Origin of the sequence: Sphingobium limneticum, assembly GCF_008710155.1 — a bacterium.
In the GTDB taxonomy this organism is placed as follows: Bacteria; Pseudomonadota; Alphaproteobacteria; order Sphingomonadales; family Sphingomonadaceae; genus Sphingobium; species Sphingobium limneticum.
Map to the genome: position 1 here is coordinate 1 of NZ_VYPZ01000013.1, position 94,220 is coordinate 94,220.

The 94,220-nt window shown below is 62.9% G+C and carries 97 protein-coding genes and 4 pseudogenes; 44 read left to right on the forward strand and 57 right to left on the reverse strand.

Annotated features, from left to right (window positions below; all coding sequences use genetic code 11):
• Nucleotides 1–374 precede the first annotated feature (374 nt).
• Both F4U94_RS25010 and F4U94_RS25015 read left to right on the forward strand, forming a co-directional pair.
• Nucleotides 375–1,094 (forward strand): multicopper oxidase domain-containing protein, encoded by a 720-nt coding sequence (locus tag F4U94_RS25010; protein WP_282957471.1) that lies wholly within the window; start codon nucleotides 375–377, stop codon nucleotides 1,092–1,094.
• A 72-nt stretch (nucleotides 1,095–1,166) separates the two neighbouring features.
• Nucleotides 1,167–1,841, forward strand: a complete 675-nt coding sequence (locus F4U94_RS25015; protein ID WP_249042056.1) for a multicopper oxidase family protein — start codon at nucleotides 1,167–1,169, stop codon at nucleotides 1,839–1,841.
• A gap of 1,331 nt (nucleotides 1,842–3,172) precedes the next feature.
• Here F4U94_RS25015 and istB read toward each other — a convergent pair.
• The 6 genes from istB to F4U94_RS15295 form a co-directional block, all read right to left on the reverse strand.
• Nucleotides 3,173–3,979, reverse strand: coding sequence for an IS21-like element helper ATPase IstB (gene istB / locus F4U94_RS15270; protein ID WP_165890053.1), 807 nt, complete (start codon nucleotides 3,977–3,979; stop codon nucleotides 3,173–3,175).
• Between the two features lie 20 nt (nucleotides 3,980–3,999).
• Complete coding sequence (gene istA / locus F4U94_RS15275; protein WP_093068369.1) at nucleotides 4,000–5,499, reverse strand: IS21 family transposase; 1,500 nt, start codon at nucleotides 5,497–5,499, stop codon at nucleotides 4,000–4,002.
• A gap of 57 nt (nucleotides 5,500–5,556) precedes the next feature.
• Complete coding sequence (locus F4U94_RS15280; RefSeq protein WP_170271946.1) at nucleotides 5,557–6,576, reverse strand: Cj0069 family protein; 1,020 nt, start codon at nucleotides 6,574–6,576, stop codon at nucleotides 5,557–5,559.
• A gap of 88 nt (nucleotides 6,577–6,664) precedes the next feature.
• Nucleotides 6,665–7,396 carry a superoxide dismutase gene (locus F4U94_RS15285; protein ID WP_150411962.1) on the reverse strand — a complete coding sequence of 244 codons (732 nt, stop codon included), beginning with the start codon at nucleotides 7,394–7,396 and terminating at the stop codon, nucleotides 6,665–6,667.
• An 11-nt stretch (nucleotides 7,397–7,407) separates the two neighbouring features.
• Nucleotides 7,408–8,805, reverse strand: coding sequence for a chromate efflux transporter (gene chrA, locus F4U94_RS15290; protein ID WP_017184237.1), 1,398 nt, complete (start codon nucleotides 8,803–8,805; stop codon nucleotides 7,408–7,410).
• A gap of 2 nt (nucleotides 8,806–8,807) precedes the next feature.
• Complete coding sequence (locus F4U94_RS15295) at nucleotides 8,808–9,758, reverse strand: chromate resistance protein ChrB domain-containing protein (RefSeq protein WP_025160483.1); 951 nt, start codon at nucleotides 9,756–9,758, stop codon at nucleotides 8,808–8,810.
• A 168-nt stretch (nucleotides 9,759–9,926) separates the two neighbouring features.
• Here F4U94_RS15295 and F4U94_RS15300 point away from each other — a divergent pair, with 168 nt between their 5' ends.
• The 7 genes from F4U94_RS15300 to F4U94_RS15320 all read left to right on the forward strand — a co-directional run bounded on the left by F4U94_RS15300 (nucleotide 9,927) and on the right by F4U94_RS15320 (nucleotide 14,229).
• Nucleotides 9,927–10,817 carry a DUF1259 domain-containing protein gene (locus F4U94_RS15300; RefSeq protein ID WP_150411963.1) on the forward strand — a complete coding sequence of 297 codons (891 nt, stop codon included), beginning with the start codon at nucleotides 9,927–9,929 and terminating at the stop codon, nucleotides 10,815–10,817.
• The gene (locus F4U94_RS15305; protein ID WP_228165648.1) at nucleotides 10,814–11,218 is read left to right on the forward strand and encodes a PepSY domain-containing protein; all 405 of its coding nucleotides are present in this window, start codon (nucleotides 10,814–10,816) and stop codon (nucleotides 11,216–11,218) included. The genes F4U94_RS15300 and F4U94_RS15305 overlap by 4 nt, the downstream gene beginning before the upstream one ends.
• A gap of 75 nt (nucleotides 11,219–11,293) precedes the next feature.
• The gene (locus tag F4U94_RS25545; RefSeq protein WP_354957803.1) at nucleotides 11,294–11,620 is read left to right on the forward strand and encodes a Rap1a/Tai family immunity protein; all 327 of its coding nucleotides are present in this window, start codon (nucleotides 11,294–11,296) and stop codon (nucleotides 11,618–11,620) included.
• A 182-nt stretch (nucleotides 11,621–11,802) separates the two neighbouring features.
• The gene (gene zwf / locus F4U94_RS15310; RefSeq protein WP_211363306.1) at nucleotides 11,803–13,152 is read left to right on the forward strand and encodes a glucose-6-phosphate dehydrogenase; all 1,350 of its coding nucleotides are present in this window, start codon (nucleotides 11,803–11,805) and stop codon (nucleotides 13,150–13,152) included.
• Between the two features lie 34 nt (nucleotides 13,153–13,186).
• On the forward strand, nucleotides 13,187–13,381 hold the full coding sequence (locus F4U94_RS24385) for a hypothetical protein (protein ID WP_037476108.1): 195 nt from the start codon (nucleotides 13,187–13,189) through the stop codon (nucleotides 13,379–13,381).
• On the forward strand, nucleotides 13,365–13,550 hold the full coding sequence (locus F4U94_RS25550) for a hypothetical protein (RefSeq protein ID WP_202807666.1): 186 nt from the start codon (nucleotides 13,365–13,367) through the stop codon (nucleotides 13,548–13,550). Before F4U94_RS24385 ends, F4U94_RS25550 begins: the two co-directional genes overlap by 17 nt.
• Nucleotides 13,483–14,229: an HAD-IIB family hydrolase gene (locus F4U94_RS15320; RefSeq protein ID WP_009824013.1), complete on the forward strand. Its 747-nt coding sequence runs from the start codon at nucleotides 13,483–13,485 to the stop codon at nucleotides 14,227–14,229. Before F4U94_RS25550 ends, F4U94_RS15320 begins: the two co-directional genes overlap by 68 nt.
• 146 nt (nucleotides 14,230–14,375) lie before the next feature.
• On the opposite strand, the gene F4U94_RS15325 is transcribed toward F4U94_RS15320, so the two are convergent.
• The 9 genes from F4U94_RS15325 to F4U94_RS15365 all read right to left on the reverse strand — a co-directional run bounded on the left by F4U94_RS15325 (nucleotide 14,376) and on the right by F4U94_RS15365 (nucleotide 20,199).
• Nucleotides 14,376–14,816, reverse strand: coding sequence for a four-helix bundle copper-binding protein (locus F4U94_RS15325; protein WP_037476106.1), 441 nt, complete (start codon nucleotides 14,814–14,816; stop codon nucleotides 14,376–14,378).
• 14 nt (nucleotides 14,817–14,830) lie between these two features.
• A complete protein-coding gene (locus F4U94_RS15330) occupies nucleotides 14,831–15,274 on the reverse strand; it encodes a DUF1622 domain-containing protein (RefSeq protein ID WP_037476104.1) in 444 nt (147 codons plus the stop codon).
• Nucleotides 15,261–15,983: a hypothetical protein gene (locus tag F4U94_RS15335; RefSeq protein ID WP_043150670.1), complete on the reverse strand. Its 723-nt coding sequence runs from the start codon at nucleotides 15,981–15,983 to the stop codon at nucleotides 15,261–15,263. The genes F4U94_RS15330 and F4U94_RS15335 overlap by 14 nt, the downstream gene beginning before the upstream one ends.
• Complete coding sequence (locus F4U94_RS15340) at nucleotides 15,980–16,708, reverse strand: hypothetical protein (RefSeq protein ID WP_150411964.1); 729 nt, start codon at nucleotides 16,706–16,708, stop codon at nucleotides 15,980–15,982. Before F4U94_RS15340 ends, F4U94_RS15335 begins: the two co-directional genes overlap by 4 nt.
• A complete protein-coding gene (locus F4U94_RS15345; RefSeq protein WP_150411965.1) occupies nucleotides 16,708–18,618 on the reverse strand; it encodes a 2Fe-2S iron-sulfur cluster-binding protein in 1,911 nt (636 codons plus the stop codon). Before F4U94_RS15345 ends, F4U94_RS15340 begins: the two co-directional genes overlap by 1 nt.
• A gap of 23 nt (nucleotides 18,619–18,641) precedes the next feature.
• Nucleotides 18,642–18,962 (reverse strand): hypothetical protein, encoded by a 321-nt coding sequence (locus F4U94_RS15350; RefSeq protein ID WP_150411966.1) that lies wholly within the window; start codon nucleotides 18,960–18,962, stop codon nucleotides 18,642–18,644.
• Between the two features lie 58 nt (nucleotides 18,963–19,020).
• On the reverse strand, nucleotides 19,021–19,242 hold the full coding sequence (locus F4U94_RS15355; protein ID WP_150411967.1) for a hypothetical protein: 222 nt from the start codon (nucleotides 19,240–19,242) through the stop codon (nucleotides 19,021–19,023).
• On the reverse strand, nucleotides 19,239–19,718 hold the full coding sequence (locus tag F4U94_RS15360; protein ID WP_062345064.1) for a heavy metal-responsive transcriptional regulator: 480 nt from the start codon (nucleotides 19,716–19,718) through the stop codon (nucleotides 19,239–19,241). The genes F4U94_RS15355 and F4U94_RS15360 overlap by 4 nt, the downstream gene beginning before the upstream one ends.
• 142 nt (nucleotides 19,719–19,860) lie before the next feature.
• The gene (locus F4U94_RS15365; RefSeq protein WP_037447968.1) at nucleotides 19,861–20,199 is read right to left on the reverse strand and encodes a hypothetical protein; all 339 of its coding nucleotides are present in this window, start codon (nucleotides 20,197–20,199) and stop codon (nucleotides 19,861–19,863) included.
• A 260-nt stretch (nucleotides 20,200–20,459) separates the two neighbouring features.
• Between F4U94_RS15365 and F4U94_RS15370 the strand changes: the two genes are divergently transcribed.
• The 7 genes from F4U94_RS15370 to F4U94_RS15400 all read left to right on the forward strand — a co-directional run bounded on the left by F4U94_RS15370 (nucleotide 20,460) and on the right by F4U94_RS15400 (nucleotide 29,055).
• Nucleotides 20,460–20,822, forward strand: coding sequence for a hypothetical protein (locus F4U94_RS15370; protein ID WP_039335402.1), 363 nt, complete (start codon nucleotides 20,460–20,462; stop codon nucleotides 20,820–20,822).
• 77 nt (nucleotides 20,823–20,899) lie between these two features.
• Nucleotides 20,900–21,157 carry a hypothetical protein gene (locus tag F4U94_RS15375; RefSeq protein WP_007683334.1) on the forward strand — a complete coding sequence of 86 codons (258 nt, stop codon included), beginning with the start codon at nucleotides 20,900–20,902 and terminating at the stop codon, nucleotides 21,155–21,157.
• A gap of 63 nt (nucleotides 21,158–21,220) precedes the next feature.
• Nucleotides 21,221–22,483 (forward strand): TolC family protein, encoded by a 1,263-nt coding sequence (locus F4U94_RS15380; protein ID WP_150411968.1) that lies wholly within the window; start codon nucleotides 21,221–21,223, stop codon nucleotides 22,481–22,483.
• The gene (locus F4U94_RS15385) at nucleotides 22,480–23,970 is read left to right on the forward strand and encodes an efflux RND transporter periplasmic adaptor subunit (protein WP_150411969.1); all 1,491 of its coding nucleotides are present in this window, start codon (nucleotides 22,480–22,482) and stop codon (nucleotides 23,968–23,970) included. The genes F4U94_RS15380 and F4U94_RS15385 overlap by 4 nt, the downstream gene beginning before the upstream one ends.
• Complete coding sequence (locus F4U94_RS15390) at nucleotides 23,967–27,110, forward strand: efflux RND transporter permease subunit (RefSeq protein WP_150411970.1); 3,144 nt, start codon at nucleotides 23,967–23,969, stop codon at nucleotides 27,108–27,110. The genes F4U94_RS15385 and F4U94_RS15390 overlap by 4 nt, the downstream gene beginning before the upstream one ends.
• Complete coding sequence (locus tag F4U94_RS15395; RefSeq protein ID WP_007406376.1) at nucleotides 27,107–27,511, forward strand: copper-binding protein; 405 nt, start codon at nucleotides 27,107–27,109, stop codon at nucleotides 27,509–27,511. The genes F4U94_RS15390 and F4U94_RS15395 overlap by 4 nt, the downstream gene beginning before the upstream one ends.
• A 281-nt stretch (nucleotides 27,512–27,792) precedes the next feature.
• Nucleotides 27,793–29,055, forward strand: coding sequence for a hypothetical protein (locus F4U94_RS15400; RefSeq protein WP_007683327.1), 1,263 nt, complete (start codon nucleotides 27,793–27,795; stop codon nucleotides 29,053–29,055).
• A 121-nt stretch (nucleotides 29,056–29,176) separates the two neighbouring features.
• Here the strand turns inward: F4U94_RS15400 and F4U94_RS15405 are convergent, their stop codons facing one another.
• Nucleotides 29,177–30,415: a site-specific integrase gene (locus tag F4U94_RS15405; RefSeq protein WP_150411971.1), complete on the reverse strand. Its 1,239-nt coding sequence runs from the start codon at nucleotides 30,413–30,415 to the stop codon at nucleotides 29,177–29,179.
• A 155-nt stretch (nucleotides 30,416–30,570) separates the two neighbouring features.
• Between F4U94_RS15405 and F4U94_RS15410 the strand changes: the two genes are divergently transcribed.
• Nucleotides 30,571–31,590, forward strand: coding sequence for a hypothetical protein (locus tag F4U94_RS15410; protein WP_241242054.1), 1,020 nt, complete (start codon nucleotides 30,571–30,573; stop codon nucleotides 31,588–31,590).
• A 61-nt stretch (nucleotides 31,591–31,651) separates the two neighbouring features.
• Here F4U94_RS15410 and F4U94_RS15415 read toward each other — a convergent pair whose 3' ends face one another.
• From F4U94_RS15415 to F4U94_RS15425, 3 genes are all read right to left on the reverse strand, one after another.
• Entirely contained in the window at nucleotides 31,652–32,668 is a 1,017-nt protein-coding gene (locus tag F4U94_RS15415) for a ParB/RepB/Spo0J family partition protein (RefSeq protein WP_150411972.1), read from the reverse strand.
• Nucleotides 32,669–32,714: 46 nt separating this feature from the next.
• Nucleotides 32,715–33,917 (reverse strand): AAA family ATPase, encoded by a 1,203-nt coding sequence (locus F4U94_RS15420; protein ID WP_088185004.1) that lies wholly within the window; start codon nucleotides 33,915–33,917, stop codon nucleotides 32,715–32,717.
• 190 nt (nucleotides 33,918–34,107) lie between these two features.
• On the reverse strand, nucleotides 34,108–35,202 hold the full coding sequence (locus F4U94_RS15425) for a replication initiation protein (RefSeq protein ID WP_088185009.1): 1,095 nt from the start codon (nucleotides 35,200–35,202) through the stop codon (nucleotides 34,108–34,110).
• 752 nt (nucleotides 35,203–35,954) lie between these two features.
• Here F4U94_RS15425 and F4U94_RS15430 point away from each other — a divergent pair.
• The 12 genes from F4U94_RS15430 (at nucleotide 35,955) to F4U94_RS15485 (ending at nucleotide 50,523) form a co-directional block, all read left to right on the forward strand.
• A complete protein-coding gene (locus tag F4U94_RS15430) occupies nucleotides 35,955–36,275 on the forward strand; it encodes a single-stranded DNA-binding protein (protein ID WP_066609015.1) in 321 nt (106 codons plus the stop codon).
• A gap of 81 nt (nucleotides 36,276–36,356) precedes the next feature.
• Nucleotides 36,357–37,256, forward strand: a complete 900-nt coding sequence (locus F4U94_RS15435) for a DUF7146 domain-containing protein (protein ID WP_088185003.1) — start codon at nucleotides 36,357–36,359, stop codon at nucleotides 37,254–37,256.
• A gap of 69 nt (nucleotides 37,257–37,325) precedes the next feature.
• Nucleotides 37,326–41,543, forward strand: a complete 4,218-nt coding sequence (locus F4U94_RS15440; RefSeq protein WP_150411973.1) for a strawberry notch-like NTP hydrolase domain-containing protein — start codon at nucleotides 37,326–37,328, stop codon at nucleotides 41,541–41,543.
• Nucleotides 41,544–41,666: 123 nt separating this feature from the next.
• Nucleotides 41,667–43,721 (forward strand): ParB/RepB/Spo0J family partition protein, encoded by a 2,055-nt coding sequence (locus F4U94_RS15445; protein WP_150411974.1) that lies wholly within the window; start codon nucleotides 41,667–41,669, stop codon nucleotides 43,719–43,721.
• Between the two features lie 139 nt (nucleotides 43,722–43,860).
• A complete protein-coding gene (locus tag F4U94_RS15450; protein ID WP_150411975.1) occupies nucleotides 43,861–44,784 on the forward strand; it encodes an ArdC family protein in 924 nt (307 codons plus the stop codon).
• A 132-nt stretch (nucleotides 44,785–44,916) separates the two neighbouring features.
• Nucleotides 44,917–45,552 carry a hypothetical protein gene (locus F4U94_RS15455; RefSeq protein ID WP_150411976.1) on the forward strand — a complete coding sequence of 212 codons (636 nt, stop codon included), beginning with the start codon at nucleotides 44,917–44,919 and terminating at the stop codon, nucleotides 45,550–45,552.
• 25 nt (nucleotides 45,553–45,577) lie between these two features.
• Entirely contained in the window at nucleotides 45,578–46,189 is a 612-nt protein-coding gene (locus tag F4U94_RS15460; protein WP_150411977.1) for a DUF6927 domain-containing protein, read from the forward strand.
• Entirely contained in the window at nucleotides 46,182–47,105 is a 924-nt protein-coding gene (locus F4U94_RS15465) for a hypothetical protein (protein WP_150411978.1), read from the forward strand. Before F4U94_RS15460 ends, F4U94_RS15465 begins: the two co-directional genes overlap by 8 nt.
• 27 nt (nucleotides 47,106–47,132) lie before the next feature.
• On the forward strand, nucleotides 47,133–47,579 hold the full coding sequence (locus F4U94_RS15470; protein ID WP_150411979.1) for a hypothetical protein: 447 nt from the start codon (nucleotides 47,133–47,135) through the stop codon (nucleotides 47,577–47,579).
• A gap of 244 nt (nucleotides 47,580–47,823) precedes the next feature.
• Nucleotides 47,824–48,771 (forward strand): DUF2493 domain-containing protein, encoded by a 948-nt coding sequence (locus tag F4U94_RS15475; RefSeq protein ID WP_011950787.1) that lies wholly within the window; start codon nucleotides 47,824–47,826, stop codon nucleotides 48,769–48,771.
• A gap of 225 nt (nucleotides 48,772–48,996) precedes the next feature.
• Nucleotides 48,997–49,626, forward strand: a complete 630-nt coding sequence (locus tag F4U94_RS15480; RefSeq protein WP_249042059.1) for a hypothetical protein — start codon at nucleotides 48,997–48,999, stop codon at nucleotides 49,624–49,626.
• Between the two features lie 483 nt (nucleotides 49,627–50,109).
• Nucleotides 50,110–50,523: a single-stranded DNA-binding protein gene (locus tag F4U94_RS15485; RefSeq protein ID WP_056366854.1), complete on the forward strand. Its 414-nt coding sequence runs from the start codon at nucleotides 50,110–50,112 to the stop codon at nucleotides 50,521–50,523.
• 130 nt (nucleotides 50,524–50,653) lie between these two features.
• Here F4U94_RS15485 and F4U94_RS15490 read toward each other — a convergent pair whose 3' ends face one another.
• The 4 genes from F4U94_RS15490 to F4U94_RS15500 all read right to left on the reverse strand — a co-directional run bounded on the left by F4U94_RS15490 (nucleotide 50,654) and on the right by F4U94_RS15500 (nucleotide 52,387).
• Nucleotides 50,654–51,082: a thermonuclease family protein gene (locus F4U94_RS15490; protein WP_150411980.1), complete on the reverse strand. Its 429-nt coding sequence runs from the start codon at nucleotides 51,080–51,082 to the stop codon at nucleotides 50,654–50,656.
• Between the two features lie 28 nt (nucleotides 51,083–51,110).
• On the reverse strand, nucleotides 51,111–51,335 hold the full coding sequence (locus F4U94_RS24775; RefSeq protein WP_211363302.1) for a hypothetical protein: 225 nt from the start codon (nucleotides 51,333–51,335) through the stop codon (nucleotides 51,111–51,113).
• A 141-nt stretch (nucleotides 51,336–51,476) separates the two neighbouring features.
• Nucleotides 51,477–51,956, reverse strand: a complete 480-nt coding sequence (locus F4U94_RS15495) for an RES family NAD+ phosphorylase (protein WP_150411981.1) — start codon at nucleotides 51,954–51,956, stop codon at nucleotides 51,477–51,479.
• Entirely contained in the window at nucleotides 51,953–52,387 is a 435-nt protein-coding gene (locus tag F4U94_RS15500) for an antitoxin Xre-like helix-turn-helix domain-containing protein (protein WP_150411982.1), read from the reverse strand. Before F4U94_RS15500 ends, F4U94_RS15495 begins: the two co-directional genes overlap by 4 nt.
• Before the next feature lie 290 nt (nucleotides 52,388–52,677).
• Here F4U94_RS15500 and F4U94_RS24390 point away from each other — a divergent pair, with 290 nt between their 5' ends.
• The gene (locus F4U94_RS24390; RefSeq protein WP_170271947.1) at nucleotides 52,678–52,842 is read left to right on the forward strand and encodes a hypothetical protein; all 165 of its coding nucleotides are present in this window, start codon (nucleotides 52,678–52,680) and stop codon (nucleotides 52,840–52,842) included.
• Between the two features lie 111 nt (nucleotides 52,843–52,953).
• The gene (locus F4U94_RS15505; protein WP_150411983.1) at nucleotides 52,954–53,475 is read left to right on the forward strand and encodes a hypothetical protein; all 522 of its coding nucleotides are present in this window, start codon (nucleotides 52,954–52,956) and stop codon (nucleotides 53,473–53,475) included.
• Between the two features lie 140 nt (nucleotides 53,476–53,615).
• Here F4U94_RS15505 and F4U94_RS15510 read toward each other — a convergent pair whose 3' ends face one another.
• Nucleotides 53,616–53,993 carry a hypothetical protein gene (locus tag F4U94_RS15510; RefSeq protein WP_150411984.1) on the reverse strand — a complete coding sequence of 126 codons (378 nt, stop codon included), beginning with the start codon at nucleotides 53,991–53,993 and terminating at the stop codon, nucleotides 53,616–53,618.
• Nucleotides 53,994–54,268: 275 nt separating this feature from the next.
• On the opposite strand from F4U94_RS15510, the gene F4U94_RS15515 reads away from it, so the two are divergent.
• The 6 genes from F4U94_RS15515 to F4U94_RS15540 all read left to right on the forward strand — a co-directional run bounded on the left by F4U94_RS15515 (nucleotide 54,269) and on the right by F4U94_RS15540 (nucleotide 58,850).
• Nucleotides 54,269–54,664: a DUF3768 domain-containing protein gene (locus F4U94_RS15515; protein WP_150411985.1), complete on the forward strand. Its 396-nt coding sequence runs from the start codon at nucleotides 54,269–54,271 to the stop codon at nucleotides 54,662–54,664.
• A gap of 329 nt (nucleotides 54,665–54,993) precedes the next feature.
• Nucleotides 54,994–55,173, forward strand: coding sequence for a hypothetical protein (locus F4U94_RS15520; RefSeq protein WP_150411986.1), 180 nt, complete (start codon nucleotides 54,994–54,996; stop codon nucleotides 55,171–55,173).
• 13 nt (nucleotides 55,174–55,186) lie between these two features.
• Complete coding sequence (locus F4U94_RS15525) at nucleotides 55,187–55,951, forward strand: ParA family protein (RefSeq protein WP_150411987.1); 765 nt, start codon at nucleotides 55,187–55,189, stop codon at nucleotides 55,949–55,951.
• On the forward strand, nucleotides 55,951–56,886 hold the full coding sequence (locus F4U94_RS15530; RefSeq protein ID WP_150412008.1) for a ParB/RepB/Spo0J family partition protein: 936 nt from the start codon (nucleotides 55,951–55,953) through the stop codon (nucleotides 56,884–56,886). Before F4U94_RS15525 ends, F4U94_RS15530 begins: the two co-directional genes overlap by 1 nt.
• 304 nt (nucleotides 56,887–57,190) lie before the next feature.
• Nucleotides 57,191–57,727, forward strand: a complete 537-nt coding sequence (locus F4U94_RS15535) for a hypothetical protein (protein WP_211363303.1) — start codon at nucleotides 57,191–57,193, stop codon at nucleotides 57,725–57,727.
• The gene (locus tag F4U94_RS15540; protein WP_150411989.1) at nucleotides 57,720–58,850 is read left to right on the forward strand and encodes a relaxase/mobilization nuclease domain-containing protein; all 1,131 of its coding nucleotides are present in this window, start codon (nucleotides 57,720–57,722) and stop codon (nucleotides 58,848–58,850) included. The genes F4U94_RS15535 and F4U94_RS15540 overlap by 8 nt, the downstream gene beginning before the upstream one ends.
• Nucleotides 58,851–58,976: 126 nt before the next feature.
• Here F4U94_RS15540 and F4U94_RS15545 read toward each other — a convergent pair whose 3' ends face one another.
• Genes F4U94_RS15545 through F4U94_RS15555 form a run of 3 tightly spaced genes read right to left on the reverse strand, consistent with a single transcriptional unit; the run spans nucleotide 58,977 to nucleotide 61,529 of the window.
• Complete coding sequence (locus F4U94_RS15545) at nucleotides 58,977–59,633, reverse strand: hypothetical protein (RefSeq protein WP_150411990.1); 657 nt, start codon at nucleotides 59,631–59,633, stop codon at nucleotides 58,977–58,979.
• A gap of 6 nt (nucleotides 59,634–59,639) precedes the next feature.
• On the reverse strand, nucleotides 59,640–60,374 hold the full coding sequence (locus tag F4U94_RS15550; RefSeq protein WP_150411991.1) for a type II toxin-antitoxin system PemK/MazF family toxin: 735 nt from the start codon (nucleotides 60,372–60,374) through the stop codon (nucleotides 59,640–59,642).
• Nucleotides 60,375–60,407: 33 nt separating this feature from the next.
• Nucleotides 60,408–61,529, reverse strand: a complete 1,122-nt coding sequence (locus F4U94_RS15555; protein WP_150411992.1) for a hypothetical protein — start codon at nucleotides 61,527–61,529, stop codon at nucleotides 60,408–60,410.
• Between the two features lie 472 nt (nucleotides 61,530–62,001).
• Here F4U94_RS15555 and F4U94_RS15560 point away from each other — a divergent pair, with 472 nt between their 5' ends.
• Complete coding sequence (locus F4U94_RS15560; protein WP_150411993.1) at nucleotides 62,002–62,763, forward strand: nucleotidyltransferase family protein; 762 nt, start codon at nucleotides 62,002–62,004, stop codon at nucleotides 62,761–62,763.
• On the forward strand, nucleotides 62,742–63,473 hold the full coding sequence (locus tag F4U94_RS15565) for a DUF6602 domain-containing protein (protein ID WP_282957472.1): 732 nt from the start codon (nucleotides 62,742–62,744) through the stop codon (nucleotides 63,471–63,473). The genes F4U94_RS15560 and F4U94_RS15565 overlap by 22 nt, the downstream gene beginning before the upstream one ends.
• Nucleotides 63,474–63,590: 117 nt before the next feature.
• Here F4U94_RS15565 and F4U94_RS15570 read toward each other — a convergent pair whose 3' ends face one another.
• From F4U94_RS15570 to F4U94_RS15665, 19 genes are all read right to left on the reverse strand, one after another.
• Nucleotides 63,591–64,373, reverse strand: a complete 783-nt coding sequence (locus tag F4U94_RS15570) for a type IV toxin-antitoxin system AbiEi family antitoxin domain-containing protein (RefSeq protein ID WP_249042060.1) — start codon at nucleotides 64,371–64,373, stop codon at nucleotides 63,591–63,593.
• A gap of 299 nt (nucleotides 64,374–64,672) precedes the next feature.
• Nucleotides 64,673–65,638 carry an LPD7 domain-containing protein gene (locus F4U94_RS15575; protein WP_249042061.1) on the reverse strand — a complete coding sequence of 322 codons (966 nt, stop codon included), beginning with the start codon at nucleotides 65,636–65,638 and terminating at the stop codon, nucleotides 64,673–64,675.
• A complete protein-coding gene (locus F4U94_RS15580) occupies nucleotides 65,619–67,577 on the reverse strand; it encodes a type IV secretory system conjugative DNA transfer family protein (protein ID WP_150412009.1) in 1,959 nt (652 codons plus the stop codon). Before F4U94_RS15580 ends, F4U94_RS15575 begins: the two co-directional genes overlap by 20 nt.
• A 19-nt stretch (nucleotides 67,578–67,596) precedes the next feature.
• Nucleotides 67,597–68,601, reverse strand: coding sequence for a P-type DNA transfer ATPase VirB11 (gene virB11 / locus F4U94_RS15585; RefSeq protein ID WP_150411996.1), 1,005 nt, complete (start codon nucleotides 68,599–68,601; stop codon nucleotides 67,597–67,599).
• A 3-nt stretch (nucleotides 68,602–68,604) separates the two neighbouring features.
• A complete protein-coding gene (gene virB10 / locus F4U94_RS15590) occupies nucleotides 68,605–69,822 on the reverse strand; it encodes a type IV secretion system protein VirB10 (RefSeq protein WP_150411997.1) in 1,218 nt (405 codons plus the stop codon).
• Nucleotides 69,823–69,827: 5 nt separating this feature from the next.
• Nucleotides 69,828–70,685: a P-type conjugative transfer protein VirB9 gene (gene virB9, locus F4U94_RS15595; RefSeq protein WP_150411998.1), complete on the reverse strand. Its 858-nt coding sequence runs from the start codon at nucleotides 70,683–70,685 to the stop codon at nucleotides 69,828–69,830.
• Nucleotides 70,682–71,371: a VirB8 family type IV secretion system protein gene (locus F4U94_RS15600; protein ID WP_056366893.1), complete on the reverse strand. Its 690-nt coding sequence runs from the start codon at nucleotides 71,369–71,371 to the stop codon at nucleotides 70,682–70,684. Before F4U94_RS15600 ends, virB9 begins: the two co-directional genes overlap by 4 nt.
• 334 nt (nucleotides 71,372–71,705) lie before the next feature.
• Nucleotides 71,706–72,650, reverse strand: coding sequence for a TrbL/VirB6 family protein (locus F4U94_RS15610; RefSeq protein WP_150412000.1), 945 nt, complete (start codon nucleotides 72,648–72,650; stop codon nucleotides 71,706–71,708).
• A gap of 18 nt (nucleotides 72,651–72,668) precedes the next feature.
• Nucleotides 72,669–72,896, reverse strand: coding sequence for an EexN family lipoprotein (locus F4U94_RS15615; RefSeq protein WP_150412001.1), 228 nt, complete (start codon nucleotides 72,894–72,896; stop codon nucleotides 72,669–72,671).
• Complete coding sequence (locus F4U94_RS15620; protein WP_150412002.1) at nucleotides 72,893–73,603, reverse strand: TrbJ/VirB5 family protein; 711 nt, start codon at nucleotides 73,601–73,603, stop codon at nucleotides 72,893–72,895. Before F4U94_RS15620 ends, F4U94_RS15615 begins: the two co-directional genes overlap by 4 nt.
• Nucleotides 73,604–73,607: 4 nt before the next feature.
• Entirely contained in the window at nucleotides 73,608–76,025 is a 2,418-nt protein-coding gene (locus F4U94_RS15625) for a VirB4 family type IV secretion/conjugal transfer ATPase (protein WP_150412003.1), read from the reverse strand.
• A complete protein-coding gene (locus F4U94_RS15630; protein ID WP_150412004.1) occupies nucleotides 76,018–76,353 on the reverse strand; it encodes a VirB3 family type IV secretion system protein in 336 nt (111 codons plus the stop codon). The genes F4U94_RS15625 and F4U94_RS15630 overlap by 8 nt, the downstream gene beginning before the upstream one ends.
• Before the next feature lie 10 nt (nucleotides 76,354–76,363).
• The gene (locus tag F4U94_RS15635) at nucleotides 76,364–76,705 is read right to left on the reverse strand and encodes a TrbC/VirB2 family protein (RefSeq protein ID WP_127691996.1); all 342 of its coding nucleotides are present in this window, start codon (nucleotides 76,703–76,705) and stop codon (nucleotides 76,364–76,366) included.
• Entirely contained in the window at nucleotides 76,702–77,376 is a 675-nt protein-coding gene (locus tag F4U94_RS15640) for a lytic transglycosylase domain-containing protein (protein WP_150412005.1), read from the reverse strand. The genes F4U94_RS15635 and F4U94_RS15640 overlap by 4 nt, the downstream gene beginning before the upstream one ends.
• Entirely contained in the window at nucleotides 77,373–77,735 is a 363-nt protein-coding gene (locus tag F4U94_RS15645; RefSeq protein ID WP_088185271.1) for a hypothetical protein, read from the reverse strand. Before F4U94_RS15645 ends, F4U94_RS15640 begins: the two co-directional genes overlap by 4 nt.
• Nucleotides 77,736–77,865: 130 nt before the next feature.
• Entirely contained in the window at nucleotides 77,866–78,774 is a 909-nt protein-coding gene (locus tag F4U94_RS15650; RefSeq protein ID WP_170271948.1) for a phytanoyl-CoA dioxygenase family protein, read from the reverse strand.
• A 17-nt stretch (nucleotides 78,775–78,791) separates the two neighbouring features.
• Entirely contained in the window at nucleotides 78,792–79,436 is a 645-nt protein-coding gene (locus F4U94_RS15655; RefSeq protein WP_249042062.1) for an acyl-homoserine-lactone synthase, read from the reverse strand.
• A gap of 50 nt (nucleotides 79,437–79,486) precedes the next feature.
• Nucleotides 79,487–80,233, reverse strand: a complete 747-nt coding sequence (locus F4U94_RS15660; protein ID WP_088185272.1) for a LuxR family transcriptional regulator — start codon at nucleotides 80,231–80,233, stop codon at nucleotides 79,487–79,489.
• 18 nt (nucleotides 80,234–80,251) lie between these two features.
• A complete protein-coding gene (locus tag F4U94_RS15665) occupies nucleotides 80,252–81,010 on the reverse strand; it encodes an autoinducer binding domain-containing protein (RefSeq protein ID WP_088185273.1) in 759 nt (252 codons plus the stop codon).
• 263 nt (nucleotides 81,011–81,273) lie between these two features.
• Between F4U94_RS15665 and F4U94_RS15670 the strand changes: the two genes are divergently transcribed.
• Complete coding sequence (locus tag F4U94_RS15670; RefSeq protein WP_088185274.1) at nucleotides 81,274–81,840, forward strand: hypothetical protein; 567 nt, start codon at nucleotides 81,274–81,276, stop codon at nucleotides 81,838–81,840.
• A 129-nt stretch (nucleotides 81,841–81,969) separates the two neighbouring features.
• Nucleotides 81,970–82,831 (forward strand): annotated as a pseudogene (locus F4U94_RS25555) (IS30 family transposase); the annotation flags it as partial.
• A gap of 169 nt (nucleotides 82,832–83,000) precedes the next feature.
• Here F4U94_RS25555 and F4U94_RS25560 read toward each other — a convergent pair.
• Nucleotides 83,001–83,483, reverse strand: a pseudogene (locus F4U94_RS25560) (recombinase family protein); the annotation flags it as partial.
• Nucleotides 83,470–83,655 (reverse strand): hypothetical protein, encoded by a 186-nt coding sequence (locus F4U94_RS15685; protein WP_130753559.1) that lies wholly within the window; start codon nucleotides 83,653–83,655, stop codon nucleotides 83,470–83,472. The gene F4U94_RS15685 and the pseudogene F4U94_RS25560, both read right to left, overlap by 14 nt.
• Here F4U94_RS15685 and F4U94_RS24395 point away from each other — a divergent pair.
• Together F4U94_RS24395 and F4U94_RS15690 are read left to right on the forward strand one after the other, a co-directional pair.
• Nucleotides 83,654–84,040: a hypothetical protein gene (locus tag F4U94_RS24395; RefSeq protein ID WP_170271945.1), complete on the forward strand. Its 387-nt coding sequence runs from the start codon at nucleotides 83,654–83,656 to the stop codon at nucleotides 84,038–84,040. The two genes, F4U94_RS15685 and F4U94_RS24395, sit on opposite strands and share 2 nt — an antisense overlap.
• Nucleotides 83,968–84,192 (forward strand): annotated as a pseudogene (locus F4U94_RS15690) (transposase domain-containing protein); the annotation flags it as partial. The gene F4U94_RS24395 and the pseudogene F4U94_RS15690, both read left to right, overlap by 73 nt.
• Before the next feature lie 258 nt (nucleotides 84,193–84,450).
• Here the strand turns inward: F4U94_RS15690 and F4U94_RS15695 are convergent.
• Complete coding sequence (locus F4U94_RS15695) at nucleotides 84,451–85,650, reverse strand: carboxylate--amine ligase (RefSeq protein WP_088181955.1); 1,200 nt, start codon at nucleotides 85,648–85,650, stop codon at nucleotides 84,451–84,453.
• Nucleotides 85,647–86,213, reverse strand: coding sequence for a polysaccharide deacetylase family protein (locus tag F4U94_RS15700; RefSeq protein ID WP_052027594.1), 567 nt, complete (start codon nucleotides 86,211–86,213; stop codon nucleotides 85,647–85,649). Before F4U94_RS15700 ends, F4U94_RS15695 begins: the two co-directional genes overlap by 4 nt.
• 533 nt (nucleotides 86,214–86,746) lie before the next feature.
• On the opposite strand from F4U94_RS15700, the gene fliE reads away from it, so the two are divergent.
• The gene (fliE, locus tag F4U94_RS15705) at nucleotides 86,747–87,196 is read left to right on the forward strand and encodes a flagellar hook-basal body complex protein FliE (RefSeq protein WP_037472259.1); all 450 of its coding nucleotides are present in this window, start codon (nucleotides 86,747–86,749) and stop codon (nucleotides 87,194–87,196) included.
• Between the two features lie 301 nt (nucleotides 87,197–87,497).
• Here the strand turns inward: fliE and F4U94_RS15710 are convergent, their stop codons facing one another.
• From F4U94_RS15710 to F4U94_RS15740, 7 genes and pseudogenes are all read right to left on the reverse strand, one after another.
• The gene (locus tag F4U94_RS15710) at nucleotides 87,498–87,923 is read right to left on the reverse strand and encodes a YybH family protein (RefSeq protein WP_249042064.1); all 426 of its coding nucleotides are present in this window, start codon (nucleotides 87,921–87,923) and stop codon (nucleotides 87,498–87,500) included.
• Nucleotides 87,924–88,232: 309 nt separating this feature from the next.
• A pseudogene (locus F4U94_RS15715) lies at nucleotides 88,233–89,370 on the reverse strand (IS3 family transposase).
• A gap of 174 nt (nucleotides 89,371–89,544) precedes the next feature.
• A complete protein-coding gene (locus F4U94_RS15720) occupies nucleotides 89,545–90,336 on the reverse strand; it encodes a DUF2231 domain-containing protein (RefSeq protein ID WP_249042065.1) in 792 nt (263 codons plus the stop codon).
• Between the two features lie 86 nt (nucleotides 90,337–90,422).
• Nucleotides 90,423–90,872, reverse strand: coding sequence for a DUF411 domain-containing protein (locus tag F4U94_RS15725; RefSeq protein WP_088181957.1), 450 nt, complete (start codon nucleotides 90,870–90,872; stop codon nucleotides 90,423–90,425).
• Nucleotides 90,873–90,932: 60 nt separating this feature from the next.
• Nucleotides 90,933–91,316, reverse strand: coding sequence for a DUF305 domain-containing protein (locus F4U94_RS15730; RefSeq protein WP_088181958.1), 384 nt, complete (start codon nucleotides 91,314–91,316; stop codon nucleotides 90,933–90,935).
• 48 nt (nucleotides 91,317–91,364) lie between these two features.
• The gene (locus F4U94_RS15735) at nucleotides 91,365–92,663 is read right to left on the reverse strand and encodes a copper resistance protein B (RefSeq protein WP_088181959.1); all 1,299 of its coding nucleotides are present in this window, start codon (nucleotides 92,661–92,663) and stop codon (nucleotides 91,365–91,367) included.
• The coding region (locus F4U94_RS15740; protein WP_150412006.1) for a multicopper oxidase domain-containing protein at nucleotides 92,653–94,220 on the reverse strand (1,568 nt) is incomplete at its 5' end. The genes F4U94_RS15735 and F4U94_RS15740, both read right to left, overlap by 11 nt.

A 94,220-nucleotide genomic window follows, 5' to 3' on the forward strand; every position in this document is an offset into this window, starting at 1 on the left:
AGCGTCTCAGGTTTAAGCGATAATCCCATCATCACGTTGCCTGCCATGGCAGCATGATCAATCCGGCTTAGCCGGAGGTCGCTGTGGCTATCCCAGCGAACCTACACCACGCTGTGGGACACGATCCGGTGCCGCAGTGATTGAACGCTCGCCTGGCTGATTATTGATCAACTGGCGAGGGCCGCAACCAGCTTAGAAGGGCAATTTTGTCTTCCCAGAGGGGGCGGGCACAAAAGCGATCGGTTCGGGTATTACGGATATTGCCCTCCCGCGCGCCCTTTAAGGGAAGAGCGGCGCTTCGCCTCGGTGGATCTCATCGGATCGAGAAAAGCGCGTTTGCGTCAGTTTCACGATTGCTCAGGAGGGGCTTCGAAATGACTTTTCTGAGCCGGCGAACTGTCTTGGCGGGCGGAGGCCTCCTGCTGGGGGCGGCATGCACGCGCAGATTTGCGACGCCGGACCAAGCAGGCACGCTGCCCATTCCTCGCCTGTTAGATGCACGCGACCATGGGCAGAGAATTGGACTGAGGGCGCAGGAAGGGGAAACCACTTTCTTCCCAGGGCGGCGGAGCGCCACCATGGGATACAACGGAAGCTATCTCGGCCCGACTCTGCGGGTACATCGCGGGGACGACGTGACGGTGACTGTCAGCAACAATCTGTCTGCTGATACCACGGTTCACTGGCACGGGCTGCTCGTACCGGGAGAGCTGGACGGCAGCCCCCACCAGACCATTAGTCCAGGCGAGACTTGGCGTCCGACGCTGCCGATCCGTCAGCCGGCGGCCACTCTCTTTTATCATTCGCATGCACATGGCCGAACGGCGGAGCAGGTCTATGCAGGCCTAGCGGGATTGCTCTTCGTCACCGACGAGGAAGAGCAAGGTCTCGGTTTGCCTTCGGATTACGGCGTCGACGATCTACCAATCTTGATCCAGGATCGGCAGTTCGTGGATGGCCGTCTGGTGTTACCGGCGGGCATGATGGTGGCGCTGGACGGGAGGCGGGGCAACGTTATTCTCGTAAACGGCGCGTACAACCCGCGAGCAGACGTTCCCAGAAGCTTAGTGCGGCTGCGGCTTGTAAATGGTTAGAATGCCCGGACTTACGATCTTTCGTTCAGCGACGGACGAGCCTTTTATTGGATCGGCACCGAGGGCGGCCTTTTGGAAAAGTCCGTCGAATTGCAGTCCCTCACTCTGGCCTCCGGTCAGCGGGCTGAGATCTTGGTGGACTTCAGCGATGGCAAACCGGTCTCGTTGGTATCGGCTCCGGACCAAAGCACCCTCAGGGTGCATGGCATGGGCATGATGCATCGGCACGAGGCTAGCGAAAACAACGCAGGGAATGAAACTGTCCTCACATTTTCACCGCGCTTGGCATCGAGTAAGCGAGGTAGCACCACGCTTCCGCTCCTCCTGGCGTCCCGCGCGGTGCCAGATCCGGCGACGGTCGTCGCACGGCGACGTCTGGTGCTCAACATGAGGCTGGGAGGTATGATGGATAGCGACGAAGAGCCGCTAACGATCAACCACAGGCGATTCGATATTGATCGCATCGATGAGGAAGTCGAGCTTGGCGCCGTCGAGATATGGAAAGTCTCCGGGCAGAAAATGGCCCATCCCTTCCACATTCATGGAGTGCACTTCGACGTGCTACGTCGCGATGGCGAGGAACCAGATCTTCTTGATCAGGGGCCACGTGACACCATCGTCGTGGACGAACCGGTCGAGTTATTAATCCGCTTCGACCAGCCTGCTTCAAAAGCGCCCTTCCTGTTCCATTGCCATATCCTGGAGCACGAGGACGAAGGCATGATGGGTCAGTTTTCCGTGACGTAGTGGGAACAACTCAAGAAGCGAAATCCTGCATATGCCAATAAGGGGGCAATGCTCGACGTGTGACTTCGAACTCCGCTCTCGTTTTTGTTCCCTTTTCGGGCTTGGGCCAGAACGTTTCGCACATCTCGATCGAAGGCATTCGATCATCCCGGACACTTGTGCATCACATGACGAACCCTGCGGTTCGTCACGGCCACCAGGCGCCGCGGGCCGCGCTCTATAATGACCATACGCTTGTCGGGCCGTCCCGCGGCCGCTGTCAGTACTCGCGGCAATGAGTAATAGATGGTATCGCCGCGTTCATACCACTTTCCTCCGCCAAGCGGCGTCTGGTCAGGCAATCGGATTTCGCTGTAAGATCCGTTGCGATTAAGAACCCAGGCCATCCCCGACTTACAGCCGGATCGGCCATCAAATGACCAGACACCCGCGAGCTTGGTGGTCGAGGTATCTTCCCCTGCGGGAACGACCCTGGCCGGCGAAGGTAGCGTTGGCACAGTGAGCGCGGCGAAAATCGCCCAGATGGAACACGACCACCGTGTGAAAGTGAGCAGCCGGCATCGATATAACCCGTTAAGCGCGATCGTCATACTGTTCCCTTCCGATCCACACTCACTCCGCTGCGAGCTTCGTTGGTTGCCCTGGGCAGACTATGCCGACCATCTGCCGGTGGTAATGCGTATTTGTCGCTAGACAGAAGAGACGCCTGCGATGGCATCTGATCGCAGATCGCCCAGGACAAGGCAGCCGGCGCAGAACTTGGGATGACGGTGATCGTCTCATGCGCAGTGCAAGCGAGCAACCACATGAGCGGTAACGGGGGTGACGAGTTCGCTTCCGGACGAGGAAAAGGTGACCAGGTGACCTTCATTCTATCCCGACATGTTGGTTTGGACGCTCAAGCCGGGTGCCGAGGCGGAGGCATATAGGCCCGCCCGATGTACTAATCGCAAGCGACCGGTTTTCGGTTCTGATGCTCTTGCGCCCCAGTCAACCGACCGATCGCCATTCGTATATATCACAATTTCGCGGGTCGTTCGCCCCAGATAGGGTCAGAGCAGGTTCGAGTCGTGGAGGGGACGCCAGGCCGAAATGCCGGTTGTTCCCGCTGTCCTAGCCGCCACGAATTCGATGGAGATCCAAGGCAAGAGGAGCATTTGATGTCAGCCGCTTCAGCATTTCCAGCTCTGGCGCAGGCGTCCCCCCGACTGTCAACGGCGGTCGGATTTTAGGCCAGCATGGCGGAGTAAAAGCAGGCCAGTGAATGTGGCGCGGATGATATGCAAAGGGCCCCGATCGGGGCCCTTTGCATATTGGCCGTTTTCGGCATTTCAGTCGGGCGTGGTGGCCTGGTTTTGGTCCGCCCCGGCGGTGCGGCGGCGGCGGGCAGACTGCTTGAGCCGGTAGCTGTCGCCATTCATGGCCAGGATGCTGACGTGGTGGGTAAGGCGATCAAGGAGCGCGCCAGTCAGCCGCTCAGAGCCCAGGACCTGGGTCCAGTCCTCGAAGGGTAGATTTGAGGTCACGATCGTGGAGCCGCGCTCGTAGCGCTGGGAGAAGGTTTCGAACAGCAGTTCGGCCCCCGTCGGCGAGAGCGGGACATAGCCCAGTTCATCGACAATCAGCAGTTTTACGGCGGCAAGTTCGCGCTGCATCCTCAGGAGCCGCTTTTCATCGCGGGCCTCCATCAACTGGTTCACCAGGGCGGCAGCGGTGGTGAACAGGACGCTGAAGCCCTTCTGGCAGACGGCCAAGCCCAGGGCGAGCGCTACATGGGTTTTGCCTGTCCCGCTGTTGCCCAGCGCGATGATGTTTTCCCGCCGCAGGATATACTCGCAACGCGCCAGTTCGAGCACGAGCATCTTGTTGAGGCTGGGGATGGCCGTGAAGTCGAAGGTGTCCAGGCTCTTGACCGCCGGGAACCGGGCGGCGCGGATACGGCGCTCCACCGTGCGCCGCTCCCGGTCGATGAGTTCCAGCTCGATAAGGCGCAGAAGATAGCGGGTATGATCCACGCCATCGCGCGCACATTCCCGGGCCAGCTTCTCATACTCGCGCAGCACGGTGGGCAATTTGAGCTGCTTGAGATGATGCGCCAGCAGCACCTGCGGCGTGCCCGCCGTCGTGCCGATGGGCATCTTGTCATCCCCCGCCCGGCTCATGCAGCGATCCCCGGCAGCAGGCTGGCATAGTCGGCAGCGCGTGTGGTCTTGACCTCCATCCTGGGCAGGTGCGGATACGCTTCCAGGTCGAGCCGGGCGGGTCTACGCTCGATCCGCGCCAGTGCGATCTGCTTGACCGCATCGAAGCCGATAGCCCCGATGTGGATGGCCTCTTTCACCGCGAAGGTCACCACCTCCATCGGCATTGCCTCAAGCAGGCGCAGGACCTGAATGAACTCGCGCTTCCCCTTGTTGCCCATCCGCACCTCAAGGAGATGCCGCAGGTGCTGGAAGTCCTCCGGCAGGGTCCAGTCCTGAAGCGCGGCGGCCTGATCGAGCGCGCCTGGCTTGGTCTCGATCAGCGCTAGATAATGCAGCGGGTTTGCCACAAACATGGCCTCGCCATAACAGCGCGGATGACGGGCAATCTCCTCGCCCCCGCACAGGATGACAACCCGGTCGACGAAGCCCTTCACTACAACGTCCTGGAAGCCATAGCAGGTCGGCACCGAGTAATCGTTGGTGCGGTAGCGCACGAGCGCGGTCGAGGAGACGCGTGCCCCCTTGGTCTCGCATGGTTCGAACGTGCCGGCGGGCAGCGGGCGCAAAGCCGCCAGATCTGCCGCCAGGCGCTCCCCGATCGTCTCGGTGTGGCGCCCGGCTCGCTCTTCCTGCCGGGCCCGGCACCGCCGTTCCAGCTCTGCGTTGAAGTCGTCATAGGTCGCCGCGCGCGGGATCGGCACCATGAAGTGCGAGCGCGCATACTTCACCAGCCCTTCGACCTTCCCCTTGTCGTTGCCCTTGCCTGGGCGGCCAAAGCGATCGGCAAACAGGTGGTGGCTGACCAGCCCCGTGAAGGCCTGGGTCCGCTCACGCTTGCCATCCCCGCAGATTTTGGCGACCGCGATCTTGGTATTGTCGTACAGGATCGAGAGCGGCACCCCGCCAAAGAAGGCGAACGCGCAAACATGTCCGTCCAGAAAGGCTTCCGTCGTCTCGGCAGGATAGGCCTTCACAAAACAGGCATCCGACTGCGGAAGGTCCATGCAGAAGAAATGCACCTTCTGCCGCACTCCACCGATCACGCCCACCGCTTCGCCAAAGTCCACCTGAGCGTGCCCTGGCGGATGCGCCAGCGGCACGAAGGTCTCGCGGCTGCGCACACGGCTCTGCCGCACGTAATCCTTCACCACCGTATAGCCACCGCCGTAGCCATGTTCATCGCGCAACCGCTCAAAAATCCGCTTGGCCGTATGCCGCTGCTTGACCGGCGCGACGTAATCCTCAGCCAGTATCCGGTCGATCACCGGCAGCAACAATCCTAGCTTCGGCTTGGCGACAGGCTTGGAGCGCGTGTAGCCAGGCGGCAGCGAGAAACGGCACATCTTCGCGATCGTCTCTCGGCTCAGGCCGAAAACCTTCGCTGCCTCCCGCTGGCTGTTCCCTTCAACAAACACAAAGCGGCGTACCGCTGCATAGCTCTCCACGGCAAACATCCCCGGCCGCTCCAAAAAGAGCAACCTTACCAATGGCTGGTTTTTACTCCGCCGCGCTCAGCAATTTGCCGGCGCTCCATTGGCCTGGTTTGTCACCGCCCTGCACACTGGCTGGACGGCGCTTGGCGGAAATGGTGCAACCGAACTAGCATTGATCTCGCAAAGCGCATAGGAGCCATCGCTGATGGCTTCACCAGGGCGAAATAGGAAGTCGGCGTCCCAAAGAAGCGGAAGATCGTGGTCGGCGATCGACAGCAACCTTTGCATCTCTGGAATCCAGCGATCCTCCATCGCTTTCCGTAAGGCTGCGAAGCGCGTCACCTCCGGTCCGAACATGGCGCGGCCCATCGGCTGTGGGGTTGACGACGTTGTATCAATGGCCGTTGGCGTCATCAGCGCAGTGATCAGGTTGTGCCCAAAGCCAACCACTCGGTGCCCGCACACGTAGCAGCGGACCATGCCCTCGGACGACTGCGGCTGATAAGCCTGATCGATCAGCACGCCGCCGTCGTTTAGAAACGGCACCCACCTTTCCAAGCACTCGGCTAGGCTGATGCGCTCCGATTTGCTTCCTTGGCGGGCCTCTTGAACTTTCACCGACGTTTTCAAAGCCGGAGCGTTTCCCGCTTCGTCTAGTTGGACACGCCATACATTCCTGCCGCCGTTGCCGTAGTTCGGCTTCAGCACGCGCGGGCCTGCGGCAAGATGTTCGGGGAAACGAGCGCGAAGGCCTTCAGCGTCCACGTATCGATCGACATCGCTGCCCCATTCCATGGATCGCGTTGTGTAGAGCACTTCCTTGACGCCGATTTTGGCGATCACGTCAGGATGCGCGCTGACGACAACGCCGCACCCCGCGACTTCGCGCAGCATTGGATCGAGCTGCGAGCGGTCGCCTGAAATGTCCAACGGATTCACCCAGACCAGCGCTGCGTCGCACGACAGCAGCTCGTCCCGAATCTCGCGAACCGCCTCGTCCCTGTACAGTACAGGCCACTGCCGGGCTTCATGAAAGCGATGCGTCCACTCGGCTGCTTGCCCACGCCAAAGAAGAGCGATGTTCGGGCCGGATGTCATTGTTGCATCTCCCCATCGGACCTGTCCCCTTTGTGGTCGCGAACTCAGGTGTCGCGCAGCAGTGGGTGTTAAGCCACGGCGGTCGGGTTCAGCCGCCGCCGCGCAAAGCCGCGGCATAGCGCCGGTCGACCACTTCCCAGTCGATGTTGCGGAAGAAGGCGTCGACATATTTGGCGGCGGCGGTGCCGTAATCCATGTGGAAACTGTGCTCGTACATATCGAGCGCGAGCAGCGGCACGCCGGCAATCGCACCGTGCATATGATCCCACGCCCAATGGTTGTGCAGCGAGCGCGTGTGGAGATTGTAGACGAGCACGCACCAGCCCGATCCGCCGGCAAGGCTCATCCCGGCACGGCGGAAGTCGGCTTCCCAGCGGTCGAACGAGCCGAACGCCGCGCCCAGCGCGTCGCGGATGGAACCGGCTGCCTGGCCGTTGCCGCCGAGCCCGTCGAAATAGACCTCATGGAGCACGACCGAGCCGGTGCGGTGCAGCTCCTCGCGCTTCAATCCGCCATAGACCACCGGCGGCAGGTCCGTGTCAGCGAGCGCGGCGGCAAGTCGTGTCTCGATCATATTCAGGGCCTTGACCGAGCCCGCATAATTGTTCTCGTGGTGCGATGTGATCAGCCTTTCGGAGAGGCCGTGAAGCCTGGCGGGATTGAACCTGAGCGGCTTGACCTGATGATTTCCGGCAAAGGCGGGGACAGCCGCCGGCGCTGCGGCCGGCGTCTGCGCAGAGGCTTCGTTGATAGTCATGGCGGCGGCTCCGATGCCAAGAGTTGCGATTGCACTGCGTCGGGAAAGATGGTCGATCGTCACGCGTCACTCCTTCAGATGATCATTACATATGCGGCCCCGAGGACCGAGCAGACGCCGAGCACCGGCAGCATGCCGGCCTTGAACCGGAACATGGCGAGTATCGCACCCACCGCGAGCGCCAGCGCCGGCCAGTTGACGGACGTTAGGACTGGGAGATCGATGGTGCCGGCTGCGAACGGCACTTCGCGGACTTGCTCGAACAGAGTGTGGATACCAAACCAGACCGCCAGATTGAGGATCACGCCGACCACTGCGGCGGTGATCGCCGAAAGCGCGGCCGACAATGCGCGGTTGCCGCGCAGCCGCTCGATGAATGGCGCGCCGGCGAAGATCCACAGGAAGCATGGCAGGAAGGTAACCCAGGTGGTGAGGATTGCGCCGAAGGTCGCGGCGACGAGCGGCGGCAGCCCGGTCGCTTCGCGGAAGGCCGCGAGGAAGCCGACGAACTGCGTCACCATGATCAGCGGCCCGGGCGTGGTCTCGGCCATGCCGAGCCCGTCGAGCATCTCGCCGGGCTGGAGCCAGCCATAGGTCTCGACTGCCTCCTGCGCGACATAGGCGAGCACCGCATAGGCGCCGCCGAAGGTCACCACCGCCATCTGGCTGAAGAAGGTGGCGATGCGGCTGAACACGTCGTCGGGGCCGAACGCGAACAGCAGCGCTGCGACCGGCCCGAGCCAGAGCAGCAGCAGGACGCCGGAGATGCGCAGCGACCAAGAGAGGTTCGGCCGGGCATGGTCGGGAAGGCCCTCGCCAAGAGCGGTGTCGCGGTCGTGGATTATCTCAGCGCCGGCGGGACCATGTCCGCCGCCGCCCTTGAATGCGGCGTAACCAGCGCGGCCACTGAAGAAGCCGATCAGCGCGGCGGCAAGCACGATCAGCGGGAAGGGCACGTCGAGCACGAAGATCGCGACGAACGCCAGCGCGGCAAAACCGCGCATGACGTTGTTCTTCAAGGCACGCGAACCCACCCGGACCACCGCCTGTAGCACCACCGCCAGCACGGCGGCCTTCAATCCGAAGAACAATCCCTCGACCAGCGGCACTTCGCCGAGCAGCACATAGACATAGCTGAGCCCTAAAATCGCGAGGAAGCCGGGCAGCACGAATAGCGCGCCCGCGACCAGGCCGCCCTTGGTCTTATGGAGCAACCAGCCAATATAGACAGCTAGCTGTTGCGCTTCAGGGCCGGGCAGCAGCATGCAATAGTTGAGCGCGTGGAGGAACCGCTCCTCGCCGATCCAGCGCTTCTCCTCGACCAGGATGCGATGCATCACCGCTATCTGGCCCGCCGGTCCGCCGAAGCTGAGCAGCGCGACCCTGATCCAGACGCGCACCGCCTCGCCAAAGCTGATGCCGTGCTCGTGCAGCGTCTCGACTGCGATTTCAGCGCGTGCGCTGGCCTCCATCTTTAGTCCTCTTTTCGCCGGGTGAAGTGAGCATAGAATCCGTCGAGCGCGGTCGATCCGCGCGCGATCCGCTCCTCGTCGTCGTCGGTGCCGGCACAGATGCCGGCGATAAGCGCGCTCACTCCCGGAGTTTCCGGGCGCTCGAACCGAGCATCGGCAATATCAAGGTCGTGAACAATTTCGCCGAGCGCCCGCAGCGCGGGGTCGGTCTCGAGACCGGTGAGGAACACCAAGGTCTCGAAGGAGCAGCGGTCGCCTTCGTGGGTGAACTCAGCGTCCGCCATGTCGAACCTCAGTTCGTCAGGCTCCGGCACATATCCTTTGCCCTCGACGAACTTGAAGCTCGCCTCGGGGTCGATGAAGCGGCGAATGAGCCAGGCGGACGCGATGCGATCGACATGGACATGGCGGCGCGTCACCCAAACGCGGCGCTTTAGCTCCGCCGGGGTCAGCTCGGGCGCACCGGGGCCGCTCACATCGGGATGTTGGTGAGAGCGGCGGTCCGCCTCGGTGATGGCGGCCTGTGCCGCCTGCCGACCATGCGCACCGAAAAAGTCGATCGCGGCGACCTCGTTCAGGCGTTTGCGCAGGCGGCCCACATCCGCCGCCGCGACATACTCGCCCTCACACAGCGCGCGCGCCTCGCGTGCCAACTCCTCATAGTCGGCGTCACGCGCAGCGTCGAACACTCCGCGCAGCTCCGCATCGCCCATGCCGCCGACAAGGCGCGCTTCGAGGATCAGCGCCTCGCCGCCATTTTCGGTGATCTCGCGATGCAGTTCTTCGAACAGCGCGCGCGTGTCCTCGCGATTGGGGAGCGCATGGACGGCGTTCTTGAGCGGCGCGGCCCCGATCGCCTGCAAACGCCGCCAGACCTTCACCCGCAAATAGGCAGGCTTAGCCGGAAGCTGCGGGATCAGGAGCAACCAAGGGGAAGCTTGTGTATTTGTCATAGTTGTATCGTCACTAGCCTACAAGTGTAAGGGTTGCATCACAAGCCTCATGAGCATAGGACTGCTTATCCCGAAGAAAGAAACCGGAGCGCAATGTCGCGGCTCGCCGGCGGCGCGCTCGCATGACGTGAGGCTTTCCGTGTCGAGTGCGCTGATGAAGGATCAATTATGCTGAAAAAGACCATCGCCTTGGGATTCGCCAGCCTCCTGCTGGCAAGCCCGGCATGGGCAGCGCCGGACTGGTCGGCTGTCGACCGGGCGATAGGACGAGCGGGGGCCGAACAGCCGGGGGGCGTTCACCGCTACAGCTTCCCGCGTTCGGACCTGAGCGTCACGCTGGATGGGGTGACGATCAAGCCCTCCCTCGCGCTCGGCTCTTGGGCGGCGTTTCAGCCGATGGGCGACGAGGCGATGGTGATGGGCGATCTCGTGCTGACCCACGACGAGGTGAACCCCGTTTTGAGCCGCCTGCTCGCAAGCGGTTTTACGATCACCGCGCTCCACAATCACCTGCTCCGCTCTTCGCCTGCGACCATGTACATGCACATTGCCGGCCACGGCGACCCGGTCAAGCTCGCGGCCGCGCTCCGGCAAGCGCTATCAGCCAGTCGGACCCCGCTCGCCGCGCCGCAATCGCCTTCGGCCAGCGCAGCCGCATCGCGGCTCGACCTCGATGTGGCCGCGCTCAACCGGTTGATGGGCGGTGAGGGCAAGACGGCCGGTGGCATCCTCCAATACAGCTTTCCGCGCGCCGAGCGGCTGATGGACGGCGATATGGAGACTCCGCCGACGATGGGCACGGCGACCGCGATCAACTTTCAGCCAACCGGGGACGGCCGAGCCGCCATCACCGGCGATTTCGTACTTGTCGCAAACGAGGTCGATCCGGTCCTGCGCGTGCTGCGGACGAACGGGATCGAGGTCACGGCGCTGCATAATCATATGCTAAACGACGAGTCGCGGCTGTTCTTCATGCACTTCTGGGCCAACGACGACGCAGCCAAGCTCGCCCGTGGGCTGCGCGCGGCGCTCGACAGGATGAACAATCAGAGGAGTTGAACTCGGACGACGGCTCATTGGGCCGTAACCGCCGCCCGCCCGACCCCACGGCCCTTATGCAGGAAGTGGAATGGAACATGGCTAGCAAACGAACTCTCACTGTTGTCGCAGGCGTGGGCGCGGCCGCGCTGGCGATCGCGGGCGTGGCGATCGCGCAAAACCACGAGGCGAACGAAAACCGGATAATCGGCAAGCACAGCGAACGAGACATCCCGCTTGCTCAGGTGCCCGAGGCCGCGATGAACGCGGCACGCGCGCAACTCGCGTCAATAAGCAAAGCGGAGCAAGTCACCCGAAAGGCGGACGGAAGCACGCTCTATGAAATCAAGGGCAAGAACAGCGACGGAAAGACGATCGAACTGTTCGTCACGCCCGAAGGCCAGGTGCTCGGCCGCGAATGATGGATCAGCACGGGGCGCCGGCCGTCGAGGGCCGTGCGCCCCTTCCGAAATGATACTGCGGAATAGGAGACGAAAATGCGGCCAAGGCGATGGATATTGTTATGCGCCGCTTTGGCCGCCCTGCCTGATAGTGCGATCAGCCAAACCGAACCCGCGTCGGCGACGGGCTCGGCGTTGTTCGTAAGCTGTCAAGCGAATGAGCCGCGATGCGGCGCTTACCTCCAAGGCGTGCTCGACATGATGATCGTCGCGCGAAAAGCGGAATGCCGCGCTCCACGCTATGACCGATCGGCGCTGCGCGCGGCATATTTACGCTGGGCGGAGCAGAATAGCTATTTTATGAGTGTTCATATGGTGGCCGGAGCTGAACGCTCGTTAGCGAAGGCTTGGCCATGTCAGTAGCATCGTACCCCGCGGCGTAGCCTGCCCGGCGGCTGCCTTTGAGGGCAGGCGGAGCGTCCGCCTGGCGGTGAATTCCGCCAGCTCAACGATCCCATGTCGCGCCTCAAGCTCGCTAATTAGCCGATGTTCGCATTATGTCTGCCAAATCGTTGTCTGGCGCACAAACCTTGAGGTGACGCCATCTGTGCACCGACGGATTACTGGGAAAGGAATTCACCATCCTCGGCATCGGCCGCAGCGATGGCGATGACGAGACGTTGCGCGCCAGCCTGGATAAGTTCGCGACCGAGGGCGATTGCTGGCGTGATCTGCGCAAGCGCATCGCCTACCTCCAGGGCGATTTCACCGCAGACCGGGTGTTCGACGATGTCGCCCAGGCGTTGGGCGACCGAAGCGCGGTCTTCTACCTTGCCACGCCGGCGCAATTCTTCGGCGCCATCGTCGAAAAGCTTGCCGCCAAAGGCCTGATGGCGGAAGCGGGCAGTCGGTTCCGCCGCGTCGCGATCGAAAAGCCGTTCGGCCACGACCTCGCCTCGGCCAAGGCGCTTGACGCCCGAATCCTCGCCTTGCTCCCGGAAAGCCAGATCTACCGGCTCGACCATTTCCTGGGAAAGGAAACTGTCCAGAACATCCTGGTCGCGCGCTTCGCCAACCAATGGTTCGAAGCGGTGTGGAACAATCGCTATATCGACCATGTCCAGATCACCGCTGCCGAGACGGTCGAGGTCGGATCGCGCGGATCTTTCTACGATGCAACCGGCGCGCTCCGCGACATGGTCCCCAACCATCTGTTCCAGCTGCTGGCGATGATCGCGATGGAGCCGCCCAACAGCTTCGATGCCGACGCGATCCGCGACGAAAAGGCCAAGGTGTTGCGCGCGATCCGCAAGCCCACCGCAGTCTGCGCAGTGCGCGGCCAATATGGCAAGGGCCGTGTCGGCAGCCGCAACGTGCCGGCCTATCGTAAGGTCCCGGATGTCGCTGCCGACAGCAGGACCGAGACCTATGTCGCACTGAAGCTGGAAGTCGACACCTGGCGCTGGGCCGGCGTGCCCTTCTACCTGCGCACCGGCAAGGCGCTGGCAGCGCGCGATACGGAGATCGTCGTCACGTTCAAGGCAGTGCCCTACGCTTTATTCCGCGATTGTCCGATCGACCGCCTGCCAGCCAATCGCCTGATCTTCCAGCTGCAGCCGGACGAAAGCATCGTCTTAGACATGCTGGTCAAGAAACCGGGTCCAGTGATCAAGACCGCAGGAACAACGCTCAATTTCACTTATGCCGACCACTTCAAACTGTCGGGCCGGACCGGCTACGAAACCTTGCTCTATGACATGATGACCGGCGACCAGACATTGTTCCAGCGCGCCGAGCAGATCGAGGCGGGCTGGGCCGCGGTCCAGCCGATCCTCGATCGCTGGGCCAAGGGCAAGGGCAGGCTTGAATCCTATGCACCAGGCAGCGCCGGCCCGGCCGGCGCAGATGCCCTACTCGAACGCGATGGCCGCTTCTGGCACAGGATCGGCCAATGATGCTTGGCCTCGTCATCTCCGACATCGACGGACTTTGGTTCGCAAGGACAAGAGCCTGGCGTCGGCGACGACTGCCCGGTCGCGGACCTACTATCTGGACATCACCAACTCCTATGCCAACAAGCGAGCTGGCGTCGATGCCCTGGCGCGGGCGCTCGGCCACATGCCCAATGACCTGCCCTTTGCTCGTGCGCACCGGGCTATCGATCGCCATGGGCAAGACGCCTGAGGAGATCCGTAGCGCAGCGCACTACATTTCAACCAGCAACGACAAAGATGGCATCGCCGATGCCATCGACGCATTTCTGCTGCCGCTTGTGGGAGATCATCATGAAGCGACTGGCCGCTTTCGACCTCGACGGAACGCTCGCGCTCAGCAAGCAGCCGCTCGACGATGAAATGGCGGATCTGCTTACCCGCCTGCTCGACGTGACGATGGTAGCGATCATCTCCGGAGGCGACTGGCCGCAATTCGAGAAACAGGTGGTGTCACGCATGCCTGCCCGGGCGCGGCTCGACAATTTCATCATCCAGCCGACCACGGGCACCAAGCTCTATCGTCACGCCGACGGCCAATGGACGCGTATCTATGCCGATCTGTTCACCGGCGACGAAAGCCAGCGCATCCGCGAAGCACTGACCAAGGCGGTCGAGCAGGCGGGCTATGCAAACGAGAACATCTGGGGCGAGCAGATCGAGGATCGCGGCAGCCAGATCACATTCTCCGCGCTCGGTCAGCAGGCGCCGCTCGAGGCCAAGGACACGTGGGATCCGGATCACGCCAAGCGCAAGAAATTGCAGGCCCTGCTCCAGCCGTTGCTGCCAGGCTTTGCCATCAATATCGGCGGGGCGACATCGATCGACATCACCCGCGAAGGCATAGACAAGGCCTATGGCCTTAAGCGCCTTTCCGAGCAGACCGGCGTCGCACTCGACGAGATGATCTTCTTCGGTGACGCGATCTTCCCGGGCGGAAATGATTATCCGGCCAAGCACCTCGGGCTGGATACCGTGCGAGTCCGCGACGTTGCCGAAACCAAGTCGGTGGTTGGCGCGATCGCTGCCTGGCTGGTCTAGATGCGCTACCGCCGATCCTTAACCAGTCCCGCTTTCGCACCCATACGACCCAGCTTCGCAGCGGCCCCACATTGTGGAGCCGACGGATCGCTTCAATAGTGCCGGATCTGCTTGACCCCACTACGCCTGGGCGTGTCCGAGGAAACTCAGCTCGCCATGTCCGCCATCATCCGACAGCTGGCGGCGCAGTCCTTGCAGGTAGCCGAGCAACGCTTCATCCGCTCGTCCACGACGTGGCTCAGGCATTCCCGCGCACATCGTTCGCAGGCGTCAGCGCAGGCGCGACACAGGATGGTATGGAGGGGGGATTCGCGCAGCATCGAGTTGGCGGACGCCTGGCACAGTTCCGCACAGTCGTTCAGCATGGCGATCAGCGACGCCGTGGCTGACGCGCCGCCTCGCTTGGTCAGCCAGGTGGCGGTCTCCAGGCACATGCGGTGCGAAGCCACGCAATCGTCGATGCAGTCCGTCATCGACATCGCCATCCCTTCCATTGGATGCTGCTGCCCCGCCGCCGGCACAGCCAGCGTTCCAGCGGCGGCAAGGCCGGCGCCGGCCATCAGCAATTCGCGTCTCTCGATCATCATGCACCTCCCATCTGCTATCCCTTGAGCGCTGTACCGCATCCGGCGGCCTCAGCCGTCGCAGGCGACCCATCCCACGCCGCGCGTGCCTTCTCCCGCGCCATCCGGGTTTCCTCCCAAGGCCAGTGGCCGTTGATCTCGACCCCGAGCGAGATGCTCAGGAAGGTCCGCACCAGCACCAGCCCTGCCAGCACGATGAGATCGTCGAGCGTCGGGTTGATCACCAGCGACTTGACGATGTCGCCGGCGACCAGGAATTCCAGGCCGAGCAGGATGCTGCGGCCGAGCGCCGAGCGGAACGCGCTATAGGCCTCGGTCCGGTCGCCCGCCCTCGCCCGCCGCGCAAACAGAAAGGTTGCGAGCCCCGCGCCGACCAGGATGGTCAGCGTACCCGCCAGTTCCAGGCCGATCACCGCGAGCCGGAAGAAGGCGCTCAGCCAGTCGGCCTCAATGGTGATCATACCAGCCTCGCTTGCGGATATTGTTGAAGCTGTCGGTGGCGTGACAGGCATAGCATTGGTCGACGCGCGCCTTCGATCCGGCTGCGCGCTGCGAGACCATGCTGAAATGCTCCATGAAGTGACTGGGCGGCGCCTTGTGGCACTCGGCGCACTGCGTCGAATTGACCGACGGATGGCGATAATTGGCGATCTTCCAGCTGTCGGTCTTGTGGCAGCTCGCGCAGTCGGTGCCGAACAGGCCCTGGTGCGGATCGCGGAACGCATGGCAGCTCGCGCAATTGAGCGCGGTCTCGGGGGTCAGGCTTCGAATGTTTGTCGACATGCCCGCCAACGGCTGCCGCCACTTCGCCATGTCGAGCAACGCGGCGTGATCCATGCGGATGATGCCGCGCTCTCCCTCATGTTCGACGTGGCAGGAGGTGCACTGCGTCGCTTTCGCGTGGAACTGCGTCGACTGCTTCGTCCCGAAATCCGTGCCTGCATGGCAGGTGAGACAGGTCCGGGTTTCGACGCCCTTGCCCGGCGTGTGACAGGCCGTGCATTGGCCGGCGAAGGACTGGTGCGCGCTCGAGAGCGGGCCGGGCGAGACGAGCTGCGCCACCAGGCCGGCATCCCTCGGCGCGTCCGATCGCATCCGGATTGCGACCGCGGCGACCATCACCAGCAGGGCTGCGATGAAGACGGCGTAGGAAAGACGCTGCCAGCTCATAGCCAGCGCAGCCCGTAATAGAGCGCCGCGCCGACATGGAGCGCGAGCAGCGCGAAGATGAGACAGCCCAGCAGGATGTGCAGGAACCGCCATCGCGCGAACAGGGTGTTGGTTGCCTCTTCGGCGCGGATCGCGAATTCGGTATCGGCCAGCGCCGCGGCGATCCCCGCCTTGTCCTGGGGGTGCTGGCCCGCGGGCGCATCCCCGGCGACGAACAGATAGCGCTTCCAGCCCGACAGCGGCGCGGCTGCGGTATCGGCCTGCGTCGGCGCCGCCGGCTCCTCGAGGAAGGCGGCGCGAAGCGAGGCCAGTTCCGACCTGCGTCCGCGCAGCGCCCGACCAAGCTGGGCAAGCAGGTAACGGCCGATGAAGCCGGTGATGACCGTCATCAGCAGGAGGACGGTCAGAAGCAGTCCGACCGGGCTTTCGAGCTTGTGCGCGGCGTGGACCAGACCCAGGATCGGCGCCAGCACGCCGGCATAGATGTGGATGGCGAGCAGGGTCGGCTTGCTGACGAGCCGGGAGAGCAGCTTGTCGACCCAGGCGATGTGCTTGGCCGCGACATAGGGAAGCGTCAGCAGCATCAGCACGAGCGCTGCGATCCCGATGATCCCGCCAGCGAGGCTGCCCGGAAAGCGCGGTGACACATGCACGAGGTAGCCGAACGGGAACAGCAGCAGGAACGCGACCAGCAGGCCGACGGCGATGTCGCTGCGTTCGCGCATCAGGCTTCGACCACGAGTGGCGTGCCCGTTCCCTTCGCCTGGCACGCGAGCACATAGCCTTGCGCCTTGTCGGCGGGCGCAAGGCCGGACTCGACCTCCATCGTCACCTCGCCCTGCAGTAGCTTGACGACACAGGCGCCGCATGTGCCCGCACGGCAGGCATAGGGGATCTCGACGCCCGCGCCCTCGGCCGCCTCCAGCACGGTCTCGTCCGCGGGCAAGGCCGCCGACACCCCCGACACGGAGAAGGTCACCGTGCTCGGCGCCACCTCGGCGCTCGGGGCCGGCTTATCCGCTGGCGCGGGCGCGGGCTTGACCTCGAGATCCTCGTGGTCGGCCGGCAGCGAGGCCGGACCGAACGCCTCGGTGTGCAGCTGCGCTTCGGGGACGCCGAGCTCCGCCAGCACGCCGCGCATCGCGCCCATCATCGCCGGCGGGCCGCACATATGGATCCGCCGGCTCGCGATCTCCGGCACCGCAGCCAGGATCATCTCGCGGGTGATCGGCCCTTCGGGGCCCATCCAGACGGTGCCGGGCGCGCGCTGCATCGCGGCGACGACATGGAGGTTGGGAAAGCGGCGTTCGAGCCGCTCGAGCTCGTCGCGGAACACGAATTCCTCGGTCGACCGTGCGCCGTAGAAGAAGAAGATATCGCCCTTCCACGCGGTGTCGGTGAGATAGCGCAGCACCGACATCATCGGGGTGATGCCGACCCCGCCCGCGATCAGCACGATGCTCTGCGCATCCGTTCCCGTGAAGGTGAAGGCGCCGAACGGTCCGCTGACCTTCAGCAGATCGTCGGCGACGACCTTGTCGTGCAGATGTCGCGAGACCACGCCCTGCTCCTCGCGCTTGACCGTCAGCTCGACATAGGCCCGCTGGGTCGGCGAAGAGGCGATCGTGTAGGAACGGCGCGCGGTCTTGCCCGCTTCGGGCTCTACCTCAACCTGCAGAAACTGGCCCGGCAGGAAGTCGAACGGCAGCCGGTCGGCGGCCGGGTCCGCGAGCCGGAAGGTCAGCACGCTCGGCGTCTCTCGCACGATCTGGACCACGCGCAGCTGCCCCGCCCAGCTTTTGGGCTTGCGCAGCGAAGCCCCACCGGGTGCGGCCGCATTGCTCGGCGCGAGCCCAGCGCTGTCGGCAACGGGTGCAGGCGCGGGCGCAACCCTGGTAGCGGGAGGGGCAGCCGTCGGCTCCGGTTTTGCTGGAACCTTGGCGGTGGCGACACCGCCGGCGATCGCTCCGATCCGCCGCAGGCGGAAGATCTGCAGCGCGATCAGCGTGGCGCTCACCAGCCCCAGGAACAGCATGAGAAGCAGGTGCGAGGGCGAGATGCCGAACCAGTGACCGGCATGGCCGGGCGCGGCCTGGTCGATGTCGAGCTGATCGCGCAGCCAGGCAAGCCCGACCTCCCGGGGCGGCTGCAAGCCGCCGATCGCGCCCTGCGCGGCGGTGCCGGAGCGGAACAGGTCGGTTCCCTCGCGCAGGCGCCGCGCCGCATCGAGCCGGGCTGAGACCGTGGTTGCACGCGCGCCGTCGGCCGAGGCGGCGTTGATCATCGCCAGGCCCGTGCTTACCCGTTCGCCAGCCTGCGCAGCGACCCGCTGCCTTGCCGCTTCGTCGAGCGCGGGAAAGGCGAGCAGCTGCGAGATGAAGCCGGTCCGGCGCGATTCGTGGCCGTGCTCATTCTCCCCTTCCCCATTGATCATGCGATCCATCATGGGGTTCATCATCTTCGCCATGTCCGACGACCCCGGCTCTGCCGGTGCGGACATGCCCCCGCCGGCCGGCATGCCTGCGCCATGATGCGCGGCATGATCCTCGCCCTCCTGCGCGCCCGCGCTCGCGGACAGGCTGAGAGCGATTGCGCAGCCGAGGCTCAAGCGTCGAAGGCTGATCCGCCTGGACATCCTCATCCCCTTAGTGTGCGAGCCTACATATCCTTCATCGGCATCGCCGCATTGCCCGGCGCGGGATCGGGTGCCGGCACGGTCTGGTTGCCGGCCCCGGCGCGCATCGCGTCATGGTCCATCGCCTGACGGTGATGCCGCTCCATCTCGGCCTGGTTGCTCATCGCGTCCATCGGCGCCGCGTCTGCAGCGTTGCCGCTGTCGGTCAGGACCGGGGTGGCGGCGACGCTGTTCGCCGCGGGCGGCACCGTCTGGTCGGCCTGGCGGTCGCAGCCCGAAAGCGCGAGCGCCAGCAACAGGCTTCCGCCGACAAGCGGAAGGGCTTTTTTCGCATGGTTGATCATAGCTTGCTCCTTGGCTTGAAAACTGTGTCCGGGCGCCAGGGATGGCGCCCGGACCCGATCATTGCGCGTTGCGCAGGATCTGAAGGCACCGGTCGTGCGAGAGGTTCATCGGGTTGCGCCCCTGCCCCTTCATCTCGCCATGATCATGCGGCGTCTGGAGACCCATATTGCCCTCCATCGCCCGGCAACTCTCGACCTGCGCCGAGGTCGGCCGCGTGGTCACACAGGCGCCCAGAAGCAGCGCCGGCGTGAGGACGGCGATCAAACGCATTTTCTTCATGACAAAACCCCTTTCGCTAGTGATGATCGTTCGTCCTGCGCTGCCTGAAGTTTCTTGTTATGCTGCTGGTCTTTCCGCCGCGCCGTCAGGAAGGCGAGGATCGGGCAATCGGAGACGGGTACTTCACCCGGGCATTCATCGGCGAGCATCCGCAGCATGTCGCGGATATCGGACAGGCGCTCGAGCCGGGCTTCGGCATCCGCGATCTTGGCGAGCGTGATATCGAGCACGGCCTGGGCATGCGCGGTGTCCGACGCCCTGAGCGCCAGCAACTTCCGGGCCTGCTCGAGTGTGAAGCCAAGCTCCTGCGCCGAGCGGATGAAATTGACGCGCTCGAGGTCGGTCGCGTCGTAGAGCCGGTAGCCCGCCGCCGTGCGCGCGGGCTCGCGCAGCAAGCCCATCCGCTCATAATAGCGGATCGTGTCGCGGCCCACGCCCGCGGCGGCGGCGAGTTCGCCGATCTTGAAATTGCCCATGTCATCCGCTCGATCATGCCGGTTGGACCATGGTCCAGGGTCAAGCGGTTTCGCCTCGAGCCCGAACGGTCCCATGCCGCCGGCAACCCGCTGCCCCGACGCCTCGCATCACGGCAGCGTGTGCCGCCGGGCCACCGGCGCGTCAGTTCTTGCGAAGCTCGACGATGTCGTGCTTGGCAGGCGTACCGTCGGCGACGGACACGTGCGCGAAGTGATCATCGAAGATATGATCGATCGTCACATGGCCGACGAGCTGGCGGTGATAGGTCGGCGCCACGCCCTTGGGCGGACCCGGATGGGTCACGACGCGATAGACCTCGAGCTTCTGGCCGACCTCGGCGCCATCGGCCTTGCCGATGCAGACGACCGTGCCGTTGCTGCCCGTGTCGACGATCGAGCCGCGCATGAACAAGCTGTGCCCGATGCCCTGGGCCATAGCGGGGACGGCAGCAAGCATCGAAATGCCGGCAAGCCCGACCATGAGAGTTTTTCTGACCATATTCACCTCCTTGGATGGTAAGCCACCGCCCGGACCTGCCGGGGGGAAGAGCGTCTCTTCAGGCTTGGGACTACGGTCCCGGGTCCAGCCTCGATATACGTAGAGGCCGCAGCCGGTCTTCTTCCCCGGGCCAGATCTTTATTGACGCGGAGTTGACGGAATCAGCCGTCAGCACTTCAAAACCCGCGCGGCGCGAGACTTTGGTTGGCTGCGCCAGCGAAACCCGCTAGATATCGAGGCTCGTGAAACGCCTGCTCGCCCTTCTGCTCGTCATCGGAGCGCTGTCCGGTCTCTTCGGAGCCCAGATGGCGGCCGCGCACAGCGTGCCGCAGGCGGCAGGCGCGCCGCTGGCCAAGGGCATGGATGCAGACTGCATGGCAATGATGGCCAAGCAGCAGCCTGCGCCCAGCGAAAAGCCTTGCAAGGGCCTGACGCTCGATTGCATCGCCGCGATGGGGTGCGTGATCCCGCTGGTCGCAGCGGACCTGGCAGGCGGCGTTGCGCCTGCGCGTCTCTACGACGCGGCCAGCTTCTGGACGACCGACACGATATTGACCGGCAAGGCGGTTGTGCCCGAGCCGGATCCTCCCACCAGCCTTGTCTGATTGAACGAGCACGGGCTGCGCGCATCGATCGATGCGTGCGCGCCCGGTTTCCTTCTTTTCAGTCAAAGGTTTTCGTGATGATCAAACTGCTTCCGGCCGCCCTTGTGGCGGCCCTCAGTCTCGCCGCGCCTGCGCTTGCAACCGACGCGAGCCGCACGCCGCAAGGCCATTGGGAATGGCGGTCGGCGCCGCAATATGGTCCGCGGGCGACTGGCCCTGCGCGTGTCCGCATATGGGTGCCCGACAGCCGGGACATGGCCAGCTGCGATTGCGCGATGATGCAGGCAAGCGCCGCCGACTGCATGCGCGGCGCAGTCAGGTCGGACAAGGGCTAAACCCGCTCCGGAGCGGCGCGTCACATCTTGGCGCGCCGCCTCTGTCATGAGGGGATGATATCCATGATCATGATGCCGAGGCGCGCTGTGCGACGCCTGTTGCTCTCTATCGGTGCGACGCTTGCGAGCGCCTGGGCCGTGCCGGTGTCGGCCGGCCCGCTCACCTACGAGCAGGCAGTGAGGCTCGCTGCCGCCAACGCGCCAAGCCTCAAGGCGCGCGCGGCGGCGACAGCCGGCGCCCGCTCTTCGGCGGTCGCGGCCGATCGCCTGCCCGATCCGACGCTCGACCTGGGCCTGCAGAACTTCCCGGTGAGCGGCCCCAATGCCGGCAGCTTCACGCGCGACGATTTCACTATGGCGACGATCGGGTTCAGCCAGACCTTCCCCAATCTCGCCAAGCGCCATGCACGCGCCGCGCGCGCCGCGGCCGATATCGGTATCGCCGAGGCGGGCGAGCTGGTCGAAGGCCGCAACGTGCGGCTCGAGACCGCCCTCGCCTGGGTCGATCTCTATTATGGAGAACGCCGGCTCCGGCAGCTCGACCTGCTCGATGCCAGCCTCGACGACCTGCAGAAGACCGTGACCGCACGCCTGGCGTCGGGCAGCGCGCGCCCGAGCCAGGCGCTCGAGCCCGACCAGCTCCGCGCCGCCATCGCCGATCGCCGCGCCGAGATGGCTGCGGTGGTGGCGCAGGCGCGGGCCCGGCTCGCGCGCTATACCGGCGACCCCGACCCGCAGGCGACGGGCGACCCGCCGATGCTCGATGTCGATCCGATCCGGCTGCGGGCCGGGATCGATGCGCTTCCCGCCCTGCGCGCGCAGGACGCGCGGATCGCAGTCGCCGAAGCGGACGTGCGTCTCGCGCGCGCCGACAAGCGCCCCGACTGGAAGGTCGGCGTCACCTATGGCCGGCGCGATTCCATGTACGGCGACATGGCCTCGGTCGGCGTGTCGATCGACCTGCCGCTGTTCGCCGGCAAGCGCCAGAATCCCAGGATCGCTGCCAGCGAGAGCCTCGTGCAAGGGGGGCGGTTCGACCGCGAGGCGATCCGCCGCGAACTGGTGGCGCAGCTCGACGCCGACCTTGCCGATCATGCCATGCATCTCTCCCGGTTGCGCAATGCCCGCGAGACGCTGGTGCCCCTCGCCAGGCACCGCGCCGAGCTCGACCGCGACAGCTATGGCGCCGGCAAGCTCGACCTTGGCGCCGCGCTGCTCACGACGCTCGGGCTCGCGGAGGCCGAGGTCGAGGCGCTCAACCGCGAAGCCGACGTCGCGCGCGACGCGGTCCGCATCACCATCACCTATGGGGAGGAGCGGCCATGACGCTCGATAAATCCGCACTGCGCTGGGGCGCATCGATCCTGGCTGTCGCGCTGCTGGCCGGCGGCACAGGCTATTGGGCAGGCCATCGCCAGGCACCGCAATCGGAGGCGACCACGCCCGCCGGGGCAGGCAAAGTCCTTTACTGGTACGATCCGATGTTCCCCAACCAGAAGTTCGACAAGCCCGGCAAGTCGCCCTTCATGGATATGCAGCTCGTGCCGCGATACGCGGACGGAGGAAGCGCCGGCGCGGCCCCCACGGTCGCCGTCGATCCCGCCGCGCGGCAGAGCCTGGGATTGCGGGTCGTCGCGGCGAAGATGGGCAGCCTTGCCTCGGCCCTCGAGGTCACCGGCACGATCGACTTCAACCAGCGCGACGTCGCCGTCATCCAGGCGCGTTCGGGCGGGTTCGTGAGCCGCGTCTATGCGCGAGCGCCCGGGGACGTGGTCCGCGCCGGCGCGCCGATCGCGGACCTGCTCCTGCCCGAATGGGGCGGCGCGCAGACCGAATATCTGAGCGTCAGGCGGCTCGGCAAGCCCGATCTCACCGCGGCCGCGCGCCAGCGGCTGCGGCTGATGGGCATGTCCGACGGCCTCATCGCCAGCGTCGAGCGGAGCGGTCGACCGAACGGCGTGGTGACGATCACGACGCCGATCTCGGGCACCATCCAGACGCTCGACGCCCGTGCCGGCGTGACGCTCGCCATGGGCCAGACGCTCGCCCAGGTGAGCGGGCTCGGCACCGTCTGGCTCAACGCCGCGGTGCCCGAAGCGCGCGCGGGCGATGTCCGCGTCGGCCAGAATGCCAGCGCCACGCTGGCGAGCTTCCCCGGCGAGCGCTTCGCCGGCCGGGTGATCGCGATCCTGCCGACCACGCAGGCCGACAGCCGCACGCTCACCGTGCGGATCGCGCTGCCCAACCGCGACGGCCGGTTGCGGCCGGGCATGTTCGCCACCGTCGCGCTTGGCGGCGATGCCAAGCCGGCGCTGCTGGTGCCGAGCGAGGCGGTGATCCGCACGGGCAAGCGCACGCTCGTCATGCTCGCCGCAGGCGACGGGCGCTATCATCCCGCCGAGGTCCGTATCGGCCGCGAGGCGGGCGGCGAGACCGAGATCCTTGCCGGCCTGTCGCCCGGCGAGAACGTCGTCGCCTCGGGGCAGTTCCTGATCGATTCCGAGGCGAGCCTGTCGGGCATCGAGGCGCGGCCGATCGGCGGCGGTGCGGCATCGGCGACCCTCGCCGCGCCGGCGTCGAAAGCCACGCTGTACGAGACGACGGGCAAGATCGAGCGGATCACGGCCAATTCGGTGACGCTCAGCCACGAGCCCGTTCCCGCGCTCGACTGGCCGGCGATGACGATGACCTTCGCGCTCGCCAATCCGGGCATCGCGCGCGGCTTCAAGGCGGGTGACCGGGTCCGGTTCGGGTTCGACCGGCCCCCGGCGGGACCGACGCTGCGGCATATGGCGAAGGTGTCGGGCCAGTGATCGCCCATCTCATCCGCTGGTCGGTGAGGAACCGCTTCTTCGTCGTGCTCGGCATGCTCGCGCTGGTCGGCGCGGGCCTGTGGGCGGTGCGCTCGACCCCGATCGACGCGCTGCCCGATCTTTCCGACGTGCAGGTCGTGATCCGCACTTCCTATCCGGGTCAGGCGCCGCAGATCGTCGAGAACCAGATCACCTATCCGCTCACCACCACCATGCTGTCGGTGCCCGGCGCCAAGACGGTGCGCGGCTATAGCTTCTTCGGCGACAGCTTCGTCTATGTGATCTTCGAGGACGGCACCGATCTCTACTGGGCGCGCAGCCGCGTGCTCGAATATCTCAACCAGGTCCAGGGTCGGTTGCCGGCCAGCGCCCGCAGCGCGCTCGGGCCGGACGCGACCGGGGTCGGCTGGGTCTATGAATATGCGCTGGTCGACCGCACCGGCCGGCATGACCTGTCGCAGCTGCGCGGGCTGCAGGACTGGTTCCTGCGCTATGAACTCAAGACCGTGACCGGCGTCGCCGAGGTCGCCAGCATCGGCGGCATGGTCAGGCAGTATCAGATACTGCTCGATCCGGTGAAGCTCGCCGCCTACGGGGTGACCCACGCCCAGGCGGTCGAGGCGATCCGGCAGGCCAATCAGGAAGCGGGCGGCTCGGTGCTCGAGCTGGCCGAAGCCGAATATATGGTCCGCGCCTCGGGCTATCTGAAAACGCTCGACGATTTCCGGGCAATCCCGCTCAAGACTGCGGCGGGCGGCGTGCCCGTCCGGCTCGGCGATGTCGCCACGATCCAGGTCGGCCCCGAGATGCGGCGCGGCATCGCCGAACTGAACGGCGAAGGCGAGGTCGCCGGCGGCGTCGTTATTCTTCGGTCAGGCAAGAACGCCCGTGAGACCATCGCGGCGGTCAAGGACAAGCTCGCCGATCTCAGGAAAAGCCTGCCGCCGGGCGTCGAGGTGGTCACGGTCTATGACCGCTCGCAGCTGATCGATCGCGCGGTCGAGAACCTCACCCGCAAGCTGGTCGAGGAGTTCATCGTCGTCGCATTGGTCTGCGCCCTGTTCCTCTGGCATGTCCGCTCGGCGCTGGTCGCGATCCTGACGCTGCCCTTGGGCGTGCTCGCCGCCTTCGTCGTGATGCGCTACCAGGGCGTCAACGCCAACATCATGTCGCTGGGCGGCATCGCCATCGCGATCGGCGCGATGGTCGATGCGGCCGTGGTCATGATCGAGAACGCCCACAAGAAGATCGAGCGCTGGGAACAGGACCATCCGGACACCCATCTCGACCGCGAGACGCGCTGGATCGTCGTCACCGAGGCGGCGGCCGAGGTCGGGCCCGCGCTGTTCTTCAGCCTGCTGATCATCACGCTGTCGTTCATTCCGGTCTTCACCCTGGAGGCGCAGGAAGGCCGGCTGTTCGCGCCGCTCGCCTTCACCAAGACCTATGCGATGGGCGCGGCCGCGATCCTGTCGGTGACCCTGGTGCCGATCCTGATGGGCTGGCTGATCCGGGGCCGCATTCCGGCCGAGCAGGCCAATCCGGTCAATCGCTGGCTCACCAATATCTACCGGCCCGCGATCGACTGGACGATGAAGCGGCCCAAGGCGGTGCTGCTGATCGCGGCTCTGGTGTTCGCCACCACGGCCTGGCCGCTCAGCCGGCTCGGCGGCGAGTTCATGCCCAATCTCGACGAGGGCGACCTGCTCTACATGCCCTCGGCGCTGCCGGGCCTCTCGGCCGCCAAGGCGAGTGAGCTGCTCCAGCAGACCGACCGCCTGATCAAGACCGTGCCCGAAGTCGAAAGCGTGTTCGGCAAGGCCGGCCGCGCCGAGACCGCGACCGATCCCGCGCCGCTCGAAATGTTCGAGACGACGATCCAATTCAAGCCCCGCGACCAGTGGCGGTCGGGCATGACGCCCGAACGCCTTGTCGACGAGCTCGATCGCCGGGTGAAGCTTCCGGGTCTCGCCAATATCTGGGTGCCGCCGATCCGCAACCGCATCGACATGCTCGCGACGGGCATCAAGAGCCCGATCGGGGTCAAGGTGTCGGGCAGTGACCTCGCCGAGCTCGACCGCATCGCGCATGATGTCGAGACCGTGGCCAGGAGCGTGCCCGGCGTCAGCTCGGCGCTCGCCGAGCGGCTGACCGGCGGACGCTATGTCGATGTCGACATAGACCGCGCCGCCGCCGCGCGGTTCGGGCTCAACATCGCCGACGTCCAGGCCATCGTCTCCGGCGCGATCGGCGGCGAGACGATCGGCGAGACGGTCGAGGGCCTCGCCCGCTATCCGATCAGCGTGCGCTATCCGCGCGAATTGCGCGACAGCCTCGAAAGGCTGCGGGCGCTACCGATCCTGACGCCCGCGGGCCAGCAGATCACCTTGGGCACCGTGGCAAACGTCTCGATCGCCGAGGGACCGCCGATGCTCAAGACCGAGAATGCCCGGCCTTCGACCTGGGTCTACGTCGATGTGCGCGGGCGCGATCTTGCCTCGGTGGTCGGCGATCTGCAGCGTGCGGTGGCGAAACAGGTCAGGCTCTCGCCTGGGGTCAGCATCGCTTACTCTGGCCAGTTCGAATATCTCGAGCGCGCGGTCGACCGCTTGAAGCTGGTCGTGCCCGCGACGCTGCTGATCATCTTCGTGCTGCTCTACCTCATCTTCGGCCGCTTCGACGAGGCGGCGCTGATCATGGGGACGCTGCCGTTTGCGCTGACCGGCGGCATCTGGACGCTTTATCTGCTGGGGTTCAACCAGTCGATCGCCACCGGGGTCGGGTTCATCGCGCTCGCCGGCGTCTCCGCCGAGTTCGGGGTGGTGATGCTGATCTATCTCAAGAACGCGCTGGCCGAGCGCGGCGCACATCCGGACGCTGCCGAGGTCGAGGCCGCCGTGCGCGAAGGCGCGCTGCTGCGCGTCCGTCCCAAGGCGATGACGGTGGCGGTGATCCTGGCCGGCCTGCTGCCGATCCTGCTGGGATCAGGCGCGGGTTCGGAGGTCATGAGCCGGATTGCCGCGCCGATGATCGGCGGCATGCTGACCGCGCCCTTGCTCTCAATGTTCGTCCTGCCCGCCGCCTACCTGCTGTTGCGCCGGCCCAAGACCGATCCCATCCCTCAACCCGTTTCATCATGAAGGAGAAGACGATGAACCATGCACGACTGACCATTGCCCTCGGCCTCGCCGCCCTGACTGCCGCGTGCGGCAAGAAGGCGGAGGCCCCCGTTGCGACTGAGACCAACGAGGCGGCGCCCGCCGCGACCATGAGCGGCGACATGGGCAACATGTCGATGGCGCCTGACGCGAACGCCGCGATCAAGGCCAAGGGCCATGGCACCGTCACCGCGATCGACAAGGCGGCAGGCACGATCACGCTCGATCATGGTCCGATCCCGGAGGCCAAGTGGCCCGCGATGACGATGGCGTTCAAGGCCGCGCCGTCGATCACCGATGCGGTCAAGGTCGGCGACAAGGTCGATTTCGACCTCTCGCTCAAGGGCAGCGATGGCGAGGTCACCGCGATCGCAAAGCAGTGATCCGCTAAGTTCGACCGGAAAAAGCTGGTTGCGTCGCCGCTCCCGGGCGGCGACGCCCGTGCCGGCCGTCTGCCTGGCTGTGCGCCCGGTCGACGGTTGCGACCGGCAACGCCCAATGCCAGCGGCGTTTCCCTGCGCGATCACCGACAATTTGAGCACGCTTCGCGGATCGCACATTGAACGTGCAAGCCGCCCTTGCTCGCGATAGCCTGAACGGCAAGGAGCCCAGTTTAGATGACCCAGCCAGTATGACCTTGTTACCCGCGACACATCATGATCTCGTGAGCGAGCTTGTCCGTCGTTGGCGAGACGATCCCGGCGCCACCTATCGCTCCTGGTTTCTGTGGGACGAACGGCTGAAAAACTTCCGCTCCATCCGTCGCGGGCTGCAGCAGGTGGTCGCAGAAATCGAAAGTGGGCGGTTCGGCGTCGCCTATCGCGGCTCGTCACTGGAAACGGTTGTCCACTCGATCGCCGAACAGCGGCAGATCTTCAAGGGCGCCGACCATGCCTGGCTGTGGAAGCCCAAGCTGCGCATTCCAGACATCTACGAAAGCCCGGACAACCAGCGGGCGTTCGGTCGCCTGCTCGACAATTGCTCGTGCTGCGATACCGCCGAGGAGATCATCAGCCACATCCGCAGCATAGACGCGCTCAAGATCAAGGGGCTGGGGCCGGCGGCGGCCAACCTGCTCTATTTCCTTCACCCGACGCTGGTGCCGCCCTTCAATACCGCGATCGTCAAGGGCTACAATGCCGTCACCGGCGCCAAGGTGAAGCTCGGGTCATGGGATCATTTTCTCGCCATGCGCGCCGGCATCCTCGACCTCAACGACCGTTACCGCGAGTTGCTCTCCAACGATCTCGGCGCGATCGGCGGACTGTTGTTCGACATTGGCTCGGGCCGCTATCCCGCGCCACCGCTGGAGGATGACGCAACGGCGGCCGACGACTGGCTCGGCAGATTGGAACATGCCAGAGCGGAGGCAAGCCGGCTCGACAAGACAGCCGCCGCGCAGGGCGAAACCGATCGCACGCACGCCGAAATCCAGGCCTGGCTGCGCGACCTCGGCCATGCCCTCGGTTACGATGTGTGGATCGCCGCCAATGACCGCGGTCGACTTCACGCTGGCTGCCCGCTTGGACAGGGATGCCTCGAGCGCCTTCCAGACGCCATTGCGACCTCTCCCGGAGCGGACTCGATCCGCCTCATCGACGTGTTGTGGCTGGCGAAGGGTGGCGACGGCGTCGCCGCCGCGTTCGAGGTTGAACATTCGACCTCGATCTACTCGGGGATCGTGCGCATGCTCGATCTGGCGCTGTCGGGGAGCGATCTGCACGCTGCCGCCGGGCTATTCCTGGTCGCACCGAATGCGCGCGAGCAGGACGTTCGCGCGCAACTCCGTCGCCCGGCTTTCAGCCGTATTGCCGATCTCGACTTCGCCTATCTGCCCTATGGCGAGCTGGAGAGAAACAGGGACGCGATCGCTCGTTTTGGAACGGGATTGAAGGCCATCAAGGCGATCTCAAGCCCCCTTCCCTGAAACACGGACCATTGTGCCGCTGCTGGCAAGGGCCACCGGCCAGCTCCATAAGCTCATGCCGGTCCGATGAGGTTGCTTGGGGAGCGACGCCCTCCTGCAATCGAGTCGACCAGCGACCCCATCAGCCGATCTTCGCCATCAGCCTGCCCGCTGCGCCCTGCTCTGCAGCAAGGTTGCGATTATAGGCGAGTGGCATTCGCGGCGACTTCCACCGCAGCGCGGCCATTATCCCGGCGAGATCCTCGCCGCTCGCAAACAGATCCTGGTTGAGCCCGATCCGCGTCGAGTGCGCGCTGATCCCTTTGAGGAGCCGGGCCAGATCCTCGGCCGTCAGATCGGGAAGCCCGCCGAGATTGAACGCCCGCTGGGTGATCGACCGGAAGATCGGCCCGATCGAGCCCGGATGCAGCGCGACGGTGCCGATGTCATATTCGACACGTGCCTGCACGGCGGGCTTGGAGAGGGTCTTGCGGAGATCCAAAGTCTCCCGGCCCGATATGCTGTCGATCGGGCGCCCGCGCACGGCGGCGCGGGCCTTGTAGCGCCGCACCTGCACCCGCCGGAACAGTGGCCCTTCCGTGATCTCGGCCGCCTCCGTCCAGGCCGCGATCGCCGACACGGTACGCGGGCTGAGATAGGCGGTTGCCCCCTCCCCGTCTTGATCGCCCTTGCTGCGCAGGATCTGCAGCAGCCGCGCCTCGGGATCGATCGCCTCTTCGATATGCTCGATGGCCACGGCTACCAACTCGGACGCACGCAGGCCGGTGTCATAGGCGGCAGACAGCAGCGCGCGATCGCGCAGCCCCGGCAGATCGTTTCCGCAGCTCTCGAGCAGCGCCCGGACGTTGAGACCACGCGCCTTGTCGCGTTCCACGTCGCGCACCGGCCCCTTGAACCGCAGCGGCCTTGCCTGCTTCTGCGCTGCGCCCTTCTCACGGCGCACCGCTTGCAGCCGCAGCTTCACCAGCGGCGCGGGGGTTGGGTCCTTGAGTTCGAGCAACTGATGGATCTTGGCGATCGACGCCTTGTAGCGGGATAGCGAGGCTGGGCGGCTCCCCTTGCCTGCCCGCGAGTCGAGATAGTCGGCCACCGTCTCGGCCGTCGCCGGCAGTGCAATCCGGTTGTTGCGCCTACACCACGCATCGAACGCCTCGACGTCGGACTTGAGCGCACGGATGCTATGGGGCGATGAAGCGGCCTGATAGGCGGCGATCAGGCCCTCGTTGACGGTGATGCGCTCGCCGGCGCGCATCTGCACGATCGTCCACGCAAGGTCGGCCGGCGCCCTGACGGCCGGCAGGACAGCCTCAGGCGGCGCTACGGGGATTTCTGGCCCTTCCCGGGCGGTTTCGGTGCTCACGACGCGCCTCGCTCCTCAGCCGCGCTTGTAGCCCACCTTATAAAGAACGGTCAAATCCGCTTATATGATAACTGCAATTATCATATGTCCATTATTAAAGAGCAACAGCATGGTAGACGCTATGGCTATTTTGAGGATATTCTTATGCCATGCCCATGGCCATCCCAGACCTCTCAGAGCCAATCTGGACCTCCAGGCTAGTCGCCCGTCTGGAACGGGCGGCAGCGGCGATAGGCCGCCTCGATGCCCGTGTTTCTGCCAGTCCTGCCGCCGCACCGTGGCAGCGACGCGCCACCTGGACCGGCTATACCACGGCGCTGCGGGTGCAGGGCGCCGAGATTGACGAAATTGATATTTTCGGACGGGAATGCGCCGTCAATCTGCCCGGTCGCCGGCCGATGCCGACCAATCTGGACGATCGTGATGCGCTTCCAATTTGGCAGCGGCAATTGGCCCAGCGCGAATCCCGTTATTGGCGAGACGAACTCGCGATCTCAACGGACGTCCCAGAAGATTGGAGCAAGCGGCCAGCCCTCCTCCGCGCGCTTGAGATTACGGCCCGGCGCTCCCGCGCAGACAACACGATCACGCCGTGGCTTGCCGTCCCTGGGCTCCTGCGATCGATGAAGATCACCCAGGCCGTGCTGCCGTGCCTGACCATTGGCGACAAGGCGCTTCGCCTCTCGCCGCGCGACACGCAGGCCATCGTCCTGCGTAACCTCCTTTCGCTCACCGATCGGGCGGAAGAGGGGCTGGTGAGGCTCCAGGCGATCGAGGAAGACCGCTTACGCGCCGCCGCAGCCCTCCATGGCGCGCACCGTCCTGGCAAGCTCGTGGAGTTGCTCAGCCTTGTCCAGTTTGTCCCCGTCGTCAGTCCTCGGATGCTCGCCCGACGATTAGACGTGACGATCTCTGGTGCCGGCAAACTGCTTTCTCGCGCGGCAGAACTGGACCTTCTAGTGGAGGTGAGCGGTCGTCAGGCTTGGCGGACCTATATGACGCGCGATCTGGCTATCGCCTTCGGGTTTGTTGTCCGTCCGGTAGGGCGTCCCCCTGCCCCGCCCCAGGCGCTCCCAGATTTTGTACCCGCGCTCGCAGAGTTTGATCGTGAAATGGCCGAACTCGATTCGATGCTAGCTGGCCTCGGTATCGATGTCTCGGCTCACCACCACTGATTGAGTTGTAGCGGGGCGTGACCGCTCGATGTCACGCCTCCCGTTCTTGCGTCGGCCCACTTCAGGCCCAGTGCGCGTCAAGGACCTCGCGAATGGCCTTCTCGGCATCCTCCCGAGACGCCCCACCCTTATTGAGAAGTGTCAGGCGAATTCCCTTGCGATCATTGCCCTCGATGCGGAGCACAGCTTTCCCGGTCTCGCTCGAAACAATTTGCGCCATTCCTGACTTCTTGGGGGATCCTGACCTTTTGGGGGGATCGGCCGCCAGCGCCAATGCACGGACGATCTCCGGCACAGCCATGGGAGCGCCCTCCCCTCCCGATCGAGCACTGAGCGCGGCCGCTTCGGCAAATACGCGTTGGCGACGATCATCGGGCTTCAGAAGAGGCTTGATCGCCGTGACATGTTTGATCCGCAAATCCTGCGGATTGGGAAAGGCGACCATTAATTCCGCTGGTAGGCGTGCGAGATCGAGATAACGGCTCAACCAGCTTTCTGTGACGTTTATCCGCTCGGCCATGACCTTCTGGCGGCCCTCATAATAGGCATCAAGCGCACGGAGATAGTCGCGTGCCCGCTCCAGGTCGCTGAGGTCTTCGCGCGCCCTGTTCTCAATGTCCGCTACGCGAAACGCTTCCTCGTCCGACAATTCGCGAATGTCGATCAGGAAGCGGAAGTCGGGGTAATTGTGGCCGCGCAACCAGCTGATCGACCAATGACGGCGCGCGCCGCAGATTACCTCAAAATCATAATCGGGTTCGCCGCGCACACGACGGACGATCGCGGGCATCTCCTGGCGCCCTTGTGCCTTTATGCTCTCGATAAGATCGGCGCACCGCTCTTCGTTGAGCAAGGCATATTCCCGGTTATGCCCCGCCCACATCCGGCAACGCGCGGGATCCACCAGTTCATGGGTGCGGCTGACGACTGTCCCTGCCGCCAGTTCGGCCAATCGATTTTCCCTACCGGTGAGGACATTGGCGCCCAGCCCAGACCGACGCGGCGCGGGAGCGCCGTCTTCGGGCGGATTGATGCCCGCTGCCAGCTCTGCTGCGAAACTCGCGTTTTTCCTGCTCATGAAGCCGTTCCTTTACCCGGAATTGCACCGGTGCAATTTTCCCAATTCACGCCAAACCTTCCTTGCGCAAACGGCTCAAATGGCTGGGCCACATCGCTCGAATATCCAGCTCGAGTTCGGCATTCACACCGTCGAGATAGGTGAGGCAGCGGTTGCGCACCGCACTGCTTGTCACCGGGCCGTCGAGTTCATAAACCGTCATAAGACGAGCCGTCGCATTGTCGATCTCAGCAGAATCCTTGAGCGGCGTGCGCACCATCGCGTGGCCAAAGAGCGTCCGCATCAGGGTGAGCAGCTCCTTCTGCATCGACTTGTTCTCGTCGACCTTGGAGGCGACGAACCGAAGGAATTTTAGAGTCGGGGCAAAGCCGCGTTCGGCCAGCGTCTCGATCGTCTCATCAAGCATCGCCAGAAACGCCGCAGTCGAAGAAAAGTCCATGACGGTGGGAGGCACTGGCACGACGAGAGCATTCGCCGCGCGCAAAACCGATAAAGATATGGCACCAAGGGCTGGCGGTGGATCGAGGACGATGACATCGAACCGGTCGGCGATGCTGGCGATGCCCTGGGAAAGACGATCGATAAGCCCCCCCTGCCCTCGTGCCATTCGGGCGGCGATCTCATATTCCGACTGGAACAACCGCAAATTGGCAGGAATGAGTTCGAGACCATCAAAGTGCGTCTTGCGCAACGCATAGTCCAGTGACGTCATCTCCTCTTGGCGAAGAAATGGATAAAGCGTGTCGTCCTCAGTCAGATCGAGATCCGGCACATAGCCGAACAGCGTCGTCGCGGAGGCTTGGCTGTCGCAGTCGATAAGGGCAACGCGGTAGCCCTGGATCGCGAGATATTGGGCAAGGTGGACCGACAAGGTCGATTTGCCGACGCCTCCCTTGAAATTCTGGACGGCCACGACACAACAGGGGTCTTCGGCCGCCCTCCAGGGTCGCGTGCCAAACAGGCCGCGCATATCGTTGAGTTGGGCAAGCGTGTAACCCACTCTACGATTATTTTCAGTTCGCGGGGGCGGCGGAAGACGGCCATCTTTTTCTGCGTCGCGGATTGCAGCTGGCGTTCGCCCGACCAAATCCGCAGCCTTGCCAATCGGAAAGGTCGGCTCCCGACGATCATCCGCTCGGGCGCTGCGCGCAGAATCGCGAAGGCGCTCCAGTACCGATGAGGTCCGCTGGGCAAGCGTCGCCACCGAAAGAAGATCATGGGTGTCGTGGATGTCTAGTGATGCTGCCACAGGGCGCCCCTTTTTGAAACTAGGGGTATAGTAGCCCTACTTGCGCTTTTTCGTCAAACATAAGCGTTATTTCGAAAGTGATGCCTCGCTGCAGAGGCGAATAGGGACGTTGGGGCGATCAGTGGCCTCAAAAAAGCGACCCATCCTGACTCGTTGGGGGCGTGTGAAAATTGCACCGGTGCAATTCCCTCTATGGACGACCCCTTCGAGCCACGAAACTCTCGCAAAATCCGGTCCACGAGCTGAGCAATTTGGCACCCTTGAGCTTTGCCAGACGGTCGCCCATCTGCTGGCGATAGGCGTCAGCTATGAGATCGATATCCCAACCGCCGCCATGTGATCGGGCAACCGCAGCCAGGGTCTGGGTATTGAACCGGATCGTTCCCTGCGGGAAGACGATCTCAGAGCTCTTCTCTGCTGCGGTCAGCCCGCTGATCGCCGCTTTCACGACTGATCCGACGTCAACCATCTCGGCGACCGACTCCACTGAACCCTCGCGCCGCGCCTTCCGTCCAGTCGCATGCCTCTCAATCTCATCGACGGTTGCGATCTGCGCGGGCGCATCCTTTGGCTCGAAGCGGAACTCGATCTCGGTCACCGTTCGGCCCTGCCGTATCTCCTTCCACTCGACGCGGAAGTGAGCCAGCTGATCAATTTCGGCCTTCGCTTTTTCAAGCACCTTGCGCCGCAGTTGCGCGAAATCCTTATACACGTCCGGCGATATGCCCAGCGCTGCGCGCAGCGCCGCCATATCGCCCTTCCAGGTCGACTGGCGACGATGGAGCCGCAGCGATCCAATCTCATAGAGCTTGAGCGCATAGCTCGATCGGAAGCCCAGCACCGCCTGCCTATTCAGGACAGCATAGCTCTCGGATTCCTGGATGAGCTTGCGCGCATCAGGCGTAAACTCCCATTCGATCCAACCCGCATCCGCGCCGTCTGTATCTTCCGCCTCTTCGCGAGACGACGAGATCAGGGAAAAGCGCAGCGTCGCTTTCTTGCCGCGCCAGGACCGGTCGTCGATCGCAAACAAGGTCCGGTGCAGTTCCTCCAACATTTCGGAGATCCGTTCATTACCCTTATGACCGCGGCGAATATCGGCCTTGCGCATCCGATGCGGCCGATCTTGCCAAGCATCGCCGCCTGCGGTCAGGATCATCAACGCGAGCAATCGGGACGCCGTCAGGCTGAGCGATTGGCCTTTCACGAATTTGATCTCAACGATGCTGCCGGGTTTGGCGAATTCTTCGCCACCCTTGGCCTGCAAAGCCGCTGCGACACGCATAGCGCGGCCCGGCGCCGACTCGGCTTGCGCCTCTTGCGCTGCATTGGCGCTTAGATTTTCCGCATGTTCCATGTCATATAGGCCGAACGCATATTTAGCAGATTCGTCCGATTGCTGCCTGACCTGTCCTCGCTCGTCAAGTCAGGGCAGGCTAAAACACTTTCTGTCGCCCCCATCCGGTCAGGATAGAACTGTGTGGCATTCCCGCAAAAGCCCTTAGATTCTGCCGAGTCGCTATCCGAGTCACGTTCTTCCCGTTTTCGGCTCGCTCACGCTTGATAAACGGGGCAGAATGACACCATTCCAGAGCGCGGGCGCGCCAAAGGCCGTTCCCCCCAATCGGTCAGGATAGCCCCAAGAGGTCAGTTATCTGCCCCCGACCGGTCAGGATGACGCCCCCGCCGGGTCAGGCAAAGTCCCCCATGCGGTCAGGATAAACGCGACAGATCATTGAAATTGCAGACCTTTTCGGCGCAGAATCTGAATCACTTAGAATCATGAATCCTTCCGCTGCGAGCAGCGGCGTTGTTTTAGAATGATTCTAAAAAACCAAGCACGCGATTCGCTGAGCCTTTAGCTCAGACAGCAGAACCGACCTCCCCCTAGCTGGGGGGATACCGCCAGACCGGTGTTCCACGATAGCATCCCGGTCTCGATGCTTGGCAGATATGCCCAGCGACGAGATCCTCGGCGACCCGATAGCAGCTGAACCACCGCTCATCGCCGCTGGGCTGACGCAGTGAGGAGGTCGTATGATCAATTTTGCCAAATTCGAAATTATCGGACGGATCGGTGAGATCGACGCCAAGCCGAAGGTCACGAACATCTCGGTATGCGCGAACTATCGCCGCCGCGCAGAAGGCGACCAGTGGATCGAGGATAGCTATTGGAACCGCGTCGTCATTTTCAGCGACGGCCAGCGGAAATATATCGATGAGAAGGCTCAGGTTGGCGATCTCGTGCGGATTGCCGGACGGCTCCGTGACACCTCCTACGAGCGCGATGGCACCACCCACTACACGACCGACCGTATCGTCGAAGAGTTCGGTGTGCTCGCGGCAAAGGCGGCATAGGTCGTAGGAGACAGCGTCGATCGGGCCAGAGGGGAGGGGGCATGCGCGGAGCGAACCTAATCTTCGATAGGAGTTTCGCTTATGTCAGCCACCATCGACGCGGCGATTCGCGCCAAGCAGATCGTCGAGAGCTTGGGCGGACGCTGGTCTGGATCGCGCGGCGAGTGCCGCTGCCCCGCCCATGACGATCATTCCCCCAGTCTTTCGGTCCGCCTCGGCACCAAGGCGATCCTGTTCAAATGCTTCGCCGGATGCACATCGACCGATGTCCTCAAGGCTCTCGATCGTCAGGGTTTGCACGATCGAGAGCCGATCCATGTCGAACCGCGCGCGGCGTCACGCGATCTGAGCGGTTTGGCCAGGTCATTATGGCAGCACAGCATCCCCATCGCCGGCACACCGGCTGAAGCCTATCTTCATGCTCGGGGCCTTTATGCGCCGACGCCCGACCTTCGCTTCAATCCACAGACGATCATGGGCAAGGGGAAGGATCGGCGCAGCCTTCCCGCAATGATCGCGGCAGTGAGAAATGAGCTGGGCCTGGTCGCGGTCCACCGGACTTTTCTTGATCCCACCGACATTTTGCGGCGCCCCTTCCGCAAGCCCAAGCTCGCGCTGGGTCTGCTTGGTTCGGGCAGCGTGCGGTTTGGTGAGCCGGATGACGTTCTGGGCATCGCCGAGGGGATCGAAGATGCCCTGTCCGCCATCGACTGGTTCCAATTGCCGGTTTGGGCCGTGCTTGGTGCCGAGCGCTACGCCCATGTCGGCATACCGTCCCACGTGAAGCGCGTCATCGTGTTTGGTCAGCGGAACACGGCGGCGAAGATCTGCCTGAAGAGGGCAGGGGAGCACCTCAGCGCCAACGGGCGAAGGGTCGAGGAGTGGCTCCCGTCCGAGTATGACGATTGGAACGATGCTCTGCGCGATCGGCTTGCCCGCAACGCCGTTCCTCGCACCGTGATCCAGACACCCTCCCACTGAAGAGAGGAGAGGAGGCCTCCGGCTTGTTGATCCGGTGATGGGCACCGGACGATACGATGGAGGCCTACAATGCGCACCTCAGCCGCTGCTCTCGAACTCGATTTCACCGAACCATCCATTACCGCTGCGAACGCGGTCTATGCCGAGCTGCGCAAAGGCGACGGCGTGGACCGGTCTGGCCTGCTCCGGGCGATGGAAACCGCCTATCGCTCAACCGCTGTCGATGGGCATTGGTCACTCCGCGACGCTTATGATGTGCTCGAGCTGGCCCAGGTTCTGCACCTCGCCACGCTTGACCTGTCGCAAGAGCCTGCCGAGTGCCTTGCGACTCTGACCTCGCTCACCGCATCCCTGCCGACGCATACTGTGCGCAGCGAAGAACAGATCGCGCTCCAGCAATTTTCGACACCGGCCGCAATTGGCTACCTTGCCGCGCTCGCCGTTCGCATCACCACCGCCGATACCGTCCTGGAGCCCTCCGCCGGCACCGGGCTCCTCGCCGTTTTCGCCGCGCGCGCTGGCGCCAAGCTTGTCCTCAACGAGATCGATCCCGCGCGCGCTGCCATGCTCCAGGCAGCATTCCCCGCCGCGCCGGTCAGTCGCTACGATGGGGAACTCATCAACGATCTGCTGCCGCTGTCGATCCGCCCGACCGCCGTGCTCATCAACCCGCCCTTTTCTCGCAGCATCGGTCGACATGCCGACTCGCTTGCGGCGCTCCGCCATTTGCGGGCCGCCCTGAAACGGCTTGATGTCGGCGGGCGCTGCGCCGCTATCCTTCCCGATCGCGTGGATACATCGAGCCGCGCCTGGGCGAAGGCGACCGAGGGCTGTGCGATCACGCTCCACCTCGAACTGCCCGCCAATGCCTATGCCAAACATGGCACCAGCCAGATCGTGAAGCTCATTGTTCTGGAAAAAGGCTTCCAGGATGACGTCGCTATCGTTCGGTGCAACTCACTCCCAGAAGCGCTCGCGACGATCATCGCTTCCGCCACCAGCGTCACGGAAACACCGCGACTCTCCCCAGCGCGCCTTGCACCAACCCGTGCGCGCGCATCCCTGCTTGGCGGTCTTTCGAGCAGGCCCCGGCTTTCGGCCCCGATCGCGACGGCCACCCAGTCTCTCAGCGCGCTTGATATCGGCTACACCGTCTTTGCTGAACCCGTACCAACCGGTGAGGCGGCAGGGGTGTACCTGCCGTACCGGCCGAGCCGCATTGCCATTCCCTGTGCATCCGCGCATCCGACCGCTCTGGTGGAATCGATCGCCATGGGCTCGATTACGGCGCCGCGGCCATCTTACGTTCCGAAGCTGCCGGCCAGTGTGGTCGACGACCGGGTGCTGTCCGACGCTCAGCTCGAAACCCTGATCTACGCCGGTGACGCCTTCGAGCGCGACATCTCCGGCCTGTTCAAGGCGGCCGAGGAAGGGTTGTCGCTCGCGCCGGACCAGGACGGTCGCCCTTACCGGACCGGATTCTTCCTTGGCGACGGCACGGGTGCCGGCAAGGGCCGTCAGGTTGCTGCCATCATCCTCGACCAGTGGCTACGCGGGCGCCGCAAGCACATCTGGATATCCAAAACCGAGACGCTGCTGGAGGATGCACGTCGCGACTGGACCGCGGTCGGCGGTCTCGCGCTCGACATCCAGCATCTCAACCAGTGGAAGCTGGGCACGCCGATCGGCGCGGCTGAGGGTGTGCTCTTCCTCACCTATGCGACGCTCCGCTCCAACCGGGGCGACAAGGGCACTCGCCTTCAGCAGATCCTCGACTGGGTCGGTGATGATTTCGACGGTATGATGGTGTTCGACGAGGCGCACGAAATGGCGGGTGTCGCCGGCGGCGAAGGCCGTTTCGGCACCAAGGACGGCTCCGATCAAGGCATCGCCGGCGTGCGCCTGCAGAACCTGCTGCCCCGCGCCCGCGTCCTCTACGTGTCGGCAACCGGCGCGTCGGACGTCAACAATCTCGCTTATGCCACCCGGCTTGGCCTGTGGGGTCCGACCACCGCCTTCGCCGATCGCCGCGCATTCGTCGACAGTTTGCGGCGTGGCGGGATCGCGGCGATGGAATTGATCGCCCGCGACCTGAAGATGCAGGGCCTCTATGTCGCCAGGGCGCTCAGTTTCGCCGGTGTCGAATATGACATCCTCGAACATCGCCTGACGCCCGATCAGGTCGAGGTCTATGACGCCTATGCCGATGCGTGGGCGATCATCCACGCCAATTTGCGCACCGCGCTCGATGCCACCCGGGTGACGGACAGTTTCTCCAACGACACCTACAACAGCGGCGCGAAGGCTGCGGCACTGTCGATCTTCGAATCCACCAAGCAGCGGTTCTTCGGCCAAATCCTGATCGGCATGAAGCTGCCCTCGCTGATCCCGGCGATTAGAGCAGATCTGGCCCGGGGCGAGAGCGTCGTGATCCAGCTCGTCTCGACGTCCGAGGCGATGCTCAACCGGGCACTGGCCGCGCTGAACGCCGAGGACCGGGCGAATCTGGATATAGAGCTTTCACCCAAAGAGTTCGTCATGTCCTATCTCACGGCCGCCTTTCCCGTCCGTCAGATGAAGACCTTCGTCGACGACACCGGCAAGACGCGCTCCGAGCCTATGTCCGACGAGGAAGGGCGTCCCATCTTCAGCCAGGAAGCGCTCGAAATGCGCGACAATCTCGTCGAGCGGTTCTGCTCCCTGCCGATCGTGGGGTCCGCCCTTGACCATATCATCGGGCACTTCGGGACCGATGCGGTCGCCGAGGTGACGGGACGCAGCCGGCGCATCGTCATCGACGCGCACGGTCGCCAACGAATCGAGAGCCGTTCGCCGCGAACAAACCTTGCCGAGACCGACGGCTTCATGCGGAACGAGAAGAAGATCCTGATCTTCTCCGATGCAGGCGGCACCGGGCGCAGCTATCACGCGAGTCTCACCGCCGAGAACCAGTCGCGCCGCAACCACTATCTGCTCGAACCCGGTTGGCGCGCTGACGCGGCCATCCAGGGCCTCGGCCGCACCCATCGCACGCACCAGGCAACCGCGCCGCTGTTCCGTCCGGTATCGACCGACTGCCGCGGCGAGCGGCGCTTCATCTCGACGATTGCCCGCCGCCTCGATAGCCTTGGTGCCCTGACACGGGGCCAGCGTCAGACAGGCGGCCAAGGTCTGTTCGACCCGCGGGACAATCTCGAAAGCGACTATGCCAAGGAATCCCTCGAAACATGGTTCCGCCTGCTTGCCGACGGTAAACTGCGCTCGACCACACTTGGCGAATTCCAGACCCTGACCGGACTTGAGCTGGAGGGCGAAGGCGGAGGGCTGAAGGAGGAGCTGCCGCCCATCCAGCGCTGGCTCAATCGTATTCTCGCGCTGCGCATCGCGTTGCAGAATGCGATCTTCGATGAATATCTGGGTCTAATCGAGGCCCGGATCGAGGCGGCGCGCGAAGCCGGCACGCTCGATCTCGGCGTTGAAAGCATCAATGCCGAACGCATCACGATCCTTGATCGCACGGTCATCCGGCGCGACCAGACGAGTGGTGCAGAAACCGAGATTCTGCGCCTCGAAACGGAAGAGCGCTACAAGCCGATCCCGCTGGATCGCGCGCTGCGTATCCTGGGCGATGACGCGCGCCCGATCGTCAATCGCAAGTCCGGCAGGGCCGCGATCCGGTGCAGCACCTATTCGCTCACCGATGACGATGGTGAGATCGTTCGCCGCTACGAGCTGGTTCGGCCGACCCGTTCCGAGCGGATGCGGCAGGATTTGCTGCTCGAAACGATGTGGGAAGAGACCAGCGAGGAGGAATTTTCGGCGCTGTGGCAGGCCGAGGTCGAGGAGATGCGGGACAAGACCCGCACCAGCACGCTCTATCTGGTCGCGGGCCTGCTCCTGCCGGTCTGGGATCGCTTGCCCGACGATCATGTTCAGGTCTGGCGCCTGAACACCGATGACGGTCAGTCTTTCCTCGGCCGGATCGTTCCAGCACCGCTGGTATCGAAACTCGCGGACGCCTTCGGGATCAACGCCGCCATCACCGTGTCAGGCGACGATACCGCAAAGCATGTGATGACGACCGGCGAGATATCGTCCGTCGGAGCCTACCGGCTCAAGCGCAGCCTGGTCGCCGGGCAGCAGCGCCTCGAACTGCTCGATTGGCCACACACGCGGCTTGCCGAACTCAAGGCGGCCGGCTGTTTCACTGACATCATTCAGCACAGAACGCGGATGTTCGTCCCAGTCGCGACTGCCGCTGCCGTCATCGAGCGCATCACCGCCTGACGATCCAGGGCCTCTCTCCGCGCTCAGCGCAGGAGAGGGGAGGGGGCCTTCGGCTTTGTGGGCCTGATGAGCAGGCTCGCGTGACCGTCGCGGCGGCGCGCCAGTTCCAGATGGAGACAAAAGATGATCCAGTCCGTCAAGGTCAAGAACCTCTCGCTGTCGAAGGACAATGTCCGCAAATCGAGCCGTGAGGCCTGTATCGACGCCCTCGCTGCCAGCATCGCAACGCAAGGCTTGTTGCAGAACCTGATCGTTACCCCGCTCAAGAAAGCGGGCCATTTCACCGTCAAGGCGGGCGGGCGCCGGCTGCGCGCACTCCAGAGCCTGATCGAGCAGGGCATTCTGCCGGTCGACCATGTCGTGCCCGTCCTCGTCCTTACCGACGACGACAACTCGGTCGAGGCGAGCCTCACCGAGAATTTCCAGCGCGTTCCGATGAACCCGGCGGATGAAAGCACCGCGTTCAACTTCCTCATCCAGAAGGGGATGACCGCCGAGGACGTTGCCAAGCGACAGGGCGTCACCACCCGCTTCGTCGAGCAGCGGGTGCGGCTTGCCGAGCTTGCACCAAGCGTGTTCCAGGCTCTCGCCGCCGGCGAAATCACCCTGGGGGTCGCTCAGGCCTATGCCGTGACGAGCGACATCGATCGTCAGGCTCGCGTGTTCGCACAGATGAGTACCTCCTATTATGGCGATCAGCCCGACAACATCCGGCGTGCGATCCTCAACGGGACGATTAAGGCGAACGATGCCAAGGCGCGGTTCATCGGTCGCGATGCCTATGTCGCCGCAGGCGGCCGCATCGAGGGTGATCTCTTTGCCGCCGAGGGGGACGAGAACTGGATCGACGTCGATCTTCTTGAAGATCTTGCCGGCAAAAAGCTGGAGGCGGCCGCCGCCGAACTCGCACAGGCCGAGGGCCTTGCTTTCGTGACGCCGATTGCGGCCACCCACGTTCCCTACGATCTCGAGCGTCAGCTTCATGAGTTTCACGCGCCCGCGCGGCCGCTCAGCGAAGCGGAAAGCGCGCGTGTCGAAGCGCTTTCTGCCGAGAATGATCAACTCGTCGAGCAGCTTGAGGGCGAACTGATCGACGGGACGCCGGAAGCCGAGGTCGCGAACGATCGTCTCGACGAAATCGAACGGGAGCTTGAAAGCATCGAGGAATCCCGTCGCGAGATCGATCCGGCGGTCCGGGCGCAGATCGGGACGTTTGTCTACATCGGCGGTGATGGCGAAGCTCGCGTTCACACCCGCATGTTCAGCGAGAAGCCCGTTGTCGATCCGAATGCTCCGCCCAAGGTGACGGGCGGTGGCAATGGTGACGACGGCGCCGGCGACATCGATCATGGACCCAAACTCAGCGCTACGCTGATTGACGAGCTGGCGACCCAGCGCCGGCAGATCCTCGTCGCTCACATCGCCAGTGATCCGGCGATGGCGCTGGACCTCACCATCTTCCTGATGGCGCAGAATGTCGTCTTCGAGCAGAACTACGTCCGCAACCACTCGACGCTCAAGTCCAGCGGTGCGCAATTCCCGATCTTCGGCTTCCGCGACGAAGGATCGATGGCGTCGCAGGCCATCGAGGATCAGCGCCAGCGTCTCGATACGAGCTGGGCCGGTCATAAGACCATGTCCGAACGTTTCGATGCCTTTCGTGCGCTCGACGACGAGGCCCGCGGCAATTGGGTGGCCTTCTCGATCGCACGCACGCTGGAGCCGAGCCTGAATATTGCCGAGGGCGGACGGTCCAACGCGTTCCATGACCATCTTGGTCGCGCGCTCGACATTCAGGTCGAGCATTGGTGGCGCCCCACCGCCGAAAACTTCTTCGGTCGCGTCAAAAAAGACGTCATGCTCGACGCGCTCGAGGCCATCGGCGGGCCGATCCTGCGCGGGCGATACAAGGACGCCAAGAAGGGCGACCTTGCCGCAACCTGCGCCTCGCTCTGCAACGGACAGGGGATCGTCGAGGCGGAAGTCCGCGAAAAGGCGGCCGCCTGGCTGCCAGATGCCATGCGCTTCGACGCCATCGAAAAGCCCGAGACCATCGCGCTGCGCTCGACCTTCATCGACGAGGACGATGATGTCGATCCCGGCGATGATGGTGACGAGGAGTCTGACCCTGATGACGCGACGCACGACGGACAGGAGGATTTGAGCGAGGCGGCCTGACACCTGCTTGCACGGTTCGAGGCGACTGGGGGCGGCACTCTTCGCGGAGTGTCGCCCCTCTTTTTGTGCCCCGACGGCAGGCTTTCTGAGGAGAGGATGCTGGTCCGGGCTCGCCTCTTCCAGATCAGGAGAACTTGCCGTGGCAAAGACCGCCGATAAACCGTCGCCCGCCGACACCATCACAAACGCGATTATCGACAAACTCGAATCCGGCGTACGCCCTTGGGTGAAGCCGTGGCGACCTGGTCTTGGCGGCCGTCCGCTTCGCGCGACCGGCGACCCGTATAAGGGCATTAATTGCTTCTGGCTGTGGCTCTGCGCGGAAGGCGCTGGCTACCATTCGCGCACCTGGATGACGTATAAACAGTCACAGGCGTTGGGCGGACAGGTCCGCGAAGGCGAGCGGTCGCAAATCGCCATCTTCTACAAATCCTACAGCAAGACCGTGGAGTCGCCCGTCACCGGCGATGCCACGGACGAAATGCGCCGCGTGCTGCGATCCTACGCCGTCTTCAATGCCGATCAGATTGAAGGGCTGCCGGAGAAGTTTTATCCATGCCCCGTCAGCGTGGTCGCTCCCGACGACGCGCTACCGGATCGCGCACAGCGCTTCCTCGATGCCCTGCCGGCGACGGTTCACCAGGGCGGCGATCGCGCCTTCTATGACCGCGTTGCCGACAGCATCACTATGCCGCCGGTCGCGTTGTTTTCCACCCGCGCGTATTTCGCTTCGACGTTAGCGCATGAGGCAGGGCATTGGACCGGCCATCCTGACCGGCTCAACCGAGAGTTTGGCAGGAAATTCGGCGACAACGCCTATGCGTTTGAAGAGCTTTGCGCCGAGATGACATCCGCCCTGCTTGGCGCGGATCTTGGCCTCCCGACCGCCCATATCGACGATCATGCAGCATATATCGGCTCGTGGCTTGCGGTGCTGCGAAAGGATGCCCGCGCCATCATGACGGCTGCGGCAAAAGCCGAAGCGGCGGCCGCCTTTCTGCTCCGCGCAACTGGCCTCGCCACGTCGGACGAAGCCCAGGAACAGATCCGTGAAGCGGCATGATCGCGGCGATCGCCTGCCCCGACCCCGGCGCCTACCGCCGGATCGCCGTAGCGTTCCGCCGCCGCAAGGAGGGGGGAGGAGAGGACGCCTCCGGCCTTTTGAGCGCGCCAGAGCGCTCAGAAGGAGGCTCCCATGTTCTACGATACGCTCTACCGCCACAATCAGGCCCTTTCCCCCGCCGGTCTGGACCATCTGCCGGCAGCACTCCACGCCCTCAACGCCGCCGTCGACGACTGTCAGCGTGCTGGCAAGCCAGTCGCCAGCGACGCGGCAACCCTTCTCCTCATCCGCCATCTGGCAGACGTTGCCCTACGCGATGCGCCCAGCGCGGCCGCCCTTCGCCTTCGTTGCGAAGCGGATCGCTTGGCGGTTGACGCCGCACCAGCGCTACTCGAAATTGCCGGAAAGAGCGTCGGCGGAAACTACCACGCCAAACGGACCTTCCACTATCAGGCGCGCCGCGCGCTTACGCGCCTCGCAACGGCAATCGGCCTCGACGCGGACGACACCCGTATCAACACCATCATGGGTGCCGATCACGAAGACGGCACGACGGAGCTGCGCCACGCGGATCTCGCCCTTCGCGTGGTCCCGCGCGGCTTTCTTCCGGACAGCGAGGTCTCGATCAGCCGCTGTCGCGACGGGCAGGAGATCGGCAGGCCCCACCGCGCGCCGATTACCGAATTACTCGACGTGGCCGCGTTCCAGCACCGACTTGCCGGCATCCCCGGCGACATCGGCGCGGCGCGTTTCGCGGCTGCCGCCTGAACCCCGCAATCGCAGGAGATATCTCATGGGTTGGCTCTTCATGCGCGATATGGGTGGCTACGCCACTCCGCGCTCCTATCTCGACAACCAGTTTACCTATGCGCACGCGGACCATTGTCTCACGGTTCTCGCGTCTTCGATGGTCGGTTCGACCTATTACGCGGCGTGCGAACGGATCGAGGCGTCCGGCGGTCGGGCCGTCTTCGCCGTCGTGTGCCTGACCCGGCAAAGCACCGGCGCGCGCGACGGCTGCACGTTCGGCTACAAAGATATGACGGAAACGATGGGTCCGTGCGAAAGTGACTGCCCTGCTGCCATTCTCGATGAATTGACCGAGACCGACAGCACCTACGCCTCCGAATGGCGCGCACGCTGCCGTGCCAACCTTTTTCGCCGCAAGCTAGAACGCGCGAAGCCGGTCCCGAAGCCGGGACAGACCATCGTCTTCGACGAACCCATTCGTTTCAATGACGGCGAGGATCGCAACCGCTTCACGGTCATTGCCAATCCGAAGGGCAAGGCCCCGCTATTTCGCGATCCCATAACCGGCGCCGTGTGCCGGATTGCAAAGTTCAGGACGCGCGCGTACCGGCTTATCAACCCGGCCATTGTCCCGAAGGACACGACCGATGGTTGAGCGCGCGCCGGTGATCGCGGCCTGGGGCGCGGGCGTCGATTCTACCGCCATGATCATCGAGCTCGTCGAACGAGGCGAGCCGATCGATATGGTGTTGTTCGCCGATACCGGTTCCGAGAAGACCGATACCTACGCCTTCATCCCGGTCTTTCGTCGTTGGATGGATCGTCACGATGTCGCGTCCGAAGTCGTCCGCTACGAACCACGAAATTTCAAGCATTGGCCGCCCTATGATAGCTTGGGCACCAACATGCTGACCAACGCCACCCTGCCGTCCAAGGCATTTGGGCGGGGGTCTTGCTCGCTCAAATGGAAGGTGGCGCCGCAGGACAAATGGACGGCGCAATGGGCACCCGCGATACGGTGCTGGGGAGAAGGCGGACGTGTCGTCAAACTGATCGGCTATGACTGTTCCAGTGCCGATCAGCGTCGCTACGCGCATGCCGAGGGATATGCCGACCCACGCTATGACTATCGTTATCCCCTTCGCGAACTGGGCTGGACCCGGGCGGATTGCATTGCACGCATTGAGCGTGCGGGCCTGCCTGTACCGCCCAAATCCTCCTGTTTCTTCTGTCCCGCGATGCGGCCGCACGAAGTGGATGCGCTCTCTAAGGATGAACTGCGCACCATCGTTCTGATGGAGGCTCGCGCAAAACCTCGCTTGCGCACGATCGATGGCCTCTGGCGCAAGCCCGTTGTCGGGCGAGGCGGGGCGACACCGAGACCGGGCAATATCACCGCCTATATCCGTCAGCACGGCCTTCTCTCGCCGAGCGAAGTTGATCGGATCGTGGCGGATGCACCGCTCGCGCTCGTCGCGTTCCAGGCGGCGCAAGCCTGCAAGCCCGTCGAGCAGCGCATGTCGATGGCGCGCTGGCTCGACGCATTCCACCGTGGTCAGTCCACAGGCTGACCCCCCTCACTAGCTACGGAGACTCTCATGGCCGATCGCGCTTCTGTCGCGATCCGCATTGGCGGATCGCTGTCCCCTGAACTCCTTCCCGGCTTCTGTGCTGCCGTCGAGAGCGACGGCGCCTTCACGGATTGGGAGGGCACCGCGTTCGACCCGGACGATCTCGATCCGAGCGTTCCCCTGTACCTGGCCGACCATGAGGTTGCCTGGGGCCGGTTCGAAGCGATCGAGACTTTCTGTGTCGATCATGCGCTTGTCTTCGCCCGCTGGGCGGGCGGCGCTTCTGGGGCGTTTGGCCCGGAGCGGGTGGTCTTTGACGGCACGACCGTTCGGAGTTTCAGCGCCTCGGACGATGACGAGATCCTAATCTCGGCGGAAACGGTGCGCGGTCTCGGCAGCTACGCGGCGGTGCTCTCGCATCTCGCGGCGGCGGATTTGGAGATACCCCCGTTCCGGATCGACGGCGCAGGCTGAGGACAAAGCGAAAACCGGTCTGTGACGACACCTCCCCGCCAGAGGATGCTGCATATGGGCGCCCGCGAGGCGCTGGCAACCCGCGAACGGCGGGCCGAGTTGCCGTGTGCCACGGCTGCCCGCACCACCCCTTGTTCGCGAGTTTCCCTCGGCTGTGCCTCGGTGCCAGCCCCTCTTTTGCGAGCGCCCGGAGGATGCGCATCCGGCGGAGAGGCCGCCGGCACAGACAGAAAGGCTCGCTATCATGTCCACATCGCTTGCAGCCGCACTCGCGGCACTGGAGCTAGGGCACCTCGAACCCCGCGCTGAAGACCTCAGTGGCATGGCGCCGCCACCAACCGAGGCGCTGGAGCAGACCGTTACCGCAATCTGGAGCGATCTCTTCACAACGATGAGCAACACATCGATCGAGCGTGACATCGAAGATCTGGGCTGGGGGCTGGTGAACCTCTTCCACCGCGCCGCCGCCAAGAAACACGGGCTGGTCGACCGGTTGACCGACGACATTCGCTTGCTCCTCGCCGAACAGGACGGCTCCGAAATCAGCACGGCCAATCTGGAGGAAAAGATCGATCTCGCCAAGAAGGTCGAGGAATCCGCGGGTGCCTTCGAAATCATGCGCGATGTCGCCGCCGCGCACTATATCCGGGAAACCGGGAGATCGTGGGTGCCATCGTCCGGCAACCGCATTTCGCTCGGTGTCACCGCCGGGATCGTCGATGGCCACGCCTTCTTGCGGGCGCGCCGCGAGCGGGCTTTGAACGCCAACACCGCGCAGGGTACGCCCGTTGTGTTCGCCGGTGGCCGCCTCACCTTCGCCAACGATTTGGATATGAAGACGTTCGCCGACAACCTGCTGGCGACACTCAACAAGGTTCGCGCCCATGTCGGCGACATGTATCTCGTACACGGCGGCGATATGAAGGGTATCGAACGGCTTGCAGCGTCCTGGGCCGAGCAGAATGGCATCCAGCAGGTGCGGTTCGGTCTCGATCGCAAGCTCGGAGATCGCGCCGGCTTCCGTCGCAACGAGCAGATGCTCTCGCTCAAGCCGAGATTCGTGATTGCCTTCCAGGGCAATGGCGTGACGGAGCGGCTTGTCATCGAAGCCAAGGCTCGGGGACTCCGGGTCGTTGATCGTCGCGGCCCATTGGGAAGCCCTCCTTCAGCTGCTCGTCGCGGTGCGGGCTGAAGCCGCGGGCCGCCGGTTTGCCGGCGGCCCTTTTTTGGCTCTGCTTACGGTTGTCCCATCGGAATTCCCGCCAGCGAGAGGGGAGGGTGCCGAGGCGTGTTGGTTTGGCTGAATAGCGCCGGAATCCGTCGGCCGTGTCCGCAGCGTGGATCCATTTCAGTGTCCACCAGCCATCCGCGTTGCTCACGCCGCGCCGGCCGGCGCCTTGCCACAAATGAGAGAGAGATGATGATGCGCGATTTGCATGATGAGGAACTGCGCGCTTTGCTTGCGTTCCGACAGCGCCATGGTCGCTGCTGGAAGGCGGCGTTGCTGCTGCGCTGGTCGGCCGGCACCGACACCGATGAACCCGGTTCGGCGCATTTGCGCCATCTGCGCAATATCGGAGGACCGCGCTGGCTGATCGGGCTATCGGCCGCCACGCTCGATGACGCTGCGCGGCGTTTCGCCGGAAATGTCGATCCGGTGCTGATCGACATTTTCATGGAGAATGCCACGGGCTTTGCCCGCGGCGCGTCGGCAAGCGTCGGGATCGCTCCGGCGAGTGCTGCACATTCGCTGGCCATCGCGATCGAACTCAGCCTCAAAGCCTTTCTGATGAAGGCGGGCTATGCCGACGACTGGAACCGTGTCCATATTCGGCATGACCTCGAAAAGGCCCTGGCGCTTGCGACGGAAGCAGGCCTGTCCGGCCTGCCTCTGGAATTGCCGGATCTCACAGCGATCCTTTCGCCGGCCTATAGTCACCACGAGATCGACGCGTTGTTCCGGGTCGGGGCGTCACCCTTCGATGTGGCCGACGCCTGTCGCTGCGTCGACCGTCTCCTTGCCGTGATCCGGGTGCAGATCGCGTAACCGGTCCCGCAAGATCATCCGTGCGCGCACCACTCGAAAGGGATTTGCCAACCCGATTGAAGCCAGAGACGGTTTTCCGACTAAACCCGCCGGACGGCCATCATGTCTTCTTGTCGTAGGGGCCGCCGCTGCTTCGCTGCGAACGACAAGTCGAACTGGAAAATGGGCTGACCAACGGTGGTGGGGCTATCGGGCGTAGATTGCTGCGGTGATAGGGCAATGCTTCTGCAGCGGTTCCTGGGTTCATAGAACCAAAGCCACCATCCCTTCTTTTTGACCTGATCCCTAAGTCGGTCGTTCGGTGCTTCCAACCCGCTCCCCTTCGGGCCGAGTTGCCGTGTGCCACGGCTGCCCGCACCACCCCTTGTGTCGGGGTTCCCCTACGCCGCTTGCGCGCTCCAGTGGAAGCACCGCCCATGCCCGCCTTTTGCGGGGGTCAGTCGAAGGGACGGTCCCTTTGGCACCCAAAAAAGGAACTTCGACATGCAGAACCTCGTCATCCTCGCCGGCAATGTCGGCGCCACGCCGGAAGCCCGCACCACCCAGGGCGGCACCAAGATCACCCACTTCAGCCTTGCGACCTCGCGGCCCAAGCGAGACAGCAACGGCAAGATCGTCAAGGACGACAATGGCCGCCGGATCGAAGATACCGAATGGCACCGGATCACCTGCTTCAACGGCGTCGGCAAGACCGTCGAGCAATATGTCGACAAGGGGATGAAGGTGATGGTGCGCGGTCGCATCCACTACACCCGCTGGACCGACAACGAGAATATCGAGCGGTACGGCGTCGAGATCATCGCCGACGAGGTGACCTTCCTCACCCGCGCCAAGCCCGCCAGTGGCGACCAGGGCGGCAATGACAGCTCGGTGGATGACGACGAAATTCCCTTCTGAGACCGGCAAAGGCCCGGCGGCTCACGCCGCCGGGCCTTTTGCTGTTTTTCTGTAGCCGGTTCGGGATCGAGGAAAGTTCGGGAAATGGATCTGAACGAGCGCGGCTAGGATATTGCTCTTCCGCGTCCTCTCAGCGGCAGTGGCCCGCCGCATAGCGGCTCCATCGCAGCACCGTGCCACTCGCAATCATGGCGCAGCTTAAATCGCTGATCGCTGGCGCGGCGCACCAGGCACCGGTGCGATCCCCTTTCGCATTGCCAGTCGATCGGCATTGGAGTCTTGGACCTGTGACAAGGATATGGCCTGTGGCGCTGCGCCCCTTCGCGCCGCCCAGCAACCGCACCAGCGTGTCGCGCGCGACAATCCCGCTGGCGCGCGGGCAGGGGTGTCCCGTGCGGCACGAGCCATCGATCTCCCGCGCCGCTATCCCAGCGAGCCGGATCCGTGGTCCCTCGCGACACCAGATCGGGCCATCGCCGTCCCAAACCCTGATCGGTGTGCAGGTGAACGACTGGCCGCCCTGCACGACCGCGACGGCAAGCAGAAATACAGCGAGCATCAGCGCTCAACCCGGACAGGGGTGTAAGTCATGCTTCAGGGAAGAGCGGCAATGTATCCGACCTCGTGGCGGGCTCGTCGGCGAGGATGTCGTAGCAGCGCAACCGCATTGCCAGGTGTCGCGCCAACTCCGCCGTTGCACGGCGTCGTGCAACGGTATCGCCACACCCAATATCGGTGACGAGGGCCGGTTGGGCCGTGGCGAGCGACACCTCGAGGTGGAGGGCCAGACTGTCTTCATCGACTCGGAGCATGGCTGCAGAATAGAACAAAGGAAGAACATTTATCAAGTGTCGAGATCCAGCGAGCCATCCATTATTGCTTGGGTGACGCCAGCCAAGACTGGACATCGCCCAGCGTCCCCAACAGCGTGCTGATCGCCAAGCCCTTCGCGATCAGCCGTAGAGCCGGTCATCCCACCAGATTGGTTCGGACAGCTCGAAGCTGATTGCTTGCGCGTCGGGGTGTCCGGGATTGATCAGGATGTTGCGTTCCACCCGCGCCGGGATCGACGGCACCAGCAACAGCGCCGAGCGCCCTGCCGCGAACCACGCCTCGCCAAAGGCCTTGCAGATATCTTCGCGCTTGCCGTCCCACCCGGGGAATTTCGCGGTTGGGAAGACTTCGTAGCTGACGCCGTTGGGGATCGTGATGCGGATATAATGCTGGTTGGGCGGCATCACCGTGTTCGCGTGGACGAGCTTTTCGAGCATAGCCGTCGAATAATGTTCTGACGTGTAGATGATCGGGCTGGCCGCGGTGTTCCACCGTCCCGGATAGAGCCGTGCGCCCTCGCTGTCATAGATCGGATGCGCGCCATCGGGATCGCCGATCCGGAAACAGGTCAGCACGCGGTCGGTGATCTGGGCGCTCACGCCCCGCCGCCATACGCCGCCCGTCCCAGCAGGTTGATGACGACATCGGCTCCCGGACCCGTCGCCAGCGCCACATCGAGCGGCGCTTTGTTGTCGAGCATAGGATGCGCGCGGCCGAGAAAGTCGCGGACCTTGGCGGGATCCTTATAGATATCGAGCGCGAAGCTGAACACCTTGGCGATCCGCGCCAGCTTGTCGCCTTCCTCGCTGGTCAGGCGCTTGGACGCCGATTTCTTGCGGCGATCAAGCGTCGCCTTGGAAATCAGGCGGAACTTGAAGCGGCTGTCATTGGGCGCGACGGTGTCGGCGAGATGGTCGAGTGCGCCGACCGGCAGGCCTTCGAGAATCGAATAGCTCAGCCCCAGGCGCGTGTCGCCCTTCCGGGGCGCAACCCCAAGCAGGGTCTCGATCGTCACGGGCTGGCTCGCCATCTGCTGCTCCTGTATCATCTGATGCAGATATATGTCTCACATGAGGCAAACACAAGCAACGGTGATATCAGCCCGGTGGGGCCATGACTTCTTCTGGCCGGCAGCTTCACCCCGCTCTTTGAGGCGCAATCCTTGGTCCGGCGGGCGGCCTAATGCGATCAACCCGTAAAGGGTCCGGTCGCTTCGCTACGGCTTTTGGCCTGCGGCAAAAAGTGATCGCGGCCACCCACCGAACACTTCGGGCGCCAGTCGAGCGGGGATGAACCCGCCGGCTTTCAAGGAGCCTCGACATGTTCACCGACATCAAGATCGCCCGCCTCAATGCGCTCGGCCTCTCCAAGACCCTCATGATCGCGACGATGGTCATCGGGATCGGCAACCAGTTCGCCGTCATCACCGCCGACGACTTTGACGGCGACCTGGTCGTCATCAACGAATATGATCCGTTCGCGTGACACTTGCCGGGAGCCCCAGGGCTCCCGGCTCTGTCCAACATCAACGGGCATCGCGCGCTGTTTGCGCTCTCGAGCAACCGATGATCAACATGCGCGCGATACAAAGTTGGGATGAATGCCGAAACAAAGATTCTACCCCAAAGTGATGACGCATTGTGGAGCCGGGTGGTCCATGATGTGAACGCATGGCGCGGGGCCTGTCTGCAGTGTTTCTCCGCGGCCGAGGCTGGCGTGACCGAAACCTTGCTATCTTTGAGCACGGTGCCGGAGAAAGGTGCGGCCGTCCGTCTGCGCCATCTGACCGGGCAGCGGTTCGACGATATCGCGGCGGTCCTTGGTACGGAAGGGGCCTTTGCCGCTGAGGGAAAAGCGGCGTTCAAAGCGATTGAGGCTTTTCGTGCCCATGAGCGCCTTCGAACATTTCTGGCGCATGGGGTGGCAAAGATTGCGGTTGAGCGCACGGACAAGTGGATCGTGGTTTACCGTCAGGTCTCTATCCGTGCGCGGCAGCCCGAACGCACCATGCTTCTGGTCGAGGAAGCGGAAGGCCTTGAGATGCTCGCTGATATACGGCGGAAAAGCCAACAGCTCTGCTCAATTCTGGCAAACCTGCGCCACCAACTGGTGAAATAGACGCAGCACGCATCGCATATCGGAATGAAGCGAGGGCGTCGGCGGCTCCGGTTGCACCGGACCGGGCTCTAGGCTTGCGCCCCGAGCCCCGTGCCGGGTCTCGGCCCATGCGGGTAACGATCCCTGCCGTGGTCGCACAGTCAACAGCGCTCGGTTACGAGCGGCGCTGCGCCGTCGCTGCAAGGGGCTGGTCGACCAAGCGCAAGATGGGCTGGCGGGCATAGGCTCAGCCCGTCGCGGAGCGCCGCATCGTCGACCAGGATGCGCCACGGTCCACCATAGCGCCGGGCGGCCAGGTAGAAGATCGCGCCATCACACGCCACCATGCGGCATCGCTCCTGGCGATCGATCAACGACGCATTCCCGCCATAGCGGGCGACCAGCTCGTCGAGATCGGCGCGCATCAGGGCACCGCAGCGGCGGCACTGGGTGCGAACCTGGATCTGCAGCTTTTGCATTCCGCCGACGCTCGATGTCCAGCGTGGCCATAGGGCAATGATCCGGGCGGTGTCTGTCATGATCGCAAGGATAGCGAATCCCTCGCTCGCGCGTCCAGCAGCACGTCTGAAAAGTCGGCCATGCCGTTCCTTATTCCCTCTGACCGCCGCATCGACGTTCCCTTCCTGGCTTGGCGTCCTCGCCGCGACACTTGCCAGCGCAAGCCCGGTGCCGGGCTTCTCCACATCCGTTGCGACCCTGTCGGGTGCGCGGGCGCGCTATGCCCCGGCGGTCCGGTCGCCTGTCGGAAGGCCCCGATCGGCGGGGTCTGACACAGCTTGGAAAGTCGAACGTCATGGCCGACCCCCAGAATGACAAAGTCCTATCCGCAGACCTGCGCGTTGCGACCATCGCGCGCCTCAATGATGCCTTGCGCCAGTCCATCCATAGCCCACGCGTCAACCAGGTGGTCATGACCGCCGGCGTCGCCGACCTGATCGGCGATACCAGCCTGTTTCGCGGGTTCCAGCGCCGCGCTGAACTGCTGCGCACGGTGCGCGACTATGACGCCTTTGGTCCCGACGTCGATCCGCATGGGGAGCGTGATTTCGGGCGCTTCGAGTTCGCGGGCGAGGCCCTCTATTGGAAGATCGATTACTATGATCGCGCGCTGACATACGGATCGGCTGATCCGGCAGACCCCGACGTCACCACCCGCGTGCTGACGCTGCTTCTCACCCACGAATATTGAGCTATCATGGCCCCGACCCTGTCGGGGCCACCTTTTTACGGAAAGGATTTGCCGGTGCCGCCCGCGCGGATCGCTTTGCGTCACCCGGTTGCGCCCGGCGTCGGCCTGACCAGATTTCCCATCCCTCGCGAGCGACCCCGGCCAGATCCCCCTGACCGGGGGGATAGCCGAAAAGTCTGCTTGAGCAGACTGTCTGCGGTGCCGCCCGGACGTCCCATCGGGCCTTGCTCCCTGCGATGTGAGGGGAGGCTGCGCGGCGAGAGCGTCCGCGTCTTGCTGCGCGGTGAGGGGACCGATCGGTTTCCTGCAACAAGCCAAGGAGACCCGCTATGGCCGATTATTTTTCCCGTCATCCAGACCATGCGTTTCTGTTCGCATTCGTCTGCTTCGCGATCACCGTTTACCTGTTTCGCTATGTCGGCCCGGGGATCGGCGGCGGTGGCGACTGGTCGTCGCGCGATCATTATGAGCGCAACCTGCGCGATGGTCCCCAAGACTATGAATCGTAAGGGTCCGGCGACCATGAAGACGATCGTCGTCAGCCTGCTCAAGGGCGGGGTCGGCAAGACCTTCCTCGCCACGCACCTCGCCTGGTATCTGGCCGAGCAAGGCGGCAATCGCGTCGCCTTTCTCGACCTTGATCCGCAGGGCAGTTCCACACGCCGGCTTGCCAGCGAGCGAACTGGGTGGTTCTCGGCGGACCTGTTCGATCCCGAGGCGCGGCTCGAGCTTACCGATGCGCCCGGCATCACGGTCTTCGCCGCCGATCAGCGCCTGCAGATGGTCAAGGCGGCTGCGGATGTCCGCGATTTCCTCGGCCGGTTCCCTGCGCTTGGTGCCCATTTCGATCATATTGTCATCGACACCGGTCCCAAATGGGATGAGCTGACCTTGAGTGCGATGGCAGTGGCCGACGCAGTGATCGCGCCGGTCCAGGTCGCCGAGGATTCGATCGAATGCGCCAAGATGCTGCTCACCGCGCTCAAAAAGGCGGAAGGGGCGAGAGGCGGACGCAAGGTCGATTTTCTCGGGCTGTTGCCCTCGATGGTCAATCCTTTCGACCGACGGGAAATGGGCAATGCGGTCAAGCTCGCCCGCGCCGTTGGTGAGAAGCTGATGTTCCCTGCCTTCATCAAGGCGCGGCCGACCTACAAGCATTCGGCCGAACAGCATCATCCGGTCTGGCGCGAAACCGGTAGTGGCGCAAATGCGGCGGCTGACGAAATCCGGCCGATCCTGGCCGAGATCGTGCGCCGGATGGACGACCGCCATTTGAGTGCGGCGTGATGGGCAAGTTCGATCAGCGCGCCGAAGAGTTCGGACTGCTCGTCGGTCTCCATGATAGCGCGCGGCGCGTCGAGGATCTGCCGCTCGACTGGATCATGGCCGATCCGGAAAATCCGCGGCGCGTGTTCGACGAGACGGAGCTCAAGGATCTTGCTGCCTCGATTGCTGCGCGCGGCGTGCTGCAGCCGATCATCGTCGCCCCGAAAAATGGCGACGGCCTGCACGTCATCCGCGTCGGCGAGCGGCGCTTTCGGGCATCGCGCCTTGCCGGGCGCGAGACCATCCCAGCGATCGTGATGGCGGTGGTGAACCGCGCCGACACGCTCGCCGATCAGATTGTCGAGAATGACCAACGCGCAGGCCTGACCCCCCATGATCTGGCGACCGGGATCGAACGCATGCTGGGTGCCGGCGTCACCCAGGCGGAGATCGCCCGCGCGCTCGGCCGCTCGAAGCAGTTCGTATCGCTCTATGCCGCCTGTGCCGACATGGGACCCTGGTTGCGAGCGGCGATCGACCAGATGCCGATCCGTTTGCTCTACGACCTCCACCGGGCTGCCCGCACTCATGGCGACGCGGTGCGCGCCTATGTCGCGGGGCTTGGCGATGAGAGCGTCACCCTCGCCGAGGGCGGCCGGTTCATCGCGGGGCTCAAGGCATCCGAGGCTCTGCCCGTCGCCGGTCGGCATGAAGTCGCCGCGCTACCGAACGGGCAGGGCACCGAGTGGGCTGCGCCGAGCCGGCCGGTTCGTGCCGGTGCCGGTTTACGGTCGATGTTCGAAACGGAGGTGCCGCCACAGCCTCGGCCGCTCGATGCGGTTCGGGTGACGGTGGGCGGGCGGACAGGGCGTTTGATCCTGCCGGAGCGAGTTCGGGTGGTGTTCGAGGACGGCGAGGAGGTCGATGCGCCCGTTGCCGAGATCGCCATGGAGTAAACCATCGGCGGGGCAGGCGGGGCGCTTACCCATTCACCCCCTCACTCTGCGTTGAAACGATCGAGCTTTTCAGACAATTTTGACAGCCGTGCCCCTTTCTTCAGGGGCACGGCTGTCTTCATTTTTGCGAGCGGAGGGAATTAGTTCGCCCGGAGATACTCTTGTTTTCCACCGAGGCCAGATCGGGTTGAATACGTCGCTTGAATAGGGGCGGGGTCTGTTTGAGCAGACTATAAGACGAGTGGTTTTAGGTGAGGGCCGGATAGGCTTGGCGCCGTCAATGTATGACAATAGTCTTGCGGACATGGCCGTCTTCAACGTCCGTCTGCCCGATGATCTCGCGGCGCGCTTCGATGCTAAGGCAACTTCTTTCGGCGGTCGCTCAGCGCTCCTGCGCAAGCTAATTGACGGTGCGGTGCAGGACGCCGGAAACGTGCCGAGCGAGACGGCTCCGGCTCGGACCCGCACGACTGACCGACTGCAGCTTCGGCTCATGCGCGAGGATATCGTGCAGCTGGATGCGGCGGCCGATGCGCGCGGCCTCAAAAGGACCGAGTGGCTGGTGATGCTGTTGCGCCGACGGTTGCACGCGACATCGCCGCCGTCGCGTGGCGACCGGGTGCTGATCGCGCAGTCCTGGCGCGAGCTCAACCGGATCGGTATCAATCTCAACCAGGCGGTCCATGCGCTTCACGCCGCGACCATGGTGGATTCTCGCCTAGATCTGGCGCGCGAGGCCGCGCGGGTCGCTTCCTTCCGGGATGAGGTGGCCGATCAGCTGCGCGTGCTCGGCCGCGCGCTCAAGGGTGACATGGCCTACTGGGATACGGCCGATGAATGAGGATGACGACGGCGTCCTGCCGCTCCCCAGCCTGATGGAAGCCTGGCGACCGCCGACCGGGGGCAAGCGCAGCCTGCGCGGGGGGACACTGCGGATCCGGTCGGGCGGCAAGGGCAGGGGCGGGAGCAATGCCGGGCTCTCGGCGGCCGAGGCGCGGGCCAAGCTCGAGCGGATCGTGCGCAAGGCCCCCGAGGTCATGGTCAAGATCTCGGGCAAGCAGCGTGGCGCCAGGCATCTTGCCGAGCACTTCGGCTATATCTCGCGTCACGGGAAGCTCGAAATCCGCAGCAGTGAGGGCGAGATCATCAGAGAGGAAAAGCGCCTGAAGGCGATTGCTGCCGACTGGGACATGCTCGATCAGGCGATGAACGCGCATGGGAAGGACCGTCCGACGTCGATGTCGATGGTGTTGTCGATGCCCGGCGGTACGACCGATGCCTCGACCATCCATGATGCCGTCCAAGCGTTCGCGCGGGTCGAATTCGAAGGGCAGTTCAGCTATATGGTGGCTCTGCACACCGACACCGCCCACCCCCATGTCCATTTGACCGTCGCGGCGCAGGGTGCGGACGGAACGCGGTTCAATCCGCGCAAGGCCGACCTTCATCATTGGCGCGAGAGCTTCGCCTATGAATTGCGCCAGCGCGGCATCGCCGCCGAAGCGACGCCGCGCCGCGCGCGCGGCCATGTCCAGAAGCGGGTGCGTTCGCCGGCGCACCATCTGGAGGCGCGGACAGCCGGGCTGGGGAGGGACTTGGATCTCAACCGGCTGATCGAAGAGCGCGCGCAGGAGTTCGCACGTTCAAAGAACCCGGAGCGTAGGGTGGAAGATGTGCTGGCGCTGGGCCGACAGAAGCAGATCCGCGGGGCATACGCAGATGCCGCGGCCGCGCTGGCGGCGACCGGGAAAGACGAGGATCGCGCGCTGGCCGAGGATATCGCAGGGTTCGTGGCCGATATGCCCGCAGCGGTGTCGCGGCGATTGGAGCGTGCGCGGGAGATCATGATTGCCGGTCGGGCGGAAGGGTCGGCCGGCAGTCGATCGCGCGACACTCATGGCGATATTGCTGAAGGCCAAACGCCGATCCCGATTGAACGAAAGCCTCGGGACCGCGATCGTTAGAAGAAGACTTGAAATTTGAGCCAGCGACGTTCCGGCGTGGTCGGCATTCTGAATGATTAGTTCGGAAAACAAAGCAGGAAATGGCAAATGCCACCGATGAGCTCGGTGCCATTTTCGTGATCGATGCTATCGCCATCTCTGCCCATTTTCGCTGAAATTAGCCTCGATTTCCGCAACGCGACGTCGCTGTGCGGGCGTGAGTGCAGCGATAACTCGCTTGAACGCTGCGGGCTTCATGGTGCGCAACTGGCGCCAGTCACTGTCGCGCCGCATTCGCACCTTCCAGTCCGCCGGTCGGTAATTGACACCGGCAGAACCCATCCGCCAGAAAATCATCGCGACCTGGTTGGGCGTGAACGCGCCTTTGTCGTCGACGAAATCGATGAAATCCCAGGCATCGAACTCGTCCACTTCCTGGCCGAGCTTCAGCAACGCCGTCATGACCCGCTGTTTGCGGGCATCTTCCACCAGTCCGCGGCGATGCCGGTCGACCAGCTTGCCCGTCGCATCGGCATCGAGCCGCTGTCCTTGCTCGTCGACGCCGGTGATCTCGAAGCGCTTGATGCATTCGGAGCCGACCAAAAGGCTCGACGCCGTGCCGGAATTTTCGATCTCAAAATGATAGCGCAGGTCCTGCTGCCCACATAGCTCGCAGATTCCGTCCCTTGCCTCCAGGTCGAAGAATCGGCCCGTATAGGACCATTCGCGTAGGGCTGGGCCAAGAGACGACGCCCGACTGAGCGGTAACAGGGTTGCAGCCGCCCTTTCCGCCCAACTCGACATCCGATCCTACTTCTTCTTCAGCGTGAGGGTGTTTGGTCCCAGCGGTTTTGCCGGTGCGGCAGGCATTGCAGCTGCTATGGCCACTGCTGCGACGGCCGCGTGCGACGCCGCAGACGAGAGCGCCAGAACCTTTTCGACGATCGCAAAGATAGCCGTCATGTCGTGTGGCTCGACCTTCGGGTACACAGGCACATATTTCAGCGACAGTAACGGTCTCAGGCGGTTGACGTGAACCGTATAGAGATGGTCACAAACGACGTAGGCGATCCGCCCTTCAGCATGGCCCCTTGGGTTGGGGTTTTTGGAAAGCTGGTGGAAGTGGGTTCCCGCCTTTTGCTGTGCACTGGTGACCGGCAGGATGATGCAGGTGTCACTCAGTGAGTTTGCAGCGCGGATGACGATGCCGGGATGCTCGTTGACGAACTCGGGCACATATGCGTCGTGCGGAAAATCGACCCAGTACATCTGGCCAACACGCGGACGGCTCTGAATTCGCCGCTCGCGGCGGCTGATTGGTATATATCCGGCCTTGATGATCTCGTGATGCTGCGGGAACGGATGCCCCAGGTCCGTGGTCATGTCCTCGACCGCCGGCATGTTTTTGAAATCGATCGGCACAAAGCCTCTCGCAAGCAAGTCCTCGTCAGTCAGGATCCGCACATAGCCCGCCGCAAACAGCTCGGCCTCGCTTGGGAATGGCACTTCCATATTCTCGTTTGCTTCTGAATTATCGTTCGACATGGAAATGCTGCTTCTTCCCGGCGGTTGGTCGGCTCATTGCGGTGTCGCCGTATTCATCGGTCGACTATACTCCCCCCGCAGCGCATCGAGCGCGATTTGAGTGAAGCCTGCTTCGTAAAGTTCAATCTGCGTGCGGCGCTTGTAATAGGAGAGCCGACGGCCTGGTGTGTCCGCTTCGATCCGCATCCTTGCAACGCCTCGGATGCCCGGCGCGCGGCGGTGCTGCGCCAGCGTTACCAGCACGTCGAGGGCATAGCGACCGAGCAGGTCGCTGCGCTCCTCAGAGAGGTTAGCGGCCGCATCGAGCATGGTGCGGGTGAGCCGATAGACGTCGTCGCCTTCCGACTGGTGGTAGAGGGCCGCAAAATCGACCGGGAACAACGGTTCGGCGTCAGGCTCTTCGCTGTCGAAAATCCACGCCTCATACCAGATGGCCCCGATCTTCTCGATCATGGCGATGCGCGCCCAAAAATCCTCCCAGGCCGCATCCTTGTTATTGCTCTTGGAGCGATGGTAGCCCGCCCAATCGCCCTTTGCGGATTTGGACCCGCCGACAAGACGAAGTGCCCAGACAGAATGAACACCGATCTCGAACACCTTGCGGGCGGGATGGTCCATGGGCGGAGTCTGGCTCAGCGCGGAAATCGGCACGCCGAAAGTCGCGTCGAGCTGGATTAGGCCATAAAGATCGACCAACATCCGCAGCAACAATGCATCGCCGGTCTCACGGACCCGCCGAAGCATCGAGGCTTCGGCTTCGATCCCGGTTACCAACGCGACGGGCAAAAAGATCGGGTCGCTGTCGAGCGGGATCGGTTGCAGGCGATATTGCGGATATAGCTTCGTCGACCGCTCAGTGCGTGCGACAAAGCCGTGCTGGATCAGCTCGTCGATCGCCACCTTGGCCCGAGGTTTTCCCATGCCGGTGTGCTGTTCGCATGCCTTGGCCGACCACTTGCTGAGCTGGTGATCGCTACCCGTTCCCGCGAGGAGCACAATAAAGGCCGTGACCAAGTTCAGCCTGTTGCCGGTTTCGACCTGCCACAGGCGTTCCCACGCGGAGCGATCGATAGCGAGGAAGTTGCCCCCACGCCCTTTCCCTCGAATGCGATCGACACCGACTGATTCGGCTTCGGGGGACGCCGAACCGTCCAAGGGCGCATTTCTCGATCGTTCCACAGCGGCGCGTTAGCATGTGTTCCTGTCCCCATCAAGGGTATCAATGCTATCAAGGTATTCAAGGGCATCAAGAGCAATGGAACATATCAAGGTAATCAAGTAACACCCGAGCATGCCGTTTTCCATCCGGTGTCATTAGAAATGGCTGGAATCAGGGCGTTAGCGCGCTGGCGTACATTGAATTTTAATACCCAGAGGGCTATATGGTTCTTACAGCTTCGGCTGCTTCGGCCTCACGGCCTTTTGGAATTACACCGCAAGGTGCTCGGGGAGAGTCTCGCAAGAGGCTCTCCCCTTTCCTCGTCCAGATTTGGCGCTCTCGCTCGGTTTTATACTCGCCGAGCGCGCAATGGGCGTTTAGCGTCATTGGCGGGATTACACGACCGGTCACGCGCTCTCGGCTGCTCGGGTTGCTTGTGAATTTGGCTCCGCGGCCTACTCTGCCGCCATGGTAGGCATCGACGAACATCTGCGCGAAGTATTAGCGAGGCATCGGGTCGACACCGGCCTCTTTTCGCGGGTGCGCGGCGTTCAGCCGTTGATCGAGCCAGTCATCCAGACATGGGGCGGCCCGTTCATCGTCGATATCCGCACAAGCGGGTCTTTCGCGAAGGGGACCGCAGTTCACGGCGGCACGGATATCGATCTTTTCGTCTCGCTCACATCGACGCTGACTGACACACTGCAGCGGATATCCGACACATTGTTCAACGCTTTCTTGCAAGCTGGCTATGCGCCACGCCGTCAAAACGTGTCGACCGGTTTGACCGTGAACGGATGGAAAGTCGATGTGACGCCGGCCAGGCGGCAAGATCAGTACGGCAACTACCACAGCTTATGGAGCACCAAGACAGGTAGCTGGCTCCAGACCAACATTAGCGAACATATACGGGTTGTTTCTAACTCTGGCCGTCTCGATGAAATTCGGCTTATCAAGATCTGGCGCAATCGCTTTGGCATCGACTGGCAGTCGTTTTATCTTGAGCTTTTTGTGCTTGATGCGCTCCGGGGTGCCCGGGTTGGGAATGTCCAGGAGAATATTGTCACTGTGTTTCGCGCCATAACGACTTCTCTTGCCAACAAACGGCTCGTTGATCCGGCAAACACCAACAACGTCGTTTCCAATGTGCTCACGGCAGATGCAAAGGGTGCCGTAATAAAAAGCGCGCAAGTCGCGCTTGAGAGCCCGTGGAACGTCGTATTCCAATGACGTCTGAATGGTCCCTCGCGGCGTTGTTCGCCGACTTCCACGAGAAGATACAAAGCGAGCTGGCTACAGCGCGCAAGCTCGGCCACCCTACCGACAAAGGCGACGCCAGCGAGCAGGTCTGGATTGACGTCCTGACCCACTATCTGCCCCGCAGATATGAAGCCCGCAAAGGATTTGTAGTCGATAGCCGAGGCGTCTTCAGCCAGCAGATCGACGTGATCATCCACGACCGACAATATTCTCCATTCGTGTTCACGTTCAAAGGCACCGATGTCGTACCGGCGGAAAGCGTATATGCGGTGTTTGAAGCCAAGCAGGAGTTGACGGCCGATTACATCCGCTATGCCGGAGAGAAGGCGGCTTCCGTGCGCCGGCTGCACCGCACAAGTCTGTCTGCAGAGACGATCGACGGGCCGTCCCGCGCGAAGCCGCTCCATCATATTCTTGCGGGCATTCTCACACTGAGCGCAGGCTGGAAGCCGCCTTTGGGCGACACGTTAGCAGGGCATCTTAGACGTGACCTGGACGAGGAATCGCTCGACATTGGATGCATTGCCGATGCTGGTTGGTTCACCAAGCGCGCAGACAGTTTTGAGCTCAACACGGTCGACAAGGCCGCGACCCGCTTTCTGTTCGAACTGATTGCGCAGCTCCAAGCTATTGGGACTGCGCCAATGCTCGACATTCGGGCATATGCGAGCATGATCTGATGCCGAAAGTGGAAAGCTGATGCAGGACCAGTGTATGCTAACCGGGTCTCATCAGGAGCCACCGGCACCGCGCACGGAATCGCACGCTTTGCAGAGCTGTCATGGCCTTGGGAATCATCAACTGCTCCGAATTATTTCGAGTTCGTCGGGCTCGATGTTGAGTCGGATGCGCCATCGCGCCAGCATCCTGCCCTCATTGGGAAACAGGGGATCGAGGCGCTGATAGGTCGGCGTCAGCCGCGCGCGCAACGGCTCCAATGCCGCTGCGTCGGCCAGTCCGTAAAATTCCAGCAGATAGCCGAGGCGGCGGATTACCGCGCCAACGCCGAGGCGAAGCGCATAGTCGATCATCAGTTCGACCCGCAGCGTATCGCGCTTCATCCAGAGCCCTTTGGCGACCTCCGTGACGCCGCCGACATATTGCGGATGGTCGAGACCATCGATGATGGTCCGCTCGCGATCGCTGACCCGGACCTGCTCTTCGGATGTAATCCAGATCTCGGTCAGGCCGAAGAAATCCTTTGGTCTGACGTCGACGAAGCGGAACTCATACCCGTGGATGTGCTGCGGGCGCAGGCGTTTGGCGCAGGAGACGATGATGGCCAACTGCGGTTGGGTGACCATGCGGTGCAACTCGAGGGCGCTGCCGTGGGAGATGAAGTAGTCCGCGTCGCCAACCAGCGTTCTTGCGATGAGGTAAGGATCGCTGACATGCTCGGTGTCGCGGCCCCGCTCGAAGGGCACCAGATTGTAGAGACCGGGCTTGAGGCGCGTGACGACGCCGCGCGCTTCGGTGTTCGCGACGAGACTGCGTGCCGATGACGGACTCAGACCTGTGATCTCGGTGACGTCGGCGAGCGAAAAGATCGGCTGATGGCGTTCGTTGAGTTCGACGATCAACTGGGCGGCCCGAGGCCCAAGCGTCTTGAGATTATATCCTTCGCGCAATTTGAGCCTCTGTGAACGATGTCCGGCGCGTTCGATATGACGATGATTATATTATCTGGCAAGTTTGTCGCGCTTTGCGGGACGGTTCGCGCGCATAGTATAACCAACAGGCTCAAGCTATACCCCTCGTGGTTTGCCAATCACGATAAATGCTCGTCCAAGCCGAACAAATGTGCCGGTTCTTAAACCAGGAGGCGATCGCCGAACCCATTTGTCGCAAAGGGGCTGCGGCACAGAAGACCGATTCCCAGTCACCGGGAGCGGCTGCGTTCCTGAGGCTTGGGCTCGCGACCCGGACGAGGGATGGGGGGTGTGGCTGGGTCACGGCCGCGGACCACATCCTGCCTGACGCTGGGGGAGGCGTCCTTGACCATTGCCGGTCGGATATTTCTTCCCGCCGCGATATGCGCATCGAGCTGCGTGCGGGCGACTGTCATCACCCGCGCAACCGCCTCGGGATTGTCGAACAACGTCCGTCGGATCACCGCCTCCATCACGCGCATCTGGCTGTCGGCCGCACGATCATTCGGCGTGTTTCCTTGACCGGCGCGCCGGGCATCCGGTCGTTCCAAACCACCGCCGTCGCTGTGGCGGTCCATCCCGGTTGACCGACGGACGACATCGACTTCACGGGCTGCCATGGGCGCAATCGTATTACGGCTCGTTTCCCCGCGCAGCCGGTCAAGCTCCTGGAGATCGCGATCGTTGGGCTTGTAGCCCCGTACCTCGAGCCCCTTTTGATTGGCCTCGATCCAGACCGATCGCCGAAATTCTTCCGATCCCGTGATGTGAATCCGATCCCAGTTACGGTGTTGCGCGATCGCCACCAGATCCTTGACGACCTCCTGGCTCTCCGTTGCTGTGACCAGGCGCCGGCCCTGATCGCGAAACGCGGGATCCTTTGCTTGCGCCGTCGTGAAAAAGGCGGGTTCGCCCGACCATTTCGCCTTGTCGGCATAATAGCGCTTCCGCACGCTATCCGGCACATCGCCCGCCTCCAGGGAATGCACCTTGGGCGCACTTCGTGACGCACCGACAGCGTTGGCATGACCAGGCGCTTCAGTGGGAGCATCCTTTGGTCCTCCGGGCGCAGACTTTTCCGGCGCAGCCGCCCCAGGTGCCGACGTCTCGCGTCGTTCGGCGTCATCGATGCCAACGCTGTTGGCAATGGTCCGGGTCGTACCGGATTGCTTGCGATCATTCTCTGCCATGGTCATGCCTCTCGGTCACAAATGCTGGAGCTTGGGCGCCGACGCCCACCGGCTCGAGAACGGCCCGGGCCGTCATCGCGGTGACAAAGGCGATAGCGGCCTGTTCGTCGCCGGGCGGTGGTAGATCCACCATGTCGCCCAGCACCAACATGTCATCGGTGATTTCGGCAAAGCCCGACAGCTCGTCACCGGTGAGCGCGCGCATGACAGGGTCCGTCCGTTCTGCCGGCGCGGTCGCTTGACCGTCGCTCAACAAGGCGGCCTTCTTCGCGCTAAGGGCATGTGCCAAAGGATCACTGCTGCTCGCCTCGCCTGCCAATTTGGCGGCCGATGACACGGCGTTGATCGCGATCGGACGGGGGGCAACCTTGGGTGGATCACTGATCCGGCTCGTGAAGCGCTTCGAACGGAAATACTCGATCTTGCGGCCCCTGACGGGCGGAATGCCGCCGCGCATCAGCAGAAGGTCGCCCTTGGGCATCTGCATCAGTTCCTGCGGCATCATCAGCGCACGGCGCTGGTCCGATTCTGATATGCTGCGATTGGCGAGCAGGCCATGAATCGTCCTGCTCTTCGATTTGACGTTCATCGTGAAAAAGCCGAGCCGTTCGGAGAGTTCGTTGGCGACCTTCAATTCCTTGGGCGTGAACACGATCTCCAGTCCGCAATTGGCGATGATCTCGTCAGTCACATCGACGCCATAGATGCCGCGGGGCTGGGACCGGCTCTGGATGACTGGCAGGAGGCGAAGTCCGTAGCCTGCGACATAGGAAAAGGCCGACGCGATGACCGGCGCCTTGCCGAGGCGGGCAAATTCGTCGAGCAAAATGAGCACCGGCACGCGGCCGCCATTCTCAGGCAGTTCCCGCGTATTCAGATCAATCAGCTGCTGGAGGAAGAGGTTATAGACCGGAGCAATGCGGTCGATATTGTCGGGCGACACCCCAAGATAGATCGATATCCGCTCGCGCCGGACCTGACGCAGATCGAAATCGGTCTCCGACGTCGCCGCGTCGACATAAGGGTTGAGCCACAAATTGAGCTTCGAGGTGATCGTCTGCTTGATGCCGGAAAAGGTGTTGTCCGACGCGGAGGTGAAGTCGCTCAATGCCGACACGCAGGCCTGGCTCAACCGCTGGCCGCGCCGCTGGGCCTCTTCGACGACCTTGGGCAGTTCGACCTTGGGGTCGCCCGTCGTCAGTCGCCGATAGATTTCGCCAATCGTGAAGGGGAGGGCGGGATTGGCCGCGACGAGCGCGCCGACGCCGACGAAGGCGGCGCGCGCGGCTTCGGCCCAGAACGGATCGGCCTTTTCCGGCGCTGGAAACAGCATGCCGCCGATCTTCTGGAGTTCATTGATCACATCGGTGTCGTCGAGCCGGTCGATGAAGCTCAAGGGATTGTAGCGGGCGCTTCGCCCTTCAGGATCGAGCGGGTCGAACAGATAGACCGCCTGACCATGCCGTGCGCGAAAACCAGCGGTGATGTCCCAATTCTCGCGCTTCACATCGAGCACCACCACCGAGTCTGGCCAACTGAGAAGATTGGGGATCACCACGCCGACGCCCTTGCCGGCGCGCGTCGGTGCCTCGAGCAGGACATGCTCGGTGCCGCCGAAAACGAGATAGCGGCCGCCTTTCTGCCCGACGATGATCCCACTTTTGCTGCGCAGATGTTCGCGGCGAATTTCGCTTTCACGCGCGAACCGCGCCTCGCCATGGAGCGTGCGCCCTCGCTTCAGGATGATGAGCAGGATGACGAAAGCGATGGCGCCGCTGACCAGCGCGCCTCGCTCCAGCCACAGATGCAGGAGCGGATCGCCTCGGTAATACCAGAGCCAGGCGGGTATCGCCGAGATCTGCATGTGCGCGCCGATCTGGTTCAGGCCAACGAGCGCGACCAGCACCGCGCACAAGGCGCATGCCAAAAAGGTTGCCGCGAGCATCCCCGCGACGATGGCGACCCTAGTGAGCGGTCGTGCGTCCGACAGCCGGATCAAAATACACCTCCTCGACTTCGAATTTTCCGGCGCGCTTGCGGGTCTGGACGACGACGTCGACGAGCATGTGCAAGAGCCCACGGATATCGTCGCGGGCCAGATCGCGCCCGCCTTCGGATTCCTTGACCAGCAACGTCAGCTGCTCGAACGCGCCCATCGCCGAGCCGGCATGGACGGTCGTGATCGATCCGGGATGACCCGAATTCACGTTGCGCAGATAAAAGAAGGCGGTGCCGTCCCGGAGCTCCTGCAAGAGGATGCGATCGGGCCGCATGCGCAGCGCACTCTCGAGCAATTGCTTGGGGCCGACCTTCGCCAGCCCCTGTCGCTCGCTCGAATAGACCATGTGCACGACATTGCGATGCTCGACGACGAGCTCGCGCGTATCCTCGATCGTGAGCAGCCGCTCGTCCGGCGGGATCAGCTGGATCAGCGCCTTGGCAAAGGTGGTCTTGCCCGAGCCGGTCGCGCCGCTCACCAGAATGTTCTTGCGGGCGGCAACGGCCGTTCGGAAGAAAGCCGGCCAATCGCCGACATCGCGCTGTGCGATCAGCTGCGCATCGACTTCGCCAAGGCCTTGCGCGGCGGCGCGCGTGCCCGTGAATAGCCCCGAATCTGCGAGCTGGTCGATCGCGAGGGTTACGCGCGAAGGCTTGCGGACGGTGAAGGACGGCGCGCCCGATGGCGTCACGGAGGGAATTACGATCTGACAGCGCTCGCCCCCTGGCAAGATGGTCGAGCAGATCGGCGTCTCCGCATTCACGTCCTGCCGGGTGAAGCTTGCCGCTGCGACGGCGAGCGTCGCGAGCCATTCGCTATCGAGCTCGGCGACATTGTGCCAATGCCAGCCCAGATGGTCCTCAATGCCGACCTCACCGGGCTTGTTGATGACAAGCTCCGTCACCTCGACCGGCTCCAGTAGCGGCAGGATCGGCGCGAGATAATGGCGCAGGACGGCGGTATCACTCACGGGTCAGCGCCGCAGCTCGAGATTGTAGACGTCAGCGAAGTTGAAGTCCTTGGCCACGAATATCCCGACCTCTTCGCCGTGGTTCTTCTTCAGCACCGGACGGATGTTGATGCTGTTCTGGAGCGCGATGCTCGCCCCCTCGCTCGGCGTGCGCGTCGTGTTGTTGAAATTGTTGTTCCCGCCGGAGACGGACTGCCCGGCGATATAGGCGGCGTCGTCGACCAGCGAGAGCAGCAGTGCGCTACCGAAGCGCGCCCAGAAGAAGGTGTCCACGGATCCGGCGATGCCTGCGCGGCCAAGGGCGTCTGACCCCGGCGAAGCCAGGTCGATTCGCACGCCCTGCGGCGTGACGGCGCGCGTCCACAACACGAACAGGCGGTTCTGCCCTTGCTGGATGCCGCCATGATACTCGCCAAGGACTTTGGTGCCCTTCTCCATCAGCACGACGCGGCCATTCTCCGAATAGACGTCGCGCGGAATCAAGCACGACGTGTAACCGGGCTGCGCCGAATTCATGGCGGTCTGAAGAATGCAGGGGATCAGCGTGCCGGCGGTGACGAGATAGTCGCGATTGGGCAGCATCGAGGCGCGTGCCTCGCCAACGGCCGAACTCTGACGAAGCGCATCGAGCGCATTGGGCGCGCTGCGGACGGCTGGATCGGTCGAGCCGTCGCCAGCTATGCCCGCATCGCCGGTATCGGAGCCAGCGCCGTTGGAACCCGCTGGAGCTTGGAGCGCGTCGCGGCCGCCATAGGCGATCAAAGTTGAACGACGCGCCTGATCGGCCAGGTTCTGGCGCGTGTTGTGCGGTGCCGCCACTGGCTGCGCTCCGGGTTGTATCGCCGGTACGATCTGTCCATCGGGGCCAACGGTCGGCGGAGGATTGAGGACAGGCGCGTTGGGATCGGCACCCACGGCGCCGAGCGGCTTGGGTTTCGCTGCGACAGCATCATATGCGACCGTTTCGCGCGCCGCGAGATCGGGTCGTTTGGCCATCGCCTCGGGCTTTCCCATCAAACTCGAGCCGGTCTTGCTCGGTCCCGAATTCACCCACAAAATGCCGAGCACCATCGCCGTCCCGGCGAAAATCAGGGCGGTATTCCGCTTTGCCGGCGTCATCCCACCGATCGGATCGATACCGCGTTCGCGGATGATTTCGTCGCGTTCAGGTGTTGGATCGCCCTGCGGGCGGCGAGGGGCCTCGGCCGCAATCTCGTCCATCGCACTCACTCCTTCGGGTCTTGTATGTTGCGCTCGACATGCGGCGATGCGGTGTTGGTGCCGTGATCGACGCCATAAGGTGTCGGCGCGAGATTATAGATGCACAGCACCTCCCGGTTCCGGCGCAGGCGCAGTTGAGCCGCCACGGCGTGGACGACCACAAACTCGTCCCGGACATCGAATGGGACCAAGGACTCCGAGCCGTCCGGTCGCACGAGATAGATCGCCGGGATTTCGTGGTTGCCGGGGAAGCGCAGGACCGTGAACTGGCCGTTGTCGGAGATCTCCGACGGCTGAAGATCGCTCGCACCCTGGACCTTGTAATTCAGATTGCGCGGCCCATCGATGACGCCATGGTCGAGGGCGCCCCGGACGGCGCTCGCCTGCAGCGCTGCAACGCGCTGCGCCTCCTGGGTGGCGCGCATGCGAGCGGCACGATCGGCTTCATCGCGCGGGTAGCGAAACCGAACCTGGAAGAATGTGTCACGGCTCCCGCTGCCGATCGGTCCCCGGCGCGCGGTCAGTTCGAAGGCGTAGTTGCGCAGTTCGCCCCCGCGATTGGTCGTGACGATGAGGTTGGTCGGTCCCGCCCGCTCGCGGGGTTTCAGGAACAGGATATGACCGGCAACCGCCACTTCCCATGAGACGGTGTCGCCGAGCGCGACATGTTCGATCGTCTCGTCGGCCCCGAGCACCACCTGGGTCGCCGTCCGAAAAGTGCCGACGATCCGGTAGACCTGGGTCTCCTGATATTCGACGAACTTTACGCGTGGATCCGCCGGCCCTCCGCGGGGGGTGTCCTCCCCAAGGGCGGGTGTCGCTATAATGACGAGAAGGCTCGCTATAGAGAGAAGGCGGTTCATCGCACCACCTCGGGGTCCGCGCGGTAATTCTCGACCTGGAAGCCCAATGGATTGCGATAGCGGTCGCCCTCCGCCATTGGCGCATTCGTGTACCGGAAGGTGACGGTCGCGATCCAGTCGCTGCTCTGCGTATCGGTGTCGGTCTGCACCGTCCGCGTGAAGCGGACGTTTGCAACCCGATCGTTGATGAAGGCAATATTGCGCACGCGGGCCTGGACGACCGCACCCTTGCCCCAGACAACCTGTGGGCTCGCGGCATTGTTCGAACTGAAAAACCGGCCCCAGCGCTGTTGCTCGCCTGGTTCGGACAGGATTGTGACAGCGCGAAAATTCTCTTCGGCCGCCGCTGGCAACCAGCTTTCCCGTGTCCGGACATATTGCGCGAGGAAGAATTTCGTGACCGCTTCGTCATAGCGCATCGGCTTCTGGGTGAGGGTGGTCTGCACATCGACCGCGCCCGTCGTCTGATTGACGCGAATAATGTACGGCATGACCGTCTTCAGCGGGGCCAGGCCCGCGAGTGCGAAGCCCTCCGCGGTCGCGGCAAGCAGCCCCAGGCCGGCCACGACCCAGGCGATGCGTTCGGATCGCAACGATTTGCGCTGACGATCCTGATCCCAGGATCGGGCATGCCCGAAATAGAGTTCAGCGTCTTTTGCCGGCACGCCTTCGGTCTGGTTCCGCATGATCAGCAACTCCCAAAGGTGCCGGGGGTAGCGCGCGCGGACGTCTTTTCGGGAAGCGGGGCGGGAACAGGCGGGGGCGGAGTGCCGGCATCAACTGGCTGTTTGATCTGCGGCACGGGCGGCGAGGCAGGGGGTACGACGATTGCCGGGAGCGGCGAACCCGGCAGCACGCTCCCGTAGATGTTCACTTCGCGCAGATGTTTGCCGTTGCAGACGGGTAGTTTCTTTGGCCCCGATGCCCCTTGGGCGAGTGACGGGATCAGTGCGATGACGACGGCTGATCGCCAGAGCGCGCGGACTATCGTGGTTGGTCTCGTCAAAGGGTCTTCCTTCCTCATGCGCGGCTCACCGAACCACCGCGCTGGGCGGCACGTTCGAGATTGCGACTGTTGCGAGCGCTGCGGCGTTGCTGAAACGGTGCCGCCATGACCCCCCACGCAGAGCCGGCGAAGGCACCGATGCCGGCCGATGCGCCCCCGGCAATGCCGGTTGCGATGGAGGGGGCCTGAAAGAAGAAAATCGTTCCCAAGAAAATATAAACGGCGAACAGCACCGCACCCAGGGCGGCGTCTCCGACACCTTCGGATGCGGTAATCGCGGTCGCACCAAGGTCAGTGATTAGGGCCGTGATGGCTATGATCACCGCCATCAACACAATGAAGTTGAAGGCCTGCCCGAGCCACCCGTGAAACAGCCTCCGCGTGGTCTCGAAAAGTGAAAGGGCTATGAAGATGGGTCCGAGCGCGATGATAATCGCGAGAGCGACCTTCGCGAAAACGGTGATGGAGAAACCGATCGCCGCAGACAGTCCGGCCAACGCTTTCAGCCCAAGGCTCAGGACGTACAAAACGAGCTTATAGGGGTTGATATCGCTGTACGTTGCCGCCTCGGTCTCGATCCTCGCGATGATAACGTCACACTGGCTGAAATAGTCGTCGAACACGTTGCCGACGCTCGTGACGGTATGCCCCGCCAACGCCTGCGAAATCGCATCAGGCATGCCGTGGAACAGGGGGTTTGTTACCCACTCCGTGTAGGCGACCGTCGTTGCCGCAATGTAGAGCAAACACAGTTTCACCATTCGGTAGACAAGCTCGCCCCATGGCTCGCTGACGATGCCGCGCATCACCATGTAGCCGAACAGCGCGATGTAGATGACCAAACCAAGCGCGAGTGGACCGCGCACAACCTCGATGACATTGTTCAGGCGCTCGTTGAGGAACATGTCGAGTTTGCCGTCGATGTTCGTGTAAAGCGTGGTGAAGAGTCCGTCGGCCATCTCATCTTTCCATCACGGTCAATGGGCCGGCGACAGCGAGCGCAGCTTTTGATCGAGCGTCTTCACACTCTCTGCGTTCGAGCATTCCTGTGCGTCGCGATGCGTACCATCGGCGCACGCCTTCAAGACTTCCGCGAGCTCTTGCGGGTGAGCTTTGAGATAATCCTTTCCGCGGGCGGGGGGTTGGCACGCCACCAGAAACGCCGGGACCAAAAGCGCGATTGTCTTGAAGATGGTTGCCTTCATTGATGGAGGCTCCCGAGCTTACTTGCTAAGATTTGCTCGCTCTCCTGCTGTGATCGAATGCGCTGCTCCGCCTGCTGCCTCATTGTAAGAGCCTGGAGTTGCACCGCGTCGTTCTGGATATGGGCATTTTCCACCCCGACACGGGCTTGGATATCCATCACGTCCTTCGCGTCCGACGCGGTGTCCAGCGACGAACGCAGTTCCTCGAGACCCGTCGTTCTCTGGGCGGTGACGCCATATGCTGCCTCGGCAATCGCCGCGTCACGCGCTGCCATTTCGCCATTGCGGGAGATTGAATCGCGGCTTGAACGCTCGAAAGCGGTCGCGTCAGGGCGGAGCGCGGGAAGATCGACCCGGTAATTGCTGCGAATCCGATCTGCGGAAGATCCAAGACTGCCGAGGCCTGTCATGTCCGAAGACATAAGGCGCTGAATGTCCCGTGCTTCGCTTGGCAAGAGGTGGCGAACGGCGTCGGTGTTCAGAGACGAGGCAATCTGATTGACGTTCGTCAGCTTGTTGAAGCTGTTGAACATGTCGGTGGCCTGGGAAATCTGCTGCTTCCCCTGTTCGATCATCGACAGGGTGTTCTTCACCGTCGAGAGGGTCTGCAGAAACGTGCTGGAATCATAGACCGGGATGCCCTGCGCGAACGCCGGCACGGAAATCGCCAATCCGCTAACAATCGCGAGCGCTCGGAATGCTTTCATGACCTTATCCTTTCCTTCTGGTGGTGGCACGGCGGCGCTCGTGAAAGACGGGCAGCCAGTGACTGGGATCGTCGCCATGTTCGCGGCGAACCTGATCGAGGATTCCGACGGTTTCGGTGGTGCCCGAGAGGACGGCCAGCTCGTCGGACAGGCCGCCGAGATCAAGTTCCACCACGATGGAATCGTGACCCTGCTTGACGAGAAATCGCCGACTTTCGGGGATCAGATCGTTTCTGATGAGCTTGAACTCGGCGCGGGTGAGGCCGAGTCCATCGATATAATCAACCTCTCGGCCGTGGGGGTTGGGCAAGAGGATCTTAGTGGCGACCTGCTCCATTATGCTGTGCGAGATGTCCGATCGCAGAGCGTCAGCCGGGCTTTGCGTCCCGAACACCAGAAAGGCATTCTGCTTCCGGTAGGTCTTCAGGCCATCCTGCGCGAAGGCGCGGAACGCATCATCGCCCAGCGCCTTCCAGAACTCGTCGATGTCGATCACGAGGCGACGGCCATCGAGCAGCGCATCGATCCGATGGAACATGTACATCATCAGCGGCGTGCGGATCTCGGGATTGTCCAGAAAATCCGTCATGTCGAAACCGATGAATCGGGCCTCGAGAGTCAACTCGTCCCGGTCATTGTCGAACACCCAACCAAGTGCGCCGCCGCGCGACCATTTCTCAAGCCGAGCGCCTATCCCTTCCGGATCGCGCTGTCCGAGCAATTGACGCAGCGCGAGAATGGACCGCTCCTCCGGGGGAAGGCGTCCGATCGAGAGTATGCCCTCGTCGATCATCCTCTCCTGCGTGACGCCGAGCTGGGTGCCAGAAGGGGTCACCAGATGACGGATCAGCCTGCCGAGGAAGACGATGTTGCCCGGGGTCTGGTCCAGCGCGCGCAGCGGCGCAAACCCGGTCGGCACCCCATTGCGCAGCGCCAGATAGGTGCCGCCGGATGACCGCACGTAGATCTCGGCCCCTCGGTCCTTGTCGATGAAGATCTGCTGCGCGCCGGTTTTCTCCAGCTGCGCCATCAGGAAATTCTGGACGACGGTCTTGCCGCCGCCCGATGGGCCGATAATCAGCGTGTGGCCAAGATCGTTCACATGAAAGTTGAAATAGAAGGGAGACTGGGCTGCGGTCTTCATCAACGCGATCGCAGCACCCCAGTGATTGCCATCGGGCTTGCCGGCGGGGAAAGTGTGGAACGGCGAGAGCGCGGCAAAATTGCGTGACGTGATCGCCGCTGGCCGCGCACGCCATGCGAAGTTGCCAGGAAGCTGCGACCAGAAGGCGGCCTCCAGCGCCGGACCCTCCCGAGCGGCTACCAGACCCGCGTCGGCAAGGGCGGCCCGTGCGGTCGAGAGATTTTCGGCCAGGCGTTTTTGATTTTCACCGAAAACCGCGAGTGAGAAATGATGTTCGCCCAGGACGAAGCGATTGCTCTGCAGATCGTCGGCCGCGTCGGCGAGCTCAAGCGCCTGGCTCGCAGCGGCATCCTCCGTCGAGGCCATCTGGTTCTGCCGACGGCGCAAGCGCTCCGAGGCCCGCGCTTTGCCCATGAAAGCGAAGGACTGCGTCACGACGAACGCGAAATCCTGGCTGAGGAGCGCGTTCATCTGACCTGGCCTGGTCATGGCCGGATATTCACGGATGCCGAAAAGGCCGATGAACCTGCTCGTGTCATGCGCCCGTACCTCGACCGTCTCGCGGCCGAAGATAACCCGTTCCCCATAGATGGCGGAACCGAGATGGCCTCGGACCAGGGGCACCCTGCCAGCGCGGCCCATCATCACCAGTTCAAGCACCTCGAGCGGCTGCGAGAACATCAGGCCATTATGCTCGTACAAGTGGAGACGTTGGGGTCGGCAGCGTGCGAGGAGCTTCTCAATGTCACGAGCCTTGTCCTCAAAGCGGGCAAGCTCGTCCTCGTCGACTTCGGTCCCCTCTTTGCGCGCCGATGCCAAACGTCGAAGCAGCACGCCGGTACGATCAGCCGATCCGACCGACGGCCGCATGATGAGGGTCAGGTAGAGCTCGTTGACGAACATCCGCTTGGCGGTCACCCGCGCGCGGTATTTTGCATCGAGATCGGCCGCAAAGGCAGAGCGAAACTCGCCTTCAGGATAGTCGGTGATCGGCCGGCGAACGATATGCGTCCAGATCGCCAGACGGTCGTCGGCGATATTGCGCAACGTGCCGTTGAGCTTTTCGTGCCAGTCGTTGAGATGGATTGGGTCGGCGGTCTCGAATGCGAGGCCGTCGAGCTTGAACATCATCATGAGGTCGCGCCCGTCGAGCGCAATGACGCTGTCGTCGATATGCCGCGCATAAGGGAGGTAGCGCGCGGGGTCCGCCTCTTGTCTGAGGATCCGCCACGGCGTCCGGGCGGCAGCACCGCCCAACGAGTTGGCCCGGCTAGCCATGTGCAAAGCCCCGGCGTTTCGCCCCATCGATTGGCAGGGGGGAGTAGGAGCTGCCGCCCCACCATCCCCGGTTGCGGCAGCGTGCCTTTGTCATTGTCCAGAGCCACAAGAGGCGAAAGGCGTTTGCGTCGTGTCGCACGATCAGCCTGGCTATGGCCAGAAAGGCTCCGGCTAGGGCGAAGGCGTAAAGCGGGTTGCCGGTGATGATGAGCGTCAGGCACGCCGCCAGTGCGATCGGCAGCGAAGCTTCGATCGGAACACCCAGCCACATCGTCGGCCGGGTAACGGCCAGGAAGAGCGTTTCTTCCTTAAGCTTTTCGTCGTCCATCCCAGCGCACTCACGCGCCGCCGGTGATGGTATCGACGATCCACTGCGCGCTGAACACGATGAAGATGCCGACGATGACGGTGACCAGGAGCCCCAGGCTCGCTCGCCCGGTGAAGAACATGAAACCCACGATGACGACCGCGATCACCGCGATGGTTTTTGCAAAAGTGCCGGTCAGCCAGGTCTTTATGTTCTCCGCCATCGAGGTGATGCCATCGGCTGATTGGGCATGGGCCGGATCGGTGAGCAGGAGCGACACCACAACGACCGCGACAAACAGTGCCAGATATTGCGCGAAACTGCGCCGGCGCGGCGTCAACCATATCTTGGAATTGGTCGCTAAGGCAGTCATTCGGCTTGTCCTTTCGGTGAACTGTTGGATGCTCCCCCAAAGACCATCAATGATGCCGTCTGCGCCCCCGCAGCGGTGTCCCATGCCTCTTGAACGCGCGGCGAGCGATCACCCGCCGAAGGCTTCGTAACTGTGGGTTCCGGCGTCACTGGCGCGGGCAAAGCGGCGGGTTCTGGCATAGTTCCACGCCTGATCGCGGGCACGACGATACTCGACGACGCGTAGACGCGGCTGACATAGCCGTTTCCGAACCCGCGCGAACGACTGCCCGTATTGTACATCGACATGGCGGTCGCGATGGCCACCTCTGTAGAAGGGCTGGAGCGCGCAACGCTCAGATAGTTGGAAGCCAGCACGCGTGCGGCGGCAGCGAGATTGCGGCAGGGATCGAAGGCGTCATCGACCGACAGGCCAAGCCACCTGAGATTTGCGCTGTTGATTTGTCCCAGACCCAGGTCGATGTTGTAGCCGCGGGCGATCAGCGATCGAGCGACTGCGGCGGCCGACACCCGATCGCCGGGATTGGGTGCGGCAACCCCCTTCGCATTCACGCCGATGGCGTAGGGGTTGAAATGACTTTCGGTGTGGACGACCGACACAAGCGTTTCGACCGCAACCGTTGGCGCGCATTGCTGCGCCAGTCCGACCACGGTTGCGAGCTCGAGGATCACTGTGGTGTGGTCCCTTGTTCACTGGGTGACGCTGGCAAGCTTTCGATATTTGCAAGCGAATAGGATTGCTGCCGCCCGTCGGTGAACGTCATCACCACCCGGCGCCGGGAAGCGGAATCGCGATCATGAACCTTGGTCTTCGCAACGCCACTACCGGAGCAGCCAGGGAATGAACCGCCTAATGCCAGACGCTCCCAGAGCTTCACCATAGGCGGCACGCAGGCGGGGTACTGGGTCGCGCCGCCCGGGTTCGAGAGGCAAAGCAAAACCTGGCAGCCTAGATCGTTGGCGACCGCAGGAGCCGCCTGGGCAGACATCGCCACGATCGGAACGGCAAGGGCAAGGCGCAGGCGCTGCATCTGATTTCTCCGCTTTTCAGCGCCGCTGCATTAAAAATGCGCCGACTACTCTCCGTTGAAAATCACCTCTCTTTTGAACCCGGTCCGGCGTTTTCGGGCAATCCCCCCACAAGGGGGGAGCGCGCTGGAATCAGTTTTCGCTCGATGCGGCTCGGACCCGGCGTTGTTCTTCAACAAATTCCTCAAGTGCTGCCGTTTGATCTGGACGTAAGGCATCGATCGCGCCGAGATGCTCGGAGCGTTCCTCGCCCAGCAGAAGAGATGGGCATCGCCCCTCGTAGTTCCCCAAATTGGGCCGATGCTGCTGGTATCCGACCAAAGCGGCCAAATCTGGAGAGAACGTCCGTGCTACCTCGGGTGGATAGACCAACCACTGGTTTTCATATGGTTTCAGCCATCCGAGGCAATAGCTCACGATCATGCCTTGACGCACACCCGGCGACTGGTTGCCGCCAGCACCATGAAGGGTCGAGCCTAGGAAGATGATCGCAGATCCTGGACTGCATTCCACGGCCACGGGATCCTCGGGAGGTTCAGGTGTAAGCGCATTTGCGGCGTGGCTGCGCGGCCAGATCAGGGTCGTGCCATTGTCATGCCGATATTCGGTGAACGGCCACATGACGTTAAGGAGATATTCGACCTCGCCAGTTTGGCCCCGCCACATATCCTGATCGCGGTGGGGAAATTGCGGCAGTGCGCCGGGATGCAGCTCGAGAGCTTGAGCGAGATTGAGCTGGATTGTGTCGCACCACGGACTGAGCACAGCTTGCGCGATCGCCATGATCTGGGGATGCTGGATGAACGCCGACACATGGTTCGATCGTTTGAGCAGACTGCCGAACCTCTTGGTACGGCTGCCGTAGAATCCACCTTCGCAAAACGGCGTTGCCTCGAAGTGCGGAGCCAGATCTCTCGCCAGCAACTGGACAATATCGGGGGGCATGATGTCTTGAAGCACGCAGAAGCCTTCGCGCATGAGTGTTTCGTAAATTGACCCGTGGGCCTCGATCTCGCCTACAGGTAGCGGCTTGGTAGCCATGCGATGTCTCCCGAATTTCATGCTGCGGCGCGATCAAGATCCATCAGATGGATCTGCGCGAAGACGCCGGATTGACTCAGGAGGTTGGGGGTATCCGGGCCAATATTGATCTGCATGGCCGACAGGCCGCGTGGATCGCTGTTGTCCAGCAATCCAAGCGGAAGGCATTCCCATCCGAACGCGAGGATCTGTTGGAACCAAGCCCATTCGGCAACGCCGGTATAGGTCAGGATACCATTGCTAAGGGCGTATTCGACCAAGGCAGAGACGAGGCGATTGCGGGTGGCGAGCCGCTCGCGAGCCTTCAGGCGGCGCGCCAAGCAGAAGCGGGTTATTTCGCGAACATTCGGACCCGTTGGCGGTACGCCATCGCACAGATTGGGGAAGATAGTGTCGAGGATGTGCGGCCGGTCGGTCTGGAGCAGACGGGCGGACCCGGCATGCTCGCCGGTGTCATCGGTGATGACGATATAGACGGCTTCATCATCATCGAATTGATCGATCTCGTAGCGACAGGCCAGAACGGGAATGTCCCAGCCAAGTAGATCAACGAACACACGCTTACGCTCTTCAAACATCGATCTGAATACGCGGTCGCTCAGCGCCTGTTCAATCCCATTTCCTGTAATAACCATGATCACCTCCATTTGTGAGGCGATCATTCGATCAGCTTGTCATGATCTATGTTATCCCCAGAACTGGGGAGGGATCGTCAGCGCAGAATATCGGTGAAGCTAATGGCGCCGTCGAAGAGCGCACGAATGGCGAGCATCGTGCGTTTGGTGACGCCGTAGCGATCACGTGCGTCCTTGAGATGCTGTGTTACGGTTTCGGCACCGACTCCGAGTATTTTGGCGATTTCCCAGTCGGTTTTACCCCGCGCGACCAGCGCGACGCATTCGATTTGCCGCTCGGTGAGTTGCGGCGCGGCCGCGATGGGGGCTATCGTGGCGCGCGCTATCTTGCGTGCGGCTTCGAATGCGAAACTGCCGACAAGCTGGACAAGCGGTAGTTGCTCTTCGTTGAGATCCTCGCCCTCGCGCATGGCAAAGGAACAGGAACCGTTTACCTCGCCGGGGACATGCGCAGGGATCGTGAATCCGTCGCCAAGGCCCGCAGATCGAGCCGCTGCCAATACCGCGTGGTCCCGCGGATGGAGTGAGATCATGGCCTCTACCTTCGACCAAGCGAAACCTATGGTCGTCGTATGGCTTGCACGATGGATCGGGTCAGCAGCGTACAGTCGGCCCTCCTCGAACGCATCAACCCAATCTCTCGGATAGCTGACAAGGCGAACGGCTGTGCTTCCGGGGTTCAGTAAGTCGATGTGATGCACGAGCGCGAAATAGCGGAAACCCATTGCTGCCGTAATTTCTTCGACAGCCTGTAGGAGAGCGTGAGGGGTCGAAGCAGCGCGGGCCACAGTGCAGAACGCCTGCACTTCGGCGAGGGTGATCATAAGCCGCCGATCTACTTGCTACACGAGAGCCTCAATATTGAGATGTCCGTCGCGGACAGCGCGAAGCACAAGTTGGGTCCGACGGCGGACGCCATAACGTCGGCGCGCGCCTTCGACATATTCGTGCACCGTGTCGCGGCTCAGACCCAGAATCTGTCCAATTTCCCAGTCGCTCTTGCCCTGTGCCACCAGATCAATGCAGTCGATCTGGCGCGGGCTGAGCGCTATCGGCACGTTTGCCAGTTTATCTGGACCAAGAAGGGTTCGAGCCTGGTCGAACGCAACCATGCCAATCAATCGGGCAGAGAGAAGGTCCGGGCTTGAAATCTGGTCATCGCCTTGACGCGCCATGGTGAACATCGCGTCGGGCTCGTCGCGCATCCTGATCGGCATGGTGAACCCGGCCGCCAGTCCGTGCGCGCGTCCCCGCTCCAGGATTGAACGCTGGCGAGCATTGGGCGCGATGTAATCCCCGATCCGATCCCAGGTGAGCCCGGACACGGTCTTGGCGCAGGCAGCGTGGACTGGATCTTCAAGATAGAGGTGGGCATCCATCACTTCCTCGATCCAGCGCACCGGATAGGTGGTGATCAGCAGGGCTTTGCGGGTGGTCCGCTTCAAATCGACATTGTGCACCAATGCGAACCAGCGGAATCCAAACTGGCGCACAATCGCATCGAGCAAGGATTTGAGCTGATCGAGCGTCGTCGCCTCCCGGCATTCGGCTTCGAATGCGGTGATATCGCCCAAGCGGCCAGCATCTTCGAGACTACCCATATGCGAACGGTTCGCATTTTGGGTGTTGTTTCGTCCAGTCGTCGTTCGGCGAAGCCATTGAAAAACAAGACCGGCTGCATCGAGCGCCCAACGCCCCGCAAGAAAGGCACAGGTCGTCTTTCGTACGAATCGGCCGGTGCTATTATGAAGGGGCGCGCGTGACACTTTACCTCCGGGCAAAGTGTCACAGCCGACAAAATGATGAAATCGGCGGCGAAGGGGGATTCACGTAACCCCCTATATGTGCTTGATTCAGACCTGTTATGTTGCACGCTCCGATCATCGGCGACGGCCGCCCGAAACTGGATATGCCGTCCTTGCTGGAGATGCTTGCGCGGTCCTCGTCTAGGCCGCGCTACGCCTTCATGGTGCTAAATCTAATTGCGCAGGTTTCCCGTTCCGACGGCAGCGCCGGGCCCTTGGTGGCAAAGGGTGGCGGGCTCGTTCCGTTGCGTGACTGGCTTTGCGATGCGCTCACCCCGATGGGCCAGCGTGATCCCCGGCGCGTTGCCCTGGAAGAGCGGATACGAAGCGATCTGGCAATATCAGGCGCATTGCCAGCCGATGCCGATCAGGCCACGGTGATCGTCGACGACGCCATCCGTGAGCAAGTGCGCGCGTCGGGCAAAACCAATGTGAGCCGGGCGGTATCCGAACTCGTGCGCGCTGGCTTGCTCAAGCGGCACTATCAGGGCTATTGCGTCGATCATTATAATCGCGGTGCGCAGCGCCAAGCCGTCTATGTTCTGGCCGGGTGCGCGCGCGGTCTGATTGGCGACCGACAAGAACAGCCGAGATCGGTTCCAAGACAGGCGGAACTGGCGTTCTGACGCCCCGGAATTAGGCCGAATTTAACATAACCGTTATTATCGAACTTAAATCTTTTGGCGGGTGGATTCTAGATCGAAGTGCGAAATCCTAGGATTTATAGGGGTTTGATCCCTTTTCCAGGAAGGAACATGATGAACGGCTATCAGCATCTGGGTTTGGACGAGCGGCGACAGATTTATCAATTGGCTGTAACCGGACGGTCCGTGCTGCAGATCTCAGCAGCGCTGCAGCGCTGCAGCGACATCGTTCGACCATCTATCGTGACCTCAAGCGCAACCGGCATCTCGATGACGAGCCAATGTTTCGTGGCTATTTTCCGACCGCCGCACAAACAATGGCCGACAGGCGCCGGGTGCGTGGTGGCAAGATTGCCCGAAAGCCCGAGCTTGCCGCCTATATCGCCGACCGCTTGTCAGCAGCTTCTTCGCCCGAGCAGATTGCGGGATATCTTCGACGCCATCGCGGTATTCGTGAAGCCGTCTGTCATGAGACCATCTACCTGTTCGTCTATGGGCCGGACGGACGAAGCCAGGGCCTGTGGCGCCTTCCGCCTGTTGCCCGCCGATCCCGATGGCGACGCTATGCGCGCAAGCCGCGCGGTCTGCATATCCCCTTGGCCAACACCATTGGCAAACGCCCTTCCGAAATCGGTAATCGCAGGAGCTTTGGTCATCGGGAAGGCGCCTGATGACCTTCAGGTTGGAATATGGCAAAGCCAACCTCACCTCGCTGGTCGAGCGCCGCAGCCGGTTTACTGTCGTCGCCCGCAATCCCAGGCGGCTTTCTGCCGGCGTCATGTCGGGAATCCAGCACCACTTGCACATGCTGCCCCTTTCCCCGCGTCAGAGCATCACCTTTGACCGGGGAACGGAATTTTCTGCCTTTGCGACACTTCAGAAGAAACTCGCGATGACGAGCTATTTCTGCGAAGCGGCACCCAATCGAAGCACACCGTTTTGCGCCCGTCAGAAGGGCGGGGAAAATGGAAATTGTCAGCTGTCAGCGAAATCAGCACCTGGCGGGCGCTGCCAAGCTCGCGGAAACGCGAAAAGATGAGGCGGATCGCCTCCTGTACCCGGATATCGGGATCCAGCCCCAGGCCGTATTCGCGGTGCCAGATATAGCCGATCGGAACACTGAGGCGCAGTTCTCCCCGCCTTGCCTTGGCGCGCGCCGCGTCAAGCATGCGTGTTCGCAAAATGCCAAGCTCAAACTCGCTGATGCTGCCCTTCATGCCCAACAACAATCGATCGTTTGGTCGACAGGGATCGTATACCCCGTCGAGATCGATCACGCGCGCTTCAACCAGGCCACACAGCTCCAAAAGGTGGTGCCAGTCCCGGCCATTACGGTAAAGGCGCGATGCGTCCAAGCAAAGCACCGCGCCAACCTTGCCCGTGCACAGGCCGCTGGCCAGTCGTTCGAAACCGGGGCGGTCGACAGTGCCGCTGGCGGTCCGACCAAGGTCATCGTCGATCACCTCGACATCGTGAAATCCCCAGCGTCGCGCAACATCGACAAGCTCATATTGTCGGCGCTGGCTCTCCAGGTTGTTCTGGACCTGACCCGGGGTCGACTGTCGGACATACACCACAGCTTTGCGCTTGAGCACCGTGACTGGAAGGAGATCATTGCCCGTCATCGCTGGCCTCCTTCGCCGCGACGCCGGCTGCGGCCATCAAGAGGGTCGCCAGCCTGGCAACAACGGCGCTTCGCTGCGCCTCGCTCAGGCCTCGCATCTGCGGCGTATCGAGCGGCATGCTCAGCTGCTGGGTCAGCATCGATAGCGACGAGGGTCGTGGTAGTGCCTTCATGGCGCGCCTCCTGGATGGCCGTGAGTCCATCCGTCGAAGTCTGCCTGAAACCGCGATCGGTAAGCAGTCCATGAAGCTCTACAAGCCCAATCACCGCAACGCGCGGTTCGCCCATCTCCATGTCGGCGCACAACGCCCTGTCCAGCATCCACTCTGCGACCTGGATGATCTCACCCGGCCTGATCTCTACCCGGATGATCGCGCCATTGGCCCGGTCCTCGCGGCCTTCATGCCGAAAACGACCGCCGTAATATGGATGCCAGCGATAATGAAACTCTACCATCTGCCCGACATGGGCAGAATGACCCTGCGATGGCCTTGGGCAGAAAATCATGGCTCTTCGCTGGGTCAGACCGCGGCGGTCAGCGCACCGCTTTCATGTTGACCCTCATTGGCACGGCGAAGCTCAACGACATCGATCCTCAGGCTCGGCTCGCCGATGTTCTCGCGCAGATCGCAGACATCCCATAAAGTCGTCTCCACGAACTGTTTCCCTGGAATTGGTGCGCCGCCGAAGATCAACGCAAAGCCGCCTGATCCGCGGCCTTCACCGAATGCCTACGCCCTTGCCGGCGAGAACAACGGTGAGGATTGCCATCAACCAGGCAGCATGCGGCGTCCAGCGCGACGACCGCGGAGAGAACCCTGGAGCCCGGCGCGCCCGCTGAAACGCTAAGGATCAGCTGTTGACGGTGGCGATTAGAGAACCCCGTGGACACGGCCCATGCTGGGCGGCGGGCTGATCGAGAGGACTGTTCAAGCATAAATTCTCCACTTGCAGGGGAAGATTCATGCTTACTGTCCCCGCAAAATCCTAATGATGTCACCGACCAGCGGCATCGGGTCGCGCCAGTCCCACACATAATAGCCGGTGCGCGGATGGAGATACTCCACCGCAAAGGCGATGCTCTCCCGCAGACGGCTCGGTGGCCTCTGCCCCGGCACGGACACGGCAGCGGGTGCGCGCAATATCTGTACGAGCCGCTTGGCATCCGGGATCGCGTAGCGGGCGCGGCGATTGCTATAGAGAGGCGGCGCGGCATCGCCAGCTTCGGGCACCGCCGCGCGATACTGTTCCCAGGCGAATTGCGCCCCCGCCTGGCTGGCCAGCGGCAAACTGCCCCAAAAGCGACCGTTGATCTCCATTAGCCAGTAAGTACCCGTCGCAGGATCATGGCGATATTCCACCATCGCTGGCCCTTCCCAACCGATATAACGCAGCAGTGCCTCGGACTTCGCCATCTGTGCGCGATGGTCCGACAGGGGAACGGTTGCGCACAGGGTGGACACGCCGCCGCTCGCGGGAAATTCGCGCAGTCGGCGATGCTGGAAGCGCAGCCGAGCCTCCCCGCCCGCCATCATCAGCATCTGCCCGAAGCCGTAACCGCCGCACCAGCCCTGCACTAGCGGCCACACCGCCAGCGCATCATAGGGTACCAGCTTCGCCAGCAGGTCGGTGGCGTCGGTCGCGTAGGCAATCTTCTCGAACGGCAGGCCCGCCGCATCGAGCGCGGCCCACATCGCGGGCGGATCGCTCCATTTCAGGATGGCAGGATAGGGCAGAGTCGCGGCCTTCGCGGCGAAATCCTCACCCGTCAGCGGCTGCCAGCTTGGCGGGCCGGCGATCCCCACAGCTGCAGCCGCTTCCAGCGTGCGCGTCTTATCGAGCACCACCGCCAGCCGGTCGGCGCGCGGGGTCAGGATGCGGCAGCCTTCGATAACCTCCGGCAGATCAGCGAGCGCGATCAGATCGCCCTCGCTGATCGCCAGCAGCACCGCCGCGCCCGTTTCTCGAATCACCTTGGGCAACCAGTCGGCCAGATCGCGCGCCCTAGGCCGCACGACGAAGCGCGCGGTGTGTCGCGAATAGCGCCCGATCGCCTTTACGCTCCTGCCGATGGCGACAACCGGCACGCCAAGGCGGCCAAGCTCGCGCACGACCGTAAGCCCGATGGCGCTGTCCACGCCCAGAACGATGGCAACGGGCAAGGTCATGCGAACTGCAGCGCATTTTCATAGCGGATTGCCGCCCACGCCAGCTGAACCATGCGTGGGTCCGTGCGGACCCGGCTGGGCGCGAGCCGGTCATGCGACAGCATCTCGAAACTATGGGTCGCCACGACGAAGCTATGCTGCCCTTGACTGGCCGCGAACCGCAGGCCTGCGGCCGCCTCCGCCTCGATCAGCGCATTCTGCGCCCTTCCGGTCAGCAACGTCAGACCCTCTAGCGCGAAATCGCCTATATGCCGTCCTAGGCATCCGTCTACGGGCGAGTCGGAAAACCATTCCAGCCGTTCGGTGTGGAAATGCACCTGTACCCCATGCCCACGCGCCATGATCGGCTCGAGCATCCGCGTCACACGATCGGGGCCACGGACGACGCCGGGCATGGGATCGAAGAACATGCTCGTGATCCCGCGCGCTTCCATCCTTTTCATCAGCCAGCCGACTCCATGCTCGCCGGTGACGGACAGCCGCAAATTCTTGTCCGCCGTGATTTCCGTTGCCAGCCGGCTGGCGGGCAATGCCGTGTCGATCGTAGTGGGCGCGCGCGTCATCCGCCGGGCATAGCATCATAGCCTTACCAATTGTTAGCCAATACCAAGGCGCACTGATGTTGAATCACGTTCGGGTGTGCATCGACAAATTCGATAGCCGGTCTGTCCGTCGTCAGAACATTTGGTGCAACTCGCGGCGTAAATTAGCGGAGTGCGGGCCTCGTCAGGGGTTGATGTTTAGGCGGCGAGCTTACGGTGCTGCAAGCGCCGATGCTCGAGGGTCTGTCGCTTGATCTGCGTGTTTCGGAAAATCCCGGACAGATATTTCACTAAATCGCGGACAGGGGGCCTTCAGCGACGATTTTTTCAAGGAGGGTTTGGACTTCATCTTCGTTCCTTCGTCATTAAGACGAAGCCCCAACCCTCCTTAATTCACAACCTCAAATCTGTGCCATTGGTGCTGACGGTGGACAACCTATGAGAATCGGCACGCGGCTTTTACGATCAAGCAATCATTCCTAAGCGTCGTTAACTATCCTCTAACGCTTGCGATGCCATTATATGGCAATGCTAAAAATCGCACCGGGGTGAACATGAGCAGCATCTCCATCAACGACCTCTTGGCTATGCGAAGCGCCATCCTCGACAGGAATGCGGCGCTTCGAAATGTAGCAAGCAGCGCGGGTTCTGTTGGTAGCCCCGGGGGTGCGGGAGCAAAATTCGAAGCAGCGATGGATACCGTGCTTGGAAAGGCGGACGGTGCAGACTCGCTTGCAGGCCCTGGCTCAAACCAAAGGATTTTGGGGACTGAACGCACGGAACCAGGCGGCTTTACCTCTACACTGCAAACACAGCTTCAAAAGATTAATGACATCAACGCTCGCGCCGGCCAGTTGACAGTCGCCTATGAGCGCGGCGAAGAGGTCGATATTGCAAAGGTCATGCTCGCGCGGCAGGAGTCGTCGATCGCCTTCGAAGCGACGCTGCAGGTTCGCAATAGGTTGCTTTCCGCGTATAAGGACATCATGAGCATGCCGGTCTAGCGCAAGCTGTCGACCGTATCATTGTAAGCAAGTCAAGCACCGGATCAGCTATGATGGTTCAGCTCGGCATCGAAGGGTATTATGTTATGAGAAGATCGAGGGCGCTTATCGCGGCCATGTTTCTGTTATCCCTAGCCGTAACGGCTTGTGGCAGCAGCGAAAAAACGTCGGACATCTCCGAGGATCAGATGAACCATTATGCCGGCATAGCGGAGCACGATCACCCGACGAACTCTACAAACGCGACAGCGCACTCGCCTACGCCAAATCCAGCGAAGAAGCAGTAGCGGCCACAGACCGATCAGGAGCCTTTCGGCTTGCGACCGCTATTGTGCATGCTGACGATTTTCCAGCTATTTCCCACGCGCGTTAAGACGCTGGTCGCGACGCCAATACGCTCGGCAACGGCTCCGTTCTTGGGTTCGATCCGATAGCGGTAGGTCTCAGTAGCGAGTGCAACCGGTCCCTCAAAGCGAACGCTGACCTTGTAGTCAGAAAATGTGAACGACTTGAACGCCGCCAGCTCTGGCGCAAGATGATGGGCAAGGTATGTTGTGTAGGTTCCCTCGTAGCCACCCGTTTCGAATATCTGCGAGTCGACCGCGAAGAGATCCTCGGTACCCTTTGCGTCGAGCTTCTTGATCGCCGCCTTGTACTGTGACAGCACCGCCTCCACGGCCCCTGTATCCGCGACTCGCTCAGGCTGCGCGGTGACTGCGATCGGCATGGCCAACGCTGTGGCTACTGCTACTCTCAATACCAAAATCATGTTTCCCCCTTTGATACCGCAAGATGGTTGAGGCCACCATTCATAAGGTGCCCTCAGGAATTCTTGTACCGATATCGCTAGTATTATCAAACCAAGCAAATCCTGCTACCTGAACAAGAGAGGTAAGAGAGGTGGCCGGGTTTGTCTGAACAGGGATCGGCAATGGTTAAGTGGATCGTCTGCCGGGTTCCTTGCCTTGCCAATACGGGGCGTCATGCAGGGAGGGCGTAGCCCGATCGGAGTGACGCCCCGTATCGGTTGCCAAATTCATGCTGCCATCATTACCGGCAGGTTGTCAAAATACGCCTGATCCGGCGTCCTGGCGGCGAGGCTCGAATGTGGCCTCCTTCCATTGTAAAAGTTCAGATAACGACCGATCGACGCGCGGGCTTCGCTGACCCGCCGTAGGCCCGGAGGTAAACCTCCTCATATTTGACTGAGCGCCACAGGCGCTCGACAACGACATTGTCGCGCCACGCGCCCCTGCCGTCCATGCTTATGGCGATTTTTTCTCGGAGCAGCACGCTGGTGAAGGCCATGCTCGTGAATTGGCTGCCCTGATCTGTATTGAAAATCTCCGGTTTGCCGAAGCGCGCCAGTGCTTCTTCCAGAGCCTCAACACAAAAATCGGCTTCCATCGTGATCGACACCCGCCAGGCCAGAACGTTGCGGCTGAACCAGTCCACGATGGCAACGAGATATACAAAGCCCCTCGCCATCGGAATGTAACTGATGTCGGTCGCCAAGACTTGGTTGGGACGCACGATCGCCAGCTTGCGCAGCAAATAGGGATAGATCTTGTGCCCCAGCGCGGGCTTCGATGTGCTCGGGCGGCGGTAGATCGCCTCAATCGCCATCGTCTTCATCAGCGTGCCAACATGCTGGCGGCCGATCTTGAAGCCCTCCTGCCGGAGCAGGTCGCGCAGCATCCGGCTCCCGGCGAATGGAAACTCCAGGTGCAGTTCGTCGATCCGCCGCATGATGGCGAGATCGGCAGGCGGCACCGGTCTGGGCAGATAATAAATGCTGCCCCGGCTGATCCCAAGCTCCCGGGCTTGCCGCGCCAACGGCAGTGCGTGCGAACGGTCGATCATCGTTTTGCGCTCGGCAACAGTCCCGCCTTCCCGAGCGCCCCTGACAAAAAATCGTTCACCAACGTCAGTTCACCGATTTTGGCGTGCAGCGTCTTTACGTCGATCACTGGCTCGGCAGCCTCGCTCCGCGTCTCGCTCCCGAATACACCGGCAGCCCCTTCCAGAAGCTGCCCGCGCCATTGCGTGATCTGGTTCGGATGCACGTCAAACTGCTGCGCCAGCTCCGCCAGCGTCTTCTCGCCCTTCACGGCGGCCAATGCCACCTTCGCTTTGAATGCCGGGCTGTGATTCCGGCGTGGTCGTTTGCTCATCTCTACTCCAGTCACGCGGCCATCCTGGCCGCCGGCAGGCAGAAAATCCACTTATCCCGATGTGCAGTTTTGCCAGGCCACCTCTGATCAGTCAAAGGCGCGTCCTCGGTGAAGACGCGCCCTCGGCCGTCCCTGTTCAGAAAACGACCGCTTTATGCGCACAGACGGACCCGTTCAGAATGCCAAGTGGTATAATCCGCCGTGCATGAAGGTTCCGCCAAGGAACCCCTGGATGGAGATAGCGAGCGTCATCAGGCCAAGCACCACCCAGTACAACGTCCGCGACCGCTCGGGAACCTTACCGTGGCGCGCTGCCATCCAAGCCAGCGCGACGCCGAAGACCGCGATCAACGTCCCGAGCCAGCGATGCGTCATCAGGATCGGGTTGCGGTCGGTCAGGTAGAACCCGCCCGCGAACCAGCCCAGGAACGCCGCCGCGATTGCTCCCAGCGCTCCGACGACCAACATTATATGTGCGACATGCTGATAGTCCCGGTTGCGGCGCCACAACCCGAACAGCTCCACCCCGAACGCACCGATGAACAGTGCGATGGGAAAATGAATGACCATGGTGTGCAGCCGGCCCAGCCAGCTCACAAGCCGTTCACCGAAACTCTTGTTCTTGTTGGCGGTCTCCTCGTGCATGCCGCCCATGTCCATGTCGTCGCCGGCGATGTCGCGGCCGCCCATGTTCATGTCCACGGTCGACATAGAGCCCATGCCCATGTGGCCGTCGCCAGCGTCTGCTCCATCCTTTTTCTGAGTCTCGACTGCGCTGTTAGCACCTGGCCCGGCCCCGAGCGCATCGTGATCTTCATGCGCCGCTGCCGATGTGCTTACTGACATTGCAACCGCAAGGAGCAAAGCGAAGGCTCCGCTTCGTTTACCGCGCATCACCCAACCCCTTGTTTCGTGTTCATCAATGCCCGTTTGCCTCACCCGGCCAAATCCTTTCGTGAAACCCATCGCCCGCTCTTCAAGACGAACTGGGCCGTGGAGCTACACCAGCTGCGGCGACCGCATCTGCCGCCCCAGCCTGAAAAAACCGCCGATCAGCTGCCGTGGCGGGCGAACAGGCGGCGCCCCCCGGGGCCGAAGGCGACCACGTCATAGGCCTGTGCCTTGACGCCCGGCACTTCCATTCCCGGCGAGCCGAGCGGCATACCGCCGACCGCGAGGCCTCGCACACCCTTGGGCCGGGTCGCGAGAGCCCGCTTCATATCGGCAATCGGCACGTGGCCCTCGAAAGCCATGCCATCGGCGATTGCTGTGTGGCAGGACGAGACGTCCGCAGGGACCCCCGCGCGCTTCTGCAGCGCCGGGCGATTGGAATCATCGACGACGCGCACCTGGCGCCCGAGCTGCCGCTGCACCTGCGCTGCCCACTTGGCGCAACAGCCGCAGCCGGGATCGCGGTGCATAACGATCGGGGTGGCCGCGCTGACGGCAACCGGAACCAACAAGGCTGCGGCAGTAAGCGCGGATCGCAAAGCTGTCTTCATGGAAAAACTCCTTGGTCATTCCTCCCGCCCCCTGATTGAGGACGGAAGGAACGAAGGTTATCACTGCGGAGACTTGCCCATCGCCCGGAGCATCGCCTGGAGTTCACTGATGCTCTTGTTTTGCTCGGCAATAGACTTCTGAGCCATTTGCCGGGTCTTCGCATCCGGCGACTGGCGGAGAACGATCTGCGACATGGCAATCGCACCGCGGTGATGCTCGATCATCTTGCGGGTCCAAGTCTCGCTTGCATTGGCCCCCTTGGCCGCCATCATCTTTTTCTGCATCTCCATCTCGGCGGGCATGAAGGGCGTGTTCATGCCAGGCATATCGTGGTGGTTCATGCCCTGCATTTTCGAGTGGTCCATGCCTTGCATCGGCTGCTGAGCCAAAACTGGGCTTGTTGCCATTGCCGCCACAGCCAGAACCGTAATCGCTTTAAACATCGAACTCTCCTTGTTGGACCTGGTTAGCGCAACAAAAACTAACCGGCCTCAAAACCATGTGCGAATGCCCAGAACAAGGCTGGTCGATGACGCATCCTCGCCGTCCTCGCGTGCAAAACGAGCAGAGCGGCCCACTCTGCGCTCGTATGAAACACCGATATAAGGGGCAAACTCGCGCTTCACCTCGTAGCGCAGCCGCAAGCCAAGCTCGAGGTCCGACAAGCCCGAGCCGATCCGGTCTTCCGGAACGTCTTGCGCCGCAAATTCCGCTTCGAGACGAGGCTGGAGGATCAGGCGCTGGGTGATACGCTGATCGTAATACCCTTCAACGCGGCCGAGCACGTCACCCTTGCTAGACAAGAACAGTGCGCCCTCCACATCGAAAAAGCCTGGGGCCAGGCTTTCGAACCCAACCGTAGCGTAGACACGGGAGGGGTTGGGCTTGAAGTCGTAACGAATCCCGGCCTGGAAGTCGGTGAAGGGTCCGATCGCCCGTGCATAGAGCGCCTGCAGCTCCGCCCTTTCCAGGCTTCTCCCAAAGTTCCCTTCGCCTTCGGTTTTAAGAACCAGGCGATTGATGTCGCCACCGTACCAGGCACCGCCATCCCATCGATAGGCGTCGCGACCGTCGCGGACCTGGTATTCGGCCAGGTTAAATATGACCTGCGAGAAATTCTGTCCCCCGTGCATCTGCAGATGCTGCTGCGAATGCGCCATAGCGGCGGCAGAGTAGACTTGGTCCGCGGCCCGATCCGTCGGGATAGGCGGCGGCGGAGCATCGCCGGCCGGCAGGTTGGTCCCGACCATCGCCATGCCCGTCGTCGAAGGCGGCATGCTTTCCATGTCATGACCCGCCATGCCTTGCATGGCCCCCGAACCCTGATCCATTCCCGGCATCGAACCATGGTCCATGCCCGGCATGGCACTTGGCTGGCCGGGGGCAGCACCGCCGGAGGTATCTGGCATCGCCGACATGTCGTGCCTGGCGCCAGGATTTGGGTTGGATCCAGGCGTAGCCATGCCCGGCATGGTCGTCATGTTATGACCGGCGTGAGGATCGGCAACGACCGTTCCAGGGGCCGGCGGCTTGGCGGACCGGCCTGCGGCGGGCTTGGCCCCCGATCCCGCCTTCGCGCGCGGTGTCGACCTGGCAGCGGGCTTCACGGACTTCTTGCGCGCGCCCGGCTTGGTTGCTGCCGGCTTCTTAGTGACAGGCTTTTTCACCGCTGGCGTCTTGGGCGGTGGCATCTTCATGCCCGGCATGTTGGAATGGTCCATCTGTGCGGCCGCGGGCGTTGCCAGGCCAAGCGCCGCGCCGCCCGCGATCAGGAGGAGCTTAAGCTGCATCGCGATTCTCCTCGCCCATCGGGCGAACGGTCACGACACGCATCATCCCTGCGGTCATGTGATAGAGATTGTGGCAGTGGAACGCCCAATCGCCGACCGCATCGGTCGTCACGTCGAACGTCATCTTGCCGCCAGGCGCTACATTCACCGTGTGCTTGCGAGGCGCCAAGTCGCCATGCCCGGTCACCAGTTCAAAGAAGTGCCCGTGCAAGTGGATCGGGTGCGGCATCATCGTGTCATTGATCAGGGTGACGCGCGCGCGCTCGTCCTTGCGGAACGGGATGGGGTCGGCGGGGTCGCTGAGCTTCTGGCCGTCAAAGCCCCACATATAGCGCTCCATATTGCCCGTCAGGTGGATCTCCAACTGGCGCGCCGGGGCACGAGCGTCCGGGTTGCGATCCAGCGCGACAAGGTCGCGATAGGTGAGCACGCGATGATCGACGTCCTCCAGCCCCTGCGGCGGCTCGGCCGTGCGGTCCTTCGGCATCGGCGAGATGGTCTGCACCCCCGGCCCCATCTTGACGCCGGGGGCGTTCTTTGGGTTGCGCATGTTCATGTCCATGCTCATGCCCCCCGAGCCATGGTCCATCCCAGCCATACCGCCGGCACCCATTTGGCTGTGGGCCATTCCCGCCATCGCGCCAGAGTTCATTTTGCCATGATCCATGCCGGCCATGCCCGCCATCCCGGACGCCACCGCGACCGCTCCGTGGTCAGTCGGTCCCTTCCAGCCGGTTAGCTTCCACAGGTTACGCGATGCGTTCTGCTGGACCGTGGGGTCGAGGCCGCGCTTCGCCACCGGGTTCTCGTCGGACATCCCCGACATTCCCTCCATCCCCTTCATGCCTCCCATATCCATGCCCATGTCGGTCATGGTCAGGAGCGTGCGCGGGCGAAGCGGCGGGACTGGGGCGATCATGCCCTCGCGCGGTGCCAGGGTGGCGCGCCCCATGCCGGAACGGTCGATCGCTTCGGACACGAAGCTGTAGGCGCGGTCGCCGGGCGTCACGATCACGTCGAACGTCTCCGCGACCCCGATCTGGAACTCGTCCACTTCGACGGGCCGGACGTTCTGGCCGTCGGCCTGCACCACTGTCATTGGCAGGTCAGGGATGCGGACGTTGAAGTTGGTCTGCGCCGCGGCGTTGACGATGCGTAGCCGGACGCGCTCCCCCGGCCGGAAGAGACCCGTCCAATTGTCGTAAGGCCCAAAGCCATTGACCAGGAAGGTGTAGGTCGAACCCGTGACGTCCGCGATGTCCGCCGGGTCCATCCGCATCTGCCCCCACTTCAGGCGATCCTTGAGGGGCATTTCCCGTCCGGCGAGCAGTCCACTCAGCGTCGGGCGCTGATAGTTGAAATAGGCACCGCCCATCTGCTTGAGCTTGCGGAAGATCTCCTCACCGGTCATCTGGCTGTGATCGGAGAGCACGATCACATGCTCGCGGTCGAATGCGATCGGGTCGGGTCCCGCGGGATCGATGACGATGGGGCCGTAGAGCCCGCCCTGCTCCTGCTCGCCCGAGTGGCTGTGGTACCAGTAGGTGCCTGACTGCA

Coding starts and splice junctions, on each gene's coding strand:
- F4U94_RS25010 (WP_282957471.1), top strand. CDS start 375: ATGACTTTTCTGAGCCGGCGAACTGTCTTGGCGGGCGGAGGCCTCCTG.
- istB (WP_165890053.1), bottom strand. CDS start 3,979: ATGCCCATCGGCACGACGGCGGGCACGCCGCAGGTGCTGCTGGCGCAT.
- istA (WP_093068369.1), bottom strand. CDS start 5,499: ATGTTTGCCGTGGAGAGCTATGCAGCGGTACGCCGCTTTGTGTTTGTT.
- F4U94_RS15280 (WP_170271946.1), bottom strand. CDS start 6,576: ATGACATCCGGCCCGAACATCGCTCTTCTTTGGCGTGGGCAAGCAGCC.
- chrA (WP_017184237.1), bottom strand. CDS start 8,805: ATGGAGGCCAGCGCACGCGCTGAAATCGCAGTCGAGACGCTGCACGAG.
- F4U94_RS15295 (WP_025160483.1), bottom strand. CDS start 9,758: ATGACAAATACACAAGCTTCCCCTTGGTTGCTCCTGATCCCGCAGCTT.
- F4U94_RS15300 (WP_150411963.1), top strand. CDS start 9,927: ATGCTGAAAAAGACCATCGCCTTGGGATTCGCCAGCCTCCTGCTGGCA.
- F4U94_RS25545 (WP_354957803.1), top strand. CDS start 11,294: ATGCGGCCAAGGCGATGGATATTGTTATGCGCCGCTTTGGCCGCCCTG.
- F4U94_RS25550 (WP_202807666.1), top strand. CDS start 13,365: ATGGGCAAGACGCCTGAGGAGATCCGTAGCGCAGCGCACTACATTTCA.
- F4U94_RS15320 (WP_009824013.1), top strand. CDS start 13,483: ATGAAGCGACTGGCCGCTTTCGACCTCGACGGAACGCTCGCGCTCAGC.
- F4U94_RS15325 (WP_037476106.1), bottom strand. CDS start 14,816: ATGATGATCGAGAGACGCGAATTGCTGATGGCCGGCGCCGGCCTTGCC.
- F4U94_RS15330 (WP_037476104.1), bottom strand. CDS start 15,274: ATGATCACCATTGAGGCCGACTGGCTGAGCGCCTTCTTCCGGCTCGCG.
- F4U94_RS15335 (WP_043150670.1), bottom strand. CDS start 15,983: ATGAGCTGGCAGCGTCTTTCCTACGCCGTCTTCATCGCAGCCCTGCTG.
- F4U94_RS15340 (WP_150411964.1), bottom strand. CDS start 16,708: ATGCGCGAACGCAGCGACATCGCCGTCGGCCTGCTGGTCGCGTTCCTG.
- F4U94_RS15345 (WP_150411965.1), bottom strand. CDS start 18,618: ATGTCCAGGCGGATCAGCCTTCGACGCTTGAGCCTCGGCTGCGCAATC.
- F4U94_RS15350 (WP_150411966.1), bottom strand. CDS start 18,962: ATGATCAACCATGCGAAAAAAGCCCTTCCGCTTGTCGGCGGAAGCCTG.
- F4U94_RS15355 (WP_150411967.1), bottom strand. CDS start 19,242: ATGAAGAAAATGCGTTTGATCGCCGTCCTCACGCCGGCGCTGCTTCTG.
- F4U94_RS15360 (WP_062345064.1), bottom strand. CDS start 19,718: ATGGGCAATTTCAAGATCGGCGAACTCGCCGCCGCCGCGGGCGTGGGC.
- F4U94_RS15365 (WP_037447968.1), bottom strand. CDS start 20,199: ATGGTCGGGCTTGCCGGCATTTCGATGCTTGCTGCCGTCCCCGCTATG.
- F4U94_RS15375 (WP_007683334.1), top strand. CDS start 20,900: ATGATCAAACTGCTTCCGGCCGCCCTTGTGGCGGCCCTCAGTCTCGCC.
- F4U94_RS15380 (WP_150411968.1), top strand. CDS start 21,221: ATGATCATGATGCCGAGGCGCGCTGTGCGACGCCTGTTGCTCTCTATC.
- F4U94_RS15385 (WP_150411969.1), top strand. CDS start 22,480: ATGACGCTCGATAAATCCGCACTGCGCTGGGGCGCATCGATCCTGGCT.
- F4U94_RS15395 (WP_007406376.1), top strand. CDS start 27,107: ATGAAGGAGAAGACGATGAACCATGCACGACTGACCATTGCCCTCGGC.
- F4U94_RS15410 (WP_241242054.1), top strand. CDS start 30,571: ATGGCCATCCCAGACCTCTCAGAGCCAATCTGGACCTCCAGGCTAGTC.
- F4U94_RS15415 (WP_150411972.1), bottom strand. CDS start 32,668: ATGAGCAGGAAAAACGCGAGTTTCGCAGCAGAGCTGGCAGCGGGCATC.
- F4U94_RS15425 (WP_088185009.1), bottom strand. CDS start 35,202: ATGCGTGTCGCAGCGGCTTTGCAGGCCAAGGGTGGCGAAGAATTCGCC.
- F4U94_RS15430 (WP_066609015.1), top strand. CDS start 35,955: ATGATCAATTTTGCCAAATTCGAAATTATCGGACGGATCGGTGAGATC.
- F4U94_RS15435 (WP_088185003.1), top strand. CDS start 36,357: ATGTCAGCCACCATCGACGCGGCGATTCGCGCCAAGCAGATCGTCGAG.
- F4U94_RS15440 (WP_150411973.1), top strand. CDS start 37,326: ATGCGCACCTCAGCCGCTGCTCTCGAACTCGATTTCACCGAACCATCC.
- F4U94_RS15445 (WP_150411974.1), top strand. CDS start 41,667: ATGATCCAGTCCGTCAAGGTCAAGAACCTCTCGCTGTCGAAGGACAAT.
- F4U94_RS15455 (WP_150411976.1), top strand. CDS start 44,917: ATGTTCTACGATACGCTCTACCGCCACAATCAGGCCCTTTCCCCCGCC.
- F4U94_RS15460 (WP_150411977.1), top strand. CDS start 45,578: ATGGGTTGGCTCTTCATGCGCGATATGGGTGGCTACGCCACTCCGCGC.
- F4U94_RS15465 (WP_150411978.1), top strand. CDS start 46,182: ATGGTTGAGCGCGCGCCGGTGATCGCGGCCTGGGGCGCGGGCGTCGAT.
- F4U94_RS15470 (WP_150411979.1), top strand. CDS start 47,133: ATGGCCGATCGCGCTTCTGTCGCGATCCGCATTGGCGGATCGCTGTCC.
- F4U94_RS15475 (WP_011950787.1), top strand. CDS start 47,824: ATGTCCACATCGCTTGCAGCCGCACTCGCGGCACTGGAGCTAGGGCAC.
- F4U94_RS15480 (WP_249042059.1), top strand. CDS start 48,997: ATGATGATGCGCGATTTGCATGATGAGGAACTGCGCGCTTTGCTTGCG.
- F4U94_RS15485 (WP_056366854.1), top strand. CDS start 50,110: ATGCAGAACCTCGTCATCCTCGCCGGCAATGTCGGCGCCACGCCGGAA.
- F4U94_RS15490 (WP_150411980.1), bottom strand. CDS start 51,082: ATGCTCGCTGTATTTCTGCTTGCCGTCGCGGTCGTGCAGGGCGGCCAG.
- F4U94_RS24775 (WP_211363302.1), bottom strand. CDS start 51,335: ATGCTCCGAGTCGATGAAGACAGTCTGGCCCTCCACCTCGAGGTGTCG.
- F4U94_RS15500 (WP_150411982.1), bottom strand. CDS start 52,387: ATGGCGAGCCAGCCCGTGACGATCGAGACCCTGCTTGGGGTTGCGCCC.
- F4U94_RS24390 (WP_170271947.1), top strand. CDS start 52,678: ATGTTCACCGACATCAAGATCGCCCGCCTCAATGCGCTCGGCCTCTCC.
- F4U94_RS15505 (WP_150411983.1), top strand. CDS start 52,954: ATGAATGCCGAAACAAAGATTCTACCCCAAAGTGATGACGCATTGTGG.
- F4U94_RS15510 (WP_150411984.1), bottom strand. CDS start 53,993: ATGACAGACACCGCCCGGATCATTGCCCTATGGCCACGCTGGACATCG.
- F4U94_RS15515 (WP_150411985.1), top strand. CDS start 54,269: ATGGCCGACCCCCAGAATGACAAAGTCCTATCCGCAGACCTGCGCGTT.
- F4U94_RS15520 (WP_150411986.1), top strand. CDS start 54,994: ATGGCCGATTATTTTTCCCGTCATCCAGACCATGCGTTTCTGTTCGCA.
- F4U94_RS15525 (WP_150411987.1), top strand. CDS start 55,187: ATGAAGACGATCGTCGTCAGCCTGCTCAAGGGCGGGGTCGGCAAGACC.
- F4U94_RS15530 (WP_150412008.1), top strand. CDS start 55,951: ATGGGCAAGTTCGATCAGCGCGCCGAAGAGTTCGGACTGCTCGTCGGT.
- F4U94_RS15535 (WP_211363303.1), top strand. CDS start 57,191: ATGGCCGTCTTCAACGTCCGTCTGCCCGATGATCTCGCGGCGCGCTTC.
- F4U94_RS15540 (WP_150411989.1), top strand. CDS start 57,720: ATGAATGAGGATGACGACGGCGTCCTGCCGCTCCCCAGCCTGATGGAA.
- F4U94_RS15545 (WP_150411990.1), bottom strand. CDS start 59,633: ATGTCGAGTTGGGCGGAAAGGGCGGCTGCAACCCTGTTACCGCTCAGT.
- F4U94_RS15550 (WP_150411991.1), bottom strand. CDS start 60,374: ATGTCGAACGATAATTCAGAAGCAAACGAGAATATGGAAGTGCCATTC.
- F4U94_RS15560 (WP_150411993.1), top strand. CDS start 62,002: ATGGTAGGCATCGACGAACATCTGCGCGAAGTATTAGCGAGGCATCGG.
- F4U94_RS15575 (WP_249042061.1), bottom strand. CDS start 65,638: ATGACCATGGCAGAGAATGATCGCAAGCAATCCGGTACGACCCGGACC.
- F4U94_RS15580 (WP_150412009.1), bottom strand. CDS start 67,577: ATGCTCGCGGCAACCTTTTTGGCATGCGCCTTGTGCGCGGTGCTGGTC.
- virB10 (WP_150411997.1), bottom strand. CDS start 69,822: ATGGACGAGATTGCGGCCGAGGCCCCTCGCCGCCCGCAGGGCGATCCA.
- virB9 (WP_150411998.1), bottom strand. CDS start 70,685: ATGAACCGCCTTCTCTCTATAGCGAGCCTTCTCGTCATTATAGCGACA.
- F4U94_RS15600 (WP_056366893.1), bottom strand. CDS start 71,371: ATGCGGAACCAGACCGAAGGCGTGCCGGCAAAAGACGCTGAACTCTAT.
- F4U94_RS15610 (WP_150412000.1), bottom strand. CDS start 72,650: ATGGCCGACGGACTCTTCACCACGCTTTACACGAACATCGACGGCAAA.
- F4U94_RS15615 (WP_150412001.1), bottom strand. CDS start 72,896: ATGAAGGCAACCATCTTCAAGACAATCGCGCTTTTGGTCCCGGCGTTT.
- F4U94_RS15620 (WP_150412002.1), bottom strand. CDS start 73,603: ATGAAAGCATTCCGAGCGCTCGCGATTGTTAGCGGATTGGCGATTTCC.
- F4U94_RS15625 (WP_150412003.1), bottom strand. CDS start 76,025: ATGGCTAGCCGGGCCAACTCGTTGGGCGGTGCTGCCGCCCGGACGCCG.
- F4U94_RS15630 (WP_150412004.1), bottom strand. CDS start 76,353: ATGGACGACGAAAAGCTTAAGGAAGAAACGCTCTTCCTGGCCGTTACC.
- F4U94_RS15635 (WP_127691996.1), bottom strand. CDS start 76,705: ATGACTGCCTTAGCGACCAATTCCAAGATATGGTTGACGCCGCGCCGG.
- F4U94_RS15645 (WP_088185271.1), bottom strand. CDS start 77,735: ATGCAGCGCCTGCGCCTTGCCCTTGCCGTTCCGATCGTGGCGATGTCT.
- F4U94_RS15650 (WP_170271948.1), bottom strand. CDS start 78,774: ATGGCTACCAAGCCGCTACCTGTAGGCGAGATCGAGGCCCACGGGTCA.
- F4U94_RS15655 (WP_249042062.1), bottom strand. CDS start 79,436: ATGATCGCCTCACAAATGGAGGTGATCATGGTTATTACAGGAAATGGG.
- F4U94_RS15660 (WP_088185272.1), bottom strand. CDS start 80,233: ATGATCACCCTCGCCGAAGTGCAGGCGTTCTGCACTGTGGCCCGCGCT.
- F4U94_RS15665 (WP_088185273.1), bottom strand. CDS start 81,010: ATGGGTAGTCTCGAAGATGCTGGCCGCTTGGGCGATATCACCGCATTC.
- F4U94_RS15670 (WP_088185274.1), top strand. CDS start 81,274: ATGTTGCACGCTCCGATCATCGGCGACGGCCGCCCGAAACTGGATATG.
- F4U94_RS24395 (WP_170271945.1), top strand. CDS start 83,654: ATGGCGCGCCTCCTGGATGGCCGTGAGTCCATCCGTCGAAGTCTGCCT.
- F4U94_RS15685 (WP_130753559.1), bottom strand. CDS start 83,655: ATGAAGGCACTACCACGACCCTCGTCGCTATCGATGCTGACCCAGCAG.
- F4U94_RS15695 (WP_088181955.1), bottom strand. CDS start 85,650: ATGACCTTGCCCGTTGCCATCGTTCTGGGCGTGGACAGCGCCATCGGG.
- F4U94_RS15700 (WP_052027594.1), bottom strand. CDS start 86,213: ATGACGCGCGCGCCCACTACGATCGACACGGCATTGCCCGCCAGCCGG.
- fliE (WP_037472259.1), top strand. CDS start 86,747: ATGAGCAGCATCTCCATCAACGACCTCTTGGCTATGCGAAGCGCCATC.
- F4U94_RS15710 (WP_249042064.1), bottom strand. CDS start 87,923: ATGCCGATCGCAGTCACCGCGCAGCCTGAGCGAGTCGCGGATACAGGG.
- F4U94_RS15720 (WP_249042065.1), bottom strand. CDS start 90,336: ATGGGTTTCACGAAAGGATTTGGCCGGGTGAGGCAAACGGGCATTGAT.
- F4U94_RS15725 (WP_088181957.1), bottom strand. CDS start 90,872: ATGAAGACAGCTTTGCGATCCGCGCTTACTGCCGCAGCCTTGTTGGTT.
- F4U94_RS15730 (WP_088181958.1), bottom strand. CDS start 91,316: ATGTTTAAAGCGATTACGGTTCTGGCTGTGGCGGCAATGGCAACAAGC.
- F4U94_RS15735 (WP_088181959.1), bottom strand. CDS start 92,663: ATGCAGCTTAAGCTCCTCCTGATCGCGGGCGGCGCGGCGCTTGGCCTG.